Source organism: Streptomyces sp. SID8352 (assembly GCF_009862265.1).
Lineage (GTDB): Bacteria > Actinomycetota > Actinomycetes > Streptomycetales > Streptomycetaceae > Streptomyces.
On the sequence record NZ_WWGX01000043.1, the window covers coordinates 285,411 to 400,110 of the forward strand.

The 114,700-nt window shown below is 74.5% G+C and carries 92 protein-coding genes and 3 pseudogenes (2 of these 95 only partly in view); 33 read left to right on the top strand and 62 right to left on the bottom strand.

Annotated elements, in window-relative coordinates; translation table 11 throughout:
- The 10 genes and pseudogenes from GTY84_RS15610 to GTY84_RS15655 form a co-directional block, all read right to left on the bottom strand.
- Positions 1-149: the 5' portion of an NYN domain-containing protein gene (locus tag GTY84_RS15610; protein ID WP_161226860.1), read on the bottom strand. It extends 637 nt beyond the left edge of the window; the window shows 149 of its 786 coding nt (coding positions 1-149); the start codon lies at positions 147-149; its stop codon lies off the left edge, out of view.
- A 184-nt stretch (positions 150-333) separates the two neighbouring features.
- Positions 334-732, bottom strand: a pseudogene (gene prs / locus GTY84_RS15615) (ribose-phosphate diphosphokinase); the annotation flags it as partial.
- Positions 733-763: 31 nt separating this feature from the next.
- On the bottom strand, positions 764-1,846 hold the full coding sequence (locus tag GTY84_RS15620; protein ID WP_161226861.1) for an alkene reductase: 1,083 nt from the start codon (positions 1,844-1,846) through the stop codon (positions 764-766).
- A gap of 18 nt (positions 1,847-1,864) precedes the next feature.
- Positions 1,865-2,797: a pseudouridine-5'-phosphate glycosidase gene (locus tag GTY84_RS15625; RefSeq protein ID WP_161226862.1), complete on the bottom strand. Its 933-nt coding sequence runs from the start codon at positions 2,795-2,797 to the stop codon at positions 1,865-1,867.
- Positions 2,794-3,048: a tautomerase family protein gene (locus tag GTY84_RS15630; RefSeq protein WP_161226863.1), complete on the bottom strand. Its 255-nt coding sequence runs from the start codon at positions 3,046-3,048 to the stop codon at positions 2,794-2,796. The genes GTY84_RS15625 and GTY84_RS15630 overlap by 4 nt, the downstream gene beginning before the upstream one ends.
- Positions 3,049-3,147: 99 nt before the next feature.
- Complete coding sequence (locus GTY84_RS15635) at positions 3,148-6,981, bottom strand: amino acid adenylation domain-containing protein (RefSeq protein ID WP_161226864.1); 3,834 nt, start codon at positions 6,979-6,981, stop codon at positions 3,148-3,150.
- Positions 6,982-7,011: 30 nt separating this feature from the next.
- Complete coding sequence (locus tag GTY84_RS15640) at positions 7,012-7,920, bottom strand: EamA family transporter (protein WP_161226865.1); 909 nt, start codon at positions 7,918-7,920, stop codon at positions 7,012-7,014.
- Positions 7,917-8,582 (bottom strand): uracil phosphoribosyltransferase, encoded by a 666-nt coding sequence (upp, locus tag GTY84_RS15645; RefSeq protein WP_161226866.1) that lies wholly within the window; start codon positions 8,580-8,582, stop codon positions 7,917-7,919. Before upp ends, GTY84_RS15640 begins: the two co-directional genes overlap by 4 nt.
- 137 nt (positions 8,583-8,719) lie before the next feature.
- Positions 8,720-9,403 carry a phosphoribosylanthranilate isomerase gene (locus tag GTY84_RS15650; protein WP_161226867.1) on the bottom strand — a complete coding sequence of 228 codons (684 nt, stop codon included), beginning with the start codon at positions 9,401-9,403 and terminating at the stop codon, positions 8,720-8,722.
- Positions 9,404-9,461: 58 nt separating this feature from the next.
- A complete protein-coding gene (locus GTY84_RS15655) occupies positions 9,462-10,118 on the bottom strand; it encodes a nitroreductase family protein (protein WP_161226868.1) in 657 nt (218 codons plus the stop codon).
- Between the two features lie 127 nt (positions 10,119-10,245).
- On the opposite strand from GTY84_RS15655, the gene GTY84_RS15660 reads away from it, so the two are divergent.
- On the top strand, positions 10,246-10,734 hold the full coding sequence (locus GTY84_RS15660; protein ID WP_161226869.1) for a MarR family transcriptional regulator: 489 nt from the start codon (positions 10,246-10,248) through the stop codon (positions 10,732-10,734).
- Between the two features lie 341 nt (positions 10,735-11,075).
- On the opposite strand, the gene GTY84_RS15665 is transcribed toward GTY84_RS15660, so the two are convergent.
- The 4 genes from GTY84_RS15665 to xylB all read right to left on the bottom strand — a co-directional run bounded on the left by GTY84_RS15665 (position 11,076) and on the right by xylB (position 17,506).
- Positions 11,076-12,599, bottom strand: a complete 1,524-nt coding sequence (locus tag GTY84_RS15665; RefSeq protein ID WP_161226870.1) for an aldehyde dehydrogenase family protein — start codon at positions 12,597-12,599, stop codon at positions 11,076-11,078.
- 432 nt (positions 12,600-13,031) lie between these two features.
- Entirely contained in the window at positions 13,032-14,288 is a 1,257-nt protein-coding gene (locus tag GTY84_RS15670) for a GAF domain-containing protein (protein ID WP_161226871.1), read from the bottom strand.
- A gap of 113 nt (positions 14,289-14,401) precedes the next feature.
- The gene (locus GTY84_RS15675; RefSeq protein WP_237532308.1) at positions 14,402-14,941 is read right to left on the bottom strand and encodes a peptidoglycan recognition family protein; all 540 of its coding nucleotides are present in this window, start codon (positions 14,939-14,941) and stop codon (positions 14,402-14,404) included.
- A gap of 1,122 nt (positions 14,942-16,063) precedes the next feature.
- Positions 16,064-17,506 carry a xylulokinase gene (xylB, locus tag GTY84_RS15680; protein WP_161226873.1) on the bottom strand — a complete coding sequence of 481 codons (1,443 nt, stop codon included), beginning with the start codon at positions 17,504-17,506 and terminating at the stop codon, positions 16,064-16,066.
- A 431-nt stretch (positions 17,507-17,937) separates the two neighbouring features.
- Between xylB and GTY84_RS15685 the strand changes: the two genes are divergently transcribed.
- On the top strand, positions 17,938-18,381 hold the full coding sequence (locus GTY84_RS15685) for an NUDIX domain-containing protein (protein WP_161226874.1): 444 nt from the start codon (positions 17,938-17,940) through the stop codon (positions 18,379-18,381).
- Positions 18,382-18,907: 526 nt separating this feature from the next.
- Here GTY84_RS15685 and GTY84_RS15690 read toward each other — a convergent pair.
- Entirely contained in the window at positions 18,908-20,182 is a 1,275-nt protein-coding gene (locus tag GTY84_RS15690) for an SWF or SNF family helicase (RefSeq protein WP_161226875.1), read from the bottom strand.
- The gene (locus tag GTY84_RS15695) at positions 20,179-22,998 is read right to left on the bottom strand and encodes a DEAD/DEAH box helicase (protein WP_161226973.1); all 2,820 of its coding nucleotides are present in this window, start codon (positions 22,996-22,998) and stop codon (positions 20,179-20,181) included. The genes GTY84_RS15690 and GTY84_RS15695 overlap by 4 nt, the downstream gene beginning before the upstream one ends.
- Before the next feature lie 394 nt (positions 22,999-23,392).
- On the opposite strand from GTY84_RS15695, the gene GTY84_RS15700 reads away from it, so the two are divergent.
- A complete protein-coding gene (locus GTY84_RS15700; protein ID WP_161226876.1) occupies positions 23,393-23,575 on the top strand; it encodes a hypothetical protein in 183 nt (60 codons plus the stop codon).
- Positions 23,576-24,052: 477 nt separating this feature from the next.
- Here GTY84_RS15700 and GTY84_RS15705 read toward each other — a convergent pair whose 3' ends face one another.
- Genes GTY84_RS15705 through GTY84_RS15715 form a run of 3 tightly spaced genes read right to left on the bottom strand, consistent with a single transcriptional unit; the run spans position 24,053 to position 28,030 of the window.
- Positions 24,053-25,390, bottom strand: coding sequence for an NAD-dependent succinate-semialdehyde dehydrogenase (locus GTY84_RS15705; RefSeq protein ID WP_161226877.1), 1,338 nt, complete (start codon positions 25,388-25,390; stop codon positions 24,053-24,055).
- A gap of 46 nt (positions 25,391-25,436) precedes the next feature.
- A complete protein-coding gene (locus tag GTY84_RS15710) occupies positions 25,437-26,537 on the bottom strand; it encodes a Zn-dependent alcohol dehydrogenase (RefSeq protein ID WP_161226878.1) in 1,101 nt (366 codons plus the stop codon).
- Positions 26,537-28,030: an APC family permease gene (locus tag GTY84_RS15715; RefSeq protein WP_161226879.1), complete on the bottom strand. Its 1,494-nt coding sequence runs from the start codon at positions 28,028-28,030 to the stop codon at positions 26,537-26,539. The genes GTY84_RS15710 and GTY84_RS15715 overlap by 1 nt, the downstream gene beginning before the upstream one ends.
- Positions 28,031-28,120: 90 nt before the next feature.
- On the opposite strand from GTY84_RS15715, the gene GTY84_RS15720 reads away from it, so the two are divergent.
- Positions 28,121-28,756, top strand: a complete 636-nt coding sequence (locus GTY84_RS15720; protein ID WP_161226880.1) for a TetR family transcriptional regulator C-terminal domain-containing protein — start codon at positions 28,121-28,123, stop codon at positions 28,754-28,756.
- A gap of 112 nt (positions 28,757-28,868) precedes the next feature.
- Here the strand turns inward: GTY84_RS15720 and GTY84_RS15725 are convergent, their stop codons facing one another.
- On the bottom strand, positions 28,869-29,072 hold the full coding sequence (locus GTY84_RS15725; RefSeq protein ID WP_161226881.1) for a hypothetical protein: 204 nt from the start codon (positions 29,070-29,072) through the stop codon (positions 28,869-28,871).
- A 182-nt stretch (positions 29,073-29,254) separates the two neighbouring features.
- A complete protein-coding gene (locus GTY84_RS15730; RefSeq protein WP_161226882.1) occupies positions 29,255-29,506 on the bottom strand; it encodes a hypothetical protein in 252 nt (83 codons plus the stop codon).
- A gap of 592 nt (positions 29,507-30,098) precedes the next feature.
- Here GTY84_RS15730 and GTY84_RS15735 point away from each other — a divergent pair.
- Together GTY84_RS15735 and GTY84_RS15740 are read left to right on the top strand one after the other, a co-directional pair.
- Positions 30,099-30,434, top strand: coding sequence for an ArsR family transcriptional regulator (locus GTY84_RS15735; protein ID WP_161226883.1), 336 nt, complete (start codon positions 30,099-30,101; stop codon positions 30,432-30,434).
- Between the two features lie 51 nt (positions 30,435-30,485).
- Positions 30,486-31,517 carry an LLM class F420-dependent oxidoreductase gene (locus GTY84_RS15740; protein WP_161226884.1) on the top strand — a complete coding sequence of 344 codons (1,032 nt, stop codon included), beginning with the start codon at positions 30,486-30,488 and terminating at the stop codon, positions 31,515-31,517.
- Positions 31,518-31,649: 132 nt separating this feature from the next.
- Here GTY84_RS15740 and GTY84_RS15745 read toward each other — a convergent pair whose 3' ends face one another.
- Complete coding sequence (locus tag GTY84_RS15745) at positions 31,650-33,149, bottom strand: aldehyde dehydrogenase family protein (RefSeq protein WP_161226885.1); 1,500 nt, start codon at positions 33,147-33,149, stop codon at positions 31,650-31,652.
- A gap of 156 nt (positions 33,150-33,305) precedes the next feature.
- Between GTY84_RS15745 and GTY84_RS15750 the strand changes: the two genes are divergently transcribed.
- Positions 33,306-34,067, top strand: coding sequence for an SDR family oxidoreductase (locus GTY84_RS15750; RefSeq protein WP_161226886.1), 762 nt, complete (start codon positions 33,306-33,308; stop codon positions 34,065-34,067).
- A 211-nt stretch (positions 34,068-34,278) separates the two neighbouring features.
- Here GTY84_RS15750 and GTY84_RS15755 read toward each other — a convergent pair whose 3' ends face one another.
- From GTY84_RS15755 to GTY84_RS15800, 10 genes are all read right to left on the bottom strand, one after another.
- Positions 34,279-35,763, bottom strand: coding sequence for a carotenoid oxygenase family protein (locus GTY84_RS15755; protein ID WP_161226887.1), 1,485 nt, complete (start codon positions 35,761-35,763; stop codon positions 34,279-34,281).
- 152 nt (positions 35,764-35,915) lie between these two features.
- Positions 35,916-37,163: a cytochrome P450 gene (locus tag GTY84_RS15760; protein WP_161226888.1), complete on the bottom strand. Its 1,248-nt coding sequence runs from the start codon at positions 37,161-37,163 to the stop codon at positions 35,916-35,918.
- Complete coding sequence (locus GTY84_RS15765; protein ID WP_161226889.1) at positions 37,160-39,616, bottom strand: KR domain-containing protein; 2,457 nt, start codon at positions 39,614-39,616, stop codon at positions 37,160-37,162. The genes GTY84_RS15760 and GTY84_RS15765 overlap by 4 nt, the downstream gene beginning before the upstream one ends.
- On the bottom strand, positions 39,613-41,052 hold the full coding sequence (locus GTY84_RS15770) for a cytochrome P450 (RefSeq protein ID WP_161226890.1): 1,440 nt from the start codon (positions 41,050-41,052) through the stop codon (positions 39,613-39,615). Before GTY84_RS15770 ends, GTY84_RS15765 begins: the two co-directional genes overlap by 4 nt.
- A 20-nt stretch (positions 41,053-41,072) precedes the next feature.
- On the bottom strand, positions 41,073-47,375 hold the full coding sequence (locus GTY84_RS15775; RefSeq protein WP_161226891.1) for an SDR family oxidoreductase: 6,303 nt from the start codon (positions 47,373-47,375) through the stop codon (positions 41,073-41,075).
- A 64-nt stretch (positions 47,376-47,439) separates the two neighbouring features.
- Positions 47,440-48,858 carry an acyltransferase domain-containing protein gene (locus GTY84_RS15780; RefSeq protein WP_161226892.1) on the bottom strand — a complete coding sequence of 473 codons (1,419 nt, stop codon included), beginning with the start codon at positions 48,856-48,858 and terminating at the stop codon, positions 47,440-47,442.
- 175 nt (positions 48,859-49,033) lie between these two features.
- A complete protein-coding gene (locus tag GTY84_RS15785) occupies positions 49,034-49,882 on the bottom strand; it encodes an LLM class F420-dependent oxidoreductase (RefSeq protein WP_202551155.1) in 849 nt (282 codons plus the stop codon).
- The gene (locus GTY84_RS15790; protein ID WP_161226893.1) at positions 49,879-51,522 is read right to left on the bottom strand and encodes an AMP-binding protein; all 1,644 of its coding nucleotides are present in this window, start codon (positions 51,520-51,522) and stop codon (positions 49,879-49,881) included. Before GTY84_RS15790 ends, GTY84_RS15785 begins: the two co-directional genes overlap by 4 nt.
- A 68-nt stretch (positions 51,523-51,590) precedes the next feature.
- Positions 51,591-52,799, bottom strand: a complete 1,209-nt coding sequence (locus GTY84_RS15795; protein WP_161226894.1) for an MFS transporter — start codon at positions 52,797-52,799, stop codon at positions 51,591-51,593.
- Positions 52,800-52,990: 191 nt separating this feature from the next.
- Positions 52,991-53,464, bottom strand: coding sequence for a LuxR C-terminal-related transcriptional regulator (locus GTY84_RS15800; RefSeq protein WP_345943448.1), 474 nt, complete (start codon positions 53,462-53,464; stop codon positions 52,991-52,993).
- A gap of 836 nt (positions 53,465-54,300) precedes the next feature.
- On the opposite strand from GTY84_RS15800, the gene GTY84_RS15805 reads away from it, so the two are divergent.
- Positions 54,301-54,954: a TetR/AcrR family transcriptional regulator gene (locus GTY84_RS15805; protein WP_161226896.1), complete on the top strand. Its 654-nt coding sequence runs from the start codon at positions 54,301-54,303 to the stop codon at positions 54,952-54,954.
- A gap of 495 nt (positions 54,955-55,449) precedes the next feature.
- Here the strand turns inward: GTY84_RS15805 and GTY84_RS15810 are convergent, their stop codons facing one another.
- Together GTY84_RS15810 and GTY84_RS15815 are read right to left on the bottom strand one after the other, a co-directional pair.
- A complete protein-coding gene (locus tag GTY84_RS15810; RefSeq protein WP_161226897.1) occupies positions 55,450-56,259 on the bottom strand; it encodes a hypothetical protein in 810 nt (269 codons plus the stop codon).
- On the bottom strand, positions 56,256-56,687 hold the full coding sequence (locus GTY84_RS15815; protein ID WP_161226898.1) for a chromosome partitioning protein: 432 nt from the start codon (positions 56,685-56,687) through the stop codon (positions 56,256-56,258). Before GTY84_RS15815 ends, GTY84_RS15810 begins: the two co-directional genes overlap by 4 nt.
- Before the next feature lie 275 nt (positions 56,688-56,962).
- Here GTY84_RS15815 and GTY84_RS33015 point away from each other — a divergent pair.
- Positions 56,963-57,272, top strand: a pseudogene (locus tag GTY84_RS33015) (helix-turn-helix domain-containing protein); the annotation flags it as partial.
- Positions 57,273-57,338: 66 nt separating this feature from the next.
- Here the strand turns inward: GTY84_RS33015 and GTY84_RS15825 are convergent.
- Positions 57,339-58,226 (bottom strand): hypothetical protein, encoded by an 888-nt coding sequence (locus GTY84_RS15825; RefSeq protein ID WP_161226899.1) that lies wholly within the window; start codon positions 58,224-58,226, stop codon positions 57,339-57,341.
- A 355-nt stretch (positions 58,227-58,581) separates the two neighbouring features.
- On the opposite strand from GTY84_RS15825, the gene GTY84_RS15830 reads away from it, so the two are divergent.
- Entirely contained in the window at positions 58,582-59,478 is an 897-nt protein-coding gene (locus tag GTY84_RS15830) for an oxygenase MpaB family protein (protein WP_345943449.1), read from the top strand.
- Between the two features lie 191 nt (positions 59,479-59,669).
- On the opposite strand, the gene GTY84_RS15835 is transcribed toward GTY84_RS15830, so the two are convergent.
- Complete coding sequence (locus tag GTY84_RS15835) at positions 59,670-60,269, bottom strand: class I SAM-dependent methyltransferase (RefSeq protein WP_161226901.1); 600 nt, start codon at positions 60,267-60,269, stop codon at positions 59,670-59,672.
- 397 nt (positions 60,270-60,666) lie between these two features.
- Here GTY84_RS15835 and GTY84_RS15840 point away from each other — a divergent pair, with 397 nt between their 5' ends.
- Both GTY84_RS15840 and GTY84_RS15845 read left to right on the top strand, forming a co-directional pair.
- Complete coding sequence (locus tag GTY84_RS15840; RefSeq protein ID WP_161226902.1) at positions 60,667-61,080, top strand: roadblock/LC7 domain-containing protein; 414 nt, start codon at positions 60,667-60,669, stop codon at positions 61,078-61,080.
- Between the two features lie 242 nt (positions 61,081-61,322).
- Positions 61,323-62,324 carry a DUF6397 family protein gene (locus GTY84_RS15845; RefSeq protein ID WP_161226903.1) on the top strand — a complete coding sequence of 334 codons (1,002 nt, stop codon included), beginning with the start codon at positions 61,323-61,325 and terminating at the stop codon, positions 62,322-62,324.
- Between the two features lie 339 nt (positions 62,325-62,663).
- On the opposite strand, the gene GTY84_RS15850 is transcribed toward GTY84_RS15845, so the two are convergent.
- The gene (locus GTY84_RS15850; protein WP_161226904.1) at positions 62,664-63,533 is read right to left on the bottom strand and encodes an acyl-CoA thioesterase II; all 870 of its coding nucleotides are present in this window, start codon (positions 63,531-63,533) and stop codon (positions 62,664-62,666) included.
- Positions 63,534-63,552: 19 nt separating this feature from the next.
- Positions 63,553-66,066 (bottom strand): DEAD/DEAH box helicase, encoded by a 2,514-nt coding sequence (locus tag GTY84_RS15855; RefSeq protein WP_161226905.1) that lies wholly within the window; start codon positions 66,064-66,066, stop codon positions 63,553-63,555.
- A 145-nt stretch (positions 66,067-66,211) separates the two neighbouring features.
- Here GTY84_RS15855 and GTY84_RS15860 point away from each other — a divergent pair, with 145 nt between their 5' ends.
- Positions 66,212-67,006: a metal-dependent hydrolase gene (locus GTY84_RS15860; RefSeq protein ID WP_161226906.1), complete on the top strand. Its 795-nt coding sequence runs from the start codon at positions 66,212-66,214 to the stop codon at positions 67,004-67,006.
- Between the two features lie 110 nt (positions 67,007-67,116).
- Here the strand turns inward: GTY84_RS15860 and GTY84_RS15865 are convergent, their stop codons facing one another.
- The 4 genes from GTY84_RS15865 to GTY84_RS15880 form a co-directional block, all read right to left on the bottom strand.
- Positions 67,117-67,386, bottom strand: a complete 270-nt coding sequence (locus tag GTY84_RS15865; protein WP_161226907.1) for a type B 50S ribosomal protein L31 — start codon at positions 67,384-67,386, stop codon at positions 67,117-67,119.
- 110 nt (positions 67,387-67,496) lie between these two features.
- Positions 67,497-67,967 (bottom strand): DUF5709 domain-containing protein, encoded by a 471-nt coding sequence (locus GTY84_RS15870; RefSeq protein ID WP_161226908.1) that lies wholly within the window; start codon positions 67,965-67,967, stop codon positions 67,497-67,499.
- A gap of 628 nt (positions 67,968-68,595) precedes the next feature.
- Positions 68,596-70,377 (bottom strand): ABC transporter ATP-binding protein, encoded by a 1,782-nt coding sequence (locus GTY84_RS15875; RefSeq protein ID WP_161226909.1) that lies wholly within the window; start codon positions 70,375-70,377, stop codon positions 68,596-68,598.
- Positions 70,374-72,236: an ABC transporter ATP-binding protein gene (locus tag GTY84_RS15880; RefSeq protein ID WP_161226910.1), complete on the bottom strand. Its 1,863-nt coding sequence runs from the start codon at positions 72,234-72,236 to the stop codon at positions 70,374-70,376. Before GTY84_RS15880 ends, GTY84_RS15875 begins: the two co-directional genes overlap by 4 nt.
- A 263-nt stretch (positions 72,237-72,499) precedes the next feature.
- Here GTY84_RS15880 and GTY84_RS15885 point away from each other — a divergent pair, with 263 nt between their 5' ends.
- A complete protein-coding gene (locus tag GTY84_RS15885) occupies positions 72,500-73,252 on the top strand; it encodes a L,D-transpeptidase family protein (protein ID WP_161226911.1) in 753 nt (250 codons plus the stop codon).
- Between the two features lie 167 nt (positions 73,253-73,419).
- On the opposite strand, the gene GTY84_RS15890 is transcribed toward GTY84_RS15885, so the two are convergent.
- Positions 73,420-73,866 (bottom strand): MarR family transcriptional regulator, encoded by a 447-nt coding sequence (locus GTY84_RS15890; protein ID WP_161226912.1) that lies wholly within the window; start codon positions 73,864-73,866, stop codon positions 73,420-73,422.
- Positions 73,867-73,966: 100 nt separating this feature from the next.
- Between GTY84_RS15890 and GTY84_RS15895 the strand changes: the two genes are divergently transcribed.
- Both GTY84_RS15895 and mltG read left to right on the top strand, forming a co-directional pair.
- On the top strand, positions 73,967-75,895 hold the full coding sequence (locus tag GTY84_RS15895) for an ABC transporter ATP-binding protein (RefSeq protein ID WP_237532292.1): 1,929 nt from the start codon (positions 73,967-73,969) through the stop codon (positions 75,893-75,895).
- Between the two features lie 355 nt (positions 75,896-76,250).
- The gene (gene mltG, locus GTY84_RS15900; protein ID WP_202551195.1) at positions 76,251-77,069 is read left to right on the top strand and encodes an endolytic transglycosylase MltG; all 819 of its coding nucleotides are present in this window, start codon (positions 76,251-76,253) and stop codon (positions 77,067-77,069) included.
- A 28-nt stretch (positions 77,070-77,097) separates the two neighbouring features.
- Here mltG and GTY84_RS15905 read toward each other — a convergent pair whose 3' ends face one another.
- On the bottom strand, positions 77,098-78,177 hold the full coding sequence (locus GTY84_RS15905; RefSeq protein ID WP_161226913.1) for an NAD(P)-binding domain-containing protein: 1,080 nt from the start codon (positions 78,175-78,177) through the stop codon (positions 77,098-77,100).
- Positions 78,178-78,382: 205 nt separating this feature from the next.
- Here GTY84_RS15905 and GTY84_RS15910 point away from each other — a divergent pair, with 205 nt between their 5' ends.
- The gene (locus GTY84_RS15910) at positions 78,383-78,808 is read left to right on the top strand and encodes a YjbQ family protein (RefSeq protein WP_161226914.1); all 426 of its coding nucleotides are present in this window, start codon (positions 78,383-78,385) and stop codon (positions 78,806-78,808) included.
- A 249-nt stretch (positions 78,809-79,057) separates the two neighbouring features.
- Here the strand turns inward: GTY84_RS15910 and GTY84_RS15915 are convergent, their stop codons facing one another.
- Positions 79,058-80,239: an acyl-CoA dehydrogenase family protein gene (locus GTY84_RS15915; protein WP_161226915.1), complete on the bottom strand. Its 1,182-nt coding sequence runs from the start codon at positions 80,237-80,239 to the stop codon at positions 79,058-79,060.
- A 485-nt stretch (positions 80,240-80,724) separates the two neighbouring features.
- On the opposite strand from GTY84_RS15915, the gene GTY84_RS15920 reads away from it, so the two are divergent.
- From GTY84_RS15920 to GTY84_RS15930, 3 genes are all read left to right on the top strand, one after another.
- Entirely contained in the window at positions 80,725-81,333 is a 609-nt protein-coding gene (locus tag GTY84_RS15920; protein ID WP_237532309.1) for a hypothetical protein, read from the top strand.
- A gap of 324 nt (positions 81,334-81,657) precedes the next feature.
- Positions 81,658-82,761, top strand: coding sequence for a macro domain-containing protein (locus GTY84_RS15925; protein ID WP_161226916.1), 1,104 nt, complete (start codon positions 81,658-81,660; stop codon positions 82,759-82,761).
- Positions 82,762-83,560: 799 nt separating this feature from the next.
- Positions 83,561-84,559 (top strand): asparaginase, encoded by a 999-nt coding sequence (locus GTY84_RS15930; RefSeq protein WP_161226917.1) that lies wholly within the window; start codon positions 83,561-83,563, stop codon positions 84,557-84,559.
- A gap of 109 nt (positions 84,560-84,668) precedes the next feature.
- Here the strand turns inward: GTY84_RS15930 and GTY84_RS15935 are convergent, their stop codons facing one another.
- The 4 genes from GTY84_RS15935 to GTY84_RS15950 all read right to left on the bottom strand — a co-directional run bounded on the left by GTY84_RS15935 (position 84,669) and on the right by GTY84_RS15950 (position 87,958).
- Positions 84,669-84,998: a hypothetical protein gene (locus GTY84_RS15935; protein ID WP_161226918.1), complete on the bottom strand. Its 330-nt coding sequence runs from the start codon at positions 84,996-84,998 to the stop codon at positions 84,669-84,671.
- Positions 84,999-85,019: 21 nt separating this feature from the next.
- The gene (locus GTY84_RS15940; protein ID WP_345943450.1) at positions 85,020-85,796 is read right to left on the bottom strand and encodes a polysaccharide deacetylase family protein; all 777 of its coding nucleotides are present in this window, start codon (positions 85,794-85,796) and stop codon (positions 85,020-85,022) included.
- Between the two features lie 256 nt (positions 85,797-86,052).
- Positions 86,053-86,979, bottom strand: a complete 927-nt coding sequence (locus GTY84_RS15945; protein ID WP_161226920.1) for a DMT family transporter — start codon at positions 86,977-86,979, stop codon at positions 86,053-86,055.
- Between the two features lie 124 nt (positions 86,980-87,103).
- Positions 87,104-87,958, bottom strand: coding sequence for an SDR family NAD(P)-dependent oxidoreductase (locus GTY84_RS15950; RefSeq protein WP_161226921.1), 855 nt, complete (start codon positions 87,956-87,958; stop codon positions 87,104-87,106).
- Between the two features lie 370 nt (positions 87,959-88,328).
- On the opposite strand from GTY84_RS15950, the gene GTY84_RS15955 reads away from it, so the two are divergent.
- The gene (locus GTY84_RS15955; RefSeq protein ID WP_161226976.1) at positions 88,329-89,597 is read left to right on the top strand and encodes a galactosyldiacylglycerol synthase; all 1,269 of its coding nucleotides are present in this window, start codon (positions 88,329-88,331) and stop codon (positions 89,595-89,597) included.
- A gap of 26 nt (positions 89,598-89,623) precedes the next feature.
- Here GTY84_RS15955 and GTY84_RS15960 read toward each other — a convergent pair whose 3' ends face one another.
- A complete protein-coding gene (locus GTY84_RS15960) occupies positions 89,624-90,022 on the bottom strand; it encodes a DUF5997 family protein (RefSeq protein ID WP_161226922.1) in 399 nt (132 codons plus the stop codon).
- A 115-nt stretch (positions 90,023-90,137) separates the two neighbouring features.
- Between GTY84_RS15960 and GTY84_RS15965 the strand changes: the two genes are divergently transcribed.
- On the top strand, positions 90,138-90,941 hold the full coding sequence (locus GTY84_RS15965; protein WP_161226923.1) for a LysR family substrate-binding domain-containing protein: 804 nt from the start codon (positions 90,138-90,140) through the stop codon (positions 90,939-90,941).
- Between the two features lie 154 nt (positions 90,942-91,095).
- Here GTY84_RS15965 and GTY84_RS33875 read toward each other — a convergent pair.
- Positions 91,096-91,248: pseudogene (locus GTY84_RS33875) on the bottom strand (HAD family phosphatase); the annotation flags it as partial.
- Between the two features lie 241 nt (positions 91,249-91,489).
- Positions 91,490-91,966 carry an Lrp/AsnC family transcriptional regulator gene (locus GTY84_RS15975; RefSeq protein ID WP_161226924.1) on the bottom strand — a complete coding sequence of 159 codons (477 nt, stop codon included), beginning with the start codon at positions 91,964-91,966 and terminating at the stop codon, positions 91,490-91,492.
- A 217-nt stretch (positions 91,967-92,183) separates the two neighbouring features.
- Between GTY84_RS15975 and GTY84_RS15980 the strand changes: the two genes are divergently transcribed.
- Together GTY84_RS15980 and GTY84_RS15985 are read left to right on the top strand one after the other, a co-directional pair.
- The gene (locus GTY84_RS15980; RefSeq protein ID WP_161226977.1) at positions 92,184-93,674 is read left to right on the top strand and encodes an FUSC family protein; all 1,491 of its coding nucleotides are present in this window, start codon (positions 92,184-92,186) and stop codon (positions 93,672-93,674) included.
- A gap of 216 nt (positions 93,675-93,890) precedes the next feature.
- Positions 93,891-94,925 (top strand): lactonase family protein, encoded by a 1,035-nt coding sequence (locus GTY84_RS15985; RefSeq protein WP_161226925.1) that lies wholly within the window; start codon positions 93,891-93,893, stop codon positions 94,923-94,925.
- 78 nt (positions 94,926-95,003) lie between these two features.
- Here the strand turns inward: GTY84_RS15985 and GTY84_RS15990 are convergent, their stop codons facing one another.
- The 5 genes from GTY84_RS15990 to GTY84_RS16010 form a co-directional block, all read right to left on the bottom strand.
- Positions 95,004-95,924, bottom strand: coding sequence for a hypothetical protein (locus tag GTY84_RS15990; protein WP_161226926.1), 921 nt, complete (start codon positions 95,922-95,924; stop codon positions 95,004-95,006).
- Between the two features lie 137 nt (positions 95,925-96,061).
- Positions 96,062-97,060 (bottom strand): BadF/BadG/BcrA/BcrD ATPase family protein, encoded by a 999-nt coding sequence (locus GTY84_RS15995; RefSeq protein ID WP_161226927.1) that lies wholly within the window; start codon positions 97,058-97,060, stop codon positions 96,062-96,064.
- On the bottom strand, positions 97,057-97,734 hold the full coding sequence (locus GTY84_RS16000; RefSeq protein ID WP_161226928.1) for a uracil-DNA glycosylase: 678 nt from the start codon (positions 97,732-97,734) through the stop codon (positions 97,057-97,059). Before GTY84_RS16000 ends, GTY84_RS15995 begins: the two co-directional genes overlap by 4 nt.
- 78 nt (positions 97,735-97,812) lie before the next feature.
- Entirely contained in the window at positions 97,813-98,898 is a 1,086-nt protein-coding gene (locus GTY84_RS16005) for an exo-alpha-sialidase (RefSeq protein WP_161226929.1), read from the bottom strand.
- Between the two features lie 252 nt (positions 98,899-99,150).
- A complete protein-coding gene (locus GTY84_RS16010) occupies positions 99,151-100,833 on the bottom strand; it encodes an acyl-CoA dehydrogenase family protein (protein WP_161226930.1) in 1,683 nt (560 codons plus the stop codon).
- Positions 100,834-100,905: 72 nt separating this feature from the next.
- On the opposite strand from GTY84_RS16010, the gene GTY84_RS16015 reads away from it, so the two are divergent.
- Together GTY84_RS16015 and GTY84_RS16020 are read left to right on the top strand one after the other, a co-directional pair.
- The gene (locus GTY84_RS16015; protein WP_345943451.1) at positions 100,906-101,691 is read left to right on the top strand and encodes a PaaX family transcriptional regulator C-terminal domain-containing protein; all 786 of its coding nucleotides are present in this window, start codon (positions 100,906-100,908) and stop codon (positions 101,689-101,691) included.
- A 172-nt stretch (positions 101,692-101,863) separates the two neighbouring features.
- Complete coding sequence (locus tag GTY84_RS16020) at positions 101,864-102,373, top strand: DUF6214 family protein (RefSeq protein WP_237532311.1); 510 nt, start codon at positions 101,864-101,866, stop codon at positions 102,371-102,373.
- Here the strand turns inward: GTY84_RS16020 and GTY84_RS16025 are convergent.
- The 4 genes from GTY84_RS16025 to GTY84_RS16040 form a co-directional block, all read right to left on the bottom strand.
- A complete protein-coding gene (locus GTY84_RS16025) occupies positions 102,361-103,080 on the bottom strand; it encodes a TetR/AcrR family transcriptional regulator (RefSeq protein ID WP_161226931.1) in 720 nt (239 codons plus the stop codon). The genes GTY84_RS16020 and GTY84_RS16025 overlap by 13 nt on opposite strands.
- A gap of 295 nt (positions 103,081-103,375) precedes the next feature.
- A complete protein-coding gene (locus tag GTY84_RS16030) occupies positions 103,376-104,083 on the bottom strand; it encodes a phosphatase PAP2 family protein (RefSeq protein WP_161226932.1) in 708 nt (235 codons plus the stop codon).
- A 263-nt stretch (positions 104,084-104,346) separates the two neighbouring features.
- The gene (locus GTY84_RS16035; RefSeq protein ID WP_161226933.1) at positions 104,347-105,282 is read right to left on the bottom strand and encodes a M56 family metallopeptidase; all 936 of its coding nucleotides are present in this window, start codon (positions 105,280-105,282) and stop codon (positions 104,347-104,349) included.
- Positions 105,283-105,533: 251 nt separating this feature from the next.
- Positions 105,534-106,094 (bottom strand): DUF5134 domain-containing protein, encoded by a 561-nt coding sequence (locus GTY84_RS16040; RefSeq protein ID WP_161226934.1) that lies wholly within the window; start codon positions 106,092-106,094, stop codon positions 105,534-105,536.
- A gap of 546 nt (positions 106,095-106,640) precedes the next feature.
- Here GTY84_RS16040 and GTY84_RS16045 point away from each other — a divergent pair.
- From GTY84_RS16045 to GTY84_RS16055, 3 genes are all read left to right on the top strand, one after another.
- Complete coding sequence (locus GTY84_RS16045) at positions 106,641-108,353, top strand: FUSC family protein (protein ID WP_161226935.1); 1,713 nt, start codon at positions 106,641-106,643, stop codon at positions 108,351-108,353.
- A complete protein-coding gene (locus tag GTY84_RS16050) occupies positions 108,350-108,901 on the top strand; it encodes a MarR family transcriptional regulator (protein ID WP_161226936.1) in 552 nt (183 codons plus the stop codon). Before GTY84_RS16045 ends, GTY84_RS16050 begins: the two co-directional genes overlap by 4 nt.
- Before the next feature lie 194 nt (positions 108,902-109,095).
- A complete protein-coding gene (locus tag GTY84_RS16055) occupies positions 109,096-109,635 on the top strand; it encodes an N-acetyltransferase (protein ID WP_161226937.1) in 540 nt (179 codons plus the stop codon).
- A gap of 201 nt (positions 109,636-109,836) precedes the next feature.
- On the opposite strand, the gene GTY84_RS16060 is transcribed toward GTY84_RS16055, so the two are convergent.
- Positions 109,837-110,520 carry a glycerophosphodiester phosphodiesterase family protein gene (locus GTY84_RS16060; protein ID WP_161226938.1) on the bottom strand — a complete coding sequence of 228 codons (684 nt, stop codon included), beginning with the start codon at positions 110,518-110,520 and terminating at the stop codon, positions 109,837-109,839.
- Between the two features lie 248 nt (positions 110,521-110,768).
- Between GTY84_RS16060 and GTY84_RS16065 the strand changes: the two genes are divergently transcribed.
- The 4 genes from GTY84_RS16065 to GTY84_RS16080 all read left to right on the top strand — a co-directional run.
- Positions 110,769-112,166: a DUF6421 family protein gene (locus GTY84_RS16065; protein ID WP_161226939.1), complete on the top strand. Its 1,398-nt coding sequence runs from the start codon at positions 110,769-110,771 to the stop codon at positions 112,164-112,166.
- A gap of 71 nt (positions 112,167-112,237) precedes the next feature.
- On the top strand, positions 112,238-112,984 hold the full coding sequence (locus tag GTY84_RS16070; protein ID WP_161226940.1) for an SDR family NAD(P)-dependent oxidoreductase: 747 nt from the start codon (positions 112,238-112,240) through the stop codon (positions 112,982-112,984).
- Complete coding sequence (locus GTY84_RS16075) at positions 112,981-114,051, top strand: low specificity L-threonine aldolase (RefSeq protein ID WP_161226979.1); 1,071 nt, start codon at positions 112,981-112,983, stop codon at positions 114,049-114,051. The genes GTY84_RS16070 and GTY84_RS16075 overlap by 4 nt, the downstream gene beginning before the upstream one ends.
- Positions 114,052-114,147: 96 nt before the next feature.
- Positions 114,148-114,700, top strand: partial view of a transglutaminase domain-containing protein gene (locus GTY84_RS16080; RefSeq protein ID WP_161226941.1) — the 5' portion only. The gene runs 20 nt beyond the window's last position; the window shows 553 of its 573 coding nt (coding positions 1-553); the start codon lies at positions 114,148-114,150; its stop codon lies off the right edge, out of view.

A 114,700-nucleotide genomic window follows, 5' to 3' on the forward strand; every position in this document is an offset into this window, starting at 1 on the left:
GTCCCGGTCCAGTCCCCGTAGGCCCGCTTGACATGGGCCGTGCCGTACTTGGCGACCTCCGCCAGCAGTTCCTCCAGCGCCGACGGCTGCGCGTTGTCGGCGTCGATCAGCACCGCCAGTTTCGCCGTGTTCTCTCCGGTTCTCTCCACAGCAGGCGACCGTAGTCCAGTAATCCGCGGGCCGGGAGCCCCCGCCCCGCGCGGGCGGCCGCCCCACCGGCGCCGGCCGACGCCGGCCGGGCGGCGCCGGTGCGGCCCGCCGACGCGGCGGGCCCGGGCGTCGGTGGCCGCGCGGCCACCGACGCCCGGGCCCGGTCGGACGGGTGCCCCACAGGTCCTGGAGGAGGTTGGTCACCGAGCCGTTCTCGAAGATCTCCCGTATCGCGCGGGCGATCAGCGGCGCGACGGACAGGACCTCGATCCTGTCCAGTCCGGTCGCGGCGGCCGTCGGCAGGGTGTCGGTGAAGACGAACCTGCTGACCCTGCTGTTCTTGAGGCGGTCCGGGGCCGCCCCGGACAGGATGCCGTGCGTCGCGGCGACGATGACGTCCTCGGCACCGGCGTCCTGGAGGACGTCCGCCGCCGCGCAGATCGTGCCGGCGGTGTCCACCGTGTCGTCCACCAGGACGCAGACCCGGCCCTCGACCTCGCCGACCACCTCGTGGACGCTCAGCCGGTGCGCGACGTCCTTGTCCCGTTTCTTGTGGACGATCGCCAGCGGCACGCCCAGCCGAAGACCGGGAGCCGGCGCTCGGCGGCCGGAGTCACCGCCCGTCCTCCTGGGCCAGGGCCGGGTAGTCGGTGTAACCGCGGTGGTCGCCGCCGTAGTAGGTGGCCTCGTCGGCGGCCCGGAAGGGACCGCCCGCCCGGATCCGGGCGGGCAGGTCGGGGTTGGCGAGGAAGAGCGCCCCGAGGGAGACGGCGTCGGCCAGGCCCTCGTCGAGGACCTGCTGGGCGGTCCGCGCGGTGGACGGGAAGGAGTCCGGCGCGGCGTGCGGGTTGAGCACCAGGTTGCCCTTCCACAGCTCGCGGATCATGAGGGTCACCGGCCGGGTGACCATCTCGCACACCTCCAGGAACGCCAGGTTCGGCAGCGCCGGTACGAGGGCCCGGTACAGGGCGTCGGTGTCGCCCTCGGCGATGTCGTTGTACGTGTTGGCGGGCGAGATGCGCACGCTGGTGCGCTCGTTGCCGATGGCGGCGGCGACGGCCTCGGTGACCTCGACGGTGAGACGGATGCGGTGGGCGATCGAGCCGCCGTAGGCGTCGGTGCGCCGGTTGGTGTTCTCGGCCAGGAACTGGTGGAGCAGGAAGCCGTTGCCCGCGTGGACCTGCACGCCGTCGAAGCCGGCCTCGACGGCGTAGCGGGCGGAGGTGACGAACTCCCGCACGGTGGCGGCGATCTCGTCCCCGGTCAGCTCGTGCGGGACGGGGTGGTCCCGCGGGCCCTCCGGGGTGAAGCTCTGCCCGGCGGCGGCGACCGGCGACGGGCCGACCGGCTGGTGGGCGTCGGCGTAGAGGGCGGGGTGGCCGATACGGCCGGAGTGCATGAGCTGGACGACGATCCGGCCGCCGCGGGCGTGGACCGCGTCGGTGACGGCGCGCCACGTCCGGACGTGCTCCGGGTCGTGCAGGCCCGGCGTGTTGAGGAAGCCCTGGCCGAGCGGCGAGGGCTGGGTGCCCTCGGTGATGATGAGGCCGGCGGAGGCGCGCTGGGCGTAGTACTCGGCCATCAGTTCCGTGGCGGCGCCGCTGGGCTCGGCCCGGTTGCGGGTCATCGGCGCCATGACGAGGCGGTTGGCGAGCCCGATCTTGCCGAAGGTGATGGAGTCGAAGAGCGAGGTCATGATCTTCCTTGACTGGTTTCAGGAGGTGGCGGACTGGTGGCGGGCGTAGGCGGCGGCCAGGCGGCCCCCGACCTCCGCCGTGGAGATGAGGACGGCCATGTTGGCCTGTGCGGTCCGCCCCCCGGTCGCCCGGTCGACGGCGTGCATCAGGTACTTGGTGAGGCCCTGGCCGGTGACGCCGTCCCGCTCGGCCCGGGCGAGCGCGTCGGCGATGGCGGCCTCGGCCTCGGCGGAGTCGACGGCGTCCTCCTCGCGCGGCGGGGTCGTGATGACCACGCCGCCCGGGTGGCCCGCGGCCCAGTGGGTGTCGACGACCCTGGCGAGGAGGTCCTCGTCGTCGATCCGGTGCGGGGCGCGGAAGCCGCTGGAGGCGCAGTAGAACGCGGGGAAGTCGTCCGATCCGTGGGAGATCACCGGGACGCACTGCGTCTCCAGGTACTCCATGGTCAGCTTCAGGTCGAGGATCATCTTCGCCCCGGCGCAGACGACGGCGACCCTGGAACGGGTGAGCTGGACCAGGTCCGAGGAGATGTCCATCGTCGTCTCGGCGCCGCGGTGGACGCCGCCCAGGCCCGCCGAGGAGAAGAACGGGATGCCCGCGAGCTCGGCGGCGACCAGCGAGGAGGCGACCGTGGTGGCGCCCGCCCCGCCGCGGGCCAGCACCACCGGCAGGTCGCGGCTGGACACCTTCGGGATGCCCGAACCGGACGCGAACCGCTCGATGTCCCGGTCGGTCATGCCGACCCGGATCGCGCCGTCCTCGATGCAGATCGTCGCGGGGACGGAGCCGCCCTTGCGGACGGCGGCCTCGACCCGGACGGCGGTCTCCGCGTTGTGCGGGTACTTCAGTCCGTGCGTGATGACGTTGGACTCCAGGGCGACGACCGGCCGCCCCTCGTGCAGGGCCTCGCGGACCTCTTCGGTGTGGACGACGGGTATCGCGGAGCTCATCGGCTTCCTTCGGTGGGGATGGGCTGGGAGTACTGCGGCTGCTTCCACAGCAGGCCGGCCTTGGCCTCGATCTCCGGGACGTGCACCGCGGCCGTCCAGTCGGCCGGGGCCACGGGCTCGACGGCGACCGACACGGAACCGGGCTCGACGCCGAACACCCGGGTGACCGTCCGTGTCAGTTCGGCCACCAGATCGGCCTTCTCGTCCTCGGTGAACGCGCGGGGGAAGTGCTTGATGCTGACGTGCGGCACGGCGGCGGAGGTCCTTTCGGTTCGGAGGGGAGCCCCACCCCGCGGCGGGGGACGCACGGGGTGGGGCGTTCTTGGGGGCCGGTCGGGTCCGGCGGACGCCTACCGGCGGCCGGCCACTTCGCGGACACGGGCGATGAGTTCGTTCACCCCGTGCTCCTTCAGCACGCTGTAGTGGTCGCCGTTGAGCCGCACGACGCGCGGCGGACAGGAGCAGTAGCCGGAGGCGTTCTCCAGGAACGAGTAGTCGTCGCCGCGCGCCTTGAAGATCGTGACCGGGGCGTCGACCGTGCGCTCCTCCAGCTCGCGGAAGCTGTAGTCGAACTCGTAGGTGCGGGCGACGATCCGGGTGATGCGGCGGATCGTTCCCTCGTCGAGCGAGGGCATCCGCTCGTGGACGAAGGCGACGAAGGAGTCCTCGTCCGTCACGCGCTCCAGGCAGTCCCGCACGGCCGGGCCCTGGACGGTGCCCGCGAACACCGAGAACAGGACGGTGAGGTAGGCGGGGTTGGCGAAGGACGACTCACGGCCCCACTCCCGGCCCTCGGGGTCCGGGATCGTCGGGTTGCCGGGACAGATCAGCAGCAGGTTCTCGACCTTCTCGCCGAGCTGCTCCAGTTGCCAGGCCGCCTCGAAGGCCACCCGCGCGCCGAAGGAGTAGCCCCAGAGCGTGTACGGCCCCGAGGGCTGGGCCCGGCGGATCTCGGCGACGTCGGCCCTCGCCGTCTCGCGGATCGTGGGGTGGGGCTCCTCGCCCGCGTTGATGCCGTGCGCCTGGATGCCGGTCACCGGCCGGTCGAGGCGGGCCCCCTGAGCGAGCAGACGCAGGTTCATGGGGTAGCCGCCGAGGCCGGGCCAGGCGAACACCGGATCGCCGTAGCCGCCGGGGTGCAGCGGCACCAGGCGGGAGCTGCGCCGCCGTCCGCCGTCGTCGATGCGGGCGGCCAGGTCGGCCAGTCTGGGTATCTCGAACAGCACCTGGAGCGGGAGGCGCGCGGAGAACTCCTTGTTGATCCGGTTCACCAGCGCCACCGCGTGCAGCGAGTTGCCGCCCGAGGCGAAGAACTCGTCCTGGGTGGAGACCCCGTCGTACTTCAGCATCCGTCCCCACTGGGCCGCCAGCCACTGTTCGGTCTTCGTCGAGGGGGCGACATGGGGGGCCGAGGTGCGGGCCGCGGTCACCTCCGGCAGCAGCGCGGTGGCCTTGGCGTCGATCTTCCCGCTGGCGGTGAGGGGCAGTTCGTTCAGCACCACGACACGGGCCGGGATCATGTAGTCGGGCAGGAACTGGGCGAGGTCGTCGCGGATCATCTCGGCCGGGCCCCGGGTGTGCACGGCGTCCTCGTCCATGCCCTCGTGGGCCACCTGCTCCGGAGTCACGGGGCCGCCGACGAAGAAGTACGACGCGGGGGCGGGAGGCACCCCGGCGGCGGCGAGCAGGTCGTCCAGGGTCCGCGCGGACGGCAGCGGGTGCCCGCTCTTCGAGGAGTAGCCGGACGACATGAAGCCCATGCCCGGGACGCGCTGCAGACGGTGCAGCAGGGTGCCGAGCACGATGTAGTGCCGCCATTCCTCGCGGGCCCGGGAGACCGCGCTGACGCCGATGGAGGAGCGGTCGTAGACGCCCTGGTTGATGGCGATGACGTGGCGGCGCTCCACCGTCCGGTCGCCGATCCGCTCCAGTGCGCCGTCCCTGTGGTGGTAGAGGCCGGCCGGCAGCCCCGCCACCCGGTCGCCGTGCGTCTGCACGAAGAGGTCCACCTCGCCGGTGTCCGGCGGTCCCTGGTACGGGGTGAGGGCGAAGGTGCCCAGGTAGTGGTCCTCGGCGTCCACGTCCAGCCGGGCGGTGACCGAGGGGTCGAAGCCGACGGGGACGAGGGAGAGCCCGTACCGGGGCAGCACCTCCTCGAACAGGCCGAGCATGTGGCCCGCCTCGAACTCCAGCACCTCGACGATGTTGTTCTTGTAGACGGGCTCGATGGCGTGCCGCTTGCCGAGGAAGTGCACCTTCAGGCCGGGAGTTCGGCCGGAATCGGTGAGATCCGCGACACGTACGAGAGTATGCTCGAGGGGGTGGTGGTAGTAGACGCCCGACAGTCCGCAGATCCCGTCGATCTCCAGGTACATCTGGGCGGCGTAGAGGGCGCCGGGCGAGGCGTAGGCGTATTTGGGCAGCAGCCGTTCGTCACTGCGGAAGGGGCCGAACCAGCGCAGGACGGCGCCGAGTTCGCCGAGCGTGAGGTCGCTCGCCGCGCGGGGGGCGGATGCCTCGGCAGGACGCGGGGCGAGCAGTGCGGCCACGTCGTCGGCGGTGAGGGCGCCGCCGCGGTAGAGCCGGTAGGTCTTGCGGGCGAAGGCGATTCTTCGCTGCTCCTCGGTGCCCTCCCGGCCGGGCAGCCGGACGGCGGGGCGGCCCTCCAGCCGCGACTCCTCGCGCAGACCCGGGTTGGAGAGCTGGGCCCTGACCTGGAGCTTGGAGGTCTTCGACTGGTGGTGGGCGGCGTCGCTGCGCCCCTGGTCCATCACCGCGGCCGTGCGCTCGTTGAGTTCGACGGCGGCGACGAGGGACTTGCCCCCGGTGCGGGCGTCGTCGGTGACGACCGCCGCGGCCCTGCGCACCCACAGGTGCTCCTCGACCCGGGAGGCGACCTCCTCGAGTTCGACCCGGTAGCCGCGCAGCTTCACCTGGTTGTCGGCGCGGCCGGTGAACTGGATGGTGCCGTCCGGGTTCCACTGGGCCAGGTCACCGGTGCGGTAGAGGCGCTCGGTGGGGTTGAACGGGGAGACGAGGAAGCGCTCCCGGGTCATCACGGGTAGGCCGATGTAGCCGCGGGCCACCTGGATCCCGCCGATGAACAGCTCGCCGCTCTCCCCGATGCCGACCGGACGGCGGTCCTCGTCGAGGATGTAGCAGGTGACGTTGTCGGCCGGCACCCCGACGGGCACCATCCCGTGGGAGCACTCCGCGAGCGTCTTCTCGTCGGCCCAGTACGAGGTGGCGTTGATGGTCGTCTCGGTCGGGCCGTAGAGGTTGACCAGTCCCACGCCGGGCAACGCGCGTAACAGGTCCTGGGCGAGCGTGCGGGTGAGGGCCTCGCCCCCGGAGAACACCCGGGTCAGGGAGGAGCAGTTGCCCAGTTCCTCGGTGTCGACGAGGGCCTGCAGCAGGGTCGGCACGCCCTGGAGGGTGGTCACCCGGTGCTCCCGGATCATGCCGATGATGCCCTGGGGGTCCCGGAAGATCCCCGGGGTGCCCATGACGACCCGGGCGCCGACCGCGCAGGCGAGGATCTCCCACTGGGCGGCGTCGAAGCTCATCGGGGTCTTCTGCAGGACGGACACGTCCGGGCCGAGGTGTCCGCAGGTGGCCAGCCAGCGCAACTGCGAGACCACACCGCACTGTTCGATCATCACCCCCTTGGGCCTGCCGGTGGAGCCGGAGGTGTAGATGACGTATGTGAGGTGGTCGCCCCGGGGTTCGGGGAGGGGGCGGGGGCCCTCGGGCACCGGGGCGTCGGCGGCGGTGACCACGAACGTGCCCTCGGGGACCAGACGGCCGAGCCGCTCGCGCAGATGGGGCTGGGTGACGACGAGGCGGACGCCGGCGTTCTCGACCATGTACCGGAGCCGGGCCTCCGGATAGTCGGGCGAGAGCGGCAGATAGGCGGCCCCGGAGGTGAGGATGCCCCAGACGCCGGTCACGAGGTCGGCGGACGGTTCGGCGAAGAGGCCGACACAGGTGTCGGGTGCCGCGCCGAGTTCCGCCAGGTGGGCGCCGAGCCGGTCGGCGGCGGACTTGAGGTCCGCGAAGGTGAGGTCGCCGCCGTCCGCGGTGACCGCGACGGCGTCGCCCCGCAGGCGGGCCTGCTGGCTCAGCAGGCCGCGCAGCGACGTGCGGTGGGAGAAGACTCTGGATATCGGTGCGTGGGTGCTCATTGCTGGACTCCCCCGAACAGGTGGGTCGCGTCAGGCCCGGGTGGTGCTCCGGGCCGGCCGCGACGGTGTGTGAGTGGGTCTTCCGGTGCGAGGCTGGGCGAGTACGACGGCTCCGACCACGGCGACCGCGCCGACCAGTTGCAGCGGGCCCAGGGTCTGGTCCAGGAAGAGGAATCCCAGGACCGTCGCACACAGGGGTGAGGCGAAGGAGAGGAACGAGGCGGCGAGCGCGGGAAGTTGGGACAGGCCGCGGAACCAGAGCACATAGGCGATCAGGGCGCCGATGACGCTGAGGTAGGCGAAGCCGCCGATGTTGCCCCAGGTGAGGTGGTCCGGCAGGTCCTCGCCGGCCAGGGTGACGGGCAGCAGGACCAGGCCGCCCACGGTCAACTGCCAGCCGGTGAACGTCAGCAGACTGGTGCCGTCGGGCCGGCCCCACTTCTTGGTGAGGACGATGCCGGAGGCCATGGACAGGGCGCCGAGCAGGCCGGCCATGATGCCGACGCCGTCCAGGCCCGCGTGGGGCTGGAGCACCAGCAGGGCCACCCCCGCCGCCGCGAGCAGGCAGGAGGCGACGTGGACGGGCCGGACGCGGTCCTTGAGCAGCGCCGAGCTGAGCAGGAGCACGATCATCGGCTGGACGGTCATCACCAGGGCGGCGACCCCGCCGGGCAGGTGGTAGGCCGCGAGGAAGAGGAAGTAGAAGAACGCCCCGATGTTCAGCACGCCGAGCACGGCGGCGCGCCACCACCAGATGCCCCTGGGCAGGGTGCGGGTGATCAGCAGCAGGATCAGCCCGGCCGGCAGCGCCCGCAGGGTGGAGGCGAGCAACGGCCGGTCGGGCGGCAGGAACTCGGTGGTGATGAGGTAGGTGGAGCCCCAGACTGCGGGGGCGATGGCGGTGACCGCGGAGGTGACCGCGAGGCGTTGACTGTTCACTTCTTGGCTCCGGAGTCGGTGGTTCCGAAGAACCGGTCGCCGAAGTCGCCGATGCCGGGGATCATGAACGCGTGCTCGTTGAGCCGGTCCTCGACCGCACTGGTGACGATCTTCACGTGGGGCCGCTCGGTAGCGACACGACGCAGCCCTTCGGGGGAGGACAGGAAATTGACCAACACGATGCGGTCCTCGCTCACACCCGCGTCCAGCAGGACGTCGATGGCGGCGAGCGCGGACCCCGCGGTGGCCAGCATGGGCTCGAGGAGCAGCACGTGCCGGTCGGCGATGTCGTCGGGCAGGTGCTTGTAGTACAGGTGCGGCAGCTTGGTCCCCTTGTCGCGCTGGATGAGGATCTTGCCGACCCGGATGCCCGGGTGGAGGTCGCGCAGCTCGCCCTCCATGGACTCGCCGGCCCGGATCACGGGGACGGCGCAGATCTTCGTGGCGAAGTCGAGTCCGTGGTACGTGGCGCCGACCGGCGTGGTGATGTCCTTCTTCGTGAACGGCAGCAGGTCGAGGCCGTGTTCGAGGAGGAGGCGGATGACTCGCCGCGCGTAGAACACGAAGTCCTCGCGGGTGCAGTCGCGGTCCCGGATGATCGTGTGGATGGCGCGGAGCTGGTCGGTCTGCGGAAGCAGGTGGACATGGTGATCCGTGGTCACGTGGGGCTCCTTGAGGTCGACTGCCGGCGGTAGGCCGGGAGGACAAGGGCACCGGGGCGGTGTCCGGGCCGGGGTGCGGACCGGACACCGCCCCGTCGTGCGGCCGTGATCCGTGAACTCGAAAGGGGCGGGCCGGGTCAGCCGATCGCGTCGAAGGCGGCGCGGGCCTCGGCGATGAACTTGGTGACCTTGGCGCGGTCCTTGCGGCCGTCGGGGCCCTCCAGGCCGGTGTGGGCGTCGACCGCGGCGGGCTTCACCGCGCGGATCGCGTCGCCGACGTTCTCCGGGTTGAGGCCGCCGGCCATCATCAGCGGCTTGGGCGAGCGGCGGACCAGCTCCGCCGAGACGTTCCAGTCGTGGGTCAGACCGGTGGCGCCCTTGGCGCCGGTCCTCGGGTCGAACGTGTCCGTTATGTACATGTCGACGAAGGGGTGGGTGTCGTCGACCAGCTTCAGCAGTTCGTCGACGTTGTCCTGCTTGACGACGAGGGACTTCAGCACGAACAGGTCCGGACGCAGCTCCTTGAGCCGGCGGAGCTGGCCGGTCTCCACGTCTCCGTGCAACTGCACCGCCACCACGCCGAGTTCCTGACAGAACCGGCTGATCTCGTCGGCCTCGGTGAGGTAGCTGATGAGCACACCGGCGTGCGGGGCCCGGAGGTTTTTGATGATCGCCGCCGCGTCCTGCTCGGCGATGTCGTCCTTGCCGGACGGAAGCCGCAGGGCGAAACCGATCCAGTCCGCTCCCGCGTCGATGATCATGTCGGCCTCGGCGGCATCGATGATGCCGGCGACCTGGACGAGCTTGTTGACAATGGTCACGAGGACCACCCCCCTCTGAGCGGTTCGGTGCGATGGCGAGTGTGTGCCCCTGTGGTCCCTACCGGCCGTAGGTCTCCTGGAAGACCGTCATGCCGCGCTCCCGGCGACCGGGGTGCAGGCGGTCCTCGGCCGGATAGCCGAGCGGGGCGAGCAGCGCGATGTGCAGGTCGTCGCGGTCGGCGATGCCGATGGCCTTCTTGACCTCCGCCTCGTTCCAGCCGTTCATGGGGCTGGTGGCCAGCCCGGCGGCGTGTGCGGCGATCAGGAGGAAGGACGCGGCGATCATGGCGTCCTTGACGGCGTACTCGCGCTCCAGGCCGCGGTCGCGCAGGTCCTCGTAGAAGGCGCGCACGTCCCCGGGTGTGGCGTCGGCGAACTGCGGGGACCAGGCGCCGCTGTGCCGGGCCCGCTCCCAGATGTCGCCCCGGTCCTCGCGCCAGGCGCCGGACTCCGCGACGAACACCAGCATCACGGGCGCCTCCCGGGGATGCGCCTGTCCGCCGGTGGCCTCGGTGAGGGCCCTGAGGCCCGCTTCGCCGGTCACGGTCACGACGGACCGGGACTGCAGGTTGAAGCTCGACGGCGCTTCCAGGGCGAGGTCGACCAGTTCCCGCAGCAACTCGGCGGGAACGGGATCCGGCCGGTAGTGGCGGACGCTGCGCCGCGAGCGGATGACCCGGGACACGGCGGCGTGGTCCGGTGCGGACAGCTCCATGACCCCCCCAGTTTCTCGACGTCGAACTATCTGACGTCGAAACAGTAAGACATGCTCTAGTCTTGCGTCAAATAGTTCGGGATCGAATTAACTCAGATGAAGCGACCATGAAGGCGGGGCAACTCCCATGCGCGATTCCGTGGACGACTTCCTCGACCAATGGACGGCCCAACGCGAGGACCTGGACCTGGACGCCATGGGAACCGTCGGCCGCATCCTGCGCCTGTCCCGCCTGGTGAACGGGCGTCTGAAGGAGTACTTCGCCCAGTACGGCATGGAGACGTGGGAGTTCGACGTGCTCGCCACGCTCCGCCGCAGTGCCCGCCCGCTCACCGCCAAGGAGCTGGCCGCGAGCGTCATGATCGGCTCGGCGGCGCTGACCAACCGCGTGGACCGGCTCGTCGCCCGTGACCTGGTCGTCCGCACACCGGTCCCCGGGGACCGGCGCAGCCTGCACATCGCCCTGACCGACGGGGGCCGGGAACTCGTCGACGCCACCGTCCGGGGCCATGTGCGCAACCAGCGCGACATCCTCGCCGACCTCACCGCCGACGACGCCGAGAGCCTCAACCGGCTCCTGCGCACGCTGCTGGTCTCCCTCGGCGACACCCGCTGAGGACCGTCACCGCTGACGGCGTGCGGCCCCGAAGTGCCTCGGCCCGCGTCGGCCGGGAGCCGGATGCGGCCGGCTCTCCGGGAGGGGTGCCGGGGCACCGGCGCTCCGCCGCCGCCCGCGCGGCGCCTCCGGCGTACCCGCCGCGGGGGTGCCACGGCCCCGTCCCTCGGCCGGGCAGGGGAGGGGCGGTGCCCCCGAGACCGGACGACGGGCGGGACCGGGGCACGGGCCCCCGCCCCTCGTCCGGCCCCGGGGCACCCGCCCGCGGCCCCTCCACCCGGGCGGGCACCCCGGGGCGCCCCCGGGCCGGGGCCGGATACACGGCCCGGGAAAGGGGCCCGCTAGAAGAAGCCGAGCTTCTTGGGGGAGTAGCTCTGGAGGATGTTCTTCGTCTGCTGGTAGTGCTCCAGCATCATCTTGTGGGTCTCCCGGCCGATGCCCGACTGCTTGTAGCCTCCGAAAGCACTGTGCGCCGGATAGGCGTGATAGCAGTTCGTCCAGACTCGCCCGGCCTGGATCGCCCGGCCCGCCCGGTACGCGGTGTTGAGGTCGCGGGTCCAGACTCCGGCGCCCAGGCCGTACAGGGTGTCGTTGGCGATCTTGAGCGCGTCGTCGAGGCCGTCGAAGGCCGTGACCGACACCACCGGGCCGAAGATCTCCTCCTGGAAGATCCGCATGCGGTTGTCGCCCTCGAAGATGGTCGGCTGGACGTAGTAACCGCCCTTCAGCTCCCCGTCGTGCTCCACGCGCTGTCCGCCCGTCAGGACCTTCGCCCCCTCCTGCCGGCCGATGTCCAGGTAGGACAGGATCTTCTCCAGCTGGTCGTTGGAGGACTGCGCCCCGATCATCGTCCCGGTGTCCAGCGGGTGGCCGGGGACGATGGCCTCCGTACGGGCGACGGCCGCTTCGAGGAACTCCGCGTAGTGGCCGCGCTGGATCAGCGCCCGCGACGGGCAGGTGCAGACCTCGCCCTGGTTGAGCGCGAACATGGTGAAGCCCTCGAGGGCCTTGTCGCGGAAGTCGTCGTCGTGCGCCCAGACGTCGTCGAAGAAGATGTTCGGCGACTTGCCGCCCAGCTCCAGCGTGACCGGCTTGATGTTCTCCGAGGCGTACTGCATGATCAGCCGCCCGGTGGTGGTCTCGCCGGTGAACGCCACCTTCGCCACCCGCGGGCTCGACGCCAGCGGCTTGCCCGCCTCCGTGCCGAAGCCGTTGACGATGTTCAGGACCCCCGGCGGCAGCAGGTCGGCCACCAGGCTCAGCCAGTAGTGGATCGACACCGGTGTCTGCTCGGCGGGCTTGAGCACCACCGCGTTGCCCGCCGCGAGGGCGGGGGCCAGCTTCCAGGTGGCCATCAGGATGGGGAAGTTCCACGGGATGATCTGCGCGACCACCCCCAGTGGCTCGTGGAAGTGGTACGCCACCGTGTCGTCGTCGAGCTGGCTGAGCGAGCCCTCCTGGCCCCGGAGCGCCCCCGCGAAGTAGCGGAAGTGGTCGATGGCGAGCGGGATGTCGGCGGCCAGCGTCTCCCGGACCGGCTTGCCGTTCTCCCAGGTCTCCGCGACCGCCAGCTTCTCCAGGTTGGCCTCCATGCGGTCGGCGATCCGCAGCAGCACGGCGGAACGCTCGGCCGCCGCGGTGCGGCCCCAGGCCGGGGCGGCCTCGTGCGCCGCGTCCAGCGCCCGCTCCACGTCCTCCGCCGTGCCGCGCGCCACCTCGGTGAACGGCTGCCCGTTCACCGGCGACGGGTTCTCGAAGTACTGCCCGCGCGCCGGCGGCACGTACTCACCGCCGATGTAGTGGTCGTAGCGCGGCTGGTAGGAGACGATCGCGCCCTCGGTGCCGGGTGCCGCGTAACGGGTCATCCTGGTCTGCCTCCCTGTCGAGCGCTGCCCGCCGTCGGGCAGCCTGCCGCGAGGCTAGGGAGCGGGACGTTGCGGCCGGGTTGCGCCCACGGTGGGGAGGACGCGGCGCAGACCGTCGGAGCGGCTGGAGCGGTGTGTGCACGGCGCCCCGGCGCCCCGGCGTTTCCTGTGTCCACGGCGGTAGTGGCTGGATCGGCGCGAGTGACGTGTCCGTGGGTGGCGGCCCGAGCGGTGCGCCGGGTCGGCACGGCCGGACAGGCAGCCTCGCCTGCGTCGAGGCGCGGCTCGCCGGCGTACCGGCCCGCGGCGGCCCTCCGCCGGGTGGCCCCCGCCGGCGTACCGGCCGGCGGTCCGGGTGACGGCCGCGCCCGGGAGTGGGGCGGTGCCCGGGACCGGGCGGCACCGGCGGAGGTGCCGTCGCCTGCGGGGACGTCACCCGCCCGGCGCCGACAGCTCGGCCTCCAGCGCGGCGAGCCGGGACCGGACCGCCGGGGTGGGCCGTACCTCCGCCAGGGCCCGCCACACACCGAGGTCGTCCTCTCCCCACGGCGCGTGTGCCCAGTCCCCGAGCAGGTCGGGGTCGCGCGAGGCGGTCAGCGCCGCGCGCAGCCCGTCGTCGAGCCGGCGGCGCCACCGGACCACCGCCGGGGCCCGGGAGCCCGGCAGCAGCGGTCCGGCGTACGCCCGCACCGCCGCCGTCACCGCACCGGACCGCAGCCGCCGCTCCACCAGCGCCGCGTCCGACTCCACCGGCACGGCCAGCCGGTACGGCCGGGAGCGCAGCAGACCGGGCTCCAGGACACCGCGCAGCCGGGCCAGTTCGGCGCGCAGCGTCACCGGGGTGACCGACTCGTCCTCGTACAGCGCGCACAGCAGCGCGTCACCGCTGAGCCCCTCCGGGTGCAGGGCGAGCAGGGTCACGATCTCGCTGTGCCGACGACTGAGCCGGACGCCGCCGCCGTCCAGGCCGAACAGCGCGTTCCCCCGTCCCAGCGCGGCCAGCCGCAGGGCCCCGGCGGCCGGCCGGCCGGGCACCGGCAGCGCCAGCTGCGACTCGGCCGCGCGGGCGACCGCCTGGACGAACCCGAGGCTGTGAGGATGCGCCAGCCCGTCCCCGCCGGTGATGTCCACCGCGCCGAGCACCCGTCCGGTGCGCGGGTCGTGCACCGGGGCGGCCACACAGGTCCACGGCTGGACGCGGCGGATGAAGTGCTCCGCGGTGAAGACCTGCACGGGGCGGCTGACGGCCACCGCCGTGCCCGGCGCGTTCGTCCCGACCGCGGACTCCGACCACCGGGCGCCGGGCACGAAGTTCATCCGCTCCGCCTCGCGCCGGGCGGCCGGATGGCCCTCCACCCACAGCAACCTGCCGTGCGCGTCGCACACCGCGAGCAGGTGCTCCCCGGTCACCGCGAAGGTGCCGAGCAGTTCGCGGATCAGCGGCATCGCCCCCGCCAGGGGGTGCTCGGCCCGGTAGGCGCCGAGGTCGCCGTCGGTCAGCTCCACGCTGGCGGTGCCGTCCGGTCCGACGCCCGCCCGGACGGACCGCCGCCAGGACTCGGCGACCATCCGCCGAACGGGCCGCGGGACCGTGCCGGCCGTCATGAACACCTCGTGCGCACGCCGCAGTGTCCGCGTGTGCTCCACCGGGTCGGCGCCCGGCGCCAGAGCCAGCCACGAATCCGTCAACTCGGCCTCCCCGGACGGTGGTGCGACGGTGACATCGTCACGCGGACGCCATCCGCCGACAACCACTTCGACAGCCCTTCACCCGGGCGTGACGGGTTCCCGCTCCTCCCGGATCAGGCGAAGTTGACGAGTCTGATGTAGCGGACCCAGTCCCACAACGGGCCGGGGTCCGTGTGGTCGCTGCCCGGCACCTCGTGATGGCCGATGATGTGCGCCCGGTCCCGGGGGATGCCGTACTCGGTGCAGATCGCCGCCGTCAGCAGGGCCGACTGCTCGTACAGGGCGTTGCTGAAGTACTCCGGCCGGTCCACCCACCCCTCGTGCTCGATGCCGATGCTGCGCGTGTTGTAGCTCCAGTTCCCCGCGTGCCAGGCGATGTCCCCCTCACGGACGCACTGCGCGATGTGACCGTCGGACGATCTGACGACGTAGTGCGCGGAGACCTGCCGGGCGGGGTCGCGGAAGATGGACAGGGTGTCCGCGTAGGTCTCCTGGGTGATGTGGATGACCACGTGGTCGATGGGATAGACGGTGGGACGGTCGGACGCCGTGTAGTTGGACGTGCTCGCCGGCTGCCAGTCCACCGAGGGGTGGCCCGCGGCCTCGGTCTCCTCGCGCCGGGGCCGCGCGGAGGCCGTCCGGCCGGTGAGCATCGCGGAGGGGACGGTCGCGAGGGCGGCCCCCTGGAGGAGTCGACGCCTGTTCAGGGCCACCGCGGGGCGCTCCGGTTCAGGCTCCTGTCCCGGTCCGTGTCCGTCGGCCCTCTCCTGTGTCCGTCGCATGAGCGCTGCCTTTCGTCGTGGTGGGGGGATGATGGCGTGCTCGGCCGCGGAGCTCCGCTGCCGCGTCGCGCACGTTGGCCAACGGCGGCGCGGCGGCTTGGTTGCGAACGGGTACGCGGTTGGCTCAGTGGGCCGTCGGCGCCGGGTTCGCGTGAATCACGTTACGGCGATGGGCACTTGAGCAGAAGCGCCGGGCGCGGTTCCGTGGATGACCGCGGCATTGTGGAGAACTCGCTCACTCGATCGAGTGAGTTGCCCGGTGTGCGGAAGGGGAAGGGGACGGCTCGGACCCGCTCCACGGTTCCGCCGGACCGTCCGGTAGCGCCTCGCGCGACCCATGGGCGGCACCGGGCGGCGCTCCCCGGGCCCGGAGTCGACACAGGTACCCGACGGGCCCGGCCCGCCACCCTCCGGGCCGGTCCGTCACAGGGCGGTCCGGGATCACCGTCCTCCGGTCCGGGATCACCGGCCCGTGGTCGGGGACCACCGTCCGCCGGTCCGGTCCGTCCCGCGGTGTCGGCGGCCGGAGCGCGACCCTCTGCTGCCGCGCTGCCGCGCTGCCGCGCTGCCGCGCTGCACCACGCCCTCGGGGCCCGGAGGGTCGGCGGGACCGGGGCCGTGCCCATGTCGCGCGGGATGTGCTTCCGTACGTCGCCTCGCCTCGCCTCGCCTCGCCTCGCCTCGCCTCGCCTCGCCTCGCCGCCGTCGCCGTCGCCGCCGTCGGCACGGTCGGCGCGGTCGGCCATCGCGACCACGCGGTCCCGGCCGGTCCGGTCCGGCCGCGTGCGGCACCGTCCGCGGTCGGCGCACCGCTCGGGGGACCGACCGCCGCGGGGACGGCCGTCCGCCGCCTTCGCGCACCCGGCGGGCACAATGCGTGCACGAGCCGATACGGCCGGGGGGCCGGTCGGGCGCACCGGGAACACCCAGGAACCTGCCGGACCGCCGATTTCGGGGAGGCCGCCCCCGTACCGGAACCCCATGGGGGCGCCGTCAGCGGCCGGGGCCCCGCTCCAGGAGCGGCGTCGCGTCGGAGAGCACCCCGGAGATCCTCGCCAGCGTCTCCTCGTCCCGCTCCACCGGCTCCAGCATCGGCCCGGCCGCCGTGTTCCAGCGCCGCGCGACCGCGGCGGGGTCCTCGCCGGTCAGCAGCCCCGCGGCCTGCGCCGCAGCGCCGAGCGCGACGAGTTCCCGAGCCGCCGGGACGCGCACGGGGCGCCCCGACAGCCGCCGCACGGTCCGTTGCCACGCCGTTCCGCGTGCTCCGCCGCCGATCAGGAGCAGGGGCGCGGCCGGGTCCGCGTCGGCGTCCAGGACGCGGTCGAGTGCTCCCAGCAGCGTGTGCACGGCCCCGTCGTAGGCGGCCTGGAGCAGTTGGCCGCCGGTCGTGTCGTGGCGCAGCCCGTGCAGCAGACCGGTCGCCAGGGGCAGGTCGGGGGTGCGTTCGCCGTCCAGGTAGGGCAGGAAGGTGATCTCCGCACCGGGCTCGACCGCCTCGCGGTCCAGGCCCAGCAGGGCGGCCACGCGGTCGACGGCGAGGGTGCAGTTGAGCGTGCAGGCCAGCGGCAGCCAGTCGCCGGAGGCGTCGGCGAAGCCCGCAATGGTGCCGGTCGGGTCGGCGGGGCGCCGCCGGGAGACCGCGTACACCGTGCCCGAGGTACCGAGGCTGAGCACGGGAACGCCGGGGCGCAGCCCGAGGCCCAGGGCGGCGGCCGCGTTGTCCCCGGTCCCGGCGGCGACCAGGGTGCCCGGGGAGAAGGGCAGGCCGTGGCCGCCGCGCACGGTGCCCGCCACCTCACCGGGCCGCACCACCCGGGGCAGCAGCGCCGGATCGAGCCCCACCCGCGCGAGGACGGTGTCGTCGTACGTCTCCGTGGCGGACGCCCACCAGCCGGTGCCCGAGGCGTCGCCGCGGTCGGTGGTGCCCTGTCCGGTGAGCCGCTCGGTGAGGTAGTCGTGGGGGAGGCGGACGGCCCTGGTGGCGAGGACGGCCCCGGGCTCCTGCTCGGCCAGCCAGGCCCACTTGGAGACCGTGAAGGACGCGCCGGGCACACTGCCCGTGCGCTCGGCCCACGCGGCTGGGCCGCCCAGCTCCGCCACCAGACGCCGGGCCTGCGGGGCCGAGCGCACGTCGTTCCACAGCAGGGCCGGACGCACCGGCTCGCCGCGGGCGTCCAGGGTGACCAGACCGTGCTGCTGACCGGCGACCGACACGGCGGCGGCCTCCCGCGCGGCGTCACCGCACCGGGCCAGCGCCTCGCACAGGGCTTCCCACCACTGGCGCGGATCGCTCTCGCGCGCGGCCCCCGAGGTGACGGTGTGCGCCGCGCGGCCCTCGGCGACGGTCCGCCCGGTGGCCGCGTCGACGACCAGCGCCTTGGTGGACTGGGTGGACGAGTCCACTCCGACGACGAGCGGACCCTCGGCTGCCGACATCGGTCTCCTCCTCCTTCTCCGGGGGGCGGTCCTCCGGGACTCCCGCACCGTTCCTGCCCGCCGTCCCCCCGGGTGTCCGGGCCGGCCGCGCCGGACACCACCCGTACGGGACATCCTGTCCCTTCCCGGGGACGCCCGCGGGCAATGATCCGTGAGCGACCGGACCGGCTCACCATGGACCACCTCCCCGGCGTCCGCCGACGCCTCCGGCCCACCGACGCCTCCGCCCGCCGGGGCCGTCGTCGACGGAAGGCGTCCCCCTGCGACCCATGCGCCCCGCGCCACCCATGCGCCTCCTCGCGCCGGAAAGCAGACCCTCCCGCGCGCGGGGCACCGTCAACCCGGTGCGAGCCGGTGCGCCGGGGACCGGGGCGGTCGCCCCTCCAGGGGGCGCGGCACGGCGTTGACGACGCCCTGGGAGGATGGTCCGCATGACACAGGAACACGGTGCGTCAGTCGCCCAGGTGTCCCGGCGGGCTGCGGCGCTGTCGGTCGTGGCGGCGGCCGTCGTCCAGGACGGCCGGCTGCTGGTCGTGAGCAAGCGCGCCGCACCCGACGTCTTCTACCTCCCCGGCGGCAAACCCGAGGCGGGTGAGGAGCCCTCCGCGACGCTGGCCCGCGAACTGGACGAGGAACTGGGCGTCGAGCCGCTCCGGCCCCGGCTGCTCGCCCGGATCGACTCCGTCGCCGTACTGGAACGGGTGCCCATGCGGCTGACGCTCTTCGCGGCGGACATCGACCGGACGCCCCGGCCCGCGGCCGAGATCGCCGACATCAAGTGGATCACCGGCCGAGAGAGCGGACTCCGGCTCTCACCCGCCCTCACGGACCACGTCCTGCCCCTCCTCGTGCGGACGGGCAGCATGGCGCCGTAGGGCGTCCCGGCACCGGTGGGAGGCGGGACTCCGGCCACGGTCGCCCGCTCCGAGCCACTCCGGCTCCGGCCCATGACCGCGAGCACCGCCTTGCCCGGGTCCGCGGCGGCGAGCCCCCGACAGCCCCCGGCCTGTGACCGCGAGCCCCCGCCGGCCCCTGACCGTCGCCGCGAGCCCTCCGCAGGCTCCCGGCGTGGCCGCGAATCGCCGAGGCCCCGGCCCGAGGCCGTGGTCCCTGCGCGCCGCTCGCCCCCTCGTTCCGCTCCGCGCTCACCCCGCCGTTCGCCCGGCCGGTCCCTTCCGGCACCCATCCCCGTCGCCCACCTCCGCGCCCCGTCCCGCCCCCGGTCCTGGGGCCTGTCCGGCCGTTGCCGTCGTCGCCCGCGGGGGCCGCCGCGCGGTGTCAGGTGCGTGTTCTCGGCGCGACGGCCCCGGGCCTTCGTACGGGACGTACTCGGGGCCGGGGCCGGTGCGGCGGGAGTGCGTGCATGGCGCCGTGAGGCGGACGGGAACGGTCAGACCGGCCTCAGGGTTCGTCCCCGGCCGCGGCCGACGCCACGGCCAGCGCCGTCGCCGGGTCCCCGGCCGCCCCGCCGACGGGCACCCACCGGCCGCCCTCCCCCCGGTACGGCCACCACCCGCCCTCGCGGTCCAGCCGGAGCTGGAACGGGGCTCCCGTGACCGTCCACCGGTTGGCCCGCGCCCGCAGTGACGGCCGCTCGCCCTCCTCCCAGGCCGTCGCCAGGGCCGCCTCCGCGCGCGCGAGCGCGTCCCCCGCCACCGGCCACTCCTCGTCCAGCACGGACAGGGCGGCCGGGCCACCGAGCCGCCAGGCGCGCACCGCGACAGCGAACGCCTCCCGGCCGCGCCCCGACCCGGCGGCGAGCCGGTCCCGCACCGCGTCCCCGGGACCGCCCGCCGCCAGCCGGACCGCGTCCTCGGCCACCGTCGGCTCCGCCCGGGGGGAACGCCGGTCGTGCCCGTCGAGCAGGGCATCCCCCAGCAGGCGGTGCGCCTCGGCGGCGGTCCACGAGGCGAGGAGGGACAGGGCCTCCGGATCGACACCCGGCGGGGGAGCGGTCTCGGTGTCCAGGGACGGCGGTACGCCGGGCCCGTCCTCCGGGCGGGGCGGCGGGGGCGGCGGGGGCAGCGCCCGGCCCGCCGCCCGGGCCTCGGCGGCGTCCACACCGTCGGCCTCCGGCTCCGCCGCCCCCGCCCGCCCGGACGCGCCGCCGTAGGCCCGGAGCGACTCCAGGACGGCCCGTTCGCCGCGCCCGCGCATCAGCAGCAGGACGAACGGGTCCCGGTCCAGGAGCAGCGCCATCCGGTAGCAGAGGGCCGCGGTGTGGCCGCAGTGGTCCCAGGCGCCGCATTCGCATTCGGGCTCCAGGTCGCCGAGGCCCGGCAGCAGGTCGATGCCCGCGGCCGCCGCGTCCTCCACGAGGTGTGCGGGCATCTCGCCCTCCAGGAGCGCCGCCACGTGCCCCGACCGTTCCACCGCCATGTCCGTGAACCGGTCCCACTGCTCCCCGGACAGCTCCGCCAGCAGCACGTCGGCCCGGTGCGCCGTGCCGTCCCGGTCCCTGACGACCGCCGTGACGCGCCCCGGCCGCACCGACACCGCGCCGACCGCCCCCGCGCGCGCCAGCCGCCGGCCCGCCTTGAGCTGCGCCGGTTCCAGCGCCCCGTCCTCCAGGGCGCCCAGCCAGGACCGCCCCCACCAGCTCTCCGCGAAGCCCCGCCCCCGCACGGGCGGCAGCGCCGCGAACGTCCGCTCCGCACCGTCGTCGTGTTCCGTCATCGCGCGCCCCCTCGCAGTCCGACCAGTTCGGCCAGTTCGGCGTCCGTCAGCTCGGTGAACGCCGCCTCACCCGAGCCGAGCACCGCGTCGGCCAGCTCCTGCTTGCGGTCCAGCAGGGCGGCCACGCGGTCCTCGACCGTCCCCTCCGCGATCAGCCGGTGGACCTGCACCGGGCGGGTCTGGCCGATGCGGTGGGCCCGGTCGGTGGCCTGCGCCTCGACGGCCGGGTTCCACCAGCGGTCGTAGTGCACGACGTGCTCCGCCCGGGTGAGGTTCAGCCCGGTGCCCGCCGCCTTGAGGGACAGCAGGAAGACCGGCGCCGCGCCCGCCTGGAAGTCACGCACCATGGCCTCCCGCACGGCGACGGGGACGCCGCCGTGCAGGAGCAGCGAGGGCACGCCCCGGGACGCCAGATGGCGCTCCAGCAGCCGCCCCATCCGCACGTACTGGGTGAAGACCAGCACGCTCGACCCCTCGGCCAGGATCGTGCGGAGCAACTCGTCCAGGAGGTCCAGTTTCCCCGAGCGGCCCGCGATCACGGGCTCCTCCTCCCGCAGGTACTGCGCCGGGTGGTTGCAGATCTGCTTGAGGCCCGTCAGCAGCTTCACGATCAGCCCCCGGCGGGCCGTGCCGCCGGAGCCGGAGATCTCCGCGAGCGCCTCGCGCGTCACGGCCTCGTACAGGGCCGTCTGCTCGGTCGTCAGCGACACCGGACGGTCCGTCTCCGTCTTGGGCGGCAGCTCGGGCGCGATGCCGGGGTCCGACTTCCGGCGGCGCAGCAGGAACGGCCCCACCAGCCGGGCCAGCCGCTCGGCCGCGGCCGGGTCCCGGCCGTCCTCGACGGCGCGCGCGTAGCGCCGCCGGAAGGTGCCGAGGCGGCCCAGCAGTCCCGGCGTGGTCCAGTCGAGGATCGCCCACAGCTCAGAGAGGCCGTTCTCCACGGGGGTGCCGGTCAGGGCCACGCGCGCGCCCGCGCCGATGGCGCGCAACCGCCGGGCGGTGTCCGAGTACGGGTTCTTCACGTGCTGCGCCTCGTCCGCCACCAGGAGGCCCCACGGCACGGCGGCGAGCCGGGCGGAGTCCAGCCGCATGGTGCCGTACGTGGTGAGCGCGAACCCGTCGCCGGGCAGGTCCCCCGGATCGCGCCGCGCGCCGTGGAACCGGCGTACGGGTGTGCCCGGCGCGAACCGCTCGATCTCCCGCTGCCAGTTGCCCATCAGGGAGGTCGGGCAGACCACCAGGGTGGGGCCGGCCGTCGCCGCGTCGCCCTGCCGGTGCAGGTGCAGGGCGATCAGGGTGACGGTCTTGCCGAGACCCATGTCGTCGGCGAGGCAGCAGCCCAGGCCCGACGAGGTCATCCGGACCAGCCAGGTCAGGCCGCGCCGCTGGTAGTCGCGCAGGGTGGCGGCCAGGGCGGCGGGCTGCGGTACGGGCTCCTGGGCCTGCGGGTCCGCGAGCCGGTCCCGCAGGGCGGCCAGCGGGCCCGTGGGACGCACCTCCACCAGTTGCCCGTCGACCTCCGCCGAGCCCGTCAGGGCGGCGGCGAGCGCGTCGACCGGCGTGACCGTGCGGCTCTCCCGCGCGCGGGCCCGCCGGACCTCGTCGGGGTCGACGAGCACCCAGCGGTCGCGCAGCCGGACCAGGGGGCGGTCGGCCTCGGCGAGGCGGTCCAGCTCCTCTCGGGTGAGCCGCCGCCCGCCCAGCGCGAACCACCAGTCGAAGGCGAGCAGCGCGTCGGCGGACAGGAACGACGTCCCTCCCCCGGACGGGCCCGGATCCCGTCCGGGGGAGCCCTCGGGCGGTCCGATCTCCGCCCCGGTGGTGAGGCCCCGGGGCAGGTCCCTCGGCCAGTGCACGTCCACACCGGCCCCGGCCAGCGCCCGGGCGCCCGCGCCGAGAAGGCCGGCCACCTCCTGGTCGGTCAGCTCGACGGCGTCGGGCACGGCGGCCGACAGCAGCGGTGTCAGCGCGGGCCAGGTCCGGGCGGCGCGGCGCAGCGCGAGCAGGGTGTCCATCCGGGCGCGCGGTCCGAACGCCGCGTCGGCCTCGTCGGACCACACCGCGGCGGCGTCCGTGACCAGCGAGGGATCGCTGACGCTGTGCACCTGCGGTACGGCGCGGAACACCGGTGCGGCCTCCGCCGCCGCATCCTCGGGAAGCCCGAGCACCTCGACGCGCAGGGACAGCCGCACGCCCGCGTCGTGCCCCGCGGCCACCTCGTCCGCCCACGCGCCCAGCCCGGGCGCCCCGCGCGGCTCGAGGGCGGCGAACAGGGGGCCGTCCGTCACGAGCGGGGCGGCGGGGGAGCGGGGCAGGGTGTCGGCGACGCCGTCCAGGAAGGCCCGCACCAGGCGTTCCGGGACGGGCAGCCGCGGGGGACCGCCGCCGTCCAGCGGGACCGCGTGCGCCTCGGGGGGCATCGCGGCGGCCAGGTGCCGGACGCGCTCGGTGTCCCCGGCGTCCAGCGGGCCGACGCGCCAGGCGTCGTGTCCCGCGGGCGACAGCCCCGGCAGCAGCCGCCCGCGCGCCACCAGGGACAGGGCCTCCACGGCCACCGCGCCCCAGAAGGCGGCCGCCCGGTGGGCGTACGGCGCCACCCGCGCGCGGGTGAGGACGGGGAGGGCGTCCCGCAGCGGCAGCGGGAGGGCGGGCACGCGCACCGCCACGACGCCGTCCCCGTCCGGCACCACGACCGTCAGGTCCTCCAGGAACGCCGAGGGGACTCCGGCGGGCGGCTCGCCGTCCGGGTGCCAGAAGGCCACGCGGGCGGTCCGGGCGGGGTCACCGGGAAGGAGCACGGCACAGCAGCGGATCAGACCGATGGCGAGGCCGGAGCCGTCGTCGGGGCCGGGGGAGGGCGGTTCCGGGTGGGCCGTCTGCACAGCGATGATGAGTCCTCAAATTTGACTAGTTGGCGGGCGGGCGCCGAATATACCCCCTTTCCCGGAGTGCGGTGTGCGACCGGGGCGTGTCGTGGATCACTATGGAAGGAGCGGGCCCACGTCGGCGGCGGGCCGCCCCGGACGCCGCCCGGGGCCGCCGGGAGACGGGACCGCGGAGACCGCCGCTGTCGGTCCGGTCGGCTCCGTCGGCTCGCGCCGGATCTCAGGGTTTCTTCAGGGTTCCGGGGCTCCGCGGAGCGGAACCGCGCGGAGCGCGGGGCCGTTCTCAGGACAGAGAGCGGCGCAGTGCCGCTGAGGAGGCGACGCCATGTCAACGAATGCCAAGGTGGCCGCAGGGGGTGTGGCGGTCGGGCTCATCCTGCTCATCTGGCTGCCCTGGTGGGCCGTCCTGCTGATCGTCCTGGGAGTCCCGAGCGCCGCGTATCTCACCCTCGACCCCTCGCAGCGGCGGCGGCTGCGCCGCGTCGGTCGCAAGCAGATCGGCCGCTGAGCGGGCCGGAGCCCGTCCGGGGACCACGCGGACCGGCGGGCGTGCCCGCACGGCGGAGCGGGGGCGGTCCACGGGGCCTCCGCCCCGTCCACGCGCCCCGTGTCGGACCGCCGGACGGGGGCGGGGGCGTGACCGGAGGCCGCGGGGCGGATCCGGCCAGGTCGCACGGCGACCGGCCCGCCCGCCCGAAGCGGTGGGCGGGCCGGTCGACGGACAGCGCCGTACGGGCCGGAGACGCCCGGCTCGGGGCGCGCGTTCCCGCGTTCGGCGCGTTCGGGCACGCGGGCACCTGTACACCTGGCACGGGCCCCGCGAGGGCGCCGACGCGCGGTGCTCAGCCGTGCCGCGCGCCGACGCGCGGTGCTCCGTCGTGCGCGGACGCCCGGCGCGGCACGGCCGAGGACGCCGCGCGCACCGGCCCGGTGGTCGGGGCGCACGCCTCCCGCCGTCCGGGCGCCCCGGCCCCGGCTCCGGCCGTCAGGCCACCGTACGGATCAGCTTCTTGTTGACGAACTCCTCCATGCCGGCCCGGCCCAGCTCGCGTCCGAAGCCCGAGCGCTTGATCCCGCCGAAGGGCAGCTCCGCGCCCTCCGCGCCGACGCCGTTGACGAACACCATCCCGGCCTCGATGCGGTCGGCCACCCGCGCGGCCTGCTCGGGGTCGGTGGTGAAGACGTAGGAGCCGAGCCCGTAGGGGGTGTCGTTGGCGATACGGACGGCCTCGTCCTCGTCGGCCGCGGGGAAGACCAGGGCGACGGGACCGAAGAGTTCCTCACGGGCCGCCGGGTGGTCCGGGGCGATCCCGGTGAGGACCCCGGCGGGGAAGAAGGCGCCGTGCCGCTCGCCCCTGCTGTGCAGGGTGGCGCCCTGGGCCACGGCCTCGTCCACCTGCTCGGCGAGCCGCTCGGCGGCCGCCGCGGAGGAGAGCGGTGCGCCGGTGGCGTCCGCGAGCAGCCGGGCCGTGAACCGCTCGACGAACGCGTCGTACAGCTCCCGTACGACCACGAACCGCTTGGCGGCGTTGCACGCCTGGCCGGTGTTGTCGAGGCGGGCCGCGACCGCGGCGTCGACGACCGCGTCCAGGTCGTCGGTGGAGAGCACGAGGAACGGGTCGGAGCCGCCCAGTTCGAGGACGACCTTCTTCAGATGCCGCCCGGCGGTCTCGGCGACGGCGGCACCGGCGCGCTCCGAGCCGGTCAGCGAGACGCCCCGCACCCGGGGGTCGGCGATGATCCCGGCGACCTGCTCGTTGGTGGCGTACACGTTGACGTAGGCGCCCTCGGGGAAACCGGCCTCGGAGAACAGCCGCTCAAGGAGGGCGGCGGTGGCCGGGCACTGGGGGGCGTGCTTGAGGACGACGGTGTTGCCGACCGCCAGGTTCGGGGCCGCGAACCTGGCCACCTGGTAGGCCGGGAAGTTCCACGGCATGATGCCGAGCAGCGCGCCCACGGGTCCGCGCCGGACGACGGCTCCGCCGGGACCGGAGGTCACGTCGAGCGGCTCGTCGGCGAGGAACTCCTCCGCGTGGTCGGCGTAGTAGTGGTAGATGTCCGCGCAGAAGTCGATCTCGTCCTCGGCCTCGGCCAGGGGCTTGCCCATCTCGCGGACGATGCCCGCGGCCAGTTCGTCGCGGCGCTCGGTGTGCAGGTCGCCGAGGCGGCGCAGCAGGGCGGCGCGCTCGGGGACCGTACCGGTGCGCCCCCACTCGGTGGCGGCCGTGTGGGCGGCGGTCACGGCCGCCTCGACCTCGGCGTCGGTGGCGGTCGGGTGCGTCTCGACGACTTCGCCGGTGGCGGGGTCGGTGACGGCGTACATGGGATCTCCGGGGGTGAGGGGGGAGGTGGCGGGGGCGTGGACCGGCTCAGGGCTCCAGGATGGTGCGGAGCCCGGTGTTCGACCGGAGGTCGTCGAAGGCCGCCGCCGCCTCGGAGAGCGGCCGGGTGCGGCCGATCAGATCGTCCAGCGGGAGCCGTCCGCCGAGGTAGAGGCGGGCCAGCCGGGGGATGTCCCGCTCGCCGATGCTGGAGCCGTAGTTGCAGCCGAGGATGCGCTTGCCCTGGTCGGCGAGGTCGAACAGGTTGAACGACCCGGTGGCCTCGGCGGCCGCCATGCCCACCAGAACGGCGGCGCCGCCGGAGGTCAGCATGCCGGGCAGGGTCTCGACGACCCGGGGGCTGCCGATGGCCTCGAAGGCGTAGTCGACGCCGCCGAGGTGCTCCTGGCACCAGGCCGCCACGTCGGTGGTGGCGCCGTCGAGGGTGTGGGTGGCGCCGAACCGGCGGGCCGCGGCGAGCCGGTCCGCGGAGAGGTCGACGGCGACGACCGGATCGGCACCGGCCAGCCGCAGCCCCATGACCACGCTCAGCCCGACCCCGCCGGTGCCGATGACGACCGCCGACTCGCCCGGGCGGACCCCGGCGGTGTTCACCACGGCGCCGACACCGGTGGTGATGGAGCAGCCGAGCAGCGCGCCGATGCCGAACGGCAGCTCGGCCGGGACCTTGACCGCCGCGCTCTCGGGGACGACCAGGCGGCGGGTGAAGGCGCCCAGGCCCAGGTAGGGCCAGATCGGCTCGCCGTCCGCGTCGGTGAACGGGGTGGTGCCGTCGGGCAGGGTGTTCTCCACGGCCCGGGTGCCGGTGCACAGCCACGCCTGGCCGGCCACGCACTTGCGGCAGCGCCGGCAGGGGGCGAACCAGGAGAGGACGACGTGGTCGCCGGGGCGGACGGAGGTGACGCCCGCACCGGTGGCGGTGACCACGCCGGCCGCCTCGTGGCCGAGGACGAGCGGGCGCTCGGTGGGCCAGTCGCCGGTCACGATGTGCAGGTCGGAGTGGCAGACGCCGGCGGCGCGGACGTCGATCTCGACCTCGCCCGGGCCGGCGGGCCGGGCGGCCACCTCGCGGCTGCCGAGTCCGGTGCCGGGGTCGAAGACGACGGCGGGGGAGAGTTCTGTCGGCATCAGGACGCCTTCATCTCTTCGGTGGTCGGGCGGGCTTCCGCGGCCCGCGGGAGCCGGGTGTGGGGCTTGGCGAGCGCGACGTAGGCGATGCCGAGGACGAAGAGGGCGGAGAAGACCAGGATCACGGCCCAGGTCTGGACCCAGCTCCCGCCGACCGGGGCGAGTTCGGCGCGGGGCCAGGCGATGTTGACCGCCTCGAACAGCAGCCACACCACGGCGGCCACGTTGACGACCAGGCCGACGCGGCCGAGCCGCAGCCGTCCGGCCGCGGGGTTCCAGCGGCCGGTGAGCCGGGCGACGAGCGCCACCACGGCGACGGTGAGGAAGATGAAGTAGAAGCCGCCGGAGCCGAAGGCGATCAGGGTCGCCGCGGCGTTGCCGTTCAGTCCCAGCAGCAGCCCCAGCCCGGCCAGGACGGCCGTCGCGATGAGCGAGACGTAGGGGATCTGCCGCGGGCCGATGGTGGCCAGGGTGGCGGAGAACGGGAGCTGCCGGTCGCGGGCGAAGGCGAAGACGGCGCGCCCGATGTACGTCTGGATCGAGATGGCGCAGGCGAAGAACGCGATCAGGACGACGAGGATGAAGGGCTTCTCGCTCCAGCCGCCGAGTCCGTCGGTGACCGCGGAGAAGACGGGGTCGGCGAGGGCGCCGGCCACGGCGTCCCGGGGCTTGTCCAGCGCCATCGTCACGGCCAGGCCGGTCAGCAGCACGGTGAAGGCGACGAACAGGTAGGCGCGCAGCAGGGCCCGGGGCACGCTGCGCCGGGGCTGCTCGGTCTCCTCGGCGACCTGGGTGGTGGCGTCGAAACCGAGGAAGGCCCAGCCGGCCACCGCGAGACAGGTCAGGAACCCGGCCAGCACCGAGCCGCCGGAGGCGTTCTCGGCCCCGAGGGTCTCGAAGAGGATGCCGAAGCCGTTGTGGCGGGCGAACACCAGCAGGATCAGGCTGACCGCGATGGACGCGACGCCCTCGGCGATGATGCCCGCGTTGAGGAAGTGCTTGACCGGGTTGACGCCAAGCAGGTTGATGCCGAGCGCGACGGCGACGAAGACGACGCCGAGCAGGACGTGGGTGGCCGGGGACGGGGCTCCGTCGGCGAAGAGCATGTACAGCCAGCTGGCGCCGAGGTAGGCGACCGTCGTCAGTGAGGCGACGGCCGAGGCGAGGTAGAGCCAGCCCGTCAGCCAGCCCAGCCGGGGGCCGCCCAGCCTGCGCACCCACTGGTAGACGCCGCCGGTCATCGGGAACTGCGAGGACAGCTCGGCGTAGACGGTGGCCACCAGCAGCTGGCCGAGGAAGGCCACGACGACCGCCCAGATCCAGGCGGGACCCGCGAAGACGAAACCGAGCTGGACGACGGCGTAGATGCCGACGACGGGGGAGATGGTGGCGAAGCCGATCGCGAATACGGCCCAGGCGGACAGGGTGCGCTTGAGCTCCTGCTGGTAGCCGTATTCGGCGAGGTCACCGGCGTCGGTGCGGGGGTCGTTCACATGCTTCTCCTGACCACGTCGGGTGCCCGGACTGCTATTGGGCATCCGACCAATTGCCTAATTGGTCGCATACTCAATAACATTCGTCCCATGACGTCAAGGGGTCCAGGCAAACGAGTGCGCAAGGCGCCCGCCGAGCGCCGCAACGAGATCGTCACCACCGCCGCGAGGGTGGGCCTCACGGAGGGGCTGGAATGCGTGACCCTGCGCAGGGTCGCCGATGAGCTGGGGGTCCAGGCGGGGCTGGTCGGCCACTACTTCCCGGCGGCGGACAAACTCGTGGCCGAGGCCTTCGCCAGCGCCACGATGACAGAGCTGGACACCCTGCTGCCGGAGGCGGGCACGGACGCGCCGCTCGGCACGCTGCGGAACTTCTTCGGGCTGATCTCCAGCGCCGAGTTCGACAACATCAGCCAGCTGTGGCTGAACGCACGGCACCTGTCCCGCTACCGTCCGGTACTGCGCGAGCACGTGGTGGAGCAGGAGCTGCGGTGGTGCCGGCGGATCGAACGGGTGGTCGCCGCCGGGGTCGCGGCGGGGGACTTCCGCTGTGTCGACCCGTGGGTCGCGGCCGTGCGGATACTCGTCGCGATCGACGGGACCACCGCGTACATCAACACCAGCGCCGACCACCGCGCGGCGGCGACGGGTGACATGGTCCGCACCTTCGCGGAGGCCGAACTGGGCGTGATCGAGGGGACGTTGGACACGCCCCCGGTGGGGTGAGCGGAGCGGCCCGGAGTCGCTCGCGCGACCCCGTGCGGCGCCCCCGGTGAGCGGCGGGGGCGCCCCCGGCCGGGATGCCGGCCCCGCGGGGGAGGGCGGGTCCGGGCGGCGGTCAGGCGCCGGTGCCGGTGCCGCCGCAGTGCGGGGCCGGGCACTCCACCAGAACGGTCACCACGGGGTCGGAGGCGTCCCCGTCCCCGGGCGTTCCGACCGGGTCGCCCGGGAAGACGCGCATCCGCCGCCCGCAGCGCGCGCAGCGGGGGCGGGGGAGGGCGGGGAACCCGGATCGGCGCCAGTGCGCCGGGAGGACAGTCATGCCGTCGACGATGGCACAGGACCGCCGCCCCGTCCGGTCCGCGCCCCCGCCGCCCCGTCCGGAGCGACCTGGCCCACGGGTGGCCGGGTCGCCCCGCCCCGCGCCCCGCCCCGCGCCCCGCCCCCCGCCCCGCGGCCCGGCGCGGCGGGCGGGCCCGGGGCTCGGGCGCCCCGGCGGCGGTCTCACGCCGTGGGGCCGCCGCCGGGCCGGGCGGCCGGGGCGCTCAGGCAGCGCAGCGTGCTCAGGGCCAGGGACAGGATTGTGCCGGGGTCCCTGGGGTCGAAGTCGTCGGCGAGCCCCGGCAGGCCGCGGGCGCGGAGGCGGGCGAGGGTCTGCCCGTTGCTGCCGCGCAGGGCCCGCAGGAAGTCCTCGGCGCGCTCGGTCTCGGATGACGGCGCCGGGCTGTCCGGCGCGGCGGTGGTCCACACGGTCATGCGCACTCCCTCGTTCGGCCTTCGGGCGTCTCGGGTCGTCACACGTGTCCCCGGGGCACCGGACCGGGCATCGACGAACGGTCCGGGACCCCGGCGGCGGCCGTCCGGGCGGCGGGCCGTCCGGCGGTCACCGGTTCAAGGGGGCGGGGTGCGGGGCGAGTGGGTCCGGGGCACGGTTCCCGCCGCGTGCCCGGGGGCGTTCGGCGCGGTGCCGGGTGCGGTGCCGGGCCCCTCCGCACAGGAGCCCGGCGGTTCTCGGCCCACCGGGCGGCCGGGGCCCCGCGTCCCCGGCGGCCGCGGCCCGGCCGTCGTTTCCGCTGCGCGGGAGGAGTGCTCCTTTCGGGCCGGCCAAAGCGGGAGCACGGCCCCTGCGGACCGGATAGGGAATTCAATCAGCCGGGGTGCGGCGAAAACAATGGACCAAAGTACATGAGTGGACCGTGATCATCCCGCGGTCCGGCCGGCGAAGTGATTTAGCGTCAGTTCGCCTTCCTCGTAAGGGGATCAAGCGTCGATGCCTTCATCAGTACGGTTCGATGTCCGTCCACCTGTTACCATTGCGTTGCGCAATGAAGAGCAATGAGGTGATAGTATGGCCCGCTACTTCAGTCAGCCCGACATTGACGAGATCGAGATCCTCGGTGTCATGAAGGCGCTCTCGGACGAGATTCGCATGCGGCTCGTTTCCGTTCTCGCGGACGGTGAATACCATGCCTGCCGTCCCGAGGAGTTCGACATCGGCGTCCAGAAGTCCACGCTGTCCCACCACTTCAAGGTCCTGCGCGAGGCCGGGCTCACCATGACCCGCCTGGAGGGGCGCAACCACCAGGTGCGCCTCCGCCGCGAGGATCTCGACCAGCGTTTCCCCGGGCTGCTCGACTCCGTGCTCGCCGCACTTCCGAACGGACCGGTCCGCGCCGCGGGCTGAGTGCCACCACCCCCGTCCCCACCGTCGCCGCACGAGTTCGAGGGAGAACGCATGAAGCTGGGATTCCAGACCAACTACTGGTCGTCCGGGCCGCCGGAGACGGCCGAGGCGCTGATCGCCGAGGCCGAGCGGCTGGGGTTCGACTCCGTCTGGACCGCCGAGGCGTACGGCTCGGACGCCCTGACCCCGCTCGCCTGGTGGGGCACGCGCACCCGGCGCGTCAGACTCGGCACGAACATCGTCCAGATGTCGGCCCGCACCCCGACCGCCACGGCGATGGCCGCGCTCACCCTCGACCACCTCTCCGGCGGGCGCTTCGTGCTCGGCCTCGGCGCGTCCGGCCCGCAGGTGGTGGAGGGCTGGTACGGGCAGCCGTACCCGAAGCCGCTGGCCAGGACCCGCGAGTACTTCGACATCGTGCGCCAGGTGATCGCGCGCCGCGCCCCGGTCTCCTTCGACGGAGCGCACTACCGCCTGCCGTATCCGGGCGGCACCGGACTAGGCAAGCCGCTCAAGTCCACCGTGCACCCGCTGCGCCCCGAGGTGCCCCTCTACCTGGCCGCCGAGGGCCCCAAGAACATCGCGCTCGCCGCCGAGATCGCCGACGGCTGGCTGCCCTTCCTCTTCTCCCCGCGCGCCGACGCCTTCCACCGCGAGCAGCTCGAACTCGGCTTCGCCCGCCGCTCCGCCGAGCGCACCGACCGCGCCGGCTTCGAGATCGCCGCCGGCGCTCCGCTCGTCCTCGACGACGACGTCCAGCGGGCCAGGGACACGGTGCGGCCCTGGATCGCGCTGTACGTCGGCGGCATGGGGGCCAAGGGCGCCAACTTCCACAACGACGTCGTCGCGAGGCTCGGTTACGAGGCGGAGTGCGCCAAGATCCAGGACCTGTACCTCGCCGGACGCAAGAAGGACGCCATCGCCGCGGTGCCGGACGCCATGGTGGAGGACGTGTCCCTGGTCGGTCCCCGGGAGAAGCTGCGGGACGAACTGGCCCGCTGGGACGAGTCGTTGATCACCACGCTGCTGATCCGCAACGACGACCCCAGGACGCTCGCCGCCGTGGCCGAGCTGAAGCCGTGACCCGGCGGGCGCGCCGGGGGCCGTCGTCCCCCGGCGCGCGGTGACCACGGCCCCGCGGGTGCGGGGACGAGGGGTGGCCGGTGCCGGACCGGCCACCCCTCGTCGTCTCCGCCCCGGCGCCGCCGGACCGGGTCAGGACAGGTCGGCGATGATCGTCTTGGTCTCCAGGTAGTTCTCCAGCACCGCGTGGCCCATCTCGCGGCCCCAGCCCGACTGCTTGTAGCCGCCGAAGGGGAGCGCCGCGTCGAGCGTGTTCCACGTGTTGACGAAGACCGTCCCCGCCCGCATCGCGTTGGCCGTGCGGAACGCGGTGCCCACGTCCCGCGAGAAGACCCCGGCGGCCAGGCCGTACACGTTGTCCCGCTCGACGGCGACGATGTCACCCAGCTCGTCGAAGGGCAGCACCGTCAGCACCGGCCCGAAGATCTCCTCGGCCACGACCTTCATGTCCGGGGTGACGCCGCTGAAGATCGTCGGCTCCAGGAAGTGCCCGGTGTCGCCGATGCGCCGGCCGCCGGTGCGCAGCTCGGCCCCCTCGGCCGTGCCGGACTCGACGTACCCCATCACCCGGTCGAACTGTTCCCGCGAGACCAGCGGACCCATCTGGGTCGCCGGATCGGTGCCCACCCCGACCTTGATCTTCTCCGCCTCGGCCACCAGCCCCCGGACCACGTCCTCCAGCACCGGCCGCTGCACATAGAGCCGGGACCCGGCCATGCAGGACTCGCCCTGGTTGAAGAAGATCGCGGCGGCCGAACCGGCCACCGCCCGCTCCAGGTCGGCGTCGGCGTAGATGATGTTCGGCGACTTCCCGCCGAGTTCGAGGGTGAGCTTCTTCAGGTTGCCCGCGCCGGCCCGCACGATCTCCTTGCCGACCTCGGTGGAACCGGTGAAGGCGACCTTGTCGACGTCGTGGTGGGCGGCGAGGGCCGCGCCCGCGTCGCCGAAGCCGGTCACGATGTTGACGACACCGTCCGGGATGCCCGCCTCCTGGATCAGCTCGCCCAGGCGCAGCGCGCCGAGCGGGGTCTGCTCGGCCGGCTTGAGGACCACGGTGCAGCCCGCGGCCAGGACCGGCGCCAGCTTCCAGGCCGCCATCATCACCGGGAAGTTCCACGGGATGATCTGGCCGACGACACCGACCGGTTCGCGCTGCGTGAACGAGAGGAAGCGGCCCGGGGCCGCCGCCGAGAACGGGATGGTGTTGCCCTCGATCTTGGTGGCCCAGCCGGACATGTAGTGGAACATGTCGGCGGTCATCGGGATGTCCGCGAACGCCGCGTGGGTCAGCGGCTTCCCGTTGTCGGTCGATTCGATGAGCGCCAGCTCCTCCGCGTGCTCCAGGACGAGGTCCCCGAGACGGTGGACGAGACGCCCGCGCTTCGACGGCGACATGGTGCGCCAGCGCGATCCCGGCTCGAAGGCGGCGCGCGCCGCGCGCACCGCCCGGTCCACGTCCCGGGCCCCGGCCCGGGGCACCCGGGCGATCACCCGTTCGGTGGCCGGGTCGACCGAGTCGAAGGTGGCGCCGTCCAGGGCGTCCACCCACGCGCCGTCGATGAGCATGCGGCGCGGCTCGGCACTGATGGTCTGCCCGGTCCGGCCCACGGCCGACTGCTCGGCTGTCGTCATTTCCGTTCCTCATTCCGTCCGTTGTCCACTGGCCGATGATGCGTTGCGATATTCATGTGAGGTGTGCATTCTCATGGAGCCTGTTGCACCGGGCATTTGACGGCGCGTACGCTGCCCGGAGAAATTCGGCCCCGAATGAAGTCGGAGGAGAATTCCATGAGTGCTGAAGTTTCCGCGCCCACCGCCCTGGTCACGGGTGCGGGCCGCGGAATCGGGAGGGCCACCGCCGTACTTCTCGCCGAGCGCGGACACCGGGTCGTCTGCCTCGACGTCGACGCCTGCGTGCGGGAGACGGCGGAGCGGACCGGAGGCGTCGCGGCCGTGTGCGACGTACGGGACGCCGCCGCGGTCCGGGCTGTCGCCGACGGTCTCGAACGGCTCGACCTGCTGGTGAACAATGCCGGGGTCTGGACGTTCAGCACCCTTTCCGATATCGACGTCGAGCATTACCGCAGGGTCCTCGACACCAATGTGCTGGGAAATCTCGTCTGCACCCAGGCATTCGCTCCGGTCATCGCCCGGAGCGGTGGCGGCGCCATAGTCAACGTCACGTCCTTTCTCGCGCGGACGGCCCGCGCGAACTCCGGCATCTATCCGGCCGCCAAGGCCGCGATCGTCGCCCTCACCGAGCAGGCCGCCGCCGAATACGCGGGCTCCGGCATCCGCGTGAACGCCGTCGGTCCCGGCCTGATCCACACCGACGGCGCCGCCGATCTCTACGGGCCCGACGACGCCGAACGGGCGCGGCGCGGCGGACACCTGCCGCTCGGCCGGCTCGGCGAGGCCGAGGACATCGCCGGGGTGATCGCCTTCCTCGGCTCCGACGAGGCCCGCTACGTCACCGGGCAGACCCTCTACGCGGACGGCGGGATATCCATCGGCACGATGGGCTTCCTGCACCGCGCCTGGACACCCTGACCCCGGCACCGGCAGGCCCCGGGGGCGGGCCCGGCGGTGCCCCGCCACCGGGCCCGGCCTCCCCGGAGCCGTCCGCCGCGTGCCCGCGGCCCCCCGGCGGCGGTCACGCACGCCCCACGCGCCGCCGGAGCGGGCTCCGCCCGGCTCCGCACCTGGGGCGTCCCGCCGCCCCGGGGGCACCGGCACCGGACCCCGCTCCCGCGCTCGCGCGTCAGACACCCCCCGGACGGGGGAGGTCGCCGAAGAACACGCCGTGGAAGTCGTTCGGGATGTGGTGCGGAACCCGGGCCCGCCCCAGCTCCTGGAACGAGGCGGCGTCCAGGACGAGCAGGAACGACGTGCCGGTGCGGGCGTCCAGGACCCCGGAGAGCACGACGCCGTCGTCCTCCGCGGTGGCGCCGGGCCGGCCCACGAACACCGCCTCGCTGGGGAAGCTGCCCTTCTCGTACCAGGAGGTGTGGGTGCCCGCCACGACGTCGAGCTTCAGCAGCCGGTTCATCGCCCGCAGGCTGCGCGGGGAGTGGCCGAGCCCGTAGGCGTAGCGGTACGGCTTCCCGTTGTGCGCGCGGTAGTTGATGCGCGGCATCTCCACACCGGCGTCGGTCAGGTCCACGACCCGCGCCGAGTCGGAGGAACCGCCCAGGGGCAGGACGAAGCGGCGGGCCGCGTAGCCGTAGGCCTGGAGGTCGAACTGGTCCTCCGAGGGCGCCAGCCCCAGCACGCTCTCGTACGGGGTCTCGGTGACCGCGATGTCGATGAGCAGGTCGCCGCCCACCTCGGCGGCGTTGATGTGGTGGAAGGCGAAGAACGCCGGGCCCTCGAAGGTCCGGGTCACCCGGCCCTCGCGCTTGTCGACGACCAGGAAGCGGGTGCCCCGCTCCGGCTGCCAGCTGAAGCACTGCACGAAGGTGTTGCCCGGTTCCAGGAACCGCTCGCGGTCGATGACGACGGGGATCTCCACCAGCACCACGTGGTTCTCGGTGGCGGCGAAGCTGTGCATGTAGCGCGGGTCCTCGCCGGTCTCGATGGTGGCGAGGCGGGTCTGGCGCAGGGTGTCCTCGGGCGTGTAGTGGACGTGGTAGACGGTCCGGTCCCGCATCTCCGTCGTGTAGTTGAGCAGCGCGCGGCGCTCGAAGTCGTAGTGCGGGTGCGGCGTGGACAGCTCCCCGGGGATGTGGCCCTCGAAGGCCAGTTCACCCACGGTCTCCAGGGTGCGCGGGTCGAACTCCATGTTCAGGGGCTGCTCGTTGAAGGCGAAGAACCGGTTCGCGAGCCGGGTCAGGTTCACGTTGGTGTTGTCGGAGATGTTCGGCGAGTACGCGGCGAAGTGCCGCCCGAACAGCTCCTCGCACGGGTCGACGCCGAACTGCTTGCCGTAGAGCTGCCCCTTGGTGACCGCCAGGTCGTACGCCGTCGTGCGCAGGTACTTGTTGGCGTAGGAGACCTGGCCCTCGCCGAAGGAGTAGGAGTGCAGCATGCCGATGCCGTTGAACCAGTGCGTGAGGCGGTAGTCGCCCACCTCGAACTTGGCGGGTCCGTTGCGGATCAGGGTGCCGCTGAGCCACTCGGGCAGCGCGCCCTCCACCGGCAGCCGGTCGATCCGCACCTCCTTGTCCAGGGTGGTGTACCCGGGGAAGTCGGGCAGCGGCTGCGGCTTCGGTGGGAACGGCGGCAGGGGCTGGGGCGTCTGGGGCATGGTCGGGGTTCCTCTCGCGATGGTGCGGCGGGGGGCGGGGGTGCCGGACACGGGTGCCGTGGCGCCGCGGACGGCCGGACACCCCCTCGGTCCCGTCCCCGGGCCGCCGCCCGCGGTGCTCCGGCCGGGCGGCGGCACGGTGACGACGGGACCTAGCTCGTGAAGGTCATGGGCATGGAGTGCGGGCCGCGGAAGGTCGGTGTCTCGGTGCGGTGGATCTTGGCGCGGTCCACCTCCGGACGGCGCACCCGCTCCACGAACTGCCGCACCGCCACCTCGTTGATGAGCTGGCCGAGCTGGCCGCCGAGGCAGTAGTGGGCGCCGTGGCCGAGGGCCAGGTTCTGGCTGCGGGGACGGTCCACGTCGAGCCGGTCCGGGTCCGGGAACGCCTTCGGGTCGCGGTGTGCCGCGCCCATCCACACATAGATCTCCTCACCGGCCCGGATGGTCTGGCCGCCCAGCTCCACATCGCGCACCGGGCGGCGCTTGGTGAGCTGGACCGAGCTGTCGTACCGCATGAGTTCGGGCGTGGCGTACGGCACGAGGGACGGGTCGGCGGTCAGCCGGGCCAGGACGTCGGGGTGGTCGAGCAGGGCGAGGACGCTGTTGCCGATCTGGTGGGCGGTGGTCGTCTGGCCCGCCGTCAGCATGAAGATCAGGTTCCCGAGCAACTCCTCCTCGCTGGTGAAACCGCCGTCCGCCCAGGCGTCGGCCAGGGTCTGCATCAGATCGTCGGTCCGCTCGCTCTCCCGGCGGCGCAACTGCTCGCGGAAGTAGTCCATGTACTTGCCGACGCTCGCCAGGTGGTAGCCCGGGTGCTCCTTGCTCAGCGGCCCCTCGTCGACCAGCAGGCCCCAGCTCAGGATCCGCTTCCAGAACAGCTCGCGTTCCTCGACCGGCACTCCGAGCACCCCGCAGACGACGGCGGACGGCAGCGCCATCGCGTAGTCCGTCATGAAGTCCATCCCGCCGCGTGGCAGGACCGCGTCCAGCAGGGCTCTCGCACCGCGCTCGATCCCGTCGCGCATCGCCTCCACGGCACGCGGCAGGAACGGCTTCGTCATCAGCTTGCGCAGCCGCTTGTGGTCCGGGGCGTCGGTGACGAAGAGCTGGGAGTACAGGGCGCGCAGGGGCGCCGCCTGCTCGGGGGAGTGCGTGCCGGGATCCCACTGGGGGCGGCGCGCGGAGAAGACGGAGTCGCGCAGCGTCGTCAGCGCGGGCTCGTACCCGGTGACCATCCACGCGCCGCCATCGCCCATCGTCGGGTCCCACAGGACGGGGTTGATCTCCCGGGCACGACGGTAGAGCGGGTACGGGTCCTCGACGTAGCGGGGCGTGTAGACGCCCATCATGGACAACTCGTTGTCACGGTCCGTGGGTCCGGTGAGCTGAACGGTCATGGTGCGTCTCCTCGGTAGCTGGCTGCGTGGACGCGCAGCACGTGCGCGCCCGACGCCTCGTCGGACACGAGCCAGTCGCCCCGCCGGGGGTCTCCCTCGACCAGCAGGCGGGCGCCCGACATCCGGGCCGTCCCGGGCGGCCGCAGCAGCGAGATCCGGCGCACCCGCAGCTCGGGCGGACCGCCGGGGCCGTCGGCCGGCGTGCGGCGCAGCAGGTTCTCCAGTGCCGTCAGCGGCAGGCTCTGCTCGGGCCAGCGCGGCAGCATCCAGACGTCGTTGGCCGGAGCCTCGGTGAGGCGGGCGGCGACCAGGGCCCCGGCGGTGTCCTGCCAGGAGGCGAGCGGTAGCACCCGGCCGCGCCAGCGCAGCCCCCGGGGCGCGCCCCCCGCACCGTGCCGGGCCGGGGCGCCCTCCGGCACCGCTCCGCCCGGTCCCGCTCCCGGGACGGCCCGCGGCCCGTCCGCCGCCCGGTGCACCACGCGCAGCCGGGCCGCCTCGCGGGGCAGCGCCGCACCCGTGCGGTACACCACCTCCACGTGCCACGCCCCGTCGACGTACGCCGCGCGCGCGGTGCGCTCCAGGGGCGCCGCCCCCGCGTCGAGGCGCAGCGCGGCCGGGCGCACCCGGATGTCCTCGAAGCGGTCGGGGACGAGGGGCGCGAGGTCCTCCGGGGGCAGCCAGGCGGCCGCCCACAGCGCGTTCTCCAGGAGCAGCGAGACCGGCAGGGCGGGGGCTCCGTCGACCTCGAAGTCGGTGAGCACCGGCACGCGTTCCCGGGTGAGGGTGATCCGGGCGGTCAGGCCGCGGTGCGGCGCGTGGTCGCTGACGTCGCCGAGGTGGAAGAGCGCCGGGACGAGGGCGCGGTAGCCGGGCAGTTCCTCGCTGCCCGGGTAGCCGAGGGCCTGGAGCGGCCCGAGCGCCCGGCCGAACGGGCCCACGTAGGTGACCTCCCCGCGTGTGCCCGCGGCCAGTTCCGCGAGCCAGAGGCGCACCCCCTCGTCGACGTCGAGGGCGGCCATGTAGCGCAGCGTCGCCTCGAAGTTGGCGACCATGCCGACCCGGTCCCAGGTCGGCCAGCACAGCGTCATCACCGGGAACGGCGCCACCCGGTCGGCCCACAGGGCGAGCCGGGCGAGCCCCTCGTTGGCGGCGCCGTAGTCGAGCTGTCCGACCATGCCGCCGAGCCGCCCGGTGAGCGAGCCGACCGCGCAGAAGAACTTCAGCGGCAGCGCGCGCACCCGCTGGAACAGGTGGAGGAAGCCGTCGGTCTTGGTGGTGACGGTGCGCAGGAACTCCTCGTCGGTCTTCTTCGGGAACCGCGCGGGGGTGTCGACACCGGCGTTGTGGATGACGGCGGTCGGCGGCCCGTCCAGCCCGTCGAGCAGCCGGCCGACCGCGTCCGGGTCGGTGAAGTCGCAGGTGCCGTAGGTGATCCTGAGGCCCTCGCGGTGCGCCCCCGAGAGATGGGCGAGCAGCTCCCGTTCGCGCCGCGCCGCGGCGATGGCCGCGCGGATCACGGTGATCGGCCGCCCCTCGGCGCGCAGACCCCACAGCCCCCGCTCGTACGCCGCGAAGTCCGCGTCGCCGGCGGTCAGCCAGGGCGCGGCCGCCGGGTCGGGCAGCGGGCCGCGCCCGGTGACCACGACGCGGCAGCCGTGAGCGCGGGCCAGCGCCGTGGCGATGAGCCAGCCGATGCCCCGCCCGCCGCCGGAGACCAGCACCAGGTCGTCGGGGCCGAGCGGCACCGCGGGCGGGCCCGCGTCCTCCGCCTCGGCCCGCAGGGTGAAGCGGTGCCCGCCCCGGTGCCCGATCTCGAACAGGCCCCACCGGTACAGCTCGCGGCAGATCCGCTCCGGCAGCAGGTCCGTCTCGTCGAGCGAGGTGTCCAGGATCCGGGTGTTGCAGTTGGGGATCTCCCGGTGCAGCGTCTTGGCCAGGCCCGCCCAGATGCCGCCGAGCGGCTGCGGCCCCGCGCCCGGGGCGTGGTCCTCGGGCGCGAAGCCCATGCCCCCGCCGAGATAGGTGACGGCGAGGTAGAACAGCCTGCGGGTCGCGGTCTCCCGCTCCCACTCCGGGTAGCAGGCGCGCAGGGCGGCGACCGTGCGCAGCAGCGCCGGCGCGTGGGCGTCGCCGCGCTCCGGGTCGAAGGGTTCGGCGAGGGTCAGGTCGACGAGGCCGTCGGGCAGCCGCCCGTCCACGCGCCAGTCCCCGCCGGGACCCGGGTCCGTGACGACCCGGGCGCCGCACTCGCGCAGCCGGGCGGCGACGCGCGCGGCGAGCGGCGGGGTGCCGCCCAGGACGGCGATCCGGGCCCCCGCGATGGCCGGAGCGGTGTGCGCGGGCGGCACGGGCTGCCGCACCGGCCGCCACCGCATGCGGCGCACCGGGGCCACCACGGGGCCCGCCCCGTCCGGGGCACCGGGGCCGCCGTCCTGGGCGACGCCTGTGCTCATGTCCGGACCGCCTCCTGGTCGGCGTACTTGATCTGCATCAGCACCTCGGGCAGGGGCCGCAGCGAGACCAGCGCGCCGGGGGTGACGGGATGACCCGACACCAGGTGCAGCCGGAACCGCTGGGTGATCATGGCGACGGCGAACTGGATCTCCAGCAGGGCGAGGTCCATGCCGATGCACTTGCGGGCGCCGCCGCCGAACGGGAAGTAGTCGTAGCGGTCCCGGCCCGCGGCGCGCCCGCCGACGGCGCCGGTGGACTTCCCCTGGTGGGCGGGGCAGAACCGCCGGGGGTCGAAGGCCTCCGGGTTCTCCCAGACGGCGGCGTTGTGGTGGGCCGCGTAGACCGGGACGAGGACGGTGCTCCCGGCGGGCACGTGGTAGCCGCCGATCTCGTCGTCCTCCACGGTGTCCCGGGGGAACAGCCAGATCGGCGGGTACATCCGCAGCGACTCGTCCACGACCTGCCGCAGATACGGCAGGTCCGGCAGGTCGGCGGCGGTCGGGACGCGTCCGCCGAGGACCCGCTTCAGCTCCTCGTCGAGTTCGTCGCGGACGTTCTGGTGCTGGGCGATGGCGTAGAGCGTCCAGGTCAGGGCGCAGCCGGTGGTCTCGTGCCCGGCGAGGAACAGCGTCTTGAGCTCGGCCCTGATCTGCGTCTGGGTGAAGGGCTTCCCGGTGACCGCGTGGGTGGCGTCGAGCAGGGCGGCGACGACGCTGTCGGGGCTGCCGCCGCCGTCGCGGTGCAGGTCGATGATCTCGTCCATGACGCCGTTGAGGACCTTCTGGTGGTGCTTGAGCCGGCGCTGGTACCGGGTGGGCACCCAGCGCGGCAGCATCTGCTTGACCTCGCCGGTGAGGATCATCGCCTTGAGCGAGAAGCGCACGGCCGGCATCAGCCGGTCGGAGTAGTCGCGCAGGTCGACGCCGTAGAGCAGGCGGCCGATGACACCCATCGCCAGCCACATCATGTCGTCGGTGATGTCGACGTCCTCGCCCCTGGCGGCCTTCTCGTCCCAGCGGGCGAGCAGTTCCTCGACCGTTCCGGTGATGGTGTCCGAACTCTCGCGCAGCCGGGACCTGTTGAAGAACGGCTGGGTGACGGAGCGCCGGGTGCGCCACTCCGGTCCGTCGGTGGTGAGCATGCCGCGGCCGAAGAACAGGTGGAAGCCGCGGTAGAAGCGCCCGCGCACGTAGTTGCGGGAGTTGTCCTGGAGGACGTGCTTGACGTGCTCGGGCTGGGTGATCTGGTGGACCAGGTAGGGGCCCATCTTCATCCGCGCGATGCCGCCGAACTGCCGCTGCAGTTCCACCAGGAGCTTGAGGGTGTCCTTCCGGAAGCTGCTGAGGGCGCCGAACAGAACGCTGCCCTCGGGCCCGGGCGCCAGGCGGCGGCCCTGCCCCGGCGCGGCCTTCCCGGCGGGCTCGGTGGTCGGCACGGCGGTCTCCTTCTTCGGTGTCATCGGCCGTTCGCCCCCACGGGGGCGGTCCGCTGTTCCTGATCGGGCACCGGCCGCTTGTCCGGCGTGTGGAGGGCCCCGGTCACGGCGTCGACGTAGCCGATGACGGTGGCGGAGACGTCCTTCATCTGCAGGACGACCCGGCCGCCGGGGGCCACCGCGACGAAGCGGTTGTCGGGCGCCCGCTCGGTCATGTCGAAGGCGGGCGGCGTCGCGTAGAGGTCCAGCCGTCCGTACTGCGCGGTGAGTTGGAGGTCGTTGCCCGCCGTGTACAAGTCGATCCGGCGGATGGACAGCGGCGCGGCGATCGGCACCAGACGGCCGTCGACCAGATGCAGGACCCCGGTGCGGGCCAGCCCGTCGAGGAGGATCGACGGCGCGGTGAAGCGGCTGAACGCCGGGTCGTCCGGAGCGAGGTCGAGACGGTACGTGGAGCGCTTGCCCAGCGGGTGGAGCCGGGTGTCGTGGGTCGACACGAACGGCCCGGTCAGCGACACCGGCGAGGCCGGCACGTGGTAGGGATCGGCGACCGGCCGCTCCCCGGCCGGGTCCCAGGGCTCCCAGCGGGGCGCCGCGCTGTACTCGGCGGCCAGCAGCACCCGGGCGGTGAAGTGGGGCCGGTCCTCGACGAGCAGCACGCCGCCGGGCGAGCGCACGTCGGTGGTGATCCGGATCTCCACCGCGGTCAGCTCCGCGGTGCGGGCCACGACCTTCGCCGCGATCCGCTTGGGCGTGGACGCCGTGTCCTCGTACACCCGCAGGAAGTGGTGGAACACCAGGTCCTCGAAGGCCACGACCTTCAGCCCCGGCACCAGTTCCCGGGCCGCCTCCGCGGCGATCTCGGTGACGAAGGTGCCCGGCAGGGTGGGCACGCCGCGGACCCGGTGGTGGCGGAGGTAGCCGTCGGCGGCCAGGTCGAACACGCACTCGTGCACCGCCTCGTCCGGCCCCGACGACACCTTGCGGCGCAGATAGAACCAATCGCCGCCGGACGGGCGCGGTGCGTCGAGGTAGCCCGGGTAGAAGCGCTCCACGGTGGCCCGCTCGGCGGCTCCGAGGTGCACCACCGACGGCTCGTTGCGGCCCGTCGCCAGCTCCCGCACGAAGTGGTCGACGCCCTCGGCCACCGGCATGTGGCTGTAGGAGCCGGCCCGCTTGAAGTACGCCTTGGTCAGCTCGTTGGCGCCCATCCCGACCCCGTCCCACAGGGTCCAGCCGACAGTGAACTCCTCGGCGCCGCGCGCCCGGCTGCCCCAGGTCGCGGCCGAGGCGAGGAAGTCGTTGCCGGAGGCGTAGTCCGGCTCGCCGAGCTGGCCGAAGTAGCCCAGCAGCGAACCGAAGTTGCACCAGCTCCGCGGCGGGCGCGCGGCGAAGGCGCGCCGCAGGTTGCGGTAGCTGCGCAGTTTGAGGTCGCGGATCGAGGTGAACTCCGCGAACGACTTGTCCCTGATGAGCGCGGAGCGCTGGCGACCCGCCGCGTTGATCAGCAGGTCCACACCGCCCGGCTGCTCCGCGAGGACCCGGCCCACCGCGGCCCCGACGGCGTCGGCGTCCTGGACGTCGCAGCTCAGGTAGGTGACCCGGCCCGGCCCGCAGTGCTCCTCCATGGCGCGGATGTTGGCGCGGGCCGCGCGGGCGTCGGTCATCCGGTCGAACTCCCGGTTGATCCGCGCCACGTTCCCGCCGCCTCCGGCCAGCCGCTTGCGGATGTAGGACTGCCGGGTGGCGGCGAACGCCTCGTCGTCGCCCTCGAAGACCTCCGCCGGATAGCTGTCCAGCGGGTTGCTGCCGATCAGGTAGACGCGCGGGCGGTGGCGGGCGGCGAGGCCCTTGACGACCTCGGCGGTGATGCCCCGGGCCCCGCCCACGGCGAGCACCACCGCCTCCGGGCCCAGCAGGGCGGGACCGGGGGCGGGCTCGGGGGCCGCCTCGGCGAGGGTGTGGCCGAGGCGCCGTCCGCCGTCGAGGAGGACGACGGGGAACAGGCGGGTCGCCGTGGACTCGCGCTCGGCCGCCAGGGCGGCGCCGCGCAGCCCGCGTTCACCGGTGCCCAGGGCGAAGACCAGGCAGTCCGCCAGCTCCAGGTGGGCGCACTTGACGAGTCCGGTGAACAGGCCGGTGAAGGGGTGCGGCACCCCGTTGTCGAGGGCGCCGGTCAGCAGGGTCACGAAGGAGGAGCCGGCCGTGCCCAGGTCGTCGTGGGCGTGGCGCAGCGTCAGGAACGCCGCGTCGTGCAGCGCGATCAGGGAGGCGGCCCCGCCCTCCAGGGACGCGGGCAGGGGCGCGGTGCGCGCGAGGTCGGTGACGACCCGCAGGTGCCGGACGGGCCCTCGGTGCTCGGCGAGCGCGGCGCCCACCGCCTCCTCGGTCACCTCCGGCAGATGGCGCCAGCCTGGCCTGGTGACGTCGACGGGCGCGGTGGACAGGACGGTCGCGTCGGCGGGCAGGTGGCGCAGGCTGGCGCCCAGGTCCGGCAGGTCGGTGAGGACCACGACGCCCGCCGGGAGGAACGGGACGCGGTCCACCGAGCCGGTGGTGTCGGCGAGTTCGGTCAGCCGTGGCACATGGCGGACGACGGTGTGCCCCGGGGAGCCGCCCGGACCGGTGGGCGCGGGCCCGCCCGGTGCCCCGGTACCCCCGCGCGCTCCGCCGCCGCTCCCCGTCCCCGGGGCTCCGGCGGAGGAGGGCACGGCAGGCGTGGCGGGCTCGGCGGCGCTCGGCGCCGGGAGCTTCCCGGTGGGCGCGGCGGCAGTGACCGCGGCGGGCCGTACGGACGCCGTCCTCGCCTCCTCCGCCGCGGGCTCCGGGGTCAGCGCGCCGGTGACCGTGAGGGTGAGGTGGGTGGCGGGGAGCCCGGGGTCGGGCGCGCAGGTGACGGTGATCCGCCCGGCGGGCCGGTGCAGCGCCTCCAGGACGGCGAGGCCGCCCGCCGCGCCCAGGTAGTGGGAGCGCCCCGGGCCGTCGGCGGACGGCATGACGTCGATGCGTCCGGCGTCCCCGGGAGCCTCGCCGCCGACGGTCAGCTCGTCGACGTAGCCCAGGATGTCGAGGCCCGCCGCCCGTGCCGTCTCCTCGGTGGCCAGGGTGAACAGGAAGGAGCCCTCCGCCAGCGGCGGCCGTCCCGGCCCGCGCCCGCACACCCCGTCGAGCAGCGCGTCGTACTCGGGCAGCGAGTTGCCGTTGATGCCTCCCGCGAGCGCGAACTCCAGCTCGCCCGTGCGCAGATAGCGGCAGGCGGTCTCGATTGCGGCGAGCGCGGAGGCGGGGCCCGCGTCGAGCGTGATGTTGGGGCCCTTGAGGTCGAAGTGGTTGGCGACGCGCGCCGAGATGATGTTGGGCATCATCCCGGGGAACGAGTCCTCGTTCGAGGCCGGGATCTGGCCGCGCACCCGATCCCGGACCCCGGTCAGGAGCGCGTCCAGACCGGGCAGCGCGGCGGTGGCGGCGTCCGTGGTCAGCGCCTTCTCGACGTCGTCGAGGAAGCAGCGGTTGGCGAAGAGCATGGCGGCCCGGGTCGGGCCCATGTTGCCGACGAAGACACCGGCCGACGTGGTGTTCGCGTCCCAGAAGCCGGTGAGCCGCCCGCGCAGGTCGTGGGCGCACTCCAGGATCATCAACTGGCAGCGGTCGATGGTGCGCACGGTCGCCGGGGGCATCCGCACCTTCTGGAACGGCGGCGGCGGATACGTCTCGCCGAAGCTGTCCCCGGGCCGGTCGCTCCCGCGGGTGACCCACTCGGTGACCCCGTCCCGGTCGAGCCCGGGCACGTGCGCGGACCAGGCCACCACCGCGACGCGACGCGAGGCGGCGGCGGAGGACGGCCGCCGCGGAGCGGGCAGGTCCGGACGGTCCTCCTGCACGATGAGGTGGGCGTTGGTGCCGCCGAAGCCGAACCCGGAGACCGCGGCGGTGCGCGGGCGCCCGGACCCTGCCGGCCACGGCACCGGCTCCTTCGGTATCTCCAGCCGTGTGGTGCCGAGGTCGAAGTCGGGCTGCGGCGAGGAGTAGCGGAACTGGCGCGGGATCGTCTCGTGCTCCATCGCGAGCAGCGCCTCGATCACCGAGACCACCCCGGCCGCCCAGCCGGTGTGCCCGATCAGGGACTTGTTGGAGGTGACGTATCCGGTGCGGTCCCGGCCGAAGTGGGAGCGCAGCGTCGTGAACTCCGCGAGGTCGCCCGCCGGGGTGCCGGTGGCGTGCGCGATGATCCAGTCGACGTCGGACGCGCCGACGTCGCCGTCGAGCGCCGCCCGCACCGCCAGGTCCTGGCCCGCCGAGTTGGGCGCGTAGATGGCCTTGCCCTTGCCGTCGGAGGAGGCGCCGAACTCCTTGAGGACGCCGAGGACCCGGTCCCCGTCGCGCCGGGCGTCCCGCAGCCGCTTCAGCACGACGACGCCCGCGCCGTCCGCGAAGATGACGCCGTCGGCCTTGGCGTCGAGGGAGTGCACGGCGCCGCGCTTGGACAGGCCCTGCAGCTTGGAGAAGAGCACGGTGCCGCGCGGCGCGAGGGCGAACGCCCCGCCGCAGACGGCGATGTCGTGCTTGCCCGTCTGCAGCCCCTTGACCCCGATGTCCACGGCGTAGAGGGAGGAGGAGCAGGCGGTGTCCACCATCTGCAGTTCGGTGGACCTGGGCAGGATGCCGTCCATCGCCAACTGGCCCACGTGGTGCGGGAGGAAGCGGGCCGGGTCCTGGGCGCCGCGCCAGTACCGGCGGGCGAGCGTGTCGCGCACCGTGCCGAGCAGCCGCTCGCGGTCCTGGTCGCCGAGCCCCAGTCCGTCGGCCACCTCGCGGGCCCGGTCGCCGATGCCGGCCAGCACCCCCGCCTCCTCCAGGTGCTGGCTGCCGTCCGGGGTGTACCCGACGAGGAACGCGTAGCGCGAGTCGTCGTCCCGGTGCACCCCGTCGAGGGCCTGGACCAGGCTGTGCCGCAGCCAGGTGGTGGTCAGCTCGTGGTCGGCCGCGTCCCCCATCGTGTCGACGGACCCGCGCACCGGCTCGAAGTCCGTGATGAACACACAGGTGTCCTGGTACGACTTGTCCTCGGCCGCGGTGTCCGAGGAGTGGAACGTGCCCCGCTCCCAGCGGTCCTCCGGTACGGGGACGAAGAGTTCGGCGCCCTTGGTGCGCAACTCCCAGAACTCCTCCGGGCCGTTGGCGCCGGCGACAGCCAGGCCCATGCCGACGACGGCGATCTCGTCGGTGTCGGCCTCGGCCTCGGATACGGGCTCGGTGCCCGGTACACCCTCGGGGCCCGGCACGGCCAGTGCGTGTGGCACGGCCTGCGGCCCGGGTGCGGGTGCCGGCTCGGGCGCGGCTCCGGGCGTTCCGCCCGCGGCCGGTTCGGCGACGGGGGCCGCCCGGACGGCGGGTGAGGGCGTGGCTCCGGGTACGGCTTCGGGCGCGGACGCCGTGGCCGGGACCGGGGATTCGGCGGACGCCGCCCCCGGGGACGCCGCCCCCTCCGCCGAGGACCCACCGGCTCCGGCGGCGTCCCCGGGCACCGGGTCGGCGCCGGTCCGCGGCTGCGGCGACATCAGCGCCGCGCCCAGGCTCAGCCCGCCGTCCGCGAGGACCACCTGGCCCGTGATCCAGCTCGCGTCGTCCGAGGCGAGGAAGGCCACCACGGCGGCGAACTCCTCGGGACGCCCGAGGCGGCCGAACGGAGTGGACCCGGTGATGGTGCGCTGCATCTCGGCGGCCTGCGGGAACTGGTCCGCGACCTCGCTCACCAGCATGGCCGCCGACGCCGTGTTCACCCGGATGCCGAGCGGCGCGAACTCCACCGCGAGATAGCGGGCGGCGGCCTCGGCGGCGGCCTTGGCGGGCGCGCAGGCCAGGTAGTTGGCCATGACCATCTGCGAACTGCCCAGCGCCGAGAGCTGGATGATGGAGCCGCCCCCGCGCCGGGCCATCAGCGGGGCGGCGGCGCGGGCGCAGCGCAGTCCCCCCTTGTAGTTGGTGTCGATCGCCCGGTCGAGGTGGGCGTCGGTGATCTCGTCGAGCGGGACCAGCGCGCCGTTGGCCGCGTTGTTGACCAGGATGTCGAGGTACCCGAACCGCTCGTCGATCTCGGCGAACATCCGGTCCACCTGGTCCTGGCGGGCCACCGAGCCGCGCACGAGGTCGACCTCGGCGCCGAGCGCGCGCAGTTCGTCGCGCAGGGTCTGCGCCTCCGCGTGCGAGTGGAAGTAGTTCACCAGGACGTGGGCGCCCCGCAGGGCGAGTTCCCTGGCCACGGCGCGCCCGACGTTTCTGGCCCCTCCGGTGACCAACGCCAGCTTGCCCTTGAGTTGTCGCATGGATCGCTAACCCCTTCCGGCTGTCCTGTTCGCGTACGCGGCGCACGGCGGCCCTGCGGGTGGCTCAGCCGGTGAGGGCTGTCCCGCCCTTCAGGTTGGTGTGGACGAGGTCGACGACCTTGCCGAAGGTGTCGTACGAGGCGAGCCGGAACCCGGCCTCGCGCGGTGGGAGCCCGTAGTGCCGGGTGACCCGGGCGAGGAGCTCGACCTGCTTGACGGAGTCGACGCCGAGTTCCGCCTCCAGGAGCACGTCCTCGGTGAAGACCTCCTCCGGGTACTCCAGGGCCGTGGCGTAGGTGGTGCGCACGAGCGCCGCCACCTCCTCGGTGGACGGGAGGCCGGGGGCGTCGGGCGCCGCGGCCGGTGCGGGGGGCTGTTCGGTGGCGGTCGCGGGGGCCGCCGTCGCAGGGGCCGCGGCCGGTCCTCCGTTCAGCTCCGCCCGGACCAGTTCGACCAGGCGGGGACCGAAGGCCTCCCAGAATTCCTCGATGGTGGGCACGCTGCCGCCTTCCAGTCCGTTGAGGAGCGCGTCCAGGGACAGCCCGCCCTCCGCGTCGAGGGCGAGTGACGACCTGACGGTCGCCTCGGCCGGGGGGAGATTGCGCCGGACGAGCTTTCCGAGTGCGCCCAGGGCGCCGGACTCGACGAATACGGAGAAGCCCTCGGCGTTCAGCCTCCGCATGGCCCCGGTGAACCTGACCGGGAGCACGAAGTGGCGGGAAAGGCATTCCGTCAGCACGTCGGAGTCCGTGTAATGGCGCTCGAGGATCGGCGAGTAGACCGGGACCTCCAGGGGGCGCTGGGCGAGCCCGGCGATGCGCTGGGCGAAGACAGGCACCAGCGGTGCCAGGACGGGGTTGTGGAACGGGAACGGGGAGTTGAGCTCGACCGCGCCCACGTCGATGTGCCCGGCGATGCCGACGACGCGGGCCAGCGCCCCGGCCGGCCCGCTGATCACGGTCTGCGTCGGGTGGTTCTCACTGGCCACCGCGAGGAGTTCGTCGCCGACCAGGTCGATGACCTTGCGCACCTGGTCGGCGGGCATGGACAGCGCGGTCATCCGGCCGGTGCCGAGTCCGGCCTCCATGATGACGCGGGCCCGTTCGGCGGTGATCCGCGCGCCGTCCGCGACGCTGAACGCCCCGGCGGCCACCAGCGCGGCGATCTCCCCGAGGCTGTGGCCGACGTGGACGCCCGCCCGTACTCCGTGGGCGTCGAGCACGCTGAACGCGGCCATGTCGCTCGCGTAGATGGCGAGTTGGGACACCCAGGCGGGGTGGCGCAGAATCGACGCCGCGTCGAGGGGTTCTCCCTCCAGCAGCAGCTCCGATACGCCCCGGCCGAAGAGTTCCTCGGCCACGGTGTCGACTTCCTTGAGGACGAGTTCCACCTGCGGGTGCCGGGAGTGGGCGAGCCGCAATGCCGCTCCGTCGAAAGCACCTTGACCGGGGAAGAGGAAAACAGTCTTCTCGTTCGGCTTCATCGGTCGAAACCTTCCATAGACGCCTCGGTCGAGTGAACCATCTCCACGGCGGCCAGGAAATTGGACCTAAGTACACGCAACAGTTCGACGGTTGCGGAACTGACGGGGCCCGTACGCCGGTACGGCGCACGGGCCCGGTGGTGCCTGATCCGGTCGGAGGGACCGGTGCCGGCGGTCAGTGCAGCAGACCGTCCAGCAACTGCGTGATGTGTTCGAGCTGGGCCCTGACCTGCTGGGGGCCGCCCGCGGTCACCGGCATCAGGATGCGGGTGACCCCGACCGCCGCGTAGTCGGGGATCTGCTCGGGGGTGTGCAGTCCGCCGTACAGGGTGATGGGCAGCGGGGCGCGCCCGGCCGCGCGCGCGAGCACCCGCAGCTCCTCCGCCTGGCGCACGAGCCGGCCGAAGTGCGTGGCGAGCGGGAACCAGCCGTCCCCGTACTCCACCACGCGGCGCAGCACGTCCCGTCCGTTGCCGCCGACCAGGACCGGCGGATGCGGCTGGCGGGACGGCTTGGGCCAGGACCAGATGCGGTCGAAGTCGACGTACTTGCCGTGGAAGGTGGCCTCGTCCTGGGTCCAGATCGCCTTGACCGCCCGGACGTGCTCGCCCATCCGCTCGAAGCGGGTGGCCGGGTCGACGCCGTGGTTGCGCATCTCCTCCGTGTTCCAGCCCGGCCCGACGCCGAGCACCAGGCGCTCCCGGGAGAGCTGGTCGAGGCTCGCGGTCTCCTTGGCCAGGATGATCGGGTCGCGCTGGTTGACCAGGCAGATGCCGGTGCCCAGCAGGATCCGCTCGGTGACTGAGGCCGCGGCGGTCAGCGCGATGAAGGGGTCGAGATTGCGGTAGTAGCGGGAGGGCAGTTCCCCTCCGGTGGGGGAGGGGGACTCGCGCGAGGCGGGGATGTGGGTGTGCTCCGTGAAGAACAGCGATTCGAATCCCAGGTCCTCGACCATGCGGGCCAGTTCCGTGACCGCGATCCCGTCGAACACCGGGAAGGTCACCACTCCGAATTTCACACTCATGCCTTCTGCTCGGCCCTCTGTTCCGTCTGTTCCTTCGGCCGCCCCGAGCGGGCCGCCGGGATCCCGGCCAGCTCGCGCCGGAGCACCTTGCCCGCGCCGGAGCGCGGGAGCGCGTCGACGATCCGCACCTCGCGGATCTTCTTGTACGGCGCGACCCGCGCGGCGACGTACTCCATCAGCTCGCTCTCCACGGCCCCCGGCGGGCGCGGTACGGCCTCCGGGGCGAGGACCACGTACGCCCTCGGGTACTCCTCGCCGTACTCGTCCACGGCGCCCGCCACGCCCGCGTCGGCCACCAGCGGATGGCCGAGGAGACAGCCCTCCAGCTCACCGGGGGCTATCTGGTAGCCCTTGTACTTGATGAGGTCCTTGACCCGGTCGCGCAACCGGATCCAGCCGTCGTCGTCGACGAGGCCCACGTCGCCCGTGCGCAGCCACCCCTCGGCGTCCAGGGCCCGCTCCCCGGGCTCACCGGAGCCGGGCGCGTACCCCTTCATCACCTGGGGCCCGCGCACCCACAGTTCACCCTCCTCACCGGGACCGAGGGACCGGCCGTCGGCCACGGAGACCACCCGCAGCTCGGTCATCGGCAGCAGTCGGCCCACGGAGCCGGGCGGCGGGGTCTCGCCCTCGGGCGGCACCGTGATGCCCGGTGACATCTCCGTCATGCCGTACGCCTGCACCACCGGGACCCCGGTCCGGCGCTCCACCCCGGCGGCCACGTCGCTCTTGAGCGGGGCGGCCGAGCACAGGATCTGCCGGACGGTGGCGAAGGCCGCCGGGTCGACCGCCGGGTGCTTGAGCAGGGCCACGGCGATGGGCGGGGCGATCAGGGCGTGGGTGACACGGTGTTCGGCGAGCGTGTCGAGGAACGTCTCGAAACGGAACCGGGGCACGACCACCAGTGTGGCGCCGTTGCGGAGGCTGAGCCCGATCAGCGTGGAGAAGCCGTAGGCGTGGAAGAAGGGGAGCACCGCGAGGACCCGGTGGCCGGGGCCGACCCGCATGGCGTGGCTCATCTGCGCGATGTTCGCGGTGAGACCGGCGTGGGTGAGCAGGACGCCCTTGGGGGTGCCCGAGGTGCCGCTGGAGTACGGCAGCAGGGCCACGTCGGCCGGGTCCGCGGGGTGCCGCGGCGGCCCCGGGTCCGGGGCGGCGGTGCTCAGGTCCGCGAGGTCGCGCAGACCCGTGGTGTCCCCGTCCTCCTTCTCCATCAGGACGACCTCGTCGACGGCCCCGGCGGCGCGGGCCGCGAGGGCGAGCGGCGCGAAAGCGGCCGCGCTGACCACGGTGCGCGCCCCGCTGCTCCTCAGGTGGCTGATCAGCTCGGCCCCGGTGGCGAGCGCGCTGACCGGTGTGACCACGGCGCCCGCGCGCAGCGCGGCGAGGCAGGCCACCGGGTACAGCAGGGAGTTGGGGGCGTGCACGGCCACCACGTCGCCGGGCCCGATCCCCGCGTGCGACAGTCCGGCCGCCACCGAGTCGACGAGGTCGGCGAGGCGTCCGTAGGTCAGGGTGCGTCCGGTGACGGAGTCGACGAGCGCGGGACGCCCGCCGTGCTCGCGCGCGTGTTCCAGGACGTACGACACCACGTCGTCGTGCGGCAGATCGATGGCCGGGAACCGACTGGGATGGATCATGTTTCCTCTCCCGGGAAGAGGCCCGCCCCTCCGGGCGCGCCGGAGGGGCCTGCCGGAGGGTGCGGTTCTCAGGTGCGGGGTGACGGCTCCGCCACCGGAGCGGCCTGTGGCGCCCCGTCGGAGGAGGGCTTGCCGCGCCGGGCGATCAGGCTCCGGGCGATCTCGGCGGTGCCCAGGCCCAGCACGATGAACACGGCGCCGACCAGGCCGAGGTTGTACGCGCCGAAGAGGGAGATGCCGGCCGCGCCGGTGCCGCCGGAGGCGGAGACGCCGAGGTAGAGGGCGGCCGCGTTGAGCGCGATGCTCAGCGGGGCGCCGGCCGGGTTGATCTGGATGAGGCGGTGCTGCTGCGGCACGAGCACACCCCAGCCGCACAGGCCCCACACCACGAGGGCGAGGGCGGCGGTCACGGTGTTCCTGCTGCTCAGCGGGAGCAGCAGGAAGTTGAGGGCGGCGATGACGATGGCGCTGTTGATGACGACCCGGCTGCCCAGCTTGTCGGTGAGCGAGCCGCCGCCCAGGTTGCCGAGCGTGGCGGCGATGCCCCAGATGAACAGCAGCACGGCGAGGGTCGTGCCGTTGCCGTCGGTCGCGCGGTCGAAGGAGATGGCGATGTACGTGTAGACGGTGTAGAGGCCCATGAGCACCAGCACCGTGGTGAGCAGGGTGAACACGATGCGGGTGTCGCGCAGCGGCGTGAGCCGCTGGCTCAGCTTGACCGGCGGCAGTGACGGGACGGCCGGCAGCATGGTCATGACGCCCACGGCCGCGACCAGGGCGAGCGCCACCACGAACCACATCGTGGTGCGCCAGTCGGACTGGCTGCCGATCACGGTGCCGATGGGCGCGCCGAGCGCGGTGGCGCCGCTGAGGCCGGCCATCACGATGGCGAGGGCCTTGCCCCGCTTCTCCGGCGGCGCCAGGGTCGAGGCGGTCACGCTCGCGGTCGGGGTGAACATCGCGGCGCCGAGTCCCGCGACCACCCGCGAGGCTACGACCAGGCCGAACGTGGGGAGCACGGCGGTCAGCACGTTGCCCAGGGCGAGTACGAGGAGGCCGCTGATCAGCAGTTGCTTGCGGGGCCAGTGCGCGGTCGCCGCCGCCATCACGGGGGAGAGCACCGCATACGAGAGCGCGAATACGGTGACGAGCTGCCCGGCGGCGCTGTTGCTGACGTTGAGGTCATCCGCGACATTGGGCAGGATTCCCGCCACGACAAAGCTGTCGGTACCGATTGCGAACGTCCCGAGAGCTAATACTAGGAGGCGGCTGTACATGCCTTGACTCCACTTCGAATACCAAAGGTTCGATGAGCTTCATACTATGACGCGCCTCACGTTGGGTGTCAAGATAACTCGCTGACCTGCGGCAATGGCGAAGCCTCGCCTCGGCGTCAGTGGGGGATACGCCGGGGCGAGGCTCGGTGGAGGGGGGTGAGCGGCAGGGAAAGGGGGGCGGGTTCGCGCCGTTATCCCGCGGCCAGCCCCCTGTCCGACTGGCGGTGGGAGAGCGACACGAGGCCGACCTGGAGTCGGGACTCGAGTTCCAGTTTCTCCATGATGCGGGCCACGTGCGCCTTGACCGTGCGTTCGGTCACGCGCATGCGCGATGAGATGGCGCGATTCGAGAGGCCGGAGCCGAGGAGGTGGAACACCTCGGACTCGCGGCAGGAAAGGAGGCGGACTCTCGCGAGGGAGTCCGACCAGTCGGGGTCGATGTCCCGGTCGGTCCGGAAGCGATGGGAGACATCCCGCAGCACAGGTCGTTCCGCAGTCCCGTGGGGGGAGGTCCTCGGACGTCGATTTTGAAGATTCACAGAGTCCATCAATGGATCCTTAAACCAACCTCGATGACCGTTTGGTTGTGATGTTACATCGGGGACTGTCTTTGCACTCAAGATCAAGATTCGCCCGTTCGACCGGAATTCAACCGTTGGTTCCATGGTGCGAAAGGGGCATTTGGGGTATTTTTCCGCGAATCAATCGACAAGATTCGAACCATCCCGCTCAAAAATATAGCCCTGGATTCACGTATGCATTGGCATCGGGGGCGATTTCAGGGCAGCTTTTGTCGAAAATTGACCAGAGTGATATTTGTCACGCACGGAGGCTGTATGGATATGGCACCCGGTGACATCGGACTCTCCTGGGGTGTGAGGGGAAGGCGTCGTGCGGTCCGCTCGGTGCGGGGGAGAAGCCCCTGGTGGGCGGGGTCCCGTCCGGCGGCACTCCGTGCCCGACAGGGTTGATGTGCGCCCGATCGTCCGGTGCCGAGCGTTGGTCGCGGCGGCGCCACCGGCGACGTTCAGGGCCCGCCCGGCGGGGGAGACCGGGGCGGGGTTGCGGTGCGGCGGGGTGCCGGGCCCGGGGCGCGCGGTCCGGGATCGGAGCCGGGCGGTGCGGGCGACCCCGGCGACGGATGCCCGCGCGGGCCGGCCCGGAGAGTGCCGCCGCGTCCCAGGTGGGAGGCGTCGGCGGCGCGGGCCGCGGACTGCCGGGAGCCCGACGGTCGGGGCGGTGGAGAGCGCGGCACGGCCGACGCCGGGGCCCGTTCGCCGGAAGGGGAGCGGCGGCGTTCTGAGCGGCCGTCCGGTCCCTCGTGGCCTCGCCCCTGCACGGAGGGGGCGTGGGTCGTCGGCGTCCCGGGGCCGGTGTTGCCCGCTCGCCGTCCTGTGCCGAATCGGGGCGGGAAAAGGCCCATTGTGCAGTAACGAGTGCCCGGCGTCGAGTTCTGCCGAGTTAAATTGGTTGACACATATGATGCGGCTTGGAGGGATGAATGATCGACTCTGCCGTCGCTCTGCCTCAGGGACGCCGTCAGCGCAATAAGGCCAGAGTGCAGGAACGCCTCTTCGAGGCGGCCGTGGAGCTGATCGCGCGACACGGCTACGACAACACCTCGATCGACGAGATCGCGGCACGTGCCGATGTGGCCCGGGGTACCTTCTTCAACTACTACCCGCGCAAGGACGACCTGATCTCTGAGTGGAGCGCCCGCCGCGGCACCGAGTTGCGCCGCTCGCTCGTCACGGAGGCCGGCGGACTGGAACCCGGGGACACGGTCAGCCGCTTCCACCGCTGCCTCGCCGCCCTCGTCGAACTGAACGAGGACCGACAGGAGGTCAACCGCTCCATGGTCACCGCCGCGGTACGGGCCGGCTGCCTGGGTGCCCGGGAGTCGGCCACCGCCGAGTTGTTCACCGCGATCCTCACGGACGGACAGGCCCGGGGGGAGATCGGCGAGGGCTTGGACCCCGACCGGCTGGGGCTGCTGCTCCGCGACGCCTACCTCGGCGTCCTGACCCGCTGGGCGGTGGGCGCCGAGCAGGACCATGCCTCGCTCTACCGGGAGCTGCACGAGGTCTTCAAGGTCTTCCTGATCGGCGCGCTGCCCCGCACGGCCCACCGCGACTGCTGCCCACACACCGCCTGACGCCCCGCCGGAAGCCCCCCGCGCACTCGTAACGTTCGCGCACCCGTACGCCCGCGCACCCGTACGTCCGTGCTCGCGCACGGCCGCGCCCTCCTGCGTGCGGGTGCGCACGGCGCCTGTCGCCGACTCCGCGGAGGGCCGTCCGGCGGCGCACCGGCTGAGCGGTGCTGCCGGTCGCGTCGTGGATGTGCCCCGTCGGCCGACCGGTGCCGCCGACACGGGAACCTCGGACCGCCACGGGCTTCCCTCCGCACCGCCGGAACGCCCGTCGGCCCTCCGCGCGGACGGGTGAACGCGGAGCCCGCGGCCCGGATCCGGCCCCAACCCGCTCCGGTTACGGTGCGGTCGGCGTTCCCGCGACACCAAGGGCCCGTCGCCGTGGGGCGTTCGGACCGGGTCGGCCGGCGCCGCCCCGGGCCGGGGTGGCGGTCGGCATCGTTGAGTCCCGGACCCGGGTCAGAGGTCCCCGTTCCCGGGCACGGCACGGTTCCGGACTCAGGCGCTGTCCCGTGCTTCCCAGACGACCGCCTCGACCGTCGCATCGGTGAAGAGGTCACCCATGTCGGTGATCGTCAGGGCGGCGACGCGTCCCGTCTGCGTCCTGAGGCACAGCACGCTCTCCCGCGTCACCTCGGCCGTGTACGACCCGTGCGTCGCGAGCCGCTCGACGCACTCCTTCCTGCCGGGCGTTCCCGGCCCCGGCCACGGCGCCACGTCGGGACCGCCGGACCGACCGCCGAACAGCGAGCCGCTGGTGGTGAACAGCACGGCGTCGTAGGACGCGTCGGTGCTCTGCTCCGGTGGGACGGAGTCGAGGTCCACCCCGGCCGTCCCGATGCGGAGTTCTCCCCGCCACCGAACGGGACTGACACCGCTCCGGGGTACCGTCGAGGCCGTCGGCGCCGTCCGCGCGGTCGGCGGGGTGTCGTCAGCGGGGCCGGAGGGAGGAGGGGCCTGCGTGGGAGTGGCGGCGGGGTCCTGGCTCGTGACGGAGCCCGGCGGCGGTGCGGCGCCCCGCTCGTTCTCCCCCCAGGGGCCGTACGACTTGACCGCGAACGCGGTCCCCCCGATCAGCGCGGCGAGGCAGACCGCCGCCAGGAGGAACCCCGCCCCGTTCCACACGGCCGCCCCGGCCCTGGCGCCGGGGGCCGCAGGCAGGGGAGGAGGGTACGGAGGCGGCGGACTGGGGGCCTGGTAGACGTTCACCTGATGGCCGTTCCGCCCGATCTGCAGAGCGGCGTCCCCGTCGAAGCTGTTGTGGGACCCCTGGCCGGTTGCTTCGGGATCAGGCGTGGGCCCTGTCATCTCGACCCACCGAAACTGTTGAACTGGGAGGGGTTGTCCCCGACTTGGAGGGCCGTGGGGCCGTGGAAGACGTTGTGCCCCACGGTGGGCCCGCTCCACTCGCCCCGTCCTGGCCGGGACGCGTACTGGGCCAGGGCCTCCCGGAGCAGCTCGGCGAAGGCGGCGTCGCGGTCGATCGCGTCCTTGAGGGCGAACCGCAGCCACTGCTGGGTCTCGGGCGTCGGCTCGGTGCGTCCGGCCGAGGCCTCTTCGTCCAGACGGGCCAGGGCGGTCTCCTGGCCGAGCTTTTCGCTGACCACCGTGTGCACCCGGTCCATCGCCGCGTCCAGGGCGCGGTCCACCTCCTGGTCGGCCTGCTCCCCCACCCGGCGCGCCTTGCGAGCCGCCCATGCGAACAGGCAGCCGATCGCGATCTCCACACCTGTCATCCTGTCCCCCTGCAGCGCCAACTGACGGTCAATCAGACGGTACCCCGGTGGGAGGCGCGGACACAGACACCGGAAGGAAATCGCCCCGCGACAGCGGCGGCCCGTACCCGCGGCGAGGTGGGCGATCGGACCGACCTCGGCGGAACGCGACGGGACTCCGGCGGCCCGCGACGGACAGTGGCGTGTTCCCGTGAACAACTCGGGTCGGAGTGTTCAGGGACGCATCGCCTCAACGGTGCCCTTGGCGACGGCGAGGATCGGTGAGAGGCAGTCTCGTGTCAGTGACGCGCACCGGGGTGGCCACCGGAGCCGCCGAGCCCGAACCGTGCGGGCTGCCGGAGCATCCCGACTGCGGGATCCTTGACGTCCTCGACCGGCTCGGGGGCACGCGATCGGGTTCTGGTCGTCGTCGAGAGGGCCGGGGGACCGTGGCGCTTCCGCCAACTCCGGCGCGCCGTCGAGGGAATCTCCCGGCGCATGCCGACCCTCACGGTGCGCCGGCCGGAGCGGGACGGCCGGGTGCCGAGGAAGGTGTACCCGGCCGTGCCCGCTCTGGTCGACCACCGCCTCACCGGGACCGGCGCGCCCGGAGCACGCACCTGACGCCGCCCGGCCGCCCTACGGGCGACGACGGCGATCGCCGGACAGGACCTAGCCAGGCCGGACCGCCAACCGGTCCAGCGCCTCCAGGAGTCCGGGAAGCTCGGGGCCCCGCCCCACGGGGAGTATCCGCCCGGGTTCCTCGTCCAGCAGGACGAAGGCGATGTCATCGGTCCGTGCCACGAGGGACCAGCCGGGACCGTCGGCCCTTACGGTCCTGGCACCACCGGTCGCGAACGAGGACCGCACCCGGCCCGGCGGCGGAGGCGCGGTGACATAGGCACGGGCCTCGGCGAGCACCCGCCGTACCCCCGCGTGCCCGCCCGCCCCGGGCCGGCCGCCGGGGGCCGCCCCGTTCCGTACGGCCTCCGCCTCCTTCGTGGCCTCGGGCACCGCCCCGCTTCCGCTGCCCGCGTCCGGCGCCATGAAGTCCGCGTCGTCGACCTGGCTCCGCCACCGCGACCACTGCACGGCGATCTCATCGGCTCCCAGCCGCCGCTGCCCGGGCCCCCAGACCTCGATGTCCGGCGGTGCCAGCGCGGGCCGCCCGCTCACCCACGGATCGGGGTCGTGCGGCGCGGGGACGCCGGGAGCCGCCACCGCGACGGCCAGGGGCCAGCCCGGGAGCGAGGCCACCACGGAGTGCTCGTCCGGCGACAGGTCGTACCCCAAGCCGCAGTCCCAGGACGCCACGGCCACGGCGACCAAGGGCACATCGTCGACGACGACCGTCCACCGCGCCCCTTCGCCGTCCTGGCCCAGCACCAGCCCGTATCCCCCGCCCCTCGCGGACAGGTCCAGCGCGCCGCACGCCTCCGGGTAGTCGTCGCCCAGCACACCCGGGAACTGGGCGGGCGTCAGCAGCACCGCGGTGAGCACGTACAGCGCGCCGTCCGCCTCCGTGCGGGAGTCCAGGGGTTCCTCTTCTGGCCCGGCCATCCCAGCCTCCCCATCGGTTGTCCAACGGCGCGCACCCTAGTGCGACCGGACCCCCTTGTCACGGCCTTCGCACCGGCCCGAACCGGGTCCCTGCCCGCCGCGGACCCGACGGGACGAGGGGAGACCGGGCGGGCCCTGCCCCGGTGACACGTCGCCCCTCACCACCCGGCCCCGTCGGAGACCACCGGGTCCGCCACGGCGAGCGCGTGTGCCCCCTCGTGTTCAGCCCCCGCCCGGGTACGACCGACGAGATCCGGCACGCCGGGCACGATCACCGGTGGGTGACCGGACGGCCCGTCATCTACCGTAATCCACTATGGAGTTACTGCTTCGACGGCGGAAGGGAACGGCGACCGTGAAGCGATATGAACGGCTGCGACAGATCCGACGGATGGACCCGCGGCGCGACGCGTCCGAGATCTACCGGCTCACCTCGGCGTACGAGTTCCCCTGGGACTTCACCCGAGCCCTGGAACTCGCCCTCTACCGCACCTATGCCGTCCCCAGCATCGGCCGCCTGCTGGCCGAGACAGCGGAACTCACGGACCGCACCCAGAAGCGCTACGACGACACCACCCTGCTCCTCGACGCCGTCGTCGAACACGGCTTCGGCAGCGAGCAGGGCCGCACGGCGATCCGCCGCATCAACCAGATGCACCGCAGCTACGACATCACCAACGACGACATGCGCTATGTGCTCTGCACCTTCGTCGTGACCCCCAAACGTTGGATCGACGCCTTCGGATGGCGGAGGCTCTCCCGCCACGAGACCACCGCCTGCGCCATTCACTATGGCACCCTCGGCCGGCACATGGGTATCAGGGACATCCCTGAGACCTACGACGACTTCGAGGCGTGCCTCGACGCCTACGAAGAGGCCCACTTCGGCTGGGACGAGGGCGCCCGAAGGGTGTCGGACGCCACCCTCGACCTCATGACGTCCTGGTATCCGCGCCCCCTGGCCCCCGTGTTGCGCACCGGGACGCTGGCCCTGCTCGACGACCACCTGCTGCGCGCCTTCCGCTACACCCCGCCGAGCCCCGCCACCCGCGCGGTCGTGCGTGGCGCGGTACGGCTGCGCGGGCGCGCCGTCCGGTTGCTTCCACCGCGCCGGACCCCCCACCACGCCCGGCAGAACTGGGAGGTCAAGGGCTATCCGAACGGCTACCGGCTGGCCGATCTCGGTACCCGCCCGGTCCCGGGAACGGGCGGCTGCCCCGTGCGGCACCTCGACACGTCGGCCACCGAGTAGAGGGCGGTCTCGACACGTCGGCCACCGGCCCAAGGCGGTGCCGTGCCTCCTCACCGATCCCGCCCGGCGGAGCGGCCGAGGAGGCGCGGACCGGCACGGCGGGCGGCGCTCACCCGCGCGGGGAACCGCCTCATGGCCGGGTTGCTGCGCGTTGCATGGCGCCGCACACCGCCCGGACGGGCGGCCCGGCGTCAGTGCTCCCGGGAGGCCAGCACCAGAAAGCGTGTCTCCTCATCCGTGTACGACGTCATCCGCCACCCGGAACGCTCCAGCAGGCGGCGCAGAACCGGTTGGGCGCGCAGGTCGTCCGGCGTGAGCCGCCGCCCGTGCCGGGCCGCGAGCGCCGCCCGGCCGATGGGGTGGAACAGCGCCAGCGTCCCACCGGGGCGGGCGACCCGCGCGAGTTCCCGCAGCCCCTCGGCGGGATCCGGCAGGTGCGAGAGCAGCCCCGCGGCGAACACGGCGTCGAACGCCCCCGACCGCAGCGGCAGCGCCGTGACGTCGGCCAGCAGCAGGTGCCCCTCACGGTCCCGGCCGGCGCGCGCCGCCTCCCGGAGCATGGCGCACGTGAGATCGGCTCCGACGACCACACCGGACGGCCCCACCGCCGACCGCAGCGGCGGCAGCGCCCGGCCCGTGCCGCAGCCGGCGTCGAGCACCCGGCTCCCTCTCCGCAACTCCAGCCGGCCGATCGCGGCGGCGTAGGAGGGGCCGTCGTCGGGGAACCGGCGCTCCCAGCCGGCGGCACGGTCGCCGAAGAACTCCCGGACACGCGTGCGGTCGTCGCTCATGTCCGCATGATCGCTCACCGGCTTCGGCGCCGTCGAGGGAGGGGACGGGGGCGGAGGCAAGGCCGGTCGTCGTCCCCTCCCCGCGACACGCCCACGACCGGCCGGATCACGTCCTTCCACCGCGTTCCTCGCTGTGCCGGACAGCCCCTGGTCCCCAGCGGGAACGGAACAAGGGCCAGTTGAGGCCGTTGCCGACGCGGACGGCGGACGGCGGACGGCGGACGGTCCGGTGCCGTGGACGCCGTGGGGGACCGTCGCCCGCCATTCCCCGTCGGTCAACTTCCGCGCCGGAGTCCCATCCTCCTTGCTCGTGGGCCGGGTGTGGTGAAGGCTTGCGTACAGATCCCCCGGCCCGGGGGAGACGCCGCATACGGGGACAACAGGGGGAGACCGGAAGATGGCGCACAACCAGGGACTCGGCTGGCTGCTGGACGACCTGACGGAGCGCGTGGAACACGTGCGGCATGCCCTGGTCCTGTCCAACGACGGCCTGGTGACCGGGGCGAGCACCGGTCTGCGACGGGAGGACGCCGAGCATCTCGCCGCCGTCTCCTCCGGGCTGCACAGCCTCGCCAAGGGCTCGGGGCGTCACTTCGGGGCAGGCCGGGTACGGCAGACCATGGTCGAGTTCGACGACGCCGTGCTGTTCGTCACCGCCGCCGGCACCGGCAGTTGCCTGTGCGTTCTCAGCGGTGCCGAGGCCGACTTCGGCCAGATCGCCTATGAGATGACGCTGCTGGTGAACAGAGTCGGAGAGCACCTCGACGTGGACGCGCGACAGCCCGGAGGGATCTCTCCAACGGGCCTGTGACCTGCGCCTTCGCTGTTCCTGCGGGATGGATTCAGAGTTTTCCACAGGCTCACCACGGATCTCGTGCCAGCCGCTACGGTCATTTCCTGGCGGGCGCAGTCGGCGCCGGCCGCCTACTCCACGGGGAGAAGACCATGCATGGAAACCTCGCCGCGCCCTGGATCACGACCGGCGCCAGGCCGAACACCCGCGCCCGCTCACCCTTCCCGGTCCGGCGTCGCGCGGCACGGGGTCCCGGAGCCGTGGCCGGTGGACCCGGCCCGGCCGCATCCCCACGCGACATCCCCGCGCCGCCCGACCACGGGGGCGGCGGTCCCGCCCTCACCGGCACCGAGGCGATCCGCCCGCGAGCAGGGGCGCGCGGACGCGCGGAACCGTACGACGGCGCCACCGCCGTCGGCACGGCGGAGGGCGCGGCCCTGATGCGGGTGGCGAAGGACCGCTTCACACGGCTCGCCCGGCTCGGCCTCCTGGTGCCCGTGGCCTTCTACGTCAACCGCTACCGGTCCGTCGTCTGGCTGTACTCGGCCACCGAGCTGCGCCGATTCGCCACTGACGAGTCCCACGCCCGGGTACTGAAGGGCTGCATGTCCGAAGGCCCGCGCGACCAGTTGGCGCGGGGACTCGACCTGCGTCCCCGCAACTGGCGGGGAAGGCATCTGGAGCGCCTGCTCCGCGAGGCCGGGCATCCGTGGGGGCGCGCGGCGGCCCTGGCCGCGTTCCTCGACCCCGCCGAGGTCACGGACATCGTGAGTGACCCGTACGAACAGGCCCATCTCCGCCGCTTCCTCCCACCCCCACCGCACCAGGGCGCGCCCGGGTCCGCCTCGGCGCGCATGGCCCGGGAGATCATGACGGCGGCGGACCCGGACGAGGTCGAACGGCTCCGGAGGGACCTGCGCCGCGCGGTGGACGCCGCGCGCGGTCGGCCCCCGGTACCGCGGCCCGGCCGCCCGGCCCTGCGGAAAGGGAGCACACCCCGCCGGACACTGGACGGCCACCGCTACTCGGCCCTCGATGCCCGAGCCGGGCTGCCCCCGGCGGCGCCGCGACCGAGCCGTGGGGCCCTCCACCCGGTGCCGGACACCCCCGCCCTCAACCTTGCTCCGGCTCCCGGCCCGGCTCCGGCGGTCGGTCGCGACCGAGGGGTCCGGGCGGTCGCGGACGCTGGGACACCCGTTCCGCCGAGGCCGCACGCACGGCTCCGCGCCTTGCTGGGACGTCTGCGCCGTTCCCCCGCCTGATCCCGTCGTCGTCCACGGCGGCCTGGACGAGTCGGCGGAGGCCGGGAATCCCGGGGCCCTCGTCACCGCTCTGCGGCCCGTCCCCACGACGCCGGTGGTGTACGCCGAACTCCCGGGCGGACACCCCGTCTTCGGCCTCTTCCACTCCCTCCGCTTCCAGGCGCTGATCGACGGCACGGGGGGCTTCGCCGCGTGGATGAGGGCGCCGGAGACGGAGAGCCGGGAGGTGCGGCGGCGAGGTCGGCAGCCGGGACACGGGGGCACATCGCCGTGGCGTCCAAGCCCGCGGAGCGTCGCACGACGCGGCGCGGGTCCGTGGGCGACCCGTGGTCAGGAGGGTCAGCCCACCTTGCGGAACAGGCCCTCCTGCACGACGGACACGATCAGCTCCCCTTCGAGGTTGAAGATGCGGCCGCGGGCCAGGCCGCGACCGCCCACCGCGATCGGCGACTCCTGGTCGTACAGGAACCACTCGTCCGCGCGGAAGGGCCGGTGGAACCACATGGCGTGGTCCAGCGACGCCATGTCGAAGCCGCGCGGGCCCCACAGGGGCTCCACGGGGATGCGTACGGCGTCGAGGAGGGTCATGTCGCTGGCGTAGGTCAGCGCGCAGGTGTGGACCAGTGGATCGTCCCCGAGCGGTCCGACCGCGCGCATCCACACCGCGCTGCGCGGTTCGGCGCCCGCGATCTCCTTGTGGCTCCAGCGCAGCCGGTCGACGTAGCGGATGTCGAAGGGCTGGCGCCGGGCCATCCGTTCCAGCTGCTCGGGCAGGGCGCCCAGGTGCTCCCGGATCTCGGTCGCGACCGTCGGCAGCGTGTCGGGGTGGGGGAAATCGCGGACGGGCGGGGCCTGGTGCTCGAAGCCGGCCTCCTCGGGCTTGTGGAAGGAGGCGGTGAGATTGAAGATCGTGCGGCCCTGCTGCACGGCTGTGACCCGGCGGGTCGTGAACGACCGCCCGTCCCGCACCCGTTCGACCTGGTACACGATGGGCACGCCGGGCCGGCCGGGGCGCAGGAAGTACGCGTGCAGCGAGTGCACGGGACGGTCGCCCTCGGTGGTGCGTCCCGCGGCGACCAGTGCCTGGCCGGCCACCTGGCCCCCGAACACCCGCTGCAGGGACTCCTCGGGGCTGCGGCCCCGGAAGATGTCGACCTCGATCCGCTCCAGGTCGAGCAGTGCCACCAGGCTCTCTGCCGGATTCGTCATGGGTGGAGTGCTCCCGTGCTCAGAGCTGGCCGACATCGGTGACCTTGACGACCGCCCGGCCCTCCGCGTCGGAGGCCGTGAGGTCGACCTCGGCGCTGATGCCCCAGTCGTGGTCGTCGTCGGGGTCGTCGAAGATCTGCCGCACCCGCCACAGGCCGTTGCGCGGCTCCTCCTCGATCACCAGAAGCTTGGGGCCGCGGGCGTCGGGGCCGGTGCCGAGTTCGTCGTACTCGTCCCAGTACTTGTCCATGGCCTCGCCCCAGGCGTCCGCGTCCCACCCGGCGTCGGCGTCCATCTCGCCCAGCTCCTCGACCCGGTCGAGGGCGGCGAGTTCGACCCGGCGGAACAGGGCGTTGCGGACGAGGACGCGGAAGGCGCGCGCGTTGGTGGTGACCGGGCGCACCTGATCGGCCTTCTCCCGCGCCTCTTCGGCGGTCATCTCCTCCGGGTTGGCGAGCTGTTCCCACTCGTCCAGCAGGCTGGAGTCGACCTGGCGCACCGTCTCGCCGAGCCACTCGATCAGGTCCTGGAGGTCCTCGGACTTCAGGTCGTCGGGGATGGTGTGGTCGAGCGCCTTGTAGGCGCCGGCGAGGTAGCGCAGCACGATGCCCTCGGTGCGGGCCAGCTCGTAGTGCGAGACCAGCTCCGTGAAGGTCATCGCGCGCTCGTACATGTCGCGGATGACCGACTTCGGCGACAGCGGGTGGTCGCCGACCCAGGGGTGGCTGCGGCGGTAGGTGTCGTAGGCGTGGAAGAGGAGTTCCTCCAGCGGCTTGGGGTAGGTCACGTCCTGGAGGCGCTCCATGCGCTCCTCGTACTCGACCCCGTCGGCCTTCATCGCGGCCACGGCCTCGCCGCGCGCCTTGTTCTGCTGGGCGGCGAGGATCTGCCGGGGGTCGTCCAGGGTGGACTCCACGACGGACACCATGTCGAGCGCGTACGACGGCGACTCCGGGTCGAGCAGTTCGAACGCGGCGAGGGCGAAGGTGGAGAGCGGCTGGTTCAGAGCGAAGTCCTGCTGGAGATCCACGGTCAGCCGGACGACGCGGCCCTCGGCGTCCGGCCGGTCCAGCTTCTCGACGATGCCGCCGTCCAGCAGCGAGCGGTGGATCGCGATGGCCCGGCGGATGTGCCGCAGCTGCTGCCTGCGCGGCTCGTGGTTGTCCTCCAGCAGATGGCGCATGGCGGCGAAGGCGTCGCCCGGCCGGGCGATCACGGACAGCAGCATGGTGTGCGTCACCCGGAAGCGGGACGTCAGCGGCTCCGGCTCGGAACCGATGAGCTTGTCGAAGGTGCTCTCCGACCAGGCGACGAAGCCCTCGGGCGCCTTCTTGCGGACGACCTTGCGGCGCTTCTTCGGATCGTCACCGGCCTTGGCGAGCGCCTTCTCGTTCTCGATGACGTGCTCGGGCGCCTGGGCGACCACGAAGCCCTCGGTGTCGAAGCCGGCGCGCCCGGCGCGGCCCGCGATCTGGTGGAACTCCCGGGCGCGCAAGGTGCGCACCCGGCTTCCGTCGTACTTGGTCAGGGCGGTGAACAGCACGGTGCGGATGGGCACGTTGACGCCCACGCCGAGGGTGTCGGTGCCGCAGATGACCTTCAGCAGCCCGGCCTGGGCGAGCTTCTCCACCAGGCGCCGGTACTTGGGCAGCATGCCGGCGTGGTGCACCCCGATGCCGTGCCGGACGTAGCGGGAGAGGTTGCGGCCGAACTTCGTGGTGAAGCGGAAGTTGCCGATCAGATCGGCGATCCGGTCCTTCTCCTCGCGGGTGCACATGTTGATGCTCATCAGCGCCTGCGCCCGCTCCACGGCCTGCGCCTGCGTGAAGTGCACGATGTAGACGGGGGCCTGCCGGGCCTCCAGCAGATCGGTGAGCGTCTCGGTGAGCGGCGTGTAGCGGTACTCGTAGGAGAGGGGCACCGGGCGGGTGGCCGAGCGGACCACGGCGGTGGGCCGGCCGGTGCGCCGAGTGAGGTCCTTCTCGAAGAACGAGACGTCCCCCAGCGTCGCCGACATCAGCACGAACTGGGCCTGCGGAAGCTCCAGCAGCGGGATCTGCCAGGCCCAGCCCCGGTCGGGCTCGGCGTAGAAGTGGAACTCGTCCATGACGACCTGGCCGACATCGGCCCGTTTGCCGTCCCGCAGGGCGATCGACGCCAGCACCTCGGCGGTGCAGCAGATGACGGGGGCGTCCGCGTTCACGGAGGCGTCGCCGGTCAGCATGCCCACGTTCTCGGTGCCGAACAGCTTGCACAGCTCGAAGAACTTCTCCGACACCAGGGCCTTGATCGGCGCCGTGTAGAAGGTGACCTCGTCCCGGGCGAGGGCGGCGAAGTGGGCAGCTGCCGCGATCATGCTCTTGCCGGAGCCGGTGGGCGTCGACACGATCACGTTCGCGCCGGAGACCACCTCGATCAGCGCCTCCTCCTGGTGCGGGTAGAGGGCGAGACCGCGTTCCCCGGCCCACGACTCGAAGGCTTCGTACAGGGCGTCGGGGTCGGCGGTCGGCGGCAGCTGATCGATGAGGGTCACGGACCCATCTTGCCCGCCCGGGGCCGCGATGCGGGAATCGGTTGCCGCCACGAAGATCGCGAACGCTAGGCTGGGGCGCCGGGGGCGCGTCATCGGGACCGGCCAACTGAACAGCGACAGACGACGAATGGGGCGGGCAGCGGCGATGATGGGACCAGCACACTCTCTGTCGGGCGCCGCGGCCTGGCTCGGCGTCGGGGCGGCCACAGCCGCCGCGGGGCGTCCCATGCCCTGGCCGGTGCTGCTCGTCGGGGCCCTGATCTGCGCCGGAGCCGCTCTCGCCCCGGACCTCGACCACAAGGCGGCGACCATCTCGCGGGCCTTCGGGCCGGTCTCGCGGACCCTGTGCGAGATCGTCGACAAGCTGTCGTACTCCGTGTACAGGGCGACGAGGAAGCAGGGCGACCCGCGTCGTTCCGGCGGCCACCGCACCCTGACGCACACCTGGCTCTGGGCGGTCCTGATAGGCGGGGGCGCCTCGGCCCTGGCCGTCATGGGGGGCCGCTGGGCGGTGCTCGCGATCCTCTTCGTGCACATGGTGCTCGCCATCGAGGGTCTGCTGTGGCGGGCGACGCGCGGGTCGGGCAGTGACGTGCTGGTCTGGCTGCTGGCCGCGACCAGCGCGTGGATACTCGCCGGGATACTGGACAGGTCGGACGGCGGCGCGGGCTGGCTGTTCACCGACCCCGGCCAGGAGTACCTGTGGCTGGGCCTGCCCATCGTGCTGGGTGCGCTGGTGCACGACATCGGGGACGCCCTGACCATCTCGGGCTGCCCGATCCTGTGGCCGATACCCGTGGGCCGCAAGCGCTGGTACCCCATCGGCCCCCCCAAGGGCATGCGGTTCCGGGCGGGGAGCTGGGTGGAGCTGAAGGTGCTGATGCCCGCGTTCATGCTGCTCGGCGGCGTGGGATGCGCGGCGGCGCTCAACCTCATCTGAGGCGGCCGACTCATCCGAGGCCTCCGGGAGACGCCACCGTCGCCCGAACGCCCGAACGCCCCAACACCACCGTCCCCCGGACGCGGCCGACCGGGAGCGCGGTGGGCGGGTCAGCCCGTGCCGCCGGAGCCCTGTCCCTCCCCGCCGTAGCGCCGCTCGAAGCGGGCGACCCGTCCCTCCGAGTCCACCGTGCGGGCCTTGCCCGTGTAGAAGGGGTGGCTCTCCGAGGAGATCTCCACGTCCACCACAGGGTAGGTCTCGCCGTCGTCCCAGACGATGGTCCGGTCGCTGGTCGCGGTCGACCGGGTGAGGAAGGCGTAGCCGGCGGAGCGGTCGCGGAAGACGACGGGCCGGTACTCGGGGTGCTTGTCCTGCTGCATGCCGGCTCCTTGTGCGAGAGGGGCGAAGTGCGCGGGGTGCGCGGTCCGGGCGCCGGGTGTCCGGCGCGCCGCCGGTCCGTGGCGCGGGGGACACTCCGTGGCGGGTGGGCTCATCGGGGCAGGGAGTCCTCGTCGACGATGTGCACGGCGGCCTCCTCGGCGGACGCGGCCGCACCGTCGATGCCTACGTCCGTGGCGACCAGCGCGGGCTCCTCGTCCTCGTGGGTGCCCTCGTCGGGGGCCACGAGACGGCCTGAGCGCTCCGCGCCGACCTCGTCGTCCAGCAGTTCGCCGTCGGTGCCGTCGGAGTCGCCCAGTCCGTCGCCGTCGGGGAGGGGCTGGTCGGGCCGTTCCTCGGCGAGCCGCTGGTCCAGGCTCTCGCCCCGGTGCCGCTCGCTCGCCGTCACACCGGTGTGCTCCACCGCCCAGGGGCGTTCGGGCGGGGACCAGCCGCGGTCGAGGGGGTCGTTGACACCGTCGTGCTCCAGCGTGTCCTCGGCGTCGAGCAGCCCGGTGTCCTCCCGCTGCTCGGATCCGTCGGGCTGGTAGACGTCATCTCCCCATCCGTCGGCGCTGTTCACGGGTACCTCCAGGGGGTGGGTGCGGACCCCTTCCCGCCGTGTCCGGCGGTGGGCCGCCACTGCACGCGGCGCGGGCCTCGCCCCCGGGCGAACCGCGCGGTTCCCGGGTGCTTCCCGAACCGGTGCCTCCCTCCAGCCTTCCACCCTCGCTCGGGACCCCGCAACGGCAGGGCCCGGGCCGGGCACCCGCCGGTCCGCGCCCGGGGCCCCGCGTACCGCTCATGGGCCGGTGACGTCGGTGTTCCACCCCGTCCCGCGAGGAGGCACCGGCCGTCCGCCATCCGGCAGGGCGGGGCGGACCACCGGGCCGGGCGTCGTCACACGGTGGCGGCCGGGTACGCGGGCGCACCCGGCGACCCCCCACCCGGCCGACGGCAACCTCCACCGCCGGGCCCGCGCGCGTCCCGGCGGTGGCCCCACCACCGGCCCGTCCGCGCATCCGGCGGACGGCACGCGGTGAACGGCCGTGACCGGAGCCCGCAGGCCGTGACCGGAGCCCGTCCGGCCGTGAGCAGAGCCTGTCCGCCCCGGAGAGCGGGCCCACCTCCGGGACACGGCAGGCCCCACCTGGGGCACACCCACCTCGCCCGGCCCCGGTCCTGGCACCGCCGCCCCCGCCGGGGGCCCGTCACCCGTGCCAGGACCGCCACAGCGCCGCGTACGCGCCGTCCGCCGCGACCAGCTCGTCATGGCCGCCCAGCTCGCTGATCCGCCCGTCCTCGACCACGGCGATGAGATCCGCGTCATGGGCGGTGTGCAGCCGGTGGGCGATGGCGATCACCGTGCGGCCGTCCAGGACGCGTGCCAGGGAGCGTTCCAGACGGCGCGCGGCCCGGGGGTCGAGCAGGGAGGTCGCCTCGTCGAGCACGAGGGTGTGCGGATCGGCCAGCACCAGCCGGGCCAGCGCGATCTGCTGGGCCTGTGCCGGGGTGAGGGCGAAGCCTCCCGAGCCGACCTCGGTGTCCAGCCCGCCGTCGAGGGCCCGGGCCCAGTCGTCCGCCCCGACCGCGTCCAGCGCGGTCCACAGCTCGGTGTCGTCGGCGCCGGTCCGGGCGAGCCGGAGGTTGTCGCGCAGGGAGCCGACGAAGACGTGGTGTTCCTGGTTGACCAGGGCCACGTGCGAGCGCACCCGCTCGGCGGCCATCCGGGACAGCTCGGCCCCACCCAGCGTGATCCGGCCGCCCCGGGGACCGTAGATCCCGGCGAGCAGCCGGCCCAATGTGGATTTGCCGGCGCCGGAGGGGCCCACCAGGGCCATCCGTGTGCCGGGGGCGACCTCCAGCGACACCCCGCGCAGGACGTCCACCCCCTCCAGGTAGCCGAAGCGCACCCGCTCGGCGCGGACCCGCCGTCCTTCCGGGGCCAGCGAGGGGTCACCGGCCTCCGGCTCGATGTCGCGGACCCCGACCAGCCTGGCCAGTGACACCTGCGCCACCTGCAGCTCGTCGTACCAGCGCAGGATCAGGCCGACCGGGTCGACGAGCATCTGCGCGATCAGGGCCGCCGTCGTGAGCTGGCCGATGCCGATCCAGCCCTGGAGGACGAACACCCCACCGACCAGCAGGACGGAGGCCAGCACGGTCACATGGGTGACATTGACGACCGGGAAGAGGACGGAGCGCAGCCAGAGCGTGTAGCGCTCCCACGCGGTCCATTCCCGCACGCGCCGGTCGGACAGCTCCACGCGGCGGGCGTCGAGGCGGTGGACCTCGACGGTGCGGCCCGCGTCCACGGTCTCCGCGAGCGCGGCGGCCACGGCGGCGTACCCGGCGGCCTCCGAGCGGTAGGCCGACGGCGCCCGGCGGAAGTACCAGCGGCAGCCGATCACCAGCAGCGGCACCGCCAGCAGCACGACGGGCGCCAGCGTCGGCGCGGTGACCACGAGGCCGCCGAGCAGCAGCACGACCCACACCACACCGATGGCCAGCTGGGGCACGGCCTCGCGCATGGCGTTGGCGAGCCGGTCGATGTCCGTGGTGATCCGGGAGAGCAGGTCACCGGTGCCGGCCCGTTCCAGCACCCCCGGCGGCAGACCGACGGAGCGGACGAGGAAGTCCTCGCGCAGGTCCGCCAGCATGCGTTCGCCGAGCACCGCACCGCGCAGCCGCACCTGCTGCACAAAGGCGGCCTGGACGACGAGCGCGGCGACGAACAGCGCGACGGTCGGTGCGAGACGCAGTTCCCGCGTGCCGTCCGAGACCCGCTCCACCAGCCCGCCCAGCAGATAGGGCCCGGCCATGGAGGCCACGACGGCGACGGTGTTCACGACGACGAGGAGCACGAACGCGCTCCGGTGCCGGCGCAGCAGCTCGGCCACATAGCCACGCACCGTGGCCGGTGCGCCGACGGGCAGGGTGGTCGCCGAGGTCGGGGCCGCCGGGTCGTACGACGGGGGCGCGACGCCGATCATGCCGTCTCCTCGATCTCTCGCAGTCGGTACGGTGCGTCCGGACGCGGGACACCCGCGGCGAGCGCGCCGTCGGGGGTCCGCTCCGCCGGGGCCGAGGCCGGGGCGCCGTCGCCGGACGGGGTGGCCTCCGCCTCGGCGTCGCGGGTCACCACGGCCCGGTACCGGGGCTCGGCCCGCAGCATCTCCCGGTGCGTGCCCGCGGCGGCCACCCGGCCGCCGTGGAGGAACACGACCCGGTCCGCGCGCTCCAGCAGCAGCGGCGACGAGGTGAACACGACGGTGGTGCGCCCGGCGCGCAGACCCCGTACGCCCTCCGCGATCCGCGCCTCGGTGTGCGAGTCCACGGCGGACGTCGGCTCGTCCAGGACGAGCACCTCCGGGTCGGTGATCAGGGAACGGGCCAGGGCGAGGCGCTGGCGCTGGCCGCCCGACAGCGAACGGCCCCGCTCGGTGACGCGGGCGTCCATCGGGTCCTCGGCGCCGGACGAACCCTGCGCCAGCGCGGCGAGCACGTCCCCGCACTGGGCCGCCGCCAGCGCCTCCCCGGCCTCGACCTTCCCCGAGGCGGGCACGTCGAGCAGTTCGCGCAGGGTGCCGGAGAGCAGGACCGGGTCCTTGTCCTGGACCAGGACCGCGGTGCGCGCGCTGTCCAGGGGCAGCTCGTCCAGTGGCACGCCGCCCAGCAGCGCCGAGGCGCCGTCCTGCGCGGAATGCCCGCCGAGCCGGTCCGCCAGCCGCCCGGCGGCGTCCGGGTCGCCGCACACCACGGCCGTCAGCAGGCCGGACGGGGCGAGCAGGCCGGTCCCGGGGTCGCGCAGGTCACCGGTGGGAACCTCGGCGGCCCGGGACCCGCCGGTGTCCGTGGCACGCTCCAGCGCCAGCACCCGCGCGGCCCGCTTGGCCGAGGGGCGCGAGGACGCGTAGGCCATCGCGATCTCCTCGAAGTGCCGCAGCGGATAGGTGAGGATCATGACGGAGCTGTAGACGGTGACCAGTCCGCCGACGTCGATGCGGCCGTCCCGGGCGAGGTTCACCCCGTGCCAGACGACGGCGATCAGCAGCAGGCCGGGCAGCAGGACCTGGATCGCCGCGATCAGGGACCACATCCGGGCGCTGCGCACGGCGGCGCGGCGCACCTGCTGGGAGGCCTCGCGGTAGCGGTCGAGGAACAGCTCCTCGCCGCCGATGCCGCGCAGCACGCGCAGGCCGGCGACGGTGTCCGCGGCCAGTTCGGTGGCGCGCCCCGCCTTCTCGCGCTGGACGTCGGCCCGCCGGGTCGCGGGCGGCAGCAGCGGCAGCACGGCGAGGGCCAGCACCGGGAGGCCCACCGCCACGACGACGCCCAGGGCGGGCTGGTAGACGACCAGGCCGACGCAGACCAGGAGGACGGCGACGGCCGCGGCGGTGAAACGGGAGACGGCCTCCACGAACCAGCCGATCTTCTCCACGTCACCGGTGGAGACCGCGACGACCTCCCCGGCCGCGACCCGCCGGGTCAGCGCGGAGCCCAGCGTCGCCGTTCTCCGGGCCAGGAGTTGCTGGACGCGGGCGGCGGCGGTGATCCAGTTGGTGACGGCGGCGCGGTGCAGGAAGGTGTCGCCGACCGCGTTGCCCGCGCAGCACAGCGCCAGCAGCCCGCCCGCGAGGGCGAGCCGGCCGCCGGAGCGGTCCGCCACGGCCTGGACGGCGAGCCCGACGCAGAACGGCAGGGCGGCGACCGAGGTGAAGTGCAGCAGTCCCCAGGCCAGCGCCGCGGCCTGGCCGCGCAGCTGGTTCCGGAACAGCCACCACAGGAGTCGGGGACCCGAACGCGCGTCCGGCACGCCGGGGTCGGAGTAGGGGAGGTCTTGGATCCGCATCGTGTCCCAGTGCTCGTGTCGGTGCGTGCCGGGCGGCAGCGGCGTCAGGAGGCCGCAAACCGTGAAAGGTTCGCGTCGAAAGGGCACGGAAGCAAGCTATTTTCCCGGCCGGGAGCGGGGACGCGCGGGGGCCTCGGGCGGAGACGCGGGGGACCGCGAGGTCCCGGCGGACGGGGCCGCGGGGGCGGAGCGGCGGGCGTCGTCCGGTGAACTCCCGGGCGGACGCGGCGCGATGGCCCCCGGGAGGGTGGGACCATGGACGGATGCGAAGCGGTGGTGCACGGCGGAAGACGGTCGCGACGGCGGCCCTGGGACTGCTCCTGGTCACCCTGACCGCCTGCGGAGGCGGCCCGCCCCGGAGCGGCACCGCCCCCGGGGACCGGGCCGCGGGGGACGGCGGCGGCGCCGGGCCCGCGCGGGAGAGCGCCGACCCGACCCGTGTGCCCGGTATCGGCGACCGCTTCCAGAAGCTCATCCCCGCCGCCTCCCGCCAGGTCGTCGCGGTCTACGGCGACGGCCCGGACTCCGCCGACTCCACGGTCGTGCTCTACACGAAGGAGGGCACGGCCTGGCACCGGGTGCGCGACTGGGCGGCGCACAACGGCAGGAAGGGGTGGGCGACCGAGCACCGCGAGGACGACAAGCGCAGCCCGGTCGGGGTGTTCACGCTCAGCGACGCGGGCGGCGTGCTGCCCGACCCGTCCCCGGGCGGGCTGCCGTACACCCGGTCGGAGTCCTTCGCCGCGCCGCGCTGGTGGGCGAAGCCGTACTGGCACGACTTCGACTACGTGATCGCCGTCGACTACAACCGGGTCAAGGGCACCCCGCCGAACGACCCGACCCGCCCGCAGGGCGCTGCCAAGGGCGGGAGCATCTGGCTGCACATGGACCACGGCAGCGGCACCTCGGCCTGCGTCAGTCTGTCCCGGGCCGGCATGGAGTACCTGCTGCGCACCCTGGACCCGGGGAAGCGTCCCGTGGTGGTGATGGGGGACCGGGCCGAACTGGCGGCGTAGGCGGGCCGGGGGCTTCTGCCCGGCGGGGTCCCTCCCGCCCCGGCTACGCCCCTCCCGCCCCGGCGGCGGGCCCCCTGCCTCGTCTGCGGTCGGAGCACGCCCGGCCCCTGCCCCGTCGGTGGTCGGACACGGCCGGGCCCGGCCCCCGGGCGCGGCCCCGTGAGGACTCAGCCCGTGCCGGGCGGCCCGTCGACCAGCGTGTCCAGCAGCCCGCCGAGGACCGCGCGCTGCTCGGCGGTGAGCGGGGCGAGGATCTCCTCGGCGGCGCGACGGCGCGCGGCGCGCAGTTCGCCCAGGGTCGCACGTCCCTCGTCGGTCAGTTCGATCCGGACGACCCGCCGGTTGGACGGGTCCGGGACGCGGCGCACCTTGCCCGCTCGCTCCAGCCCGTCCACCAGGGAGGTCACCGCGCGGGGCACCACCTCCAGGCGCGCCGCCAGGTCGGCCATGCGCGGCGGAGACCCGTAGTGCGCCAGGGTGCGGAGCAGGCGGCCCTGGGCCGGGGTGATGCCCAACTCGTGCAACTCCAGGTGGCGCTTCTGGATGCGGTGCACCCGGCGGGTGAGCCGCAGCAACTGCTCGGCGAGGAGGCCGTCGGGATCGGGAGCGGTCATGCCGGGAACATTATCAGGACGACATTCATTGTGAAGTGAGGTAACAATGAGGGTGATCCGCCGGGCCGTCCGGCGTCGCCACCGACCCCCGTAGGAGCCCATGCGTCCCGACCGTGAACCCGTCTGGACCCCGCCCGCCGACGCCGGAGGGCAGCCCCGGCAGATGCGCCGCATCCTCGGACTCTTCCGCCCCTACCGGGGGCGCCTGGCCGTCGTGGGGCTGCTCGTCGGCGCCGCGTCACTGGTCTCCGTCACCACACCGTTCCTGCTCAGGGAGATCCTCGACGTCGCGATCCCGCGGGGCCGCACCGGGCTGCTGAGCCTGCTCGCCCTGGGCATGATCGCGGGCGCCGTCCTGACCAGCGTCTTCGGCGTGCTGCAGACGCTGATCTCCACGACGGTCGGCCAGCGGGTCATGCACGATCTGCGCACCGCCGTCTACGACCGGCTGCAGCGCATGTCGCTCGCCTTCTACACCCGCACCCGCACGGGCGAGGTCCAGTCCCGCATCGCCAACGACATCGGCGGCATGCAGGCCACCGTCACCTCCACGGCGACCTCGCTGGTCTCCAACCTCACCGGTGTCGTCGCCACCGTCGTGGCCATGCTGGTCCTCGACTGGCGGCTGACCGCGGTCTCGCTGCTCCTGCTGCCGGTGTTCGTGTGGATCAGCCGGCGGGTGGGACGGGAGCGCCGCAGGATCACCACCCGGCGGCAGAAGCAGATGGCCGCCATGGCCGCCACGGTCACCGAGTCCCTCTCCGTCAGCGGCATCCTGCTCGGCCGCACCATGGGCCGCTCCGACTCGCTGACCCGCTCCTTCGCCGACGAGTCCGAGCAACTGGTCGACCTGGAGGTGCGCGCCAGCATGGCCGGCCGCTGGCGCATGGCGGTCATCACCATCGTCATGTCCGCCATGCCCGCGGTCATCTACTGGACCGCGGGCATCGCGCTCCGGTTCGGCGGCCCGGAGGTCTCCCTCGGCACCGTCGTCGCCTTCGTCTCGCTCCAGCAGGGGCTGTTCCGCCCGGCCGTGAGCCTGCTCTCCACCGGTGTGCAGATCCAGACGTCGCTCGCGCTCTTCCAGCGCATCTTCGAGTACCTCGACCTGCCGGCCGACATCACCGAACGGCCGGACGCCGTCCGTCTCGACCGGGTCAGGGGCGAGATCCGGTTCGAGGGCGTCGAGTTCCGCTACGACGGCCACGGCCGCCCGGTCCTGGACGGCGTCGACGTCACCGTCCCCGCGGGCGGCAGCCTCGCCGTGGTGGGTCCGACCGGCGCCGGCAAGTCCACCCTCGGCCACCTGGTGCCGCGCCTGTACGACGTCACGGGCGGCCGGGTCACACTCGACGGCGTCGACGTGCGCGACCTCGACTTCGACACCCTGGCCCGCGCGGTCGGCGTGGTCTCCCAGGAGACGTACCTCTTCCACGCCTCGGTCGCCGACAACCTGCGCTTCGCCAAGCCCGACGCCACCGACGGGGAGCTGGAGGAGGCGGCGCGGGCCGCGCAGATCCACGACCACATAGCCGCCCTCCCCGACGGCTACGACACGGTCGTCGGCGAGCGCGGACACCGCTTCTCCGGAGGGGAGAAGCAGCGCCTCGCCATCGCCCGCACGATCCTGCGGGATCCGCCCGTGCTCGTCCTCGACGAGGCGACCAGCGCCCTGGACACGCGCACCGAGGCCGCCGTGCAGACCGCCATCGACGCCCTGTCCGCCAACCGGACCACCCTCACCATCGCCCACCGGCTGTCCACCGTCCGGGACGCCGACCAGATCGTGGTCCTGGACTCCGGGCGCCTGGTGGAACGGGGGACGCACGAGGAACTGCTGGAACGGGACGGGCGCTACGCGGCGCTGGTGCGCGGGGAGGCTGTGGGGGAACCGGCGGCCGTCCCGGTCCCGGAACCGGTGGGGCTCGCCGTGATGCCCGTTCCGGAGCCGGTGGAGCTCCCGGAGCCCGGCGGTCCGGACGCCTCGGGGCCCTCCCCGGGGCCTGCCCTCGAACCGACCCGCTCCTGACCCGGCTCCCGAGGCGGGAACGGGGCCGGTCCGGAGCCGAGGGCGGGTCCGGGAGCGGAGCCGCGACCGGGGCCGACAAGATGAAGATATGTCGGGATTCTCCCGTTGTCGGGGTTACCGTGCCCGCATGCAGAAGAACACTCCGTCACGGGGCGCAAGGGGCACGGGGAACGGGTGGAGCGTGGAGCGCGCCGGGAGCGCGGCGGACGCGCGCGGCGGTTCCGGGACCCGGCGAGCGGGCGGCGCACACGGCGCGCGCACCCGTGGACGAAGCGCCCGGGGCTCCCGCTACCCGCGCACGGCGCGCACCACCCGGGCCGCGCGTGCCGCGCGCCGCACCCGCCCGGGGGTCCGGCTGACACGCAGGGGCCGCGTCGCCCTGGTCGCCGCCGGGATCGTCGTGGCCGTGACCGCCGCGGCGGTGCCACTGCTCGCCCTGGGCGGAGGCGGTGACACGGAACCCGCCTCCCTGGTCGTCCCCGAGGGACGGCGCGCCGCACGGGTCTACGAGAGCATCGACAAGGCCCTGGACCTGGAGCCCGGCACCACCCGGAGGTCCGTCGCGGCGGCGGAGCTGGAACTGCCCGAGGAGGCCGACGGCAACCCCGAGGGCTACCTCTTCCCCGGCACCTATCCGCTGGGCGGGAAACCGACCCCGGAGAAGATGCTGACGGCCATGGTCGACCGGGCGAACAAGGCGTTCCGCGGCGCTCCGGTGGCCGCCGGGGCCCAGCGCAACGCCCTCGACGTGTACCAGGCCGTGACCATCGCCAGCATCGTGCAGACCGAGGCCGCCACCAAGGACGACATGGGCAAGGTGGCCCGGGTGATCCTCAACCGGCTGGAGCGCGGCATGCCCCTCCAGATGGACTCCACCCTCAACTACGCGCTGGGCCGCCCCGCCCACGCCCCCACCACCGAGGACACCGGCAAGGACAGCCCCTACGACTCGTACCGGCGCATGGGGCTGCCGCCGACCCCGATCGCCGGTCCCGGCGCCGACGCGATGCGCGCCGCCGTCGAGCCGGCCCCGGGCGACTGGCTCTACTTCGTCACCGTCCGGCCGGGCGACACCCGGTTCACCGCCGACCTCGCCCGGCACCGGCGCGATCTGGAGGAGTCCGACCGCGCGCGGCGGAGCGCGTCGCCGGGGGAGGAGGCCGCCGCCGGGTGACCGGGCGCGGCCTCGCACGGCGGCGGCCTCACGCGGCGGCCGGCTCCGGGGCGGACAGCAGCCGCCCGATGTCCCGTACGGCCGCGCGCCCGGCCCGGTTGGCGCCGATGGTGCTGGCGGAGGGTCCGTAGCCGACGAGGTGGACGCGCGGGTCGGCGGCGGCGCGCGTCCCCTCCAGCCGGATGCCGCCGCCCGCCCCGCGCAGCCGCAGCGGGCGCAGATGGCCGATGGCCGCCCGGAAGCCCGTCGCCCAGAGGATGACGTCGGCCTCGATCCGCCGCCCGTCGCCCCACTCCACCCCGTCGGGGGTGACGCGCTCGAACATGGGCAGCCGGTCCAGCACGCCCGACCGCAGTCCCTCCCGGATCGCGTCGTTGAGCGGCAGTCCGGTCACCGACACCACGCTCATCGGCGGCAGCCCCCTGCGCACCCGCTCCTCCACCAGCGCGACCGCGGCCCGCCCCGCCTCCTCGTCGAACGGTCCCTCGCGGAACACGGGCGGGCGCCGGGTGACCCAGGTGGTGGCCGCCGCGTGCGGAGCGATCTCCAGGAGGTGCTGGGTCGCCGAGGCGCCCCCGCCGACCACGACGACCCGCAGCCCGGCGAACTCCCCGGGCCCCTTGTACCCGGCGGTGTGCAGCTGCCGTCCGCGGAAGGTCTCCAGGCCGGGGACGCGCGGCCAGAACGGCCGGTCCCAGGTGCCGGTGGCGTTGATCAGCGCCCGCGTCGACCAGACCCCGTCCGACGTTTCGACCCGCAGCCTCCCGCCGCCGCCCTCCCGCACCGCTTCGACGTCGACGGGCCGGCGCACGCGCAGGTCGAAGGCGCGTTCGTAGGCCGCGAAGTACCCGGAGACGACCTCGGCGGAAGGGCGCGCGGGATCGGCGCCGGTCAGCTCCATGCCCGGCAGGGCGTGCATCCCGTGCACCTTGCCGTACGTCAGCGACGGCCAGCGGAACTGCCAGGCGCCGCCGGGGCCGGGGGAGTGGTCGAGCACCACGAAGTCGCGCTCCGGCTCGAACCCGGTGCGCCGCAGGTGGTAGGCCCCGGCCAGCCCCGCCTGCCCGGCTCCGACGACGACCACCTCGACCTCACGCACATCGTTCACGCTTCTACCAACCGCGTGATCGTCGCGGATCTTCCCGTGGGGGCGGCGGAGGCGGTGGGGGTTGGGCGTCGGGGGCGGGCCGGGTGTGGGCCGAGGGCCGGGTTCGCGCACCCTGCCGGGCTCCCGAACGGCCGCGCGGCTGCCGGACGGGCGTGGCCCGGAGCGCCCCGGGCGGGGCGGAGGCGCATGCGCCAGGATGGGGGCCATGCCCGATGCCTTCACCACCCGAGTCCTCGACCTCACCACCGGCTCCGCCGAGCGGGTCGCCGACATCACCGGCGACTGCGAGTCCTTCCTGCGCGAGGTGGCGGCGGGCCGCGACGGCCTGCTCAACGTCTTCGTGCCGCACGCCACCGCCGGGATCGCGATCATCGAGACCGGCGCCGGCAGCGACGACGACCTGCTGACCGCCCTGCACACGCTGCTCCCCGCCGACGACCGCTGGCAGCACCGCCACGGCGCCCCCGGCCACGGCCGCGACCACGTCCTGCCCGCCCTCGTCCCCCCGCACGCCACACTCCCCGTGGTCGGCGGCCGCCTCCGGCTCGGCACCTGGCAGTCGGTGTGTGTGGTGGACACCAACACCGACAACCCCGAGCGTCAGGTGCGGCTGTCGTTCCTGGGTGGGTGATGTCCGGCTCACCTTCCGGCCGGCTCGGGTCCGTCCCGCAGACGATGTCCGTCTCAGGGCCCGCCCCGGCTTCGCCGTCGGACCGGCCGGAGGGGGATGGTCGCGTGAGCCGAGGGAACGGTTCCGTGCTGGATCGCGAGGGCTTCCATGTCCTGCGCGAGCCGCGACGGCGCACGGCCGACGGGCCGGATTCCCCCGCAGCTCACCTGAGGACGGGTCGTCCGTCGGCGCGGACGACCCGGCGCGGCGTCACTGCACCAGGTCGAGGAATTGCCATCGTGCCTCGGGCCGGGCGCCGCTGAGCCACACTCCGCAGCTCTGGAGCACCACCGGACCTGCGGTGATGTGCTGGGTCCCGGTGTTGAGATCGCGCAGGAAGCGGTCGATCGGGCCGCGTCGGATCGCTGCCGAGCCCGCCCAGCGGTGGACCGTGCTGCCCACGTCCCGCGCGGTCGACGTCGCGTGGCTGAGAACGAGGCGCAGAAGCGTCTCCTGCTCCGTGGTGAGCGGGTCGCCCGAGTCGAGAGCGGTTTCCACGTCGCCCCATGCCTCCGACGCCCACGCCCGGGCGGCCCGGAGCCGGGCTTCCGCGGTCGCGTACTCCGCGTGGAACTGGGAGGTGTCGACAGCGGCACCGCGCGTTCCGGTGCGGGCCCGGACGACCTCCTTCAGCTCGTCCAGCAGCCGTCGTCCGACGCCCAGTGCCCAGCCGGTGTGCCCGATCGCGGCCATGTCGACCAGGCCGAGGCGGTAGACGGCGCCGCCGTTGACCGGGGTGGTCGTGGTGGCGGGGTAGGTGTACTCGTGCGGGACATACGCGTCGTGGCAGTGGTAGTCGATGCTGTGCGTCGCGCGCAGCCCGAGCACGTCCCAGTTGCCGTCGAGCGTCACCTGCGACTTCGGCATGACGAGGACCCGCATCTCCCCGGTGTCCTCGACCTGGATCAGGCTGTGGACGTGGGTGGCGTGCGCCATTCCGGAGGCGAACTGCCAGTTGCCGCTCACCAGATAGCCGTCCTTCACCGGAACGGCCCGGCCGGGCCGGGCGCCGTGCCCGGCGACCAGCGCGTACTGTCCGCCGGCGACGTCGGGGAACAGGTCGGCCGCCGCGGCGTCCCCGATGTAGGCCGCGGTGGAGCCGGTCACCAGTTGCAGTGCGAACATCGTCCAGCCCGCCGCCGCGTCGTGATAGCTGAGCCGCTCGACCGTCTCGATCAACTGCCGGGGGGCGAACTCGTGTCCGCCGAGACTCCTCGGCAACTCCGCTCGGACGATTCCCGTGTCCAGAAGGGCTCGCGCGCTGTGTTCGGGGAGTCTGCCGAGGGCCTCCGCGGCGTCGGCCTCCGCGTCGAGCGACCTGCCCACCGCGTCGATCCGATCCAGCAGTGCGGGCAGTTCCGGGCTGAGATGCAGTCGAGCCGTGGGCGTCATGCCGAACCTCACTTCACCGTTGCCGATGAGACGTCATGTTGCGTGTTGTGTACGGGAGTTCGTCTCTTCTGATCCGAGGCGGCCCGTCGGCCGCGATCGTCTCACGCGGGTGGTCCGTCGCATGCCGAAGAGCCACGAAGCGAGGCGGGGCCGGTGGCCCTCCGGTCGCCGAGCCGACCGTCGAGCCGCTCCGGTCCATCCGTGAGCCGGTGGACCCCGACCCCGGCAACCCGACCGCCATGTGCGGCTGAGTCTCTTCCGGGGCTGAGCGGGAACACCCCGGGGCAGTCCCCGAGAACGGCCCGGGGCGCGGGCCGGGGTCCGGCGCGGTCCGCCCCCGCCGTGCCGTGCCGTGCCGCCGCCCGCGGGAGCCCTCCCGCCTGGGCGGGGGCCGGGCGAAGGGCGGGCGGGGCCGGGGCGGGGCATTCCCCCGGTCGTCCGGTGCTGGTTCGGTGGAAGCAGCCGTCGGACGGGGGGTGCGGGTGATGGGCGTCGACGGCGCGGGGGCGCTGGTCGTGGCGGTCGTCGGGGTGATCGGGACCCTGCTGTCGGCCCTGCTCACCCAGCGCGCGGCCGAGCGCAGCCGACGGCGCGAGCAGGAGCGGGCCGAGCGGGTGCGGGAACGCGCGCGGGAGATCGAGGAGCGGCGCGACTGCTACGTCGCCCTCAACGCCGCCTCCCGGCAGTATCTGGCCGCCCTCACGGACCAGTTGCACGCGCTCGGCCGCCCGGAGGACACCGAGGCGGTGCGTCCGCGCCTCACCGAGGCCCGGGACCTGCACCGGGACGTGTACGCCGAGGCGCAGATGCGGCTGCCCGAACCCGTGCTCGTCCCGGCCGGGGAGGTCGCCCACGCGCTCGGCGCGCTCTACGGCAGGCTGCGGCGGCTGGACGACGGCACCCCCCGGCACGGCGACGCGCTCGACGCCGTACCGGGGGAGATCGACGCCCTGTGGGAGTCGCTGCGGGAGCTGCGGCGCGCGATGCGCAGGGATCTGGGGGCACCGGGGGAACCGGGGGCGGGGCCCCCGGGACAGGGTGTCCGCCGCCGGGGGACCGGTCCCGGTGCCCCCGGGGCGGGCTCCGGACGCTGACCGGGCGCCGGCCGGGAGGCATCCGAAGGAGCCGCTGCCGCCGCGGCCCCCTCGCCTCACGGGACCGGACGGCCGCGGTCCGTGAGACACGGGAGGCATGGGGAGCGGCGGTGGGGGAGGGCGAGGGGAGCGACGGGGGCCGGGCGCCCCGGGACCGCTCCGTCCGGGGGCGCCCGGGAATCCTCGCACCACGGATCCGGGGTACCGGGGCCGCGCCCGGGCCCGGCTCCCGGGACACCTCGGCCGGTACCCCGGACGCGCCTTCGCGGTACGGGCCGCACGTCGGCTTGTCCCGGCGCGACGTCCGGTGCCATGGTGGTCGGCATGGCACCGCCGTCCCTTGAACACGCCTCGGTACTCGCGGAATTACAGGTGGTCCGGAGGGCGGGGCCGCTGCGGCTGCGCGGCCGCGACGACCTGCCCCTCCTCGAAGCGGCCGCCGCCGGACTGACGGCCACCCGGACCCGCGAGGGCGCCGTGGAGGCACTGCTCCGCCGCGCGGTGGAACGGCTCGACCCGGGCACCCTGCGCACCGCCGCCGAGTACACCCTCGGCCTCGCCCAGGGCACCCGGGACTGGCCGGCCTCCTCCCGGCGGGCCCGCGCGGCCGAGGTGTACCGGGTGAGCGTGGAGCGCTTCCGCAAGCACCACGAGGTCATGGTGCTCGGACAGGTCGCCGAGCACATCGTGGAACTCGTGGAGGGCGGCGGTGAACCGGACGGGGCCGACCGGGAGGGCGCCACCCACCGGACCCTGGACGTCCTCGCGGGCGACCGCAGCGCACGCCTCACCCTCCACATCCACCCGGTGGACCTGCTGCGGGACCTGGATGTCGTGGTCTCCCCGGTCAACACCCACTTCGCGCTGCCCGAGTCGTACAAGTCCTCGGTCTCCGCCTCGCTGCGCCGGGCCGCCTCGGTTCGCGGTGTCACCGGTGACCTGCTGGACGACCCGGTCCACGACGAACTGCGCACCTGGGCCGCCCGGCACGCCACCGGGGGCCGCCCGGTACTCCCCGGCACCGTGGCGGCGACCGGGTCCGGCGCGCTGGCCGGGTCCGGCGTGCGCCGGATCTACCACGCGGCGGTGGCCGTGCCCCGGGCCGGCACCAACGACTACGACGTGCTGCCCGCCGACGTCACCCGCGCCACCTCGCGCGCCCTGGCACTGCTGGCCGAGGAACACGCCCGGTACGCCCCGCCGCTGCGCTCCGTCTGCTTCCCCCTGCTCGGCTCCGGCCGTGGCGGGCTGCCGTACCGGGTGAGCGCCGCCGCCGTGTGGAGCGCCGTCGAGGCCGAACTCGCGCGCGGGGCGCGGTGGGACGTGCACTTCGTCGGGCACACCCCGGAGGCGGCCCGCGCGGTGGAGCGGATCGCGGCCGGAACACGCCCCGGCCGCGCCCGGCCCGCGCCCGGCCGCTCCGGTTGACTGGGAGTACGGGCCGCTCGGCGGAGCGCGCACCCGGGGGAGCCCGTCCTCCCCGGGCGGCCCGCCCGGGACAACGCGTGCTCGACGGAAGGATGTTGGCCCGGAGGAGGACGACATCGCGAGACGGCTCCGGCCGTTCGGCCGACCGGCCCTCCCCGGGCGCCCCGGCGCCGCGCGGCCGTCCCCGGCATGCCGCGCCGCCCGCGTGGTGACGACCGCAGGACACCTGCCGGGGTGCCCCGCCCGCGTCCGTCTCCGGTGCCGGTGGACGGACCCACCGGCCCGTGCGTGGTCATGGACACCGACTCCGGAGGCGTCTCCCGTCGTCGCCGGCACTGAGGGCATCACGTGGGCCCGACCCCGCAACCGGAGGGGCAGGACCGACGGGCACGGTGCCCCATCCGCCCGACCCCCGTCCGCCCTGCCCCGACCCCCGTCTGCCCCGTTCCGGGAGGGGCCCTGTCGGCGCGTACCCGGCCCGCCCTCGCCTGCCCGGCCCGGCCCGCTCCGCACTGCCGTGCCCGGCCCGCTCCGCCCTCGCGTGCCCGGTCCGGGTGGCCGACCGCGCCCGCGCGACTAGCATCGGGAGTGCCCCGGCGGAGGCGCGCGGCCCGCACGGGTTCCGAGACGTCGGCCGGTGCGACGGCCGTACGGTCCGGCGACGGGACTCGCTCGCTCCGGCACCGAACCGGGGCGGGGCGGCCGGACGCGACGGCGGGATCCGCGGGTCATCGACGCCGGACACCGGAAGGACCGGCGCACCGCGCCCCGGCGGTGCCGGAAGAGGAGAGCGGGAGACATGACGGAGCCGGTCCGGAGCGTGCTGGTGCTCTCCCTCGGCGGCACCATCGCCATGACCACCGACCCCGCCACCGGCGGTGTCGTCCCCGCGCTCTCGGCCCGTGAACTCCTCGCCGCCGTCCCGGCCCTGGCGGCCAGTGGCATCGATGTCCGGGTGCGGGACGTCCGGCGGCTGCCCGGAGCCTCGCTGGCCTTCGACGACCTGGCCGAACTGTCGGCCGTCATCGCGGCGGAACTGGACGGCGGCGGCACCGACGGGGTGGTCGTCACCCAGGGCACCGACACCATCGAGGAGAGCGCCTTCCTCCTCGGTCTCCGCCACGGTCACGAACAGCCGGTCGTCGTCACCGGAGCGATGCGCAACCCCACCCTGCCCGGCGCGGACGGCCCGGCCAACCTCCACGCCTCCGTGCTCGCCGCCGCCGCGCCCGCCCTCAGGGGCGCCGGCTGCCTCGTGGTCCTCGGGGACGAGGTGCACGCGGCCCGCGCCGTCCGCAAGTCCCACACCACCAGCCCCGCCGCCTTCACCTCCCCGTCCTGCGGACCCGTCGCCCGGATCGTGGAGAACCGGGTGCGCCTCCTGGGCGGCCTCCCGCCGCGCGGCGTCCTGATCGGACCGCCCGTCCGCGAGGCCCGCGTCGGGCTGTACACCGTGACCCTGGGCGACGACGGTGTGCTGCTGGACGCCTGGCAGGGGGCCTGCGACGGCCTCGTGGTGGGGGCGCTCGGGGCCGGGCACGTCCCGGAGCGCCTCGTCGGGCCGCTCGCCCGGCTCGCGTCCCGCGTCCCCGTGGTCCTGGCCTCCCGCATCGGCAACGGGCCGGTCCTGTCAGGCACCTACGGCTTCCCCGGATCAGAGAGGGACCTCCTCGAACGGGGTCTGATCGGCGCCGGTGACCTCGGGCCCCACCAGGCGCGGCTCCTGCTCCACGCCCTCCTCGCCCACGGCTCCGACGGACCCGCCGTCCGCGAGGCGTTCGCGGCCGCCGGGGGCTGAGCGGGGGCGGGACGCGACGGGGCCGCGCCCCTCAGCGCGGTGGTGGTGCCGCGGGCGCGGGCATTCCCGCGGGGGCGTAGGGCGATCTCTTCGACGCGTCCAGCGGCTGTCAGTACAGTTCCCGTTCCCCGTCGTCGAAGGACTCGTGGAGGAAGGGGGCCAGTGAGCCGATCGTCCCTCCCCGCTCCAGGACGTCCGCGACGGCGCCGAGGTACGCGGACAGCGGGGGCGGGCTGCGGCTGAAGTCACCCGAGCCGTCGTGCCACTGCCTGCCGATCCGCCCCTGGTGCGGTCCCTCCCGCATGTCGATGATCTGTGCGTCCCCGTTGTCGTGCGCCCACGGAATCCACTGCGGATGCCACCAGGGCTCCTCACCGTCCCCGGGCAACGCCGGTACGCCCAGGACCCGTTCCCCCTCCCGGACGATCCCCGTGGACATCTGCCGGATCCTGTCGGCGGGTCAACCCCTCACCGGGCCCGCCCGGAGCACCCGCTCCGGGCCCGGCGTCCCGCCTTCCGTCAGCCCGTGTTCGCCCAGGGAGCCCACCGTCAGTCCGGCCGCGCGGCAGTCGGCCACGATGTCCGGGAGGGCGCCCAGGGTGGCCCGCCAACTCTCGGCGGCGGAGGCGTGGTCCGTGTCGTGCAGCAGCAGCGTCCCGCCGCCGCGCAGACCGGCGGCGGCCGTCGTCCGCACCGACTCCGGCGTGGCGTCCCGCCGCCAGTCCTCGCCCCACGCGGTCCACAGCACCGTACGGAGCCCGGCCCGGCGGGCGGCGGCCCAGCGTCCGGAGGTGAGGATGCCGTAGGGCGGGCGGTACCAGCGCGGCGCGCTCCCGGTGGCCCGGCCCACCGCGTCGGCCGCCCGCCGCACCTCCTCGGCGTCCCGCCGGGGTGCCGGACGCCACGGGCGGCTGTGCGTCCAGCCGTGCACCGCCGCCTCGTGCCCGCGCAGCACCAGCTCGCGGGCGAGGGCGGGATGCCGTACGACGTTCTCGCCGAGGACGAAGAAGGTGGCCCGGACGCCGAGCGTGTCCAGGACGTCCAGGAAGCACGGGGTGGAGGCGGGATCGGGGCCGTCGTCGAAGGTCAGCGCGATGTGCCCGGGGCTGCCCTGCCCGGCCAGCCCGGGGAACCAGCGCCGCCGCACGCCCGGCAGCCAGGTGCCCGCCGTGCCGATGTGCGCCAGCCCGGCCGCCACCGGCACGGCGGCGTACCGCACCGCCCGGCCGGAGCGCACTCTTTTCCGTGCTCCAGCCGCCCCGGTCACCGCCCGCGTCCCGCTCACCGCACGCGCTCCGGTCACCGCACGTATCCCGCTCACCATGCCTCCCGTCTCCGGCACCACACCTCGCACCCCCGCACCCGGGCCCGAAGCCCTCCGGTTCCTGCCGAGCTCCGCGTACCGTCCCGGCCCGCTGGGACTCTCCGCCCGGTGCCGCCCCAGCGCCCGCCCGCCCCGTCGGCCGTCACCCCTCCTGCGTCCCCCTCCTCCGTCACCCTTCCTCCCGCTTCCGCCCCCGCCGCCCCGGCACGGGTCCCGCGCGGACCGGCGGGGCGGTGTCCCAGGCACCGTGCACCGACGGGGCGCCGGCCAGGCCGATGCTGCCCAGGCCCATCAGGGCCGCGCCGGTCAGCTCCGGGAGCACCCGCACCCCGAGCGCGATCTGCTCGCCGAACAGGGCCCAGCCGAGGGCGACGCTGGTCAGCGCGTCCCCGAGGGTGAGCGTCGGCTGGGAGGCGGCCAGGGTCCCGGCCCGCAGCGCGCTCTGCAGCAACAGGAAGCTGAGCAGCCCCAGCCCGGCCGTGGCGTAGGGCGGCCACTGGGTGAGCACCGCGCCCGCGCCCTGCGGAAGCCGCCCGGTGACCTCCTTCATCAGCCCCGCCGTGCCGCCGAAGCCCACCGCCGACGCCGACCCGAACAGGGCCGCCCGGGGAGCGCCCCGCACCAGCCGCCCCACGGCCGTGAACCCGGCCATCGCGCCGAACAGCGCCAGGCCCGCCCAGCCCCACCGCCCCGGAACCGCCGTGTCCCGGCCCGGCGAGGGCGCGGCGGCACCGAGGAACAGCGCAAGCCCCACGGCCAGCGCCGCGAACGCCAGCCAGGTCCGCCGGTCCGGGCGCCGGTGGAAGACCGCGCTGCCCACGGCCAGCGTGAACAGCAGCTCGGTCGCCATCAGCGGCTGCACCACGGACAGGCTGCCCACCGCCAGCGCCGCCGACTGGAGCACGGCCGTCACCGCGAGCAGCGCCGCACCGCCCAGCCAGTACCGGTCGCGGACCAGCCGCAGCAGCGAGCGCACCACGGTATGGGCGGCCCCGGACCGCTCCTCGTCCTGGGCCGCCGCCCGGCGCTGGAGCACCGAGGCCGCCGCGTTGCACAGGGCGGCGAGCAGCGCGAGGACGACGGTGGGAACGGTCACCGGCGCGCACTCCCCGAATCCCGCGGTCCTTCCCGGCCCGCTGCCCGGCTCCCCGCGCGGCCCGCGCCCCGGTCGGCCTCCGGGCCCCCCGTCGGCCCCGCTCCCCGGCCCCACGCCCGGTACGTCATCCGAACCGCGTGGCCAGCCGCCGGTACAGCCCCGGCACCGTGCCCCGGACCCGGCACGGCAGCCACAACCAGCCCGGTACGTACACGTCGTCGCGCCCCCGGACGGCGGCGTCGCGCACCGCGTCGGCCACCCGCTCGGCGGGCACCGGACGGGGCCGGGAGCGCCGGTAGGGCGCCCCGCGGCGCTCGAAGAACGGTGTGTCCACGACCCCCGGCACCACATGGGTGACGCCCACCCCGGTGCCCCGCAGCTCGTAGCGGAGCGAGTCGGCGAAGGTGCCGAGCGCGGCCTTGGCGGCCGAGTACACGGCCTCGCCGCGCACCCCGACCGCCCCGGCGAGCGAGCCGATGAGCACCACCCGCCCCGAGCCCGCCTCCACCATCCCCGGCAGCAGCAGCCGCACCAGCCGCAGGGTGGCCAGGACGTCGATGCCGAAGACCTCGTCGATGGCGTGCGGGGGCATGTCGCGGAACTTCCCCGCCCAGCCGATCCCGGCGCCGGCCACCAGCAGGTCGACCGGGCCGACCGTGGCCTGGGTGAAGTCGGTGAGCAGCCGGTCGGCGCCCGGCAGGGTGAGATCGGTGGCGAAGGCGGTGGCCCGCGCCTCCTCGGCCACGTCGCGCAGCCGGTCGGGATCGCGCCCGCTGAGCACCAGCCGCCAGCCGCCGTCGTCCCCGAGCCTGCGGGCCACGGCGGCGCCGATGCCCGAGGACGCCCCCGTCACCAGGGCCGTGCGGGTGCGGATGCCGGGACCGCCGTCCGGCCGTTGGGGCCGTGCGCGGCCTGCGTCGGGCGCGGCGGCACGTCCCGGCCGGGGGCCGGACCGGGTGCGGGAGAACGCGTGGACCATGGCACCCACCTTGGCCGCGGACCGGGCATCGCGCGAGCCGACGACCGCGCCCCGGGGCCTCCCGGACCGCTCCCGGCGCGGACCCGACGGGCCGTCGGCCCCGACCGCCGGTCACCTGGCGTTCCCGGAGACGGGGAGGGAGAGGGAGCTGGAGACGGAGAGGAAGACGGGGGACGGGACGGAGACCGGGGCAGGTTGCCGGTGCAGATGTCAGCAGGAGGGTGACCGGATCGCCCGCTCTCGACATGGTTTGACCGCACCGTTCCGGGCTACCTGACGCACCGTGCATCCTCCCAGCGCACCGGCGTCCGGTCCCGCGCCCGTGGAGCCCGCGCGGCGCCCCGGCCGCCTGCTGGTGGTCAGCGCGAGCATGGGCGCCGGGCACGACACGGTCGCCGCCGAGGTGGCCCGCCGCGCCCGGGAGGGCGGTGGTGACGCGCTCGTCACCGACGTCCTCGCGCTCCTGCCGTTCGGGCTCGGCCGCGCCCTGCGGTTCCTCTACCGGGGCTCGGTGCGGCACGCCCCCTGGGCCTACGGCGCGGTGTACCGACTGTTCCTGCGCCCCGGCCCCGGCCGCCGCCCCGGCGGCACACCGCTGGCCCGGCTGGCGGGCGGGCGGCTGCTGCGGCTGGCCGCGGCGTGGGAGGCGGACGCGGTGGTGCCGGTCTTCCACCTCGGCGCCCAGCTCACCGGCCATCTGCGGGCCCGCGGACTGCTGCCGGTGCCCAGCGTGGTCCTGGTCGTCGACTTCGCCGTGCACCGCCAGTGGCTGCACCCCGGCAACGACCACTACCTCTGCCTGACGCCGGACGCGGCCCGCGAGGTGCGGCGCGCCATCGGCGCACCGGCCACCGTCTGCGGTCCCGTGGTGCCCCCCGGGTTCCTGGCGGTCGACGCCGGGGCGGCCGGCGCCGGGGCGGGGGCACCGACGGCCTCCGCCGGGCCCGCCCTCGCCCTGGTCGCCGCACCGGACGCATCGGACGCACCGGAGGCACCGGGTGTCGGCGGCAGCGACGGCGGAACCGCTCCCGGCGCGGGGCGGTCCGCCGGGCAATCAGCGGACCCCGGCGGTGGTCCCGGTTCCGGTGGCCCCGGCGACACCTGGCGGCTGTTCCTCGGGCGGCACGGCCCCGGCCGGGTGCCCGTCGTGCTGTCCGCCGGGGCCTGGGGCGTCGGCTCGCGCCTGGACGCCACGGTCCGGCTGCTGGCCGCGCACGGCTATCTGGCGGTGGTGCTCTGCGGCGCCAACGACCGGCTGCGGGGCGAGCTGTCGGGCACACCGGGCGTGCTCCCCCTGGGCTGGGTCGGCGACATGCCCGGCCTGCTGCGGGCCGCCCGCGCGCTGATCGACAACGCCGCCGGGCAGACCGCCGTGCAGGCCCTCGCCGCCGGGCTGCCGGTCATCGGCCACCGCCCGATACCGGGGCACGGAGCGGACGGCGTACGGCGGATGGCGGACCTGGGCGTCTCCGACCTCGCGGGGAACGGCGCCGCCCTGCTCGCCTCCCTGCGGCGGCTCACGGCGCCGGGCCCGGAGCGCGAGGCGCGGACCGCCGCCGGACGCGCGCTGTTCCGGCACGACCCGGTGCCGCTGATGACCGCGTACGCCCGTGCCCGGCGGGCGGGCACCGGCGGGTGAGGCCGGGCGCCCGCCGGACGCGCCGGTCAGTCGCCGGAGGCGCGCTCGGCGCGCTCCTCGTGGAGCTTCCGCACGCGCGCGGCCTCCTTGCGGACGTCGGCCTGTACCGTCCGCTCCCGCTCCAGCCACTCGGGGCGCTCCCGCTTCAGCTCCTCGATCCGCTCCGTGGTGAGCGCCTCGTCCACGCCGCCGCGCCGCAGGCCCGCGATGGACACACCGAGCTTCGCCGCCACCACCGGACGGGGGTGGGGGCCCTCGCTCCGCAGCTTCCGCAGCCACTCGGGCGGGTCGGCCTGGAGCGCGTTCAGCTCGGAACGGGAGACGACACCCTCACGGAACTCGGCGGGGGTGGCCTCAAGGTAGACACCCAGCTTCTTCGCCGCGGTCGCGGGCTTCATGGTCTGGGTGCTCTGGTGCGACGTCATGGGGTCCAGGGTATCCAGTGGGCACCGGGCCGCCGACCACACCCGGCGGCGCTCCCACCGCCACCGGCCGCCCCGGTGGTCGGGCCGGGGCCGCCGCGCCCGGTAGCCTGGACGGGTGACAGGCTCGGAAGACCCCCCCGCGTTCCGGCTCGCCTACGTCCCGGGGGTGATGCCCGACAAATGGGTGCGCATCTGGAACGAGCGGCTGCCGGACGTCCCGCTGTCCCTGACCCAGGTCCCCCCGGACGGCACGGACCGGATCCTGCGGGACGGCGGTGCCGACGCCGGACTCGTCCGGCTGCCCGTCGACCGCGCGGTGTTCAGCGCGATCCCCCTGTACACCGAGACCACGGTCGTCGTGGTGCCCAAGGACCACCTGGTCACCGCGGCCGACGAGGTGACCCTGGCGGACCTGGCCGACGAGATCGTGCTGCACCCCCTGGACGACGTGCTCGGCTGGGAGACCCCGCCCGGCCGCCCCGCCCTGGAACGCCCGGCCACCACCGCGGACGCGGTCGAACTGGTCGCCGCGGGCATCGGCGTCCTCGTCGTCCCCCTGTCCCTGGCCCGGCTGCACCACCGCAAGGACCTCGCGCACCGCCCGGTCACCGACGCCCCCGGGTCCGGCGTGGCGCTCTCCTGGCGCGAGGACGCGCACACGGACCTGGTGGAGGAGTTCATCGGCGTCGTCCGGGGCCGCACCGTCAACAGCACCCGGGGCCGCCCCCGGGCCGAGCAGGCGACGGACCGGAAGGGCGGGCGGGGGCGCGCCGACGGGGACGCCGCGCGGCGCAAGCCGACGCCCGGCAAGTCCTCCGGCGGCGCCCGGCGCGGCTCGGGCACGGCGCGCGGTGCGGGCAACACCCGCGGTGCGGGCGGCTCCCGGAGCGGGCGGCGCGGCAGACCCGGCCACCGCTGACCGATCCGCCCTGCCGCGCGATCGGCCCCGGCCGATCCGCCCCGGCCGAGGGGCTTCCCGGCCGACGGCCGACCGCTCGCCCCGGCCGTCCGCCCCCGCTGCCCACGGGCCCCCGCGGACCGGCCTCCGGCACCCCGTCCCGGTCCGCCCCCGCTCAGACGCGCCGGGCCGAGCGCTCCAGCCGGTCGAGGGCGCCCCGCGCCGTGAACTCCCGCTGCCCGCCGCGCAGCAGCAGGTCCGCCGCGGCGAGACCGGGTTCGCCGGCGGTCTCCGGGAGGCACGGCACGGCGACGCAGCGCATCCCGGCCGTGGGCCGCCTCGGCTCCCGGGAGCCCGCGCGGGAACACCGACCGGAGGGCGCTCGCGATGGGACCGGTCCGCCGGTCCGGGACGGGGCCGGAAGCAGCGGCGCCGGAGCGCCCCGGCGGTGCGGCCCGCGGGTGAGGCGCGACCGGGAGCGGGGCCCCGGAGCGGGGGCCCGGAGCGGACCCGCGGCACGGGGACGGTGCCGTGCCCCGCACCGCGCGCCCGGCACCGGGCACGCGCACTCACCCCCGCGCAGCGCGGCCGATCGACTCCACCAGCGGCAGCAGCCGGTACGGCACCCGTTCCCGCAGCGCGACCTCGCTGCGGGTGCGCACCACCCCGGGCAGGCTGATGAGCTTCTGCACCACGTCCTCCAGATGCGCGTTGTCCCGTGCCACGACCCGGGTCATCAGGTCCCCGCCGCCGGTGATGGAGAAGGCCTCCACGATCTCCGGGACGGCGGCCAGTGCCTCGCCCACCTCGTCCAGACGCCCCTGGGTGACCTCGATGTGCACGAACGCCAGCACCGGGTGGCCGAGCGCCGCGGGGGAGAGCGCCGGGGCGGCGCCGGTGATCACGCCCTCCCGCTCCAGCCGGTCCAGCCGGGCCTGGAGAGTGCCGCGGGCGACGCCCAGGAGGCGGGCGTACTCGCGCACGCTGGTGCGCGGCCGCTCCAGCAGCAGCCGCAGGATGCGGGTGTCCAGTTCGTCGACGGCCATGGCGCCCGTCCGCTCCCCTCGTCGGCCATTGGTACGCCGGTGGCTGCCGGAATACCGCATCGAGCGTACCAATGGCACAGTGGAAAAGTGGCCTGTTGAGCCACTGGCGGAAAGGATGCTCCCATGGGGGTGTCGATGGCGCTGCGGACCCCGCGGCGCCTTTTTCATGCCGAGAACCGCGCGGACGGCGATCCGGGCGGAAAGGGGGCGATACGTGGTGCTGAAGAGGGTGTTCATGGCTCCGGACCCGGGGCGGGCGCGGCTGCGCTTCGCCGCGCGGGGCGTCCTCGGCATCGGCCTGGCCGTCGTGGTCTGCGGGTCGGCCGGGATCTCCCTGGTGGGCGTCGTCGTCGGCGGGCTCGCCGCGCTGCTCGCGCTGTTCACCGTCACCGACCCGGCCGTCCGCGGCCAGGCGGTGACCACGGCGCTGCTCCCCGCCGCCGGACTGCCGGTGCTCGCCCTGGCCGCCGTGCTCCACGACCACCCGGTCGTCCGCGACCTGGTCTTCCTCGCCGTGGTCGGCGCCGGGGTGTACGCCCGGCGCTGGGGGCCGCGCGGGCACAGCCTCGGCGTGTTCGCGTTCATGACCTTCTTCATCGCCCAGTTCCTGCACGCCACCGCGGACCTGCTGCCCGAGATGTCCGCCGCCCTGCTGCTGTCCGTGGCCGCCGCCGGCGCCACGCGCTTCGGCCTGTGGTGCTACGAGCGCCGCACGCCCCCGCCCGCCGCGCCCGCACCGCCCCCCGGCCGGGGTCTGGCCCGCGTCACCACCCGCCAGGCGGTCCAAACCACCGCCGGCGCCGCCTTCGCGCTGGTCGTGGGGCAACTCGTGTCGGGGGACCGCTGGTACTGGGCGGTCGGTGCCACCTGGTGGGTCTTCGTCAACACCACCTCGCGCGGCGAGACCCTGGTGCGCGGCTTCCGCCGGGTGCTCGGCACCGTCATCGGCATCGGCGCCGGGTTCCTCGTCGCCGTCCCGGTCGCCGGGTCCGGGGTGCCCACCGCCGTCCTCACCGCCGTCTGCGTCTTCGGCGTCTTCTACACGGCCGCCGTGTCCTACACCTGGATGATGCTCTGCGTGACGGTGCTCGCCGAGCTGCTCTACGGGCTGCTCGGCGTGCTCGGCCCCGGACTGCTCGCCCTGCGGCTCGTCGAGACGGGCGTGGGGGCGCTCGGCGCCGCCCTCGCCGTGCTGCTGGTCCTGCCGGTCACCACCCACGCCGTCACCCACGCCTGGATCGAGCACGCCCTGCGCGGTGTGCGGGCCTGCACGGCCGAGGCCGCCGCCCGGCTCGCCGGGGACGACTCCGCCGACCCGGGGGCGCGGGTCGCCGAGCTGGAGCAGGCGCTCGCCCGGGTGCGGCTGTCGGTCGCGCCGCTGGTGCACCCCCTGCACCCGGTGCGGAGCCGCAAGCGGCGCGCCCGCCGGGTGCTCGCCCTGCTCGACGACTGCGCCCGGGAGGTGCGCGGCCTGGCCGCCGTCGCCGCCGACCCGGAGGCCTCGCACGACGCCCGGCTGGCCGCCGCCTGCTGGCGGGTCGAGAGCGCGGTCGAGGCCCTGACCGGCGGCGGGACCGTCCCCGCCCGCGCGGAGCGCCCGCTCGCCGCCGGACCCGCCCACGCCCATCTGCACGGCCTGGAGGGCGCCCTCGCCGAACTCGCCGCCCCGCTGCGCGCCCGGTCCGGCTCGCCCCTGGTCGGTGCCTGAGGGAGGTCTCCCCCCGCCTCGGCGCTACCCAGGGCCTCTCGTTTGGATCACGCCGGGCTCGCGGGGTCTGGCACCGCTCCCCGATCCGGCCCGATCCAAACGAAGACCCAAGTCCCCCCTTTGGTCTAGACCGCAGGTGATCGACTGCTACGGTCGCCCGGAGCACGCATCGGACGACGGCACCCCGCCGGGGCGCGGGGCAGAGAGGGGCCAGTGGTGGCAGACGGCGGGAGACGACAGCGGCGGGCGTTCATCGGGTCGTTCACGGCGGCCGGCGGACCCGGGGTCGTGACGGCGGCCGTCGACCCGGACAGCGGCGCCCTCACCGCCCTCGGCGCGGACGGCACCCTGCCCGACCCCTCCTACCTGGCCCTCGCCCCCGGCGGGGAGATGCTCTACGCGGTCAGCGAGACCGCGCCGGGCACGGTGGCCGCGTACCGGGTGGCCGGGGACCGGACCGAACCGGCGGGCCGCCCGGTGCCCGTCGACGGCGACGGGCCCACCCACCTCGCCCTGCACGCGGGGCACGTCCTCACCGCCAACTACGGCTCGGGCAGCGTCAGCGCCGTACCGGTCCGCTCCGACGGCACCCTGGCGCGCGGCGCCTCCGGAGTCCTGCGGCACACCGGTTCCGGCCCGCACACCCAGCGCCAGCAGGCACCCCATGCCCATCAGGTCCGGTCCGACCCGAGCGGGCGCTGGGCGGTCAGCGTGGACCTCGGCACCGACTCGGTGCGGGTCTGCGCCCTGGCGGACGGCGCCCTCACCGTGCACCGGGAGATCGCCCTGCGCCCCGGCTCCGGCCCCCGCCACCTGGCCTTCCACCCGGACGGCGCGCACGCCTACGTGGTCAACGAACTGGCGCCGACCGTGACCGTCTGCCGCTGGGACGCCGCCGAGGGGGTGCTCCGGCCGCTCACCGAGGTGCGGCTGCTGGCCGGACCCGCCGCGGGCGACGCCTATCCGTCCGGCATCGTCGTCTCGCCCGACGGCCGCTTCGTGTGGACCGCCACGCGGGGCGAGGACGTGGTCTCGGTGCTGGCCGTCGAGGGGGACGCCCTGCGGCTGCTCGCCACCGTCTCCTGCGGCGGCCGCTGGCCGCGCGACATCGCGCTGTCGGAGGGCCTGCTGTACGTGGCGAACGAGCGCTCCGGGGACGTCACCTGGTTCACCACCGACCCCGGCACCGGCCTGCCGGCGCGCGCCGGATCGCTGCCGGTGGCCGCCGCCTCCTGCGTCGTCCTCGGCTGACCCGCCGTACGCCCCCCGGGGGGACGGCGAAGGGCCCGTCCCTCCGGAGCGGGCCCTTCGGCGGTGCGGGGGCGGGGGTCAGCGGACCGGGGAGCCCTGCGACGGCTGCGGGGCGATGCCCAGCGTCGTCGTGTACTTGGCCAGCGCCAGCTTGCCGATCGCCGGGTAGGGGCCGAGCGGGTCGGCCGTGGCACAGCCCGCCTCCCGGGCGGCCTCCGCCAGCAGGCTCCGCTCGATCTCCGGGCCGATCAGGTACGGGGCCAGCGCGAGCTGCCGGGAACCGGAGGAGCGCAGCCGCTCGGCCACGGTGGCGATCGAGCCCTCCTGGTCCAGGGCCGCCGCCATCACCGGCACGGCCAGCCGCGCGGCCAGCAGCATGCCGGTGATCCCGGCCGCCTGCACCGCCTCGTCGCCCCCCACGGAGGCCAGCACGATGCCGTCCGCGGCGGTGGCCACGGTGAACAACCTCGCCCGGTCGGCGCGGGCCAGACCGGCCTCGGAGAGCCGCACGTGCAGCGCCTCGGCCAGCAGCGGGTGCGGGCCCAGCACATCGGTCAGCTCGGCCGCGACCCTGCTGTCCATCACGGCCTGGCGGACCCGGCGCAGCAGCGCGCTGTCCGGACCGGCGAGCAGCGGCACGACGACGGCGACGGGACCCTCGGGCTCCTTGGCCTCCAGACCCGCGGCGAGCGCCTGCTCGTAGCGGGCGACGCGCTCCTCGGCGGCGTGCAGCAGGACGACCGGCAGCGACGGGTACTCCACGTCGTCGCCGTCGAGGTAGCCGATGCGGGCGTCGAGGCCCGGCAGCTCGGAGCGGGCGATGCTGATGACCTCTTCGGCGAGGCCGCGGGTGGCGCTACTGGGCATGCCCGGCACCGCGAGGACCAGCGCGGGCGCGCCCTCGGGGGCCACCAGCGGCTCGGGACGGCGGTGCCGTCCGGGCTGGCGGGGGCGCGGCATTCGTACAGGCAGGCCGGCGGGCCCAGTGGGGGAACTCATGGCGCCGCATGTTACTGGTTTCCGCGCCTTCCGCGTTCGGGGAGGGTGCGGGAGAGTACCATCCGTCCGGTTTTGTCTGGAGCAGGTTGTACGGATCGGACGGCATCGGCACGATTCCCCTCCGCGGTCGAGCGGTTTCAGTCCGTTTCCGTCCGTGTCACATGGAGCATCAGCCCGTCCTCGGGGAGGCCCGGGGAGTCCGTGGCCAGGCCGGTCGCGAGCCGCACCGCGCCGTGCAGCGGATCGCCCCCGGCGGCCGTCCGCCGTGCCCGGGGCAGGCGGCGCGACAGCTCCTTGTCGAGCGGGGCGGTGAGCGGGGCGCCCAGCTTCAGCAGCCCCCCGGTGACCGCGACCAGGGCCCCGTCCCCGGCGGGGCAGACGGCGGCGGCCGAGTCGGCCAGGTGGCCGGCCGCGGCCCGCAGGATGCCGGCGGCGACCGGGTCGCCGTCCGCGCAGGCGGCCACGTCGGGTGCGAAGGAGGCGAGCACGGCGGGGCGGTCGGTGCGCGGGTAGAGCGCGCCGGGCAGCCCCGTCACCGGCCCGAACCGCTCCCGGGCGCGGGCGAGCAGCGCGGCCGAACCGCCGTCCCGCCCGTCGTGGGCGCGGAGCGCGGCCTCCAGGCCGGCCCGCCCGATCCAGGCCCCGCCCCCGCAGTCGCCCAGCAGGTGTCCCCAGCCGTCCGCCCGCCGCCACCGGACCAGATCGGTGCCGGTGGCGATCAGTCCCGTACCGGCGGCGACCACCGCGCCCGGCCGGGGGCCGAGTGCCCCGGCGTAGGCGGTGACCGCGTCGGCGGCAAGCGCGACCACCCGGGCTCCCAGCTCCCGCGCCAGGGCGCCCGGCAGTTCGGCGCGCAGCGCGTCGCCGAGGGTGGCCATCCCGGCGGCGCCGACGGCCACCGTGGTGAGCCGTCCGGCACCGCTCCCGGCGGCCAGCGCGCGGGCCATGGGCACCACCTGCTCCAGGAAGTGCCCGGGGTCGATGCCCCGGGGGCCGGTGCGCACCGGTTCCCGGGAGGCGCGCCGCTCCAGCGGGCCGCGCCGCACGGTGCCGACGACGGCCCGCAGTCCGGAGCCGCCGGAGTCCACCGCGAGGAACCCGTCGTCCCCCGCCGCCTCCTCCGCCCTACCGGTCACGGCAGGCGCCAGTCCACCGACTGTGCGCCCTGCCGCAGCAGCAGGTCGTTGGCCCGGCTGAAGGGCCGGGAGCCGAAGAAGCCCCGGTCGGCCGACATGGGCGAGGGGTGCGCGGACTCGAGGGCGGGAAGCTCCCCGAGCAGCGGCCGCAGATTGCGCGCGTCCCGGCCCCAGAGGATGGAGACCAGGGGCTTTCCGCGCGCGGCCAGGGCGCGGATGGCCTGCTCGGTGACCTCCTCCCAGCCCTTGCCCCGGTGGGCGCCGGGCCGGCGCGGGGCGGTGGTCAGCGCCCTGTTGAGCAGCAGCACGCCCTGCCGGGTCCACGGGGTCAGGTCCCCGCCCGCGGGCTGGGGGAGCCCGAGGTCCGCGGTCAGCTCCCGGAAGATGTTGATCAGGCTGCCCGGCAGCGGCCGCACCTCGGGGGCGACGGAGAAGGAGAGCCCGACGGCGTGTCCCGGGGTGGGATAGGGGTCCTGGCCGACGATCAGGACCCGCACGTCGTCGAAGGGCTGCTGGAAGGCCCGCAGGACGTGGGGTCCGGCCGGGAGGTAGGTGCGCCCGGCGGCGATCTCGGCGCGCAGGAAGTCGCCCATCGCGGAGATCCGCCCGGCGACCGGTTCGAGGGCCTGCGCCCAGCCCGCTTCGACGATGTCATTCAAGGGTCGTGGTGCCACGGGCGTCACCCTACTGCCGCGCGGGGGCCCCGGTTCAACCGGCGGTGCGGCGGCAACCCCCGGCTCCGCCCGGTCCGTTCACCCGACGACCGCCGCGCGGACGCAGAGCACGTCGGGCAGGTGGGAGGCGAGGAGGCGCCAGGAGTCGCCGTCGTCGTCGGAGGCGAACAGCTCCCCGTTGCGGTTGCCGAAGTACACGCCCGCGCGCTCGGCGTCGTCGGTGCGCAGGGCGTCCCGCAGCACCGTCCCGTAGTGGTCCTCCCGGGGCAGGCCCGCCGTCAGCGGCTCCCAGCTCCGCCCGGCGTTCTCGGTGCGGTAGACCCGGCAGCGGTGCCCGGCGGGGACCCGGTCCACGTCGGCGTTGATCGGGAAGACGTAGGCGGTGCCGCCCCGGTGTGGATGGGCGGCCACGGCGAAGCCGAAGGTGGACGGCAGGCCCTCCCCGATGTCCGTCCAGTGGTCGCCCCCGTCGTCGCTGCGGTAGACCCCCCAGTGGTTCTGGAGGTACAGCCGGTCCGGGTCGGCCGCGTCCCGCGCGACCTTGTGCACGCACTGGCCGAACTCGGGGGCGGGATCGGGCAGGAACTCCGCGGAGACGCCGGAGTTGGACGGCCGCCAGCTCGCGCCACCGTCCTCGGTGCGGAAGACGCCCGCGGCGGAGACGGCGACCGTCACCGAGGCGGGGTCGCGCGGGTCGGTGAGGACGGTGTGCAGCCCCTCACCGCCGCCGCCCGGCACCCACTGGGAGCGGGTGGGGTGCTCCCACAGGGCGCGGACCAGCTCGAAGCTCTCCCCGCGGTCCTCCGAGCGGTACAGTGCGGCCGGTTCGGTCCCCGCGTACACCACGCCGGGCTCGGCCTCGGCCGGGTGGAGCTGCCACACCCGCTCCAGCGAGGCACCGGTGTCCGGGGGGAACCGCACGGCGGGCCGTCTCGGCTCCCGCCAGGTGCGGCCCAGGTCGTCGGAGTGGAACACCGACGGGCCCCAGTGCGTGCTGTCGCCCCCGGCGAGCAGCCGCGGGGTGTCCCCGCGCAGGTCGAGGGCGACCGAATAGACGGCCTGGGCGTTGAAGTGGGGACTTCCGTCGAACTCCCAGGTGCCACCGCGTCGGCGCCCGATGAACAGGCCCTTGCGGGTGCCGACGGCGAGCAGTGTCTCGGTCATGCCGATCACCTCCGGGCGTCCTTCTCGACGCCTTCGACTGGGTTGTGACGCCTTTGTCCCCGGCACCGGCCAGTCTGCCCCGGGGTGCGGGCGGTCACCTCCGGACAGGGCGTCGCCGCAGGTCACGAGGTCGGTGTCGACCCGCGCGGCGCCCGCGCCCGCGCCTTTGCCGCGTCCCACCCGCGCGTGGCTCCCGCGCCGTTCCCGCGTGGTCCTGCGTCGCGCCACTCCCGCGCCTCTCCCAGCCGCCCCTCAGCCCTCGTCCGGCAGCGCGCGCGCCAGGACGGCACCCAGGTCCGACCCGTCGGGCAGGGTGCCGAAGGCGTACCCCCGTTCGCCGCCGAGCCGGGACGCGCAGAAGGCGTCCGCGACGGCCGGCGGCGCGTGCCGGACCAGCAGGGAGCCCTGGAGGACCAGGGCCATCAGCTCGACCAGCCGCCGGGCCCCGGTCTCCGACGCCCCGGACAGGTCCGACTCCAGCCGGGCCACGGCGGCGTCCAGCCGGGCATCGGCGCCGCGCGCCCGGGCCAGCTCCGCGAACAGGGCGTGCCGGGTGGCGGGGGAGCGGTCCAGCGCCCGCAGCACGTCGAGGGCGTTGACGTTCCCCGAGCCCTCCCAGATCGACAGCAGCGGGGCCTCCCGGTAGTGCCGGGGCATGCCCGAGTCCTCCACGTAGCCGTTGCCGCCCAGGCACTCCAGGGCCTCCGCGGTGAACGCCGGGCCCCGCTTGGTCACCCAGTACTTGCCGACGGCGGTGGCGATCCGCCGGAACGCCGCCTCCCCGGCGTCCCCGCGCACCGCGCGGTCGGCCGCGCCCGCCAGCCGCAGGGTGAGCGCGGTCGCCGCCTCCGACTCCAGCGCCAGATCGGCCAGCACGTTGCGCATCAGCGGCTGGTCGGCCAGACGGGCGCCGAACGCGCTGCGGTGCCGTGTGTGGTGGCCCGCCTCCACCAGCGTCTTGCGCATCAGCGTCGCCGAGGACATCACGCAGTCCAGCCGGGTGCAGTTGACCATCTCGATGATGGTTCTGACGCCCTCCCCCTCGGGCCCGACCAGCCAGGCGACGGTCCCGTCGAACTCCGGCTCGGAGGAGGCGTTGGAACGGTTGCCGAGCTTGTCCTTGAGCCGCTGGATGCGGAACGGGTTGCGCCCGCCGTCGGGCAGCACCCTCGGCACCAGGAAGCAGGAGAGCCCGCCGGGCGCCTGGGCCAGCACCAGGAACAGGTCGCTCATCGGCGCCGAGGTGAACCACTTGTGCCCGCGCAGCGTGTACACCCCGGGCTCGGAGGTGGGGGCGGCCGCCGTGGTGTTGGCGCGGACGTCGGAGCCGCCCTGCTTCTCGGTCATCCCCATCCCGGCCAGCAGGCCCCGCTTCTCCGTCGGGACGCGCAGCCCGGGATCGTACTCCCGGGCGGTCAGCAGCGGTTCGTAGAGCTTCGCCAGGTCCGGCTGGCGGCGCAGCGCCGGGACGGCCGCGTACGTCATCGAGACGGGGCAGCCGTGGCCCGCCTCTGTGTGACCCCAGACCAGCCCCCCGGCGGTCCGCGCGACATGGGCGCCCGGCCGTCCGTCCGCCCAGGGGGCGCCCGCCAGGCCCTCGCCGACGGCCACCCGCATCAGACTGTGCCAGCTCGGGTGGTGGTCGACCTCGTCGACCCGGTTGCCGTACCGGTCGTGGGTGCGCAGCTCCGGCTCGTGGCGGTTGGCCAGCTCGCCCCACTCCTGCGCCTCGGCGCTGCCCGCCCGCCGTCCGAGCCGCCGCAGCGACTCCTCGGCCCAGCCCGCCCCCTCCCGCCGCACGCCCTCCAGCAGGGCCGCGTCGGCGGAGGCGTCGTAGGGGGCCAGGGGCGGGGGCTGGTTGGTGACGTCGTGCGTGGTGTGCCCTGCGGGGCGGCCGGCCGAACCCTCGTCGGAGTGCTGCGCGCGTGTCGTCATACCACGATGTTGCGGGATTCCCGCGACCGCAGCAATAGTGCAACAGGGTGGCGGCGCACGTACAGTACGTCCGTGTCCGCGCCGACGAACGACCCCGCGCCCCGGGCCGGGGCGGCGCCGCGCCCGCTCTCCGCGCGGTCGGTGGTGCTGAGCCTGCTGCTGGGCGCGGACGCCCCGGAGCTCCCGGCCCGGGAACTGGTCCGGCTCGCCGACCGGTTCGGCGTCGGCGGCTCCACCGCGCGGGCCGCGCTCAGCCGCATGGCCTCCGCCGGTGATCTGCGCCGCACGGAGGGCGGCTACCGCCTCGGCGCGCGGCTGCTGGACCGCCAGCGGCGCCAGGACGAGGCGGTGCGCCCGCGCACCCGCGCCTGGGACGGGGACTGGGAACTGGTCGTGGTCACCGCGAGCGGACGCGGCCCCGCCGAACGCGCCGACCTGCGCGCCCGGCTCACCGCGCTGCGGCTGGCCGAACTCCGCGAGGGAGTCTGGCTGCGCCCCGCCAACCTGCGCCGCCCGCTCCCGGCCGACCTGGCGCGTGTCGCCGAGCCCGGACGCTGCCGCCCCGACCGTCCCGCGGCGGACCTGGCGGCCCTGCTGTGGCCGCTGGACGCCTGGGCGGACACCGCGCGGGAACTGCTCGGGCACGTCGGCCGGGCGGGGACCCCGGCCGGGCGCCTCGCCGCCTTCGCGGCCGTCGTGCGCCATCTGCTGGCCGACCCCGTGCTGCCCGCGCCGCTCCTGCCGGACGACTGGCCCGGACCGGCGCTGCGCGAGGCGTACACGCGCTACCGGCGGGAGCAGCCCCGGCGGCCGGGCGCCGGGGACGCCCCCGCCTCAGCCGCGCCCGCCCCCGCCTGAGCCGCGCCCGAGGGCCGGGCGGGACGGGTGGCCGCCGCTCGTCCGGTGGGGTGCCGCGCGCGTGTTCCGTTCGTATGGAATGTGATCATGCGGTTACGTTGCGTGTGTGCTCGAAACATCCTTCGTTCATCGTTCCCTCGGGCTGTCCGACCGCTGCCCGGACGAGTGCGAGCTGTCCGTGCGGCACACCTGGACCGTGCGCGGGGGCGGTGCCGCCGTCTCCTGGTTCGACGTCCGCCTCGCGTTCGCCGACGGCGCCGTGGTCGAGACCCTCGCCGTGCTCTCGCCGCACGGCGTCCGCGTCGAGGACGTGCGCGCCGAACCGGCGCTGTCCCTGGACGACCTCGCGGTGCTCGGGCAGTGGCTGGAGGGCCCGCTCCTCGACGCCTGCGTGCCCGCCGCCGCGGGCTGCGCGGCGCCCCGCCGGGCGCGGCCGGAGTGGCCGCGCGGCCGGGAGGGGTGCCGGCTGGCGGCACGGGAGTACCGCGCTGCCCAGGAGGCGGGCGCCGATCCGGTGCTCGCCGTGATGGGCGCGACCGGGCACAGCCGCCGGGACTCCCTCCGGCTGATCGGCCGGGCGCGCGACGAGGGGTTTCTGGCCCCGCGCCGGGCCCGGCGCGCTTCCCCCGCCGCGCCGCGTGCCCCGCGGCCGGACCCGCGGGACGGGCCCTACACCGGCTGATCCGGCCCGCCCCGGGCGTCCTGCGCCGGGACGACCGGGGCCGGGCCCGAGGACTCGGCCCCCGTCGCGAAGAACCGCGAAACATCCGCGCCGCCCCCCGTGTCCGGGGCCTCGGAACCCGGCGGGACCCCCAGCTCCCACGCCAGCCGGTAGCGCTTGAACAACTCGGCGCGCAACTGCGGCACGGGCATCGGCACCCCCGGCACCAGCGCCGCGAAGACGGCGCCCATCAGCAGGGCCCGCAGCATGGGGTAGTCCCGGTCCACGTCCTGCGAGCCGTGCCGGACCACGGTGTCGCGGAGCAGCTCGGCCAGCCGCCGCTGCTCCGGGCAGATCACGAACCCCTCGGCCTGCAGCAGCCCCGCCATGTGGTGGCGCATCAGCACCGGCCGGTCCCGCGCCAGGCCCAGCAGGGCGTCGATGGCGCGCGCCATCCGCTCGGGCCCCTCGTCGGTGCGCGGCTCGCGCTCCAGGGCCTCCTCCAGGGTGCGGTGCATCAGCCGGTGCACGGCGGACTGCACCAACTGCCGCTTGCCCGGGAAGTAGTACGAGACCAGACCGCGTGCCGAGCCCGCCCGGTCCGCGATCGCGCCGAGCGTGGTCGCCTCGTACCCGTGCTCGTGCACCAGTTCCACGGCGGCCTGCAACAGGCGCTCCTTGGAGCGTCTTCGCAATTCTTCATTGACCGAGGCGCTGCGCGGGGACATCCTGTAACTCCTGCGTTGACTGGCTGCCAGCCAACTATACTCAGCGCAGCAGGGGCCGCCCCCTTTCCACATGCGGCCCGGCTGCCGCCTGTCTCGGGCGACACGGGGGATCGTCCGAGACGGGCGGCGTGTTCGACGGCCGCTCCGCACCGCGACCGACGGTGCGGAGCCCGCACCCCATGGCGGGCGGTCACGGGGCAGTGGGCCCGGTGGGTCGCCCGTCCCCACGGGACCGCGGAGCGCGCCCGTGGGAGGTCTCCGGAAGACCGGTCGGCGGGTCGGCCGGTCCCGTGTCTCAACGGGCCCTGGCGGGCCGCCGGTCCCAGGGCCGCCACCGCCGGTGGGCGAGCACGGCGAGGGCCGCCACCAGGGCGCCCAGCAGCCAGCCCCCGACGACATCGGTGGTCCAGTGCACGCCCAGCCACACCCGGGTGAAGCCGACGCCCGCCACGGAGAGCGCCGCGAGGACGACGGCGGTCCGCCGCACCCCCCGGGACGCCCCGTGGCGGTACAGCAGCCACACCAGCAGGAGACAGACGAACGCGGCGGTCATGGCGTGCCCCGACGGGAAGGCCGCGTAGCGCGCGGAGTCCACGGGAACGGCCCAGACGGGCCGGGGGCGGTCCACCGCCGCCTTGAGCCCCTGCTGTGCCGCGGCACCCAGCAGACAGGTCGCCGCCAGCCACCCGGCCGTCCACCGGTCCCGGCGCCGCGCCCACAGCCAGACCACCGCCACCGCGCTCAGCAGCCGCATCGTCCACGGGTCCCACACCCAGTCGGTCAGGACGCGCAGGAGATGCGTGACGCCGGGCTCGGCGAGCGCCCAGCGGTGCGTGGTGTCCGCGACGGTCCGGTCGAAGCGGACCAGCGGACCCCACTCGACGACGACCGCGAGGGTCAGCAGGGCGGAGCACAGCACGAGGACCCGGACGGCGCGGACCGCCCCCCGGGACTCCGGCGGCGTGGAGGGACGGGGCGGGGAGGCGGTGCACGGGGAGGGCATGCCGCGATCCTCCCCGACGGCCGGTCCACGGGGCCACTCCCTCGGCGACCGCCCCGCGCGCGAGGTGCGCCGGGGCGCGGGGGTGGTGGCGTAGGGGCGCGCGGCGCGGAGGCGTGGCGCGGGGTGCGGGCCGTCGCGGCGGGGTGGGCCGACGGGCGGGGACGGTCGGTTCGGCGGGCGGCCGGGCCGGGGAGCGCGCGGATGCGGGTGCGGCGGGGCGTCGGGCGGTGCGGGTGGGCGCTGTCTTCCGGCGCCCGTCGGGGTCAGCGCAGGGCGTGCAGGCCCGGGACGAAGGCCAGGAGCACCGGCACCACCGGGACCAGTGCCGCCGCGGCCGTCAGACGCAGCCGTCGCGCGGCGGGCAGCCGGTCCGGCGCGGTCAGCAGCCGGTCCACCCGCTGCGGGACCTGGGCGCGGTCGGTCGGGGCGGGGCGGAACACGCCCCGGTCCTCGTTGAGTTCGACCAGAGCCAGAGCGGTCGTCAGACGGCCGTGACGGCGGGAGGCGACGTCGTCGGCGGCCAACTCGACCAGCCGGTGCATCTCGTCGCGGAACGCGGCGAACACCGGAACCCGCGGGAAGCCGTCCGCCAGCGCCGACGCGCAGTGCAGCAGCCAGTCGTGCCGTGCCCGCGCGTGCCCCCGCTCATGGGCGAGGACCGCGTCCAACCGCCGGCCCCTCAGGCGGTGCAACGCGGCCGTGGTGACGACCAGTCGCGAGGGAGTGCCCGGAAGCCACCAGGCGTCCGGCCGCTCGCCCTCCAGGACCACGAGCCGGTCGGTGCCGGGGACCTCGCCGGGGAGCAGCGGCGCCCGCTCGCGCAGACCGGCCCGCCGCGCCCGGCGCCGGGCGCCGGCCCGCACGACCTCCCGGGCCAGCATCGCCGCGCTCCAGAGCCCGCCGCAGGCCAGCACCACGGCGGTCACGGCCGCCCAGGGGCCGGCGGTGCCCAGCGCGTACGCCTCCACCACCGAGCGAGGAGCCGTCGCGAAGACCCGGCCGCCCACCGCGTGCCAGGCCGCCGCCGCGCTGAGCGTCATCGACAGGACGCAGCACATGAGGACGGCCGCCACCACGCACTGCCACACCCACAGCGCGACCACCGGTTCCCGGTCCGGCCAGTCGGCCCGGGCGAGCAGTCGGGGAGCGGCGACGGCGGTCAGGGCACCGAGCAGCAGCAGAGCCGCGGGGAGCAACATGGGGGCAGCTTATGAGCGCGGGGCCCGGACCGTACGGCCCCGGTGGCCGAAGTGACGCAGACAACGGCCGCGCCGCGCGTCGGCGGGGACATGGGTACGCCCGCCGGACACGGGCGCGTTCGCGTGGGTGCCGGTGCCGGGTGCCGTTTCGTCGGCCGGGAGCGCGGCGAGGCACCCGTACCGGCGCGGTCGCGGTCGCGGCGGGGGCGGACGGGACCGCGTGCGTCCGGTGCCGGTGCCGGCGTCCCGCCTCACATGGCCGGGAGCATCACCAGCATCGCCATCCCCATCGCCAGCCTGCACGCCCGCGACAGCTCCGGGCGGTCGCCCCACCCGGGGGCCGGGCCGCCGCCGGGCACCGCCGGTGCGGGGACCAGCCGGACCCCGGCCAGCAGCACGTACCCGGTGAAGTAGAGCATCAGTATCCCGGTCAGCAGCGGCACGCCCGAGGTGCCGTGGCCGTGGGCGTGACCGCCCGCGCTCGCGGGGGCGCCGGCCATCGCCAGCGCCATCCGGACCATCGCCGCCGCCTCGACGACGTGGTGCAGGTGGTGCGGGTCGGACCGGGCCGCCCACAGGGCGCGCAGCCCCGCCGCGCCGAACACCACGGCGTACGCCGTCCACGTCCCGGAGGGCGGGACGAACACCGCCGCCGGGACCGCCATGGCGGCCATCCCGAACCCCGTCAGCGCCTCGCCCCCCGCCGCCCGGCGCTGCTCCTCGACCCGGCTGCGCATGCGCAGCAGGCAGTAGGCGCCGGTCGTCGCGCAGAGCACGACGAGCAGCCAGCCGAAGGCCGTCGGTCCCCCCACGCCCACCTCCCCACCGGGCCCGGCGGCCCCGGGCCCCGGTCAAGGGCTGCCCGTGCCGCGCGGCGCCCACGCGGGCGCAAGGGAGCGCGAAGGGGTCACTGCCGGGAGCGCGCGGTGCCCGCCGGGACCGGCCGGCGCCGCCCGGGGCCGTCCGCCGTACCCGCTCCGAGCAGGGCGGACGGGCGCGGCGGGGGAGGGGCGGCCGCCCGGGGAGGGCGAGCTGATCCGTGGGGCGTTCGCCCGACCCGGCCGGCCGGGCGCGGTGCCGTGGCGTCGCCCCCGGCCACGCCGTACGCCGGTCGGCCCCAGGGCGCCCCCGCGCCCGGAGCCGCGGGCATCCGTACCGACTCCCCGCGCCTCCGGATCCGGAGGCGCCGGGGTGACAGGTGCCGGGGCGGACCGGCGGGGCAGGGTGCCCCGCCCGACCGCCCGACCGCCCGACCGCCCGACCGCCCGACCGCCCGACCGGCCCCGGAGCGTCGGCAGGAGGTGGAGCCGGAGTGGCGAAAATGCTTCACAGATAAAACACCTGTTAAGCTACTCTCCATGCGCAGCACGTTCCCCACCACCGGCACCCCGCTCGGCCGCCGTCTCTCCCTGGCCGGTGTGCTGCGCCCGCACCGTCCCTCGGAGATCTGGTTCAAGCCCGCCCTGAGCGCCGTCGTGGCCGCCGCCCCGCCCAATCTGCTGCTGCTCGCCCTCGGCCGCCTCGACCTGGCCATGTACACCATGGCGGGCTCCCTCTGCGCCCTCTACGCGCACCACCGCCCCTACGCCGCCCGGGCCCGCGCCCTCGCCCGGGTGGTGCTCGGCATGCTCGCCGGGCTCGCCGTCGCCCTGGTCACCGCCGCCCTCACACGCGACGCCGTCGTCCTGGTCGCCGTCGGCGCCCTGCTGGCCGCGGCGCAGAGGGCGGTGTGCGACGCCACCCGCGTCGGACCGCCCGGGCACGTCATCCCCACCTTCGTCAGCTCCGCCGCCCTCTTCCTGCCGCAGACCCCGGCCGGGATACCCGGCCACCTCGCGCTCACGGCCGGTGCCGGGGCCTGGGCCTGGCTCGTCTGCATGGCCCCCGGGCTTATCCGCCCGCACGGCCCCGAGCGCCGCGCCACCGCCCAGGCCCTGAACGCGGCCGCCGCGTACGCCGCCACCGGCGGCACCGGCGACGGCCACGCCGAGGCCCGCGCCGCCGGGTACACCGCGGTACAGGCCGCCTGGCACAGCCTGCCGGCAGGGTCCGGTTCCGGTGCGCGGGCCACCACCCGGCGGTCCCTGGCACGGCTCCTGGCACGGGCCGAGGTCGCCCTCGCCGCCCCCGCCGACACCGACCCCGGGGCGCTGCGTGCCGCCGCCCGTGCCCTGCGCGGCGGCGGACGCCTCCTCCCGGCCGGGGTCCGGGACACCGTCGAGGGCGGACCGCCCGGCGCCTGGGCCGACGAAGGGGCCGGGGCCGACGAAGGGGCCGCGTCCATCGCCCCGCCCGCGCCGCCGCGCCCCCGGCTCGGGCCGCTCGTGCCCCTCGCCGCGCGCACCGCCCTCGGCTGCGCCCTGGCCGGCTACGGCTCCCTCGCGCTGGGCATCGGCCGCCCCTACTGGGCGCTGGTCACCGCCGCCGCGCTCTACCAGGCCAACCTGACGCTGACCTGGAGCCGGACCGTGCAGCGTGTCGTCGGCAACCTCGCGGGGGTGCTGCTGTTCGCCGCCATCGCCCCGCTGGTCCACCTCGGGCAGCTGCCGCTCGTGCTGTTCTGCCTGGCCCTTGCCTTCGGCGCCGAGGCCCTGATGAGCCGCAACTACTGGCTCGGCACCGTGTGCGTCACCCCGATGGCCCTGCTCATCACCGAGTTCGCCGGCCGCCAGGAGTCCGGCGCGCTGATCGCCGAGCGGATCGTCGACACCCTCGTCGGCGCCCTGCTCGGCCTTCTCGCCGCCGTGGTCGTGACCGACCGGCGCTCCGGCGACCGCGTCGAGCGGGCGCTCGCCACCGCCGACCGGGCCCGCGAGCACGCCGCGCGCCTGCTGGCGGAGCCCGCCGCGGCCCCCGCCGCCCTGGACACCGCCCGCCGCGCGCTCGCCACCGCGCTGACCGACCTGCGGGCCGCGGCCGACGCCTCCGCGGGCGAATGGCGGCAGCGGGCGGTCCCCGAGGAGAGGGTCGTGCTCGCTGAGCGGTCGGGACACCGTACGCTCGCCGCAACGGTGCGACGCCGGGCGGCGCGTCCGGACCGGGGCACGAGAACGGAGGACGTACGGTCATGACCGCAACCGACGGGGGCTCGGAGACCGACACCAGGGGCGGCGCCAGGGGGGACACGGTCGCCGCGGTGGTACGGCAGTGGCGGACCGTGCATCCGGAACTCGACACCGGGCCGATGGAGATCATCGGCCGCATCAACCGCTGCGCGGCCCTCCTCCAGCAGGCCGAGGACGCCCCGCTGCGCCGGGCCGGGCTCAGCCGTGCCGAGTTCGACCTGCTGGGCGCGCTGCGGCGCACCGGGCACGAGCTGACCCCGGGCGAGCTGGCCCGCGAGACCTTCTCCTCCGGTGCGGCCGTCACCAAGCGGCTCAAGCAGCTCAGCGAACGCGGTCTCGTCGAGCGGCGCGGCGACACCCGGGACCGGCGTGTGGCCCATCTGAGGCTCACCGACGCCGGGCGCGACCTCGTCGACGGGGTCCTGCCCGACCAGCTCGCCTACGAGTCCGCCGTGCTGTCCGGCGTCGAGCCGCTCCGGCGGAACGAGCTCTCCGACCTGCTCGGCGAACTCCTGGGCCAGTTGGAGGGCCGCCTGGACGCGCTGCGGATCTGAGGCCGCCGGACGCGCTCCGCGCGGCACGGACCGCGCGCGGCACGTGCCGGCCCGGCCCCGCGGCCCGGACGTGCGGCGGGCGCGGCCGGAGGGGCGACGGGCCACCGGGTTCGTCCGACGGGGCTCCCGGCGGCGCGGGCGGCGTTATCCTCTGCGGTGCCCCGCGCCGAGACCGAGATCCGGAGAAGCCCCGCATGGACACCGCCGCCGCACCGCTCACCTTCCGCGACGCCAACGAGGCCGACGTGGACGCCCTCGTCGCCCTGATCGAGTCGGCGTACCGGGGTGAGTCCAGCCGGGCCGGGTGGACCACCGAGGCGGACCTCCTGGAGGGGCAGCGGACCGACCCCGAGGGCGTCCGGGAGGTCATCGGGGCGCCCGGCAGCCGGCTGCTCGCGGTGGAGCGGGACGGCGCGGTCGTGGCCTGCTGCCAGCTCGAACGCCGGGGCGGCAACGCCTACTTCGGGATGTTCGCGGTCAGCCCGGGGCTCCAGGGCGCGGGCCTCGGCCGGGCGGTCATGGCGGAGGCGGAGCGGCTGGTCCGCGAGGAGTGGGGCGCGGCGGAGATGCACATGACGGTGATATCGCTGCGCGAGGACCTCATCGCCTGGTACGAGCGCCGTGGCTACCGCCGTACGGGACGGATGAGCCCGTTCCCGTACGGCGACGAGCGCTTCGGCATACCCCAGCGCGACGATCTCCGGTTCGAACTGCTGACCAAGCCGCTGGTCTGACGCGCCGACAGCGGGGCCACGCCCCACTCCGGCCGCGCCCGGCCCGACGGCGCCCGGCCCGGCCACGAGCCGTCCGGCCGTGTGACCGCACCCGGCGGCCGTGCCGTCCCCGCCGCCGGGCTCGCCGGGGCGGGACGCGACGCCGCCGGGCCGGGTGCCGCCGCTCCGGGACGGCCGTACGGACGGGAGCGGCGCGCGGGCTCAGGCCGTGAAGCGCCCGGTGCGCTTGATGCCGGGGTGGTCGGTCGTGGCGCCGTCCAGCCCGAACGCGCGCACCAGCCGCAGGTGGTCCTGGGTGTTGACCACCCAGGCGCAGACCCGCAGGCCCGCCCTCCGGGCCCGCTCCACGGTCTCCAGCGTGATCCTGTTGATGTCCAGGCAGAGCGTCCCCGCGCCCGCCTCCACCGCCCGGTCGACCACCTCGGGGCCGTAGTACTGGGCGACCAGCGCCGTGCGCACCCCCGGCACCAGCCGGGCGGTCTCCGCGATGGCCTCGGCGTGGAAGGAGATGACCTCCACCCGGTCCACCAGGGCACGCCGGAGCAGCACACCGGCCAGCGTCCGGGCCGCCGCCGTGTCCTTGATCTCGGCCTGCACCGGCAGCGACACCGCCTCCAGCACCTCCTCGAACACCGGCACCCGTTCCCCGAGCCCCGCGTCCAGGGCGCGCAGCTCGGCCAGGGTCAGATCGGCGACGGCACCGCTCCCGTCGGTGGTGCGGTCCACCTCGGCGTCGTGCATCACGACGAGCGCGCCGTCCTTGCTCAGATGCAGGTCGAGTTCGACCGCGTCGAGACCGGCCCGCTCGGCGGCGGTGAAGGACCGCAGGGTGTTCTCGGGCTCGACACCCATCACTCCGCGGTGACCGATGGTGAGGAGGTTCACGGCTGACTCGTTTCCGTCGACGGCGGCGGTGGCGGGCACGGTCCCGGCCCTGGCCGGATCACGACGCGGTGCCCTCGCTGGAACCGTTTCCCCCGGGCCGCTCCGGGTATACGGACACCGCGCCCGACAGGAAAAAATGCGGCGAGAGCCCGGGTGAGGCAGGATAATTTACGGGGTATCCCCTTGATTGGAGAAACCTTGTATGCGTACGGTGGGTTCACGCAAGCTTCTCCCGTGGAGGATGGGACATGACGGAAATTCTTGTGCGGATGGGCGGGGAGGGGAAAATTCCTCCGGTGAGCAGGGTGGTTGATCACCCGGCGTGGCCCGTGCTCAAGGATGCCGTGGAGCGGATCCGGCCATGGCAGTCCCCGGACGGCTCCATCGACTTCGACGCCGCGGACGCGCCGCGCCGCCGCGACGCGGAGGAGGCCGTCCGGAGCGTCGTGGAGTGCGTGGGCGTCCTGTCCCCGCTGCTGCCGCACGACGCCGCCTACCACGAGGCCCTCGCGGGCGATCTGACCCGCTGGGCCGACGGCGGCTTCGACGTCCCCGACTTCCTCGACTCCCTGCTGGCCTTCCAGCCCGCCGCCCACCGTGCCGACGGGCTCCAGCATCTCGTCGTCTTCCCGATGTACACGCAGAACGGCAACCCCGACCGCAACCTCGAGGCGGTCGTGCTGCGCATGGTCTGGCCGGACTGGCTGGCCGAGCTGGAGCGCACCCGCTACGACAACCCGCTGTTCTGCGGCATCACCTTCGAGGACTTCACGGCCGGCTACGACACCAACTCCGCCGTCCTGTTCCCCGAGACCATCGCCGTGCGCGAGGCCCCCGAGCGGTTCTCCTGGGGCGGCATCTTCTGCGACCGCGAGGCGGCCCGCTTCCGCCGGGTCACCGAGGCCGCCGTCGACGTGCTCGGCCTGGAGCTGCCCGAGGACGTCGCCGCCCTGGTCCACGACCAGAAGCGCTGCGAGGAGGCGTTCGTCCTCTGGGACATGGTCCACGACCGCACCCACAGCCACGGCGACCTGCCCTTCGACCCGTTCATGATCAAGCAGCGCCAGCCGTTCTGGATGTACGGCCTGGAGGAGCTGCGCTGCGACCTCACCGCCTTCCGCGAGGCCGTGAAGCTCGCGGCGGAGGGCGTTCCGCAGGCCCGCGACGTGCAGTACGCGGTGCTCTTCGACCGCATGTTCCGCTTCCCGGTCACCGGGGAGCGCGTGCGCAACTACGACGGCCTCGGCGGCCAGCTCCTCTTCGCCTATCTGCACCGGCACGACGCCGTCCGCTGGACCGACAACAGGCTGTTCATCGACTGGCAGCGCGCCCCGCAGGTCACCAACGAGCTGTGCGCCGAGATCGAGACGCTCTACCGGGACGGCATCGACCGCCCCAAACTCGTCCACTGGTTCGCCGGGTACGAGCTGGTCGCCCGCTACCTCGCCCCGCACCCCGGCTCCACGTGGGCCAAGGGCCCGGAGGCCCTGGACCTCTCGCTGCCGCCCCGGAAACTCGTCGATGACGTGCTTCCCGACGAGTTTCCGCTCAGCATGTTCTACGAGGCCCTGTCCAAGAAGCTCAGGAAGGTGATCGCCGCCACGAGGGGCATCACCGCGGACGGGGCCGGACGAGCCGCCGCGTGAGCGACGGCACCGGCACAAAGGAACCGGCCGGGCGGGCCCGGCCGGACACGAGGGTTCGGGAGGCGAGGACCATGGGGAACGGGGCGCTCGACGGCGCGGTGATCGCGGTGGCGGGAGCGGGTGGGCCCGCGGGCCGGGCCGCCCTGCTGAGGCTGGCCGAGGCGGGTGCGACCGTCGTCGGCGCGGACAACGACCCGGAGCGGCTGGCCGAGGCCGTCGACGCGGCGCGCTACGCGCACGGCGGTGCCACGGTCACCGGTGAGAAGGTCGACCTGCTCGAACTCGGCCCCACCCGCGCGTGGGCCGACCGCATCGAGAAGGACTACGGCCGGATCGACGGGCTGGTCCATCTCGTCGGCGGCTGGCGCGGCAGCCAGACCTTCACCAAGACCAACCTCGACGACTGGGACCTGCTGGAGCACCTGCTCATCCGCACCGTGCAGCACACCTCCCTCGCCTTCCACGAGCCACTCCAGCGCAGCGACCGCGGGCGCTACGTCCTGATCAGCGCCGCCGGGGCGAGCAGTCCCACGGCCGGCAACGCCGCCTACGGGGCCGCCAAGGCCGCGGCCGAGGCGTGGACGCTGGCCATGGCCGACTACTTCCGCAAGGCGGGGGGCGAGGACGGGCCCACCTCGGCGGCTGCGATCCTGGTGGTCAAGGCGTTGGTGCACGACGCGATGCGCGCCGAACGCCCCCACGCGAAGTTCGCGGGCTTCACGGATGTCGGGGAGCTGGCCCAGGCGGTCGCCGGGATCTGGGACAGGCCCGCCCCGGAAGTGAACGGAAACCGTCTGTGGCTGACCGAGAAGCCGTGAACCCGCCGAAGACCGACGCACGACGCCACCACGACCCGGCGGTGCGCGGCTTCGCGAGCGACAACTACGCGGGGGCCCATCCCGAGGTGCTCGCCGCCCTGGCCCTGGCCAACGGCGGGCACCAGGTGGCGTACGGGGAGGACGCGTACACGGAGAACCTCCAGCGGGTGATACGCGGCCACTTCGGACCCACCGCCGAGGCCTACCCGGTGTTCAACGGCACCGGGGCCAACGTCGTCGCGCTCCAGGCGGTCACCGACCGCTGGGGCGCCGTGATCTGCGCCGAGAGCGCGCACATCCACGTCGACGAGTGCGGCGCCCCGGAGCGCGTCGGCGGGCTGAAGCTGCTCACGGTCCCCACCCCCGACGGCAAGCTCACCCCCGAGCTGATCGACCGCCAGGCGTACGGCTGGGACGACGAGCACCGTGCCATGCCCCAGGTCGTCTCGATCACCCAGAGCACCGAACTCGGCACCCTCTACACCCCCGCCGAGATCCGCGCCGTCTGCGACCACGCCCACGCCCACGGCATGACGGTGCACCTGGACGGCTCCCGCCTCGGCAACGCCGCCGCCTCCCTGGACGTACCCATGCGCACCCTCACCAACGCGGCCGGGGTCGACCTGCTCTCCCTGGGCGGCACCAAGAACGGCGCCCTGTTCGGGGAGGCGGTCGTCGTCCTGAACCCGGACGCGGTGCGCCAGGTGAAGCACCTGCGCAAGCTGTCCATGCAACTGGCGTCCAAGATGCGCTTCGTGTCGGTGCAGTTGGAGGCGCTGCTCGCCAAGGACCTCTGGCTGCGCAACGCCCGGCACGCCAACGAGATGGCCCAGCGCCTCGCCGAGGGCGTGCGCGCCGTGCACGGGGTGGAGATCCTGCATCCGGTGCAGGCCAACGCCGTCTTCGCCCGGCTCCCGTACGCGGTGGGCGAGCGCCTGCGGCAGCGGTTCCGCTTCTACTTCTGGGACGAGGCCGCGGGCGACGTGCGCTGGATGTGCGCCTACGACACCACCGAGGACGACGTGGACGCGTTCGTCGCGGCGCTCAAGGAGGAGATGGCCCGCTGAACCGGGCGTCCGGCGGAGCGGGCAGAGGTGCATAGATATGCGGTGACATGAAAAGTTATTGACTGTAGGGTCGCCGCGTTCCTATGCTCTGCGCGCATGCGACTGATCCAGCAGAATCCCGACCTGTCCGCCTACTTGGCCGCCGACGAGGCCATCGACCATCATCATCCCCGAGTCAGGGAGGTGGCCCGGAGCCTCGCGAGGCGGGCGCAGGACTCGTATGCCTATGCGGAGCTGGCCTTCGACCATGTGCGCGACACGATCCCGCACTCCCTGGACTCCGGCGACACGCGCGTCACCTGGCGGGCCTCCGACGTCCTGGAGCGGCGCACGGGGATCTGCTACGCCAAGGCCCACGCCCTGGCCGCGCTGCTGCGCGCCGAGGACATCCCCACCGCCCTGTGCTACCAGCGGCTCGGCGTGGTGCACGGGCTGGTCGCCGTGCGGTTCAACGGCGCCTGGCACCGGCAGGACCCGAGGGGCAACCGGCCGGGCGTGGACGCCCGGTTCTCGCTGGGGCGGGAACGGCTGGCCTTCGTGCCCGATCCCGCGGCGGGCGAGGCGGACGACCCGGTGCTGTACGCGGCGCCCCACCCGGCCGTCCTGCGGGCGCTGCGGGCCGCCGCCGGCCGGACCCGGCCGTGGGAGG

What these genes read in the sequence shown, in the direction of transcription:
- GTY84_RS15890 (WP_161226912.1), bottom strand. Translation starts at nt 73,866, where the DNA reads ATGACCGCTCCCGATCCCGACGGCCTCCTCGCCGAGCAGTTGCTGCGG.
- GTY84_RS15725 (WP_161226881.1), bottom strand. Translation starts at nt 29,072, where the DNA reads ATGACTGTCCTCCCGGCGCACTGGCGCCGATCCGGGTTCCCCGCCCTC.
- GTY84_RS15810 (WP_161226897.1), bottom strand. Translation starts at nt 56,259, where the DNA reads ATGACAGGGCCCACGCCTGATCCCGAAGCAACCGGCCAGGGGTCCCAC.
- GTY84_RS15885 (WP_161226911.1), top strand. Translation starts at nt 72,500, where the DNA reads ATGCGAAGCGGTGGTGCACGGCGGAAGACGGTCGCGACGGCGGCCCTG.
- GTY84_RS15790 (WP_161226893.1), bottom strand. Translation starts at nt 51,522, where the DNA reads ATGATCCATCCCAGTCGGTTCCCGGCCATCGATCTGCCGCACGACGAC.
- GTY84_RS15635 (WP_161226864.1), bottom strand. Translation starts at nt 6,981, where the DNA reads ATGAGCACCCACGCACCGATATCCAGAGTCTTCTCCCACCGCACGTCG.
- GTY84_RS15730 (WP_161226882.1), bottom strand. Translation starts at nt 29,506, where the DNA reads ATGACCGTGTGGACCACCGCCGCGCCGGACAGCCCGGCGCCGTCATCC.
- GTY84_RS15975 (WP_161226924.1), bottom strand. Translation starts at nt 91,966, where the DNA reads ATGGCCGTCGACGAACTGGACACCCGCATCCTGCGGCTGCTGCTGGAG.
- GTY84_RS15690 (WP_161226875.1), bottom strand. Translation starts at nt 20,182, where the DNA reads ATGACGGAACACGACGACGGTGCGGAGCGGACGTTCGCGGCGCTGCCG.
- GTY84_RS15720 (WP_161226880.1), top strand. Translation starts at nt 28,121, where the DNA reads ATGACGTCAAGGGGTCCAGGCAAACGAGTGCGCAAGGCGCCCGCCGAG.
- GTY84_RS16065 (WP_161226939.1), top strand. Translation starts at nt 110,769, where the DNA reads ATGACGGAAATTCTTGTGCGGATGGGCGGGGAGGGGAAAATTCCTCCG.
- xylB (WP_161226873.1), bottom strand. Translation starts at nt 17,506, where the DNA reads ATGTCGGCAGCCGAGGGTCCGCTCGTCGTCGGAGTGGACTCGTCCACC.
- GTY84_RS15745 (WP_161226885.1), bottom strand. Translation starts at nt 33,149, where the DNA reads ATGACGACAGCCGAGCAGTCGGCCGTGGGCCGGACCGGGCAGACCATC.
- GTY84_RS15795 (WP_161226894.1), bottom strand. Translation starts at nt 52,799, where the DNA reads ATGTACAGCCGCCTCCTAGTATTAGCTCTCGGGACGTTCGCAATCGGT.
- GTY84_RS16030 (WP_161226932.1), bottom strand. Translation starts at nt 104,083, where the DNA reads ATGCCCTCCCCGTGCACCGCCTCCCCGCCCCGTCCCTCCACGCCGCCG.
- GTY84_RS15735 (WP_161226883.1), top strand. Translation starts at nt 30,099, where the DNA reads ATGGCCCGCTACTTCAGTCAGCCCGACATTGACGAGATCGAGATCCTC.
- GTY84_RS15860 (WP_161226906.1), top strand. Translation starts at nt 66,212, where the DNA reads ATGATGGGACCAGCACACTCTCTGTCGGGCGCCGCGGCCTGGCTCGGC.
- GTY84_RS15840 (WP_161226902.1), top strand. Translation starts at nt 60,667, where the DNA reads ATGGCGCACAACCAGGGACTCGGCTGGCTGCTGGACGACCTGACGGAG.
- GTY84_RS16050 (WP_161226936.1), top strand. Translation starts at nt 108,350, where the DNA reads ATGACCGCAACCGACGGGGGCTCGGAGACCGACACCAGGGGCGGCGCC.
- GTY84_RS15765 (WP_161226889.1), bottom strand. Translation starts at nt 39,616, where the DNA reads ATGAGCACAGGCGTCGCCCAGGACGGCGGCCCCGGTGCCCCGGACGGG.
- GTY84_RS16035 (WP_161226933.1), bottom strand. Translation starts at nt 105,282, where the DNA reads ATGTTGCTCCCCGCGGCTCTGCTGCTGCTCGGTGCCCTGACCGCCGTC.
- GTY84_RS15960 (WP_161226922.1), bottom strand. Translation starts at nt 90,022, where the DNA reads ATGACGTCGCACCAGAGCACCCAGACCATGAAGCCCGCGACCGCGGCG.
- GTY84_RS15785 (WP_202551155.1), bottom strand. Translation starts at nt 49,882, where the DNA reads ATGAGTGTGAAATTCGGAGTGGTGACCTTCCCGGTGTTCGACGGGATC.
- GTY84_RS15910 (WP_161226914.1), top strand. Translation starts at nt 78,383, where the DNA reads ATGCCCGATGCCTTCACCACCCGAGTCCTCGACCTCACCACCGGCTCC.
- GTY84_RS16005 (WP_161226929.1), bottom strand. Translation starts at nt 98,898, where the DNA reads ATGACCGAGACACTGCTCGCCGTCGGCACCCGCAAGGGCCTGTTCATC.
- GTY84_RS15705 (WP_161226877.1), bottom strand. Translation starts at nt 25,390, where the DNA reads ATGTACGCCGTCACCGACCCCGCCACCGGCGAAGTCGTCGAGACGCAC.
- GTY84_RS15925 (WP_161226916.1), top strand. Translation starts at nt 81,658, where the DNA reads ATGGCACCGCCGTCCCTTGAACACGCCTCGGTACTCGCGGAATTACAG.
- GTY84_RS15825 (WP_161226899.1), bottom strand. Translation starts at nt 58,226, where the DNA reads ATGGCCGGGCCAGAAGAGGAACCCCTGGACTCCCGCACGGAGGCGGAC.
- GTY84_RS15880 (WP_161226910.1), bottom strand. Translation starts at nt 72,236, where the DNA reads ATGCGGATCCAAGACCTCCCCTACTCCGACCCCGGCGTGCCGGACGCG.
- GTY84_RS15685 (WP_161226874.1), top strand. Translation starts at nt 17,938, where the DNA reads ATGACACAGGAACACGGTGCGTCAGTCGCCCAGGTGTCCCGGCGGGCT.
- GTY84_RS15805 (WP_161226896.1), top strand. Translation starts at nt 54,301, where the DNA reads ATGATCGACTCTGCCGTCGCTCTGCCTCAGGGACGCCGTCAGCGCAAT.
- GTY84_RS15920 (WP_237532309.1), top strand. Translation starts at nt 80,725, where the DNA reads ATGGGCGTCGACGGCGCGGGGGCGCTGGTCGTGGCGGTCGTCGGGGTG.
- GTY84_RS15665 (WP_161226870.1), bottom strand. Translation starts at nt 12,599, where the DNA reads ATGACCCGTTACGCGGCACCCGGCACCGAGGGCGCGATCGTCTCCTAC.
- GTY84_RS15620 (WP_161226861.1), bottom strand. Translation starts at nt 1,846, where the DNA reads ATGACCTCGCTCTTCGACTCCATCACCTTCGGCAAGATCGGGCTCGCC.
- GTY84_RS15800 (WP_345943448.1), bottom strand. Translation starts at nt 53,464, where the DNA reads ATGGAACCAACGGTTGAATTCCGGTCGAACGGGCGAATCTTGATCTTG.
- GTY84_RS15930 (WP_161226917.1), top strand. Translation starts at nt 83,561, where the DNA reads ATGACGGAGCCGGTCCGGAGCGTGCTGGTGCTCTCCCTCGGCGGCACC.
- GTY84_RS15710 (WP_161226878.1), bottom strand. Translation starts at nt 26,537, where the DNA reads ATGCCGACAGAACTCTCCCCCGCCGTCGTCTTCGACCCCGGCACCGGA.
- GTY84_RS15675 (WP_237532308.1), bottom strand. Translation starts at nt 14,941, where the DNA reads ATGCTCACCGGCCGGACGGCCTCCGCGCGGCCCCGGCGCGAGGAGACC.
- GTY84_RS15655 (WP_161226868.1), bottom strand. Translation starts at nt 10,118, where the DNA reads ATGGAGCTGTCCGCACCGGACCACGCCGCCGTGTCCCGGGTCATCCGC.
- GTY84_RS16045 (WP_161226935.1), top strand. Translation starts at nt 106,641, where the DNA reads ATGCGCAGCACGTTCCCCACCACCGGCACCCCGCTCGGCCGCCGTCTC.
- GTY84_RS15935 (WP_161226918.1), bottom strand. Translation starts at nt 84,998, where the DNA reads ATGTCCACGGGGATCGTCCGGGAGGGGGAACGGGTCCTGGGCGTACCG.
- GTY84_RS15875 (WP_161226909.1), bottom strand. Translation starts at nt 70,377, where the DNA reads ATGATCGGCGTCGCGCCCCCGTCGTACGACCCGGCGGCCCCGACCTCG.
- GTY84_RS15780 (WP_161226892.1), bottom strand. Translation starts at nt 48,858, where the DNA reads ATGAAGCCGAACGAGAAGACTGTTTTCCTCTTCCCCGGTCAAGGTGCT.
- GTY84_RS15955 (WP_161226976.1), top strand. Translation starts at nt 88,329, where the DNA reads ATGGGCGCCGGGCACGACACGGTCGCCGCCGAGGTGGCCCGCCGCGCC.
- GTY84_RS15625 (WP_161226862.1), bottom strand. Translation starts at nt 2,797, where the DNA reads ATGAGCTCCGCGATACCCGTCGTCCACACCGAAGAGGTCCGCGAGGCC.
- GTY84_RS16010 (WP_161226930.1), bottom strand. Translation starts at nt 100,833, where the DNA reads ATGACGACACGCGCGCAGCACTCCGACGAGGGTTCGGCCGGCCGCCCC.
- GTY84_RS15895 (WP_237532292.1), top strand. Translation starts at nt 73,967, where the DNA reads ATGCGTCCCGACCGTGAACCCGTCTGGACCCCGCCCGCCGACGCCGGA.
- GTY84_RS15660 (WP_161226869.1), top strand. Translation starts at nt 10,246, where the DNA reads ATGCGCGATTCCGTGGACGACTTCCTCGACCAATGGACGGCCCAACGC.
- GTY84_RS15850 (WP_161226904.1), bottom strand. Translation starts at nt 63,533, where the DNA reads ATGACGAATCCGGCAGAGAGCCTGGTGGCACTGCTCGACCTGGAGCGG.
- GTY84_RS15760 (WP_161226888.1), bottom strand. Translation starts at nt 37,163, where the DNA reads ATGACCGTTCAGCTCACCGGACCCACGGACCGTGACAACGAGTTGTCC.
- GTY84_RS15915 (WP_161226915.1), bottom strand. Translation starts at nt 80,239, where the DNA reads ATGACGCCCACGGCTCGACTGCATCTCAGCCCGGAACTGCCCGCACTG.
- GTY84_RS15815 (WP_161226898.1), bottom strand. Translation starts at nt 56,687, where the DNA reads ATGACAGGTGTGGAGATCGCGATCGGCTGCCTGTTCGCATGGGCGGCT.
- GTY84_RS15865 (WP_161226907.1), bottom strand. Translation starts at nt 67,386, where the DNA reads ATGCAGCAGGACAAGCACCCCGAGTACCGGCCCGTCGTCTTCCGCGAC.
- GTY84_RS15700 (WP_161226876.1), top strand. Translation starts at nt 23,393, where the DNA reads ATGTCAACGAATGCCAAGGTGGCCGCAGGGGGTGTGGCGGTCGGGCTC.
- GTY84_RS16070 (WP_161226940.1), top strand. Translation starts at nt 112,238, where the DNA reads ATGGGGAACGGGGCGCTCGACGGCGCGGTGATCGCGGTGGCGGGAGCG.
- GTY84_RS16055 (WP_161226937.1), top strand. Translation starts at nt 109,096, where the DNA reads ATGGACACCGCCGCCGCACCGCTCACCTTCCGCGACGCCAACGAGGCC.
- GTY84_RS15990 (WP_161226926.1), bottom strand. Translation starts at nt 95,924, where the DNA reads ATGAGTTCCCCCACTGGGCCCGCCGGCCTGCCTGTACGAATGCCGCGC.
- GTY84_RS15755 (WP_161226887.1), bottom strand. Translation starts at nt 35,763, where the DNA reads ATGCCCCAGACGCCCCAGCCCCTGCCGCCGTTCCCACCGAAGCCGCAG.
- GTY84_RS15750 (WP_161226886.1), top strand. Translation starts at nt 33,306, where the DNA reads ATGAGTGCTGAAGTTTCCGCGCCCACCGCCCTGGTCACGGGTGCGGGC.
- GTY84_RS16025 (WP_161226931.1), bottom strand. Translation starts at nt 103,080, where the DNA reads ATGTCCCCGCGCAGCGCCTCGGTCAATGAAGAATTGCGAAGACGCTCC.
- GTY84_RS15950 (WP_161226921.1), bottom strand. Translation starts at nt 87,958, where the DNA reads ATGGTCCACGCGTTCTCCCGCACCCGGTCCGGCCCCCGGCCGGGACGT.
- GTY84_RS15775 (WP_161226891.1), bottom strand. Translation starts at nt 47,375, where the DNA reads ATGCGACAACTCAAGGGCAAGCTGGCGTTGGTCACCGGAGGGGCCAGA.
- GTY84_RS15835 (WP_161226901.1), bottom strand. Translation starts at nt 60,269, where the DNA reads ATGAGCGACGACCGCACGCGTGTCCGGGAGTTCTTCGGCGACCGTGCC.
- GTY84_RS15740 (WP_161226884.1), top strand. Translation starts at nt 30,486, where the DNA reads ATGAAGCTGGGATTCCAGACCAACTACTGGTCGTCCGGGCCGCCGGAG.